A 115,343-nucleotide genomic window follows, 5' to 3' on the forward strand; every position below is an offset into this window, starting at 1 on the left:
AAGTAGACCGATTAACGCAGCACTGGATAATATCCATGAACGGAAACGATTTTTCCGGGAAGCGGTGAATGCATTTCAAGTGAAGCATTGTACGCGTTATAACAGGAGTCAATGGCAAGAACCAAATGAAGACACTATTGTTGTCATAGGCGCGAAGGCTAGTGCTAATGGCGATGAACACTATCAGCGAGAGGATGTGGATAAAGTGTGGCCAGTATATCCTGTTATGGTCTACAGACGTATATCTATGGCCGTATACAAACAGTTGGAAGCCAAAAATGCCCTGCCCGAACCAGACTATACCACTTGGGTTACCAGAGATGCACACGGCGTAAAGTATGGTAAACATGATCCAGCCAGGTATGGTAGTAAGAATGAATGCCCGCCAGGTGAGTATTATCTCAATCGTGGCACAGATGGACAGAAATACAGCATGTATATCTCTGATACGCCAGGACTAGGCAGCGCTGCCATTAGTGGTCCAGATGGCCCAAGATCAGGTATCGCCATACATGGAGGATGGCCCATAGGTAGCATTGGCTGTCTGACTACACATTCTAGCGGCTATCCTACCGGGAAAAACATCCTGGTGCGGCAACTACTGGGGAATTTGCCGGAACTGGACAAGGCTGTGCAAAAAGCTGGGGAAAGACAAGTACGTATCATAATTCAACCCAGAGAAGTAGCAGTGGCATTGTGGAAGAACCCTGCTGTCGGTACCAGCAAATGGACAGGTATTATCAAATCACCTCAATAATAACCATAATCATTTCATTATGAGTTTACATTTTCTCATTTACATCTTTTCTTTAATCGCTATTTGGATGCAACCACAAGAAGACAATGATAAGAACCGCTACATACGGGAATCGGAAGTTAGAAAAATGATGCAGGGTATGCGGCAACGAGGATATCAGTTTCCAGATAAAGCTACCTTCCGAAATAAGGTACTAGCCATAACAGGCATAGACCTGGATACCTCCGCTTATAATGATGTTAAACTACAAGTAACAGCAGATGATGGTCCTACTTTATGGGCTATACGACATGTGGGGTTGCTATTACCAGAAGAAGCACTGGATTATATTTCTCCGAATGAAGAAGGACAGTTAATAAGTAAGCCCCTGGAGAAATGGAATACAGTTATATTCAGGGATTTGATTGCATTGAATCGCTTGTTAATTTATGATGATGCCACACAGCTCATGTCCGTGATGGATCGTTTCCCCGAGCTTGGAGAAGAGGTGGTTTTTTATGATGGTTATACCGGTAATAAAGCGCTTACTCGAAAAATGATCGATGAAATATCGGATGATCGGGATGGAGAGGGATATTTCTCGAAAGCGGTTTATGGATGGGTGCCGGCAAGCCGTAAGAAAGGTATCCGTACGGGAATGTTGGAAACCATTATGGAAGTAAACCCGGAACTATTTGTCAACATTGGGGAAGTATGCCGGGATTTACGAGATGAAAAAGTTGCGGTAGTGCATATTGCGCAACTATTAGAAGCCTCCTTGAAAGCGGGAATCACAGGGTTCGTGGATGAACTATGTATAACAGATCGCCCACTTATTGATGACTTGCGAAAACATGATTACTATGGATTGCCACTGCTGAAAACGCGGGTTAAAACGCATTGCCAGTAGTGATGGAAAATAAGGATGTATAGGTTGGATGGTGATTCCGCCTGGAGCTGCATGTGCTGGTATCATGTGTTAAATCAGTGTGCCTGAATGTGGGGGCTGAACAGAATGTTTGAAGTTAATATAATTGGTTATGAGTAGCATATCAGTGGGTAGACCTGTTAGGTACTGTGTGTAATACGTGTATGCCTTAAAACACAATCCCAGCACTGATAAGGTTCGCAGTAGTTTTGTCGTCTGGAAAGCTAACGACTTGGTTATTTGCCGTAAAGGAAGCGAATTGATAGGTGTAAGGTCGGAAGGTATAAGAGGCGAATACACCCACCTTTCCGAACAGGTAAGAAATACCAGCGCCTACACCGTAAAAGACCCGTCCTGTTTTTTGATAATTGGTAAAGGTAGGGTTGCCATTAACGTCTGTGTAGTGATATTGATAAGTAACCCGATAATTATTGTAGCCAAACTGACCAACGATATACGGTTCTAGCTTCCCAAACGGATATCGAACCTTCACATCTACGAAAGTGGGAATCATCAGGTTATCTTCGAATGAAGTTAATTCTACCCCTAATCCAGCTGCCAGATAGGGATTAAACCCGTAGTCATAGGTAATGCCACCACCAAATTTTGCCTGGTGCAGCATTACATAGGCGTACCCTCTACTTAGGTTCTTCCATTGCGCAGATGACATTAATGGAAAGAAGAGTAATATGATGATAAGCTTTTTCATGCGGAATGGCCCCGTTTTGCGAGGACTATCCTTAGTAAACAAATTGTATTGGAAAGAGTTGCATTGAGCGGAATTTATTCGGATACCTAATTGTTTACTGGGTGGCGTGATTTGGTTCCTGTTGTTGTATGTGAGAGCGATTGGATGATAGCATGTAGTAGTCCATCCAGGTCGTTGAAATAGGCTTTGTCGGCGCGGGTATTGCAAAGGATTACAGCGTTAAATCCGCTAGGAGTATGCAGGATCAGTGCAGCAGTGCCTGGAAGAGAACCAGCATGCCACCAGTTATGGAAGGAATCCACTACCCAGCCACAGGCATAAGCAGGATTGGGAGCTGAGCCGCTTGTCATTTCTCGGATAGCACCAGCAGAAAGCAAATCCGGGAGGGTAGTATCTCCATCAATGGCGTCAAGGAATTTTAATAGGTCGGTGGCAGAACCAATCCAGCCTGCATAGGCATCCATTTTTTGAATCGGAAAACTATAGGGATCCTGGCCATTCTGGCCGTAATATCTAACTATTGATCGATCAGAAGGTGGTGTGATACATAGTTGCTGTATGCCTGCTGGTTTTAATACCTGCTGACAAACATACGCTTCATAGGACAGACCGGTTATCTTTTCAATGATTCGCCCTAGTAAATTGTATCCAAAATTGGAATACATATACATTTCCCCAGGAGGATAGCGCAGCGGTACTTCATCCAGGGTTTTGCTGATAAGGGAATCCTGAGAAAGCGCAGGGTAAAGGAATCCGGGGTCTTGGTCGTTGTTGGGCCATCCACCGGAGGTATGCTGCAATAGTTGTTTGACCGTGATTTGCTGTAAGTTAGCACTGTATGGAAGTGCGCCGTAGTGGGTGCCAAGAATACCTGCTGCGCCGAATACCTTTTCATCCATCCGGAGCCTACCTTGTTCAACGAGTTTTAGTATAGCCGTAGCAGTGATCGTTTTGGACACGCTGCCTATCCTAAAAAGACTATTAACAGTGACGGGCATACGTTGTGCCGTGTCCGCCCAGCCGTATCCCTTGGCGAATACGGGCTTGTCGTGGTAAGAGACAGCTACCGCCAGTCCTGGTACCTGATATTGCTGCATGAAAATATGCACCTGACTATCTATTGAAGGAACCGGCGATAATAGTTGGCAGATATACAATAGCAGACTTTTCACGATACGAAGTTACATCAATGAAAGCATCTGATTATATGCAATAGTAGACTTTTCACGAAGCTAGGTTACTTCATTGATATCATCTGTTTAATAATCTGTTGGGCTGTTTTATTTTCTACAGGCACCTGGATGTCTGGTATGAGCACATTAATGGAAGTGTCTCCGGAGGGTCTTATCCACTCTTTTACACTGAAAATAAAGCTCAAATTTGTGTGGGGAGTCCTAAACCCAATGAGCTCCCCAAAACCGTTGGGATGGCCTTTGATGGGTGTTTCACCGATAAGCGTCGCGAGCTTGTTGTCTTTCGAAATAACAGCAAACATCATAGCGCTGGAAAAGGTATTCTTTCCAATCACCACATATGTTTTACCTGTAAACCTATTTGTTCTGGATACAGGCTGTATGATGGTGGATGGAATGGCCATAATCTCTCCTTCTTGGAGCTTTTCATAGGCAGGATCCTCTATGTGGAGTTGCTTCATCACACGAAGGTATTCCTGGCTTTTTTTCCATTTGCCGCTATAATCGGAATAAGGTTTGTCGTTGAAGTAACTGATGATCATGTCTCCGAGCTCAGAATTGCCACCTCTATTGTCACTAACATCTACAAACAGCGTTTTACATTGCTTACGTTGGATGAGGGTGAATATGGAGTCTATAGACCTACTCCAGTCATTACGTGACAATGTTCCCTGATCGTTGAAATTATTAACGGTGAGGTAAGCAACATCGCCGTAAGTATTAAAGACAATGGCCGCTGGATCTTTTTTGGGTGCTTTATAATTTTGGGCAAATTCAGGTTTGTATTGTCCAGCAACGGTAACGCTATTTCCTGAACGGAAAGTCAGTTGATAAGCGTCCATGAAGAAGTAACAGTACCGTGGAAGATATACCCACATTAGATCCACGAAAGTGGCCTTCCTGCTTTCTTTTAAGCCAGGGATAATATTTTCGCAGCTATCTAGCATGTCGTCAATTTTGACGCCATTAATAGAAAGCAGTTCATCGCCGAGTTTAATGCGGGCGTGGCTGTAGTTCTCTGTTAGGATGACTTTATTATCCCTGAGTTTGAATCGAAGCGGGAATATCTTGAAATTCTCACTCAAACTATCTGTGATACAGTAGTCGCCCAAATCGCTGTGTTCATCATTCAGCGCGTTGAGAATGGGAATTACTTTGAAGTAAAACTCATGTTGCATCATACTATCAGGCAATGAGGCCTTGATTAGGCGGAATTTTTCTTCAAATTGTACTGGGGTAATTTCTGTGAAGGGATTGATATGCGCATGTAGAATCTTGTCATGAACAAAATCAAGGTCTTGTAAGAGTGCTTCGCGGGGAAATTTTTTGTAGTAGAAGTTATTGCAAATATCCTGTCCAAAGCTGGAGATACCGCAGCATAACAAAACTAGTAACAGTGCATTGCGCATGAAAATAGGTTAAATGGCTTGTGATTAGAAAGTTGCTTTCTTTTCCAGTTCTGGAATAGCGTTGTCGATACGCTTGGCCAGTTCGGGCAATTTTATAGTGGGTATGGCTGGAAACAGGTGATGTTCCAGGTGATAAAACATACTGAAGGTGATTTTATTTTTCCAGGAAGCCCGTTGCGTTCTCGCAAAATCAGGATGGTCGTGGGTATCGTGGTGTACCGTCCATACAGCAAAGAAGGCCATCAGGAATTCACCTACCAACATAACGATCATATGATAGATGAGGAAGGGTATTTTCAGCCAGAGAATAATCGCTGCCATCGCAATAATGGAGCCTACTTCCAACAATACATTCCTGACATAATTTTTATTCCCATGTTGCAATGTAACCTTATGAATCAGGAACATATGAACAGGGCCATAAAGAATAGCGCCATACCAGGTCATGGAGGCGGCTTTGCCTTCGTAGTCCTTTTCCGTCAGGCAGTATTTATGATGGCGGAGGTGATTGAATTTTACGGCATGTATAGACGTCATCATGGAGAGGCTGTTGAGATACAACGAAAGCCAAGTAAGAGATCTATTGGTCCCCAGGGAATTATGAAACCCGTTGTGTACTTGTCGGAGGGCCGTTAGAAAATAAAAAGCAGAGAAGGGTAAAGCAGCAATATAGTATTCTTTCCAGGCCAGGAACAGAGAGAGTATCAGCCAGGGTAAGGAAATATTATTCTCAATGAGCATTTCGCGGCTAGATAGCTTCCGCAGATCTTTCCATGCTACTTTTTGGAGAATTTCCTGGTGTGTCATAGGACGGCTTTTTGATCTATAACAAACGTACAGTGTAAATGCAATGGAAACAAGCGTCTCCTGCTGCTCCAGACGTAAATCCCTGGCTGCTGCGCATTCTTATTTATAAGGCGCCTGGATCAAACTTATCAACTGATGCTTGCTGACCTTGCAATTGGTCATACTTGGCCCTTGCCCTAGTTGATAATCTGAAAAATTGAATACTAGGGAATCCTTTAGAATGCCAAAGTTGCTGTCATTTAATCCATAAAATTCCCATGAATTATTGGGTTTTAGTTCTTTGCGCAGACCACCAAATGCCTCATCCAGTGCAAGTAGGATCAAAACGGAGTCCGTTGTTGTTTTGATCCGGAAGTAATCATTGAAAGTGATTACTTTTTGTGATCTTTTATCGAAATTGATACTATGAACGCCATTGAAACCATGTACTGCGCCTGCGTGACTGATGCCAATTGAAAAGCTGGTACTGATGATATTATCGTCGCTGTAACAGGTGGCAGGCGCCGCATCAAACATATTATGCGAGAGCCCATCGAAGTTCGATTTATCCTCGTCTTCCCCTTCCTCCTTCCAAATTTTTCTGATTTCATTTTTGAAATCTGCTAATGCGGAGTCGATGGTACTAGTAACCAGTGATTTGTATACACCCGACGCATCATCTTTGGGATAAGCATAGGCGATATCAACCGCAAGATGATAGGCCGTATCCTGATAGGAAATTGTGTCTATTTTAAAATTGGCTGAAATGTCATTGACAGCAATAGTCGAATCTACAACAGTTGATGAATCACCAGACTGCTTTGGATGACAACAAATCAGCAGCAGACAGCATGCAGAGAACAGAAAAGTTTTCATGTATTGGATAAATAGATGGAGTAAATCTACCAATTCTTCACATCAAACCAAGTGGAAACCTGTAGGCCCGTGCAGATGCTGTCTCCCGTAAAAATAAATTCATTAGACAGCTTATCATGATAGTAATCTTTCTCCCAGGAGCTTACATTCGCGATCGTGATTTCAATCGCATCTAGGATAAAATTAATTTCCGCATCTGTCATCGTAGGATGTATGGAAAATCGCACCCATCCTGGTTTTGCCGACATATCCCCGGCCTGTATCGCATGACGAATTACATAAGACTGCATTTCCTCCACCTGCAATAGCCGATGTCCGTAAGTGCCAGCACAGGAGCAGCCTCCACGCATTTGAATACCAAATCTATCATTCAATAACCTGACAAACAGATTGTAATGCACATCATTGACTGTAAACGAAATCACTCCCAGCCGCTCGGTACTATTGGCTTGTAATACCCTGATCGATTTCATACGCGTCAACCGTTTGAAGATAACAGTCAGCATTTCTTTTTCGCGTTCTAAGATGTTTCCTACGCCCATTTCCTCTTTTAACCGGATGCACATAGCGGCCTTGATCCCTTGTAAAAACGGCGGGGTGCCACTATCTTCGCGGGTTTCAATATCAGTAATATAATCTCGTACGCCCCAAGGATTGGTATACTGCAAGACGCCTCCTCCCGGTTGATCTGGAATCTTATTTTTATAAATATATTTGTTGAAAATCAATACCCCAGGGGTTCCTGGCCCGCCGAGAAACTTATGGGACGAAAAATAAATGGCATCTAGATGTGCATCGTTTTCATCTGGATGCATATTGATCTCACAATAAGGCGCAGCGCAGGCAAAATCCACAAAGCACCATCCGCCATAGCGGTGGATTAGTTGGGCTATTTCATGATAAGGAGTATGGGTCCCCGTCACATTTGAACAGGCAGTAACAGCGGCTATTTTACAGGGATGATCTTTATATTGTTCGAGTAAATAATGGAAATGGGAGATATCCACATTCCCGATTGCGTTCATCCCTATTATTTCCACATGGGCAATGGTTTCCAGCCAACTGATATGGTTACTGTGATGTTCCATATGTGTCACAAAAACGATGGGTCTTAAGGTTTTATCAGCGGGTTGCCAATTAGTAGCTGTATGCTTCAGTCCTAGTAAGCGTTGTAGCTTATTAATGGCCGCCGTCATACCACTGCCACAAAAGAGCAAAACATCATCGGCATGGGCGTTTACATGCTTTTTAATCATCTCTTTAGCCATTGCATAAGCCTCAGACATGGTGCTGCCGGTAACAGTAGTGCCAGTATGCGTATTGCCGATAAAAGGCAATACCGACTGCTGTAGGTAATTTTCAATCGGTCTGTATCCCCTGCCGGTGGCAGTCCAATCTGCATAAACGATTCGTTGCAGGCCAGTAGGAGATACAAAATGCTGTTGATTACCAATGATATGCTGACGGAAAACGGAGAAATAGTTTTCCAATTGCAAGGTAGCCATCATCATTTTGATTTTTCAGGTGATAAAGACTTGAAAAACGCGTGTGGACGCTTGCTATACGTCTCTTTTAATGTCATCGACGCTATTATAACAAGCCCGATAAACAATATCAATACCATCCATTGCGTCCTGGATACTTTTTGAATAGGCTGCCTGTCCTTAATATCACATACTTCTCCGGGGCAATGCTGTACCTTTTTTCGGAAAAATAGTGGGTAAAACAGGCATCCGAGGCATATACCGAATGCGGCTTCAAAAAATAAGAACAACAAGCAAATCAGGCAGATAATTCCTGTAATCGGGCTATAGGCATTGACAACAATGAGGAAATAGAACATGATAGCGGATAAGGCAATGCCGATGATCCAGGCGAATTGCTTTTGCGGGGCACCCACATACTCCGGCACTTGCTTCCGAACCATCCATCGACCTACGATTAAAGCAGGCGAATACCTTGGATTGATGAGCACTCTAATCAATAAATCAAGGAGGAAGAATGTAATCGTAAATTTCACAGGTATAAAATTGCCATCGAAAAGGATAAACAACAACGAGGTATAAGTGGCTAAAAATAGGATACCTGCTGCGGCCCTGATTTCTCTTTCGTTGAGTACCGGAAGATCATAGCCATTAACAGTTTCGCCGAATTGAAATACTTTGTTCATAGTGGGGAGATTTTTGTTGACGATACAAGAATACAGTATCCACCAGGTTGAAATATTGCTTGGTCAACAAACAGCAGGTTAACGTCAATGAAATGCAGGGCTACGTCAATTAGTGTTTTAGCGTATAAAAATGAATTTTTTTTCTCGACATTTACCTTACCAAACAGCAATATGAAAAAACTATCCCAAATAAAAAGATATGAGCTGTATGTATGGCTGGTGCCCGCTTTTTGGCTGGTAAACCTCCTAATGGATGTTGTGAAAGATAGTAGCCATTTCCCCGCCAGAGCAGTCAATGAAATCTGGTTAGTGGCGTATCTGTCGGTGGTCAACTACTGGCTATTGGAATATAATCTGCCTAGGATGAGCTGGAAGCGCTTTTTTGAATCTGCGCTGCTGATCCTTTTGCAGGTATTTCTGTATACGATTGGCTTCTTTATATGGCGACTCCTAGGCGTTACATTGCATATATTCACGCCGTTGAGTAATCCAATTCCTATCGAAGAAAGAATTGGATCATTGACTGGTTATAGCTTTGAATCGATTGTGGTTTTTGGTGTAGCTCGACATATTTATAATTACATAAAGCTAAAACAACATTCCCAACAGTTGTTGATAGCACAACAACAAGCGGAGTTGAATTACCTGAAATCCCAAACCAATCCCCATTTTTTATTTAACACCCTCAATAATATTTATTCGCTGGCCAGAGATAAGTCGGATCTAGCACCGGAGTCTATCCTGCGATTGTCTAAAATTCTACGGTACATGTTATATGAAACGAGTGCGCCATTTACTGCTATCGGACAGGAACTGAAGATCATGGAGGATTATATTGCCTTGGAGAAATTGCGGTATGATGATTCGTTATATGTGAATTTTAGTCATGATTTGGAAGACAGCCAACAGGGCGTACCTCCGTTGTTACTCATTCCATTGGTGGAGAATGCCTTCAAGCATGGTCTCGCTGAAACCCGCGATCATCCCAGATTGAATATATTTCTGTCTGTCAAAAATAAAAGCCTACTTTTTACGGTGGATAACTCAACAGGTGAGCGAGCAGCGGATCATACGTTGAAGGAGAATATTGGCTTATCTAATTTACGCAGACAGCTAACGTTGTTATATACTGATTACAGTCTGGAGATACAGCCCAAAGATTACCTATTTACGGCTACTTTGAAAATAAACCTCAGCAGTCATGTCTAAGATAAAGTGTATCATCATAGAGGATGAACCGCTTGCCGCGAAAGTCTTGAAGGATTATGTATCAGAGGTACATTTTCTGCAATTGCAAGGGGTATTTAAGGATGCGATTTTAGCCTCAGAGTTTCTGATGAAGAACGAAACAGATCTCATCTTCCTGGATATCCATCTTCCCAAATTGAAAGGAATGGCTTTCCTCCGAACGTTGGCAAATCCGCCAGCAGTCATTGTTACCACGGCTTATCACCAGTATGCGGTGGAAGGATTTAGTTTGAATGTTACTGATTATCTGTTAAAGCCATTTGAATTTGAGCGCTTCTTTACGGCTGTGAATAAAGTCAATGCAGATTATAATCGGAAGTTGGCGGAGCCTAGGGATTTTATCTTCGTAAATGTGCAAAAGCGCAAAGTGAAGATTCCCTTTGCGGAGATATTATACATTGAAAGTCAGAAGGAGTACATCAAAATTGTGACTACTAAGGCGGAGTACCTCTCCAAGATGAGCACAACAGAAATGGAAGATTTACTACCTGCTCATATCTTCAAGCGTATCCATCGATCGTTCATCGTATCTGTTAACCATATTGATGCCTATACTGCTGAAATGGTGGAGATAAAGGGAATCGCCATTCCAGTGGGAAGAGGGTATAAAGATGTTATAGAAAAATTATGATTTCGGGAGATGAAAGTCGCTCTGGACGGAAAGCCACATCCATGGTAGGATTGGCGGCTGTATCTATTGTTAGCTACAGCCTGTTATTTTAAAGTTGAGTATTTCTTGTCCGCTGATTCGAGGCTGTTGCTGCTTTCTGCAGTTTAATATTTTGAAAGAAGGAGATGGGAAGTCCTGTCAACTGTATTAATTCCTCCGACATCATCTCCATCGAAGTGTACCCTAGCTTACAGGCAATTTCATTCAAAGATAAATCAGTATACACGAGTAGTTCCTTCACTTTATTCACGCGTACTTCCATTGCATACTGCTGGATGGTTTTTTCATATCGGTCTACAAACCAAGGTGCTACTTCCTCTGGAGAAACCGACAACCGGGATTGTATATAGTCACCCAGGTTGAAACCATCCTTAATTTGACAATTATCGTTATAAATTTCTTCTATTAATGCTACTATGTGATCGAGGATATTTTCGGTTTGAGTATGCTGGTTCATGTATATATTATTGATGATAATTAAGATGCGGGAATGCTATTACACACCCACCAAATCTAGTGGTCTCCGTTCTTTTACTGCTGACTGTTTGTATTGCGTAGGGGTAATGCCTGTAAGTTTTTTAAACTGGGTAGACAAGTGGTGTCCACTACTAAAGCCAACTTCAAAGGCAATATCGCTCAGTGATAATTGGTCATAATCCAGTAGTTCTTTTACTTTTTCAAGTCGTTGTAGCATGAAATAGCGTTCAACCGTGATGCCCTCCATTTTAGAGAATACTTCACTTAAGTATCCAAAATCATAACCTAATTTGCTGGATACATAGCTAGAAAGCTTGTATTGTTGATCTTCCGGACTTATTACCAAGTATGCTCTTACACAATTTTTTATTGCTTCTACTTGCTGATGCACACGACCTTCAATAATTTCCAGCCCGATGCAATGAAGACTGTCGGCCAGTTGTTTTTGGAGGTGGATGTCTAATTCCTGTTGAAAGGTAATTCTGCCAAGAACCACGTCTGATGCGGAAATGTCTAGTGTGTTTAATATGTTTCTGACAATAAGGATGCACCTTTGGCAAACCATATTCTTAACGTGAAGCGTATAAACGAATTCCATAACTAGTGTTGGTTAATAATTAAGATGATACTAACAACTAATCGTAGCACCATTACCAGGAGGAGGCTGTACAGTAATTTCCATTCAGTGGGTATCGCCCGGAGAGATTTGATCGCCATTGGGGTTTTTAGGAAACCCAAGCGGGATGCGGAGTGCTTTACTTTAGAATATAGGCGTTGTTCCATCATATTTGAAATTTAGAGGAACAAAATTACACACGTGAAACCTGACAGACTTGAAAAAAGGAGCTGTCAATTTGAATAAATTGGCTATTTTTTGTGGTGGGAAGATTTAAATATTATGGAAGAATCCAAAATGGTAAAGGGGTTTAAGTGCCGCATAGGCGGAGGGTTGCGCACCGAACATCAAGGAGAAGTTGCGGGAAAAATGCGCCTGATCGGAAAAACCTCCTTCATAAGCGGCGACTTTGATAGATTGACCTTCCATTAATGCTTGGGTAGCTACGGCTACTCGTTGCCAGATGACATACTGCCGTAAGGGGGCGCCTACTTGTTCCCGGAAGAGATGCAAAAATCTATCTTCAGATAAATATATCAGTGAAGCCAGTTCTGACGCAACAATTTTATTATGTATATGCTGACGTATATAATTAATAACGCGTTTGATGCGGTCATCAAGCGGCGGTGTGAAAGGCTTTTCCTGGAGTAGGTGGTGAAAAACAGTATCCGTAAGGGAATTAAATATGTTACTATCAGAGAGCAACTGCTTGCGTGTTATTTGCAAGGCGTCTATGACAGGAAGAATATCTTTTTCGAGGTAATATTTTATCGTTTTACCCGCCAACACTTTATCCTGCACGAGGCGTCCTGTTTGTACATCTGGCATAATACAAGTAGTAACCTGCCAACCGTCAAATTCTTTCAAACTATGTGGAACACTTGACCCAATGAGCACCGCTTCTGCATGCTGCCAGCCATCACTTTCCGTCCAAACACGGAAGGGTTTCCCATCCAGCGAGCAAGTAAACTGGATAACCGCGTGTTGATGAACATCCGTCACCAGGTGTGGGGAAATCAGCATGCTGCGGGTGGAACCTAGGTACATAGCGGCTTTGGGATGTTGCATACAATTCGAATTGATATTGCGAAAGTATCACATTTGTACTTCAGGACCAAGCTATTATCCTATTAATTGAAGTAGAAGCACCTGTAATAAGTCCCTTTTTTGAAAACCTGGAATTATGTACATCTACCACTTCAGGATGTAACAATGGGCCCTTCCCCTCACAGTAATTTTGTGTTATCAAATCATTCAATAATCACAAAAAACAAAAACATGGAAACGAAAAATTGCGGTTGCGCTACCACTACTACTATGAACAATAATATCTGTACTTGCGGCGATAACTGCCCTGGCAGTACTTGCACTTGTGGCTGCGGTTGCGGAGCTTAATGGTATGCAGGAAGAGCGGGGATTTCCGCTCTTCCGCTTTAAAAGATAATAATGGTTGCTTGCCATTCTGAAGCCAGACTTATCTATCTCATAAAATAATTCCCCTAATCAATAAACTATTTAAACGAGGCATAAGCGTCGTGTAGGCTTCTTTTTGCCTTAAAACATTGACAAATAATAAAGATGAAAAAGTATTTACTCCTTCTTCCGATATTTTCTCTTCTCACATATACACTACAAGCACAAAGCATTATTGGAAAGGTAAGCGATGACAAGGGCGCTCCCCTCACAGGCGCCACAGTATCGCTTCTCAAAGCAAAGGATAGTTCCCTTGTAAAGCTGGGTCTCACGAAAGAGGGTAACTATGTTTTTCAGGATGTGCCACATGATACATTGCTGGTAACAGTCAGCCATGTGGGATTTGAGATGCTGTATTCCTTGCCTTTTTATTTCTCAGAAAAAGCAGTGAATCTACAAACCATGCAGTTGCACACTGTAAGCAGTAATCTCAAAGGGATCGGCGTTTCTGCACGCAAACCTGTGGTGGAGGTGAGGCCCGATAAAATCGTGTTGAACGTAGAAAATACTATTAATGCAACGGGGTCGGATGCCCTGGAGCTGTTGCGAAAATCACCGGGAGTAGTGGTAGATAAAGACGATCACTTGTCGCTTAATGGCAAAAATGGCGTGCTAGTATACATTGATGGCCGACCATCACCATTGAATGCACAAGATCTCAGTAATTATCTGAAATCACTTTCTTCTGCTCAAATAGAGGCTATTGAAATCATTAGCAACCCCTCTGTGCAATATGAGGCTGCCGGAACTGCGGGGATCATTAATATCAAGCTTAAAAAGAATAAATCCATCGGTCTAAATGGGAGTATCACTGCAGGTGTTAGTATCAGTCGCCATACCAGAACGGATGATGGTTTTTCACTTAACTATCGCAACGAAAAACTCAATGCATTCGGTTCATATACAGGTTCGTTCGGTAGTACTGGTATGGATTTTAACCTTTATCGTATAGTGCAGGACACTGCGTTTGATCAAAAAAGTGACATCCGCTTTAATAACCGAAGTCATAATTTCAAGACAGGAATTGATTATACGCTTGATGCCAAAAATTCCATTGGAGTATTGCTAAATGGAAGCTTTGCCAGCCCCTCTCTGGAAAATCATAACTACACGCCTATTATGCATGCCCCATCTGGCAATGTGGCCCGCATACTAGATGCAAGTAACAATGATAATATGAAGAATAATAACGTCAATGTAAACCTGAACTATGCCTATAAAGATAGCATTGGTCGACTCCTTACGGTAAACGGAGATTATGGTTATTATTCGCTAAGTTCAACCCAATGGCAACCGAACACCTATCTCCAATCCGATGGTAAAACAATAATAGGTACAAAAAACTACCTGATCGAAAGTCCTACCCACATTGACATCTATTCAGTGAAGGTAGATTATGAGCAAGGTCTCGGTAAAGGACGTTTAGGTGTTGGAGGCAAGTTTGGGTATGTAAAAACCGACAATACTTTCAATCAATATAATGACCTAGGTGGTAAAGTAACAATAGACAATACTGCAAGCAATTTTTTCAAGTATGCTGAAAATGTAAATGCATTATACGCAAGGTATTCCCGTGATTTCAAAGGCTTTTCCTTACAGGGAGGCTTAAGGGCTGAGAACTCAGCAGTGAAAGGGGATTTAATCGGACTTAAAAAAGTGGGCAATGAGGAAATCGCGGCTAACCAATCATTTCATAAAAGCTATCTCGACTTTTTCCCCAATATCTCTTTGACATTAGCACCTAAAACGAACAACCAGTTTGTATTGGCATACAGTCGCCGAATTGATCGTCCGGTATACAAAGACCTGAATCCATTTGAATATCGTATCAATGAATATACATTTCACAAAGGGAGTACGGATATCCGGCCACAATACAGTAACACTATCAGCCTGACACATACCTATAAATTTCAATTGAATACAACCCTTAGCTATAGCCATGTACAGGATGTATTCGGACAAGTAGTGGATACAGCAGATGGCGTAAAAGGCTATCTTTCTAATCGAAATCTGGCATCACAGGATATCACTAACATTTCCATAAGTTGTCCTTTCCAATATAAAAGTTATAGTCTGTTCGCCAATGTGAATAGTTATTATTCAAAGTACAAAGCGTCCTACGGTGCTGGTAGAGATTTGAACCTGGAAGTATATGGCGCAAATGTATTCTTACAGAATAGTATACGTTTTGGAAAGGGTTGGAACGGAGAAGTAAGTATTTTCTACACAACACCTTCCATCTGGCAAGGCAGTATGAAAGCAGCTTCCATCTGGAGTGCGGATGCAGGCTTACAAAAACAATTGTTACAGGGCAAAGCCACCGTGAAGGTATCTGTGAACGATTTATTTAACACGATGAAATGGAGTGCCCATTCTGATTTTGCAGGACAAAGAATCTGGGCATCCGGTAAACAGGAAACCAGGCAGTTTAAAGTCTCCTTTACCTATCGCTTTGGTAATAGTCAGGTGAAGGCCTCTAAACAAGTACAAAGTGGTACTGAAGAAGAAAGCAAACGCGTACAGAGTAATGGTTTAGGACATTAAGATTTTTTTCGGAAGACATCATTCGCTCTAACTAAAAATCCCCCGGATAGTATGATCCGGGGGATTTTCATTAAAGATTATCTATTTATTTAACAGTGATTTTTGCTACAGCAATTTTCGATTTACCCATCATTCTGTCTGATTTACCCACCATGTACATATCATTTCCGATCACAGCGCCTAATCGCGGCATGGCAGTTGGAATTTCTTTATTAGAGAAGAACAAGGAGCGTGTGAATTTACCGGAAGTGCCATCCAGGTTTAACACATAGCAATCCGCTTTTGAATAGCGGTTAATGGCTTTTGCTTTTTGCCCTGCTTGTACAACACCTGCATTTTTAGTGTGGTCATTGAAGATGATTTGGATGGTATTACCAGCTTGAACAGCGCCGAAGCCTGAATAGAAAGGTCTGTTGCCGTCCATGAAGTAAGTGAAGCTAAAGCCAATGCCTACCGTTGGTGAAGAACCTCCATAGTATTGAATCACCTCACGTTGATTCTTAGGGAGTACCTGTAACCATCCAATATTACCGGAAGCATCAATTTTACACATCATCAGATCGCCGGAAATATAGGTGGAATAATAAGTGGTAGAGGATCTTCCAACGGAGAAACCGGCGGTGGGAGAAGAGGTGGTGGTGCTGGAAGTTACATAATGGTGGAAGTATTCTGCAAGAATTACCAGGCCGTTGTCGGCAGTATAGAAGATATTTCTGAACCGCATGCGCTTGGAGAAACCTTCTCCTTCATCTTTCATTTTAGCAAGACTCTCCCGCATTTTTCTTTCTTCTTTGGATTCGTCTTTGTCTTCAGTATCGTCATCGCCGTTATCCAGGTCGGTAGACAGTAAAGAGTTGTTGATTATTTTATCACTGGTAGACAGTACTTTACCATCATTTACGTTGATGCGCTGAACGAGTAATCCATCAATTGTTTTACCTTTCTTCGCATTGCTGTAGAAGGCTGCCAGTACGAGATCTTTATTTCTCTCTTGTACCAGTTTGGAGCTTACGAGCCATTTCCCGTTGATAGTGGTATTGATTTCAGATTGCTGTTTACCTTTTTCGTTATAGATACGAATGTTGTAGTTAGTGAAATCGAGGAATTTTGCCTTTTTCCTTTTGCCTTCCTCGTATTCGTATTGGCGTCCCACGAGTACTACTTTACGATCGCTTGTGTAGAGCAGATCTTCCAGTTCGTACTTGTTAGGTTCAAATTCATTGGTAATGATTACAGGTTTGGCAGCAGGTTTCAGGTTTTTGCCGAGTTCATGAATGATGTATTCATTTTTCTCTTTCCCCTCCACGCTGCTTACGATAATAATTTTGGAACTATCCGTGCTGTAGGTAATCTTAAAGTTGATATCATCACTTTTTGAGTCTTGTTGATAAACAGCTACTTCTCTGAATTCACCGGTTAATTCGCCTGTTTTTTTATCTATCGCAGACGCATATACGGAAAGCGCTCTATCTCGTTTGCTATAGTCGGATGCAAACATGTATAATTTATCTTCAAAAGGAAGGAACTGTACAAATTCTTTGCCTCTTAACTCTTTATTAAAATCATTGCGATAAATTTCTTTTAAATCCTTATCCACTTTAACCAATGTGGCAGATTCTCTTGTGGACATGCCCACAACAAAGTAAGATTTTAGGGCTTGGTGACTTTCTTCCAGGTAGGCACCATCTTTATCAACAGCTACTACGCTCAGGTCTGAAGTCCCTTTCTTTAATTTAAATTCGTCGCCCCAGGTGATGGCTGCTTTTTGGGCATAGGTAGCTAGGCTCAGTAGTGCCAGGCTTAGGGACAGGAAAACACATTTCATTGGGAATGCTTTTAGGTATTAGGTATTTGACAGTATTTAGGTATTATGATATTGGGAATGCAATAGTAGAATAATTTTCGACTGATTACTGAAAAATTAATGTAGTGTGAAGCGGTAAGGATTTATTAAAGAGACAAGCGCTCATTGGTTTTGTGAGTAAACCGCCTTGAAAATGTACATGAATGTGGTTATTTATATCTTTTTTTAAGAAATTTGTGGAGGCATAAAAGTAGTCGAGCTACTGTTTTAAACGCGTCTATAATCTTGTCCAGTACAAGGAGTCTAAACAGAAATTCCAGACTTGAGAACTTAGCAAGCATAAGTAGCGCTTATTCGGAAAGCATAGACCTTTTGATGGGGGGCACGATTGGTATACAGATGGTCTTAATCAAGTTGGTCAGTTCCGTTAGTCCTTTGTCCAGTTGTTCTTGATAGATATTCGCACCAACTGTAAACCCTGGTGTAGCATCTTTCAATTCCATGGCTAATATCTGGTAAGAAGTATGATTACTTGTATCATTCACGTATTTGCTATTTATGCGATCCAGTATGTCGAAATAATTCCTATACGACTGTCGTTCAATAGAAGAAAATTTACTGTAAAATTCTTTCAAGCCGGCATCCTGTAAGAGATAGGTGATGGCGCGGTCTGTTAGTATTGGTTGTGGAGATTGCCGGGCATTCAGGAATTCCTGGCTGTTTTTAAATCTGTAAACGATAGGGCCAATACTTGGGATTACCTCCACCTTACAAGTAGGAGAATTGATTTCCTGATTATCTTTCATCAATTTTCCTGTTGCATCAATCGTAAACATTCTGGTAATCGCCCTACCATTGAATAAGGAGGTTCTTGTAAAGGAGATCATTCCTGATATTAATGAATCGCTACCCATATTGATCATTTGGTCATCAATTCCCCCATTGATGGAAACATTACGCGTTTCGATTTTGGTTAACTGAATACCTGATATGACTGCAATGCTATCCTGCACCAGTTCCGCTATAATATTGGCAGTAGCGCCATCGAAATTTAGTGTATCGCTGATCTCTACCATTTTAGCATATCTTAATCTTTCATGAAGACTTGCAGGCACTTGAATTTCTTTTTCAAGTATTAGTACTTCTTTGGGTTTAGAACGGCATCCATATGCAAGGAATACAAGACATCCCAGATAAATGAATAGGTGCCTACTACAGATATTGCTTTTCATGATGGGGGGTATTTATGATCTGTTCCTAAATATAATGTATTTATTCAGTTGCTAGAGTAGGTACGCAGCGAATATAGTGTGGATAAAGTGTGTAACGTACCTAAAAGAGAAAGCCCCCAGATCTTGCGACCTGAGGGCTTAAAGCTTGCGGAAGAGAAGGGATTCGAACCCTTGATAGGCTTTCACCTATACACACTTTCCAGGCGTGCCAGTTCAACCACTCCTGCACTCTTCCGAGACTATCTTTAAAACTGATACGGATGTTGGTTGAAATTTCCGTTTCAGGGTTGCAAAGATAGCCTTTTATTCAATAATTCCAAGATTTTTTTATTTATTGTCATAAAGTTTCCAAATCACTCCGCCGATAAGCCCGCCAATAATGGGTCCTACGATAAATACCCAGAGGTTGGCAAGCGCTGCACCACCTACAAAAATAGCTGGTCCGATACTACGAGCAGGGTTTACAGATACCCCGGTAACTGGTATACCCACTATGTGAATCATGGTGAGAGCAAGACCTATGGCCACTCCTGCAAAAGCGCCATTACCCGTATTTTTACTGGTGCTGCCATGCACTACGATGAGGAATATGGCAGTGAGTACAATTTCTGCAATCAGACCACTCATGAGCGAGTATTTGTCTGGAGACCCATCTCCTACACCGTTTTGGCCCAATCCGTTGGCAGCAATAGAATAATCAGCCTTACCGGAAGCAATGAGATAAAGAACACCTGAGGCTACAATCGCCCCAAGAATCTGGGCAATGATGTACCCTACTGCATCTTTACTTGAAATTTTCCCAAAGGCCAACATAGAAATAGTAATAGCCGGGTTAATATGACATCCGGAGATATATCCGATGGCATATACCATGGCCAATACACTGATACCAAATGCAAACGCGATCCCTAGAAAGCCAACATGAGAGCCGGCTAAGACCGCACTTCCTGTACCAATAAATACCAGTACAAAAGTGCCAAAGAATTCGGCGATACATTTTTGTGAAAGAGAAACATTCATAACAACAATCATTTAGAGGTTAGTAAAAAGTTTGGGGGTATAGGGTTAGATTAACTGCTATAAATATATTGTAAATTAATGAACATAAAAAACGGGAAGCATCTTTCGAATGCTTCCCGCAATAGTTTTATGATTGGTTGGTCTTAATAAATCTCAGATAATGTCAGCTCTCCGCGCAATGGAGTCTCCATCATTTTCTTGCTTTCTTCGAGTGTCAATCCTTGGCCTAATACAAACATCAGTTTTGTAACAGCGGCTTCAAATGTAAGGTCATGGCCACTTACAACGCCCATGTCCAACAGATGTTGACTGGTTTCATATTTCCCTAATTCCACACTACCACCATCACATTGCGTAATATCCAATACTAATGCACCGGAATCAGATACCCTCTTGATACAATCTGTAAACCAGGATTGCGTAGTGGTGTTACCACTTCCGAAAGTCTCGAGGATCACGCCTTTCAGTCCAGGAATATTCAACGTCGCTTCTACTGCTCTTCGTGTAATACCTGGGAACAGTTTAAGTACGGTGATGTTAGTTTCCAATTCCTTATGAACTTTCAGATGTTTTGACGGCGTTGGAAGAATGGATTGAGGTTTATATTTTATGTCGATGCCAGCTTCTGCAAGCGGCGGATAATTCATCGTATAAAAGGCTTCGAACTTCTCTGCGTTATACTTCTTCGAACGATTCCCTCTGAAGAGAGAGAAGTCGAAGTATATGCAAACTTCCGGTACCATGGCTATTTTACTGCCATTATGTTTGGCGCAGGCAATTTCCATGGCGGTAATAATATTCTCCTTTGCGTCTGTACGGATCTTGCCGATAGGCAACTGAGAGCCGGTAAGGATCACGGGTTTGGAGAGATTCTCTAACATGAAGCTCAATGCGGATGCAGTAAAGGCCATTGTATCAGATCCATGAAGAATCACAAATCCATCGTATCGATCATAGCGATCTTCGATAATACTGGCCAATTCTACCCATATCTCAGGCTGCATGTCTGAAGAGTCAATGGGAGGATTAAAAGCATAAACGTAAAAGTCTATCCCCATCCTGTAGAGCTCAGGCAAGTTGTTTCTGATCTCATTGAATCCAATCGGGCGAAGGGCTTTGGTCTTATCATCATAGATCATACCTACTGTTCCACCCGTGTAAATAATCAATATCTTACTCATTGTTCGTAGTCTGCCAGTTGCATGCAAAGTTATCTTTTAAAAGGTTAGAGCATTTTGAATAATTTCAGCGCATTACTGCTTGTAATGGCAGCTACTTCTTCTATTTTTAGATTTTTTACATCCGCGACCTTTTCCCCTATCAGCGGGATATAACTGCTTTCATTCCGTTTGCCTCTATAAGGTACAGGGGCAAGGTAAGGTGCATCTGTTTCCAGTACGATATATTGCAGGTCTATGGCTTCCACAAGCTTGTCCAGCCCGGATTTCTTAAAGGTGACCACGCCGCCTATTCCCAGGTAAAACCCTAAGTCTATGATCTCTTTGGCTTCTTCCAAAGTGCCGCTGAAGCAATGAAATACACCGCTCAAATTCCCATTCTGCAAGGCTTTTACTTCATCTATGCATTCCCTAGTGGATTCCCGACTATGAATGGCTACAGGCAACTGGTGCTCTCTGGCCAATATTAACTGCTCTTGGAATACTTGATATTGCTGGGTTAGATAGGTCTTATCCCAGTAAAAATCCAGCCCTATTTCCCCAATAGCTTTAAAGGAATGCTGCTGCAACCAAGCTTTTACAAGCTCCAGTTGGGTACTCACATCCTCCTTTACATAACAGGGATGTATCCCTATCATTGGAAAGCAATTGCCCGGATATTGCTTTTCTAGCTCCAGCATGCCTTCGATGGAGTCTTCGTCAATATTGGGCAAAAACAGCTTCTCAACGCCATGGGCCAGCGCACGGCCTATCATCTCCTGCCTGTCGGCAGCAAATTCTTCTGAATACAGGTGCGCATGGGTATCTATCCAAAACATAATATTATTTTTAATATAAAATCCTATCTTTATGGAATACAAAGGTACAGCCTGAAAAACCTAATTGCTAAAAATCTATAACTATGAAAAGCTATTTCTGCACTAACCGTGTGCTGGCGTGGACATTCAGCAGTATTGCTGTTACAGCGCTCTTTTTCGCATGTAAAAAAGATGCCGCCACCAAAAGTACAGACCCGGTTACTTCCAATCAAAATGATAATAAAGTTATGCTAGCTGCCACTCACGAGGGGCAAGTAGATGTTTATTATGCAGATGTGTTTTCAGAAGTCTCCGAAGCTGCCAAACAGCAAGGGATACAATCCGCTGCTCGCCAATCCAATGGCGATGCTGCCCTGCAGGCTACAACCTCCTGCCCTTCCTGGAGTATAGACAATGTAGGTCCAGGATGGCCTAAAACGGTTTCTATCAATTTTGGTACCTCTTGTGCCAGCGCCCTCACCGGTCGCGTACGTGCAGGTGTCATTAATGCGGTATTTAGCGGTCCGCTGTTGCTAGCCGGTTCTACTGTTACTGTAACTTTCGATAACTATAAAGTGAATGGCCTCCCTGTTACCGGTAAAATCATCTATACGATGCTGGGTTATAATATGGTGGCTAACGGCGGTGTTAAATACACCCAACAAATCATCGATGGCAATATCAAACTGAATGATACGGTAAATATTGTGTATAACCATACTAAAACGGTTACACAAACTGCGGGTGGAAATACCCCGGCCAATCCAGGTGATGATGAATTTGATACCGATGGCACTGGCACCATGGCCTACAAAGATGCTACTGGTAATACTACTGCCACTGTAGCACTTTCCACACCTATACCGCTGCACACTGCTTGGAGCTGCCAGTACATTACTAAAGGCCAACTGAAAGCAGTACTGAACAACCTGACTGCTGTTATCGACTATGGCAATGGTACTTGCGATAACCTGGCAACTATCACCGTAGGAGATAAAACCAAGCAAATCACTTTGTAATTTAGCATACCATATAACGGATAGAACAATAACGGCAGCCCAATGAGTGGCTGCCGCTTATTTTTACAAGGCTCTTAATTCGAAATGTTGCTTTTTACAGAATTCCAATACCCTTGGTAGTGCGTAAGATAGCCGCTCCCAGGCTTTTGTACTGTCGTGAAATACAACAATAGCTCCAGGCTTTAATTTGAAAACCACGTTCTGTACACATGCTTCCCCGTTAATATCGGTATCAAAATCACCGCTGAGCAAATCCCACATAATTATTTTAGCTCCAGGAATCTGCCTTTTCAACATACGTATCTGAAAAGGTGTTATCCTTCCGTAAGGAGGACGAAATAATGGAGAGTTAATATATTCTCTCGCTTGCATCACATTCTCCATATATTTTTCAGTACTGGTTTTCCAGCCGTTCAGATGATTGTGGGTGTGATTGCCAATACTGTGGCCTTCTTCGAGTATACGTTGATAAATTTCAGGATAAGCGATAACATTCTTACCAATACAGAAAAATGTACCCTTGGCGCCATATTTCTTTAACTGGTCTAAAACAAAGGGAGTCGCTTCTGGGTGTGGTCCATCATCAAAAGTGAGATAAACGGCATTTGTGCTGGCTGGCATATCCCAGATACAACTGCTATATATTGCCTTGATTATTCCAGGTGTTTTGGTAAGATAGAACATGTGTCAGGCAGCGTTTGAGGCTCTGCTCCTGCAAGATAAGCAATGATCTTTTTGGGATGACAGAATTAAAAAATTTTAATCCAGATCACTATAATGCTGGTAGCCAAATGGTAAAACCTTAACTTTGTCGTCTATGAATAACAGGAAAGTAAGAGTGCGTTTTGCGCCCAGTCCTACTGGTGGCTTACATCTCGGAGGTGTGCGCACCGTTTTGTTCAATTACTTGTTTGCTAAGCATCACAAAGGAGAATTTGTGCTGCGTATTGAAGATACTGACCAGACCCGCTATGTAGCGGGAGCGGAGGAATATATCAATGAATGCCTTCGCTGGTGCGGTTTGGAACCGGATGAAAGTCCTTCCAAAGGTGGTCCTTATGCCCCTTACCGCCAGAGTGAACGCAAAGCTTTATACCGCCAATACGCGGAACAGTTGGTAGCTTCCGGTCATGCCTACTACGCATTTGATACCCCAGAAGAACTGGAAGATATGCGCGTAAGGCTGAAAACAACCGAAAATCCAGCCCCTCAGTACAATCATATTGTACGTGAGCAAATGAAAAACTCACTCACCCTGCAGGATAGCGAAGTACAAGCCCTGCTGGCAAAGAATACACCTCACGTCATCCGCATCAAAATGCCGGAAAACGATACCCTCACCTTCACTGATATGATCAGAGGCGAAGTATCTTTCAACACTGGCATGGTAGACGATAAGGTGCTGCTCAAAGCAGATGGTATGCCTACCTATCACCTCGCAGTGGTAGTGGACGACTATCTCATGAAAATCTCCCACGCTTTCCGCGGTGAAGAATGGCTGCCTTCCGCTCCCGTTCATATTCTCCTGTGGAAACACCTGGGCTGGGAGTCCGAAATGCCTGAATGGGCGCATCTCCCACTGATCCTTAAACCAGATGGCAACGGTAAACTGAGCAAACGCGATGGCGACAGACTCGGGTTCCCTGTATACGCCATGAACTGGACAGATCCTCGCTCCAACGAATTCACAAAAGGCTTCCGCGAACTGGGATTCCTGCCAGAAGCTTTCGTCAACATGCTAGTAATGCTGGGATGGAATGATGGTACTGAACAGGAAATCTTCTCCATTGAAGAACTTATCGCTAAGTTCTCTATGGACCGCGTTCACAAAGCCGGCGCTAAATTCGATTTCGAAAAAGCAAAATGGTTCAACCACCAATATATCCATCACAAGGATAATGAAAGCCTGGCAGCCCTCCTCCAGCCTATGCTGGCAGAAAAGGATGTTCACGCCGGATTGGAATTTGTAGCACAAGTAGCAGGCCTTGTAAAAGAACGCCTCTACGTACTCTCCGAATTCTGGGAACACAGCTTCTTCTTCTTCGAACGCCCTAAAACATATGATACCGGCGCTGTTGTACCTAAATGGAATGAAGCAAAAGAGAAATTCTTCACTACCTGGCTGCCTAAACTGGACAAATTGCCTAAACAACCAGGCGCTGCTGAACTGGAAGCCAGCTTTAAAGAACTGGCCGCTGAAATGCAGATAAAAGTAGGAGAACTGCAACTGCCATTCCGTATCATGCTGACCGGCGGTAAATTCGGCCCTCCTGTATTTGATATCGCATCTACCCTGGGCGTAACAGAAACACAAAAACGTATAGCCATCGGCGTAGATACCTATCGCAAAGCTGCCGATACGACAAATGCATAATTGATTAAAACGCTCCTGCCTGTCGGGGTTGCCCAGCGGGCAGGGACGACGAAAAAGACATAAAAAAAGGAATTGACTCGACGTCAATTCCTTTTTTTATGTCTTATCCAGCGAATACCGGATATTAATCTGATTATTTGCCTTTGGCAGTTTCCTTAGCCCAAGCGTCTTTCAGGGTAACAGTCCTGTTAAAGACCATCTTTTCAGGGGTAGTGTCCGGATCTACACTGAAATAACCCTTACGCATAAACTGGAATCTGTCTCCAGGTTTTGCCTGCAACAGTCCTGGTTCTACATAAGCTGTAGATATTACTTGTAGGGATTCCTTGTTGATAAAGGATTTGAAGTCTCCTTCTTCCATACCAGGATTCTCTACGGTAAACAGACGGTCGTACATCCTAACTTCTGCAGTGGCAGCATGTGCTGCGCTCACCCAGTGAATAGTACCTTTTACCGTCAAACCGCTGTGATCTCCGCCGCTTTTGCTTTCTGGCAGATAGGTGGCATAAATGGTGGTGATATTACCATCTGCATCTTTATCCACACTTTCTCCTTTGATGATGTAAGCATTTTTCAGACGTACCATCATACCTGGGCCCAGACGGAAGTATTTCTTAGGAGGATTCTCCATGAAGTCTTCCCGCTCAATGTACAAGGTATTGCTGAAAGGCAGCTTACGGGAACCGGAATTCGGATCTTCTGGGTTGTTTTCCGCTTCCAGTTCTTCCACCTGTCCTTCAGGATAGTTGGTAATCACCAGTTTCACCGGATCCAGAACAGCCATCGCACGGTTAGCAGTTCTATTCAGCTCCTCGCGGATGCAGAATTCGAGCAGACTATATTCAATAACGTTATCACGTTTCTGTACACCTACGCGCTCACAGAGGTTACGGATGCTGGCTGCAGTATAACCACGGCGGCGTAAACCACTGATCGTTGGCATACGTGGATCATCCCAACCGTTTACAAAACCTTCTTCTACCAGTTGTTTCAGCTTACGCTTACTCATCACGGTGTAATTCAGGTTCAGACGGGCAAATTCATATTGCTGACTTGGGAAGATGGCCAGTTCTTGAATAAACCAGTTGTACAGTGGGCGGTGAGGAATGAATTCCAGCGTACAGATGGAATGAGTAATATTTTCAATGCTATCACTCTGACCATGAGCGAAATCGTACATCGGATAGATGCACCATTTGTCGCCAGTGCGGTGGTGATGCGCATGTTTAATACGATACATCAGCGGGTCGCGCATGTGCATGTTCGGAGCGGCCATATCAATTTTGGCTCTCAGGGTTTTTTCCCCGTCTTTGAATTCTCCTTTACGCATACGCTCGAACAGGTCCAGGTTTTCGGCTACAGAACGGCTTCTGCAAGGGCTGTTGGTACCTGGAGTGGTAGGTGTGCCTTTCATTGCTGCAATTTCCTCTGCGGTGGCATCTTCCACATACGCCAGTCCTTTTTTGATCAACTCCACGGCATATTGGTACAGTTGCTCAAAATAATCGGAGGCATACAGTTCTTTTTCCCATTCAAATCCTAGCCAGCGTATATCTTCTTTGATAGACTCCACGTACTCAGTATCTTCTGTTACTGGATTGGTATCATCGAAACGAAGGTTGGTTTTGCCATTGTATTGCTGGGCCAGACCAAAGTTCAAAACGATTGACTTGGCATGACCTATATGCAGGTAGCCATTAGGTTCCGGAGGGAAACGCGTCAGCACGCGACCCCCTGTCTTACCACTGGCAAGATCTTCTTCTACTATCTGTTCTAAAAAATTGAGTGACCTTTCTTCGCTCATATGAATATAAATGTATCTGCAAATGTAAGGAATAGTGGTTAGGTTTAGCGATTCCTTACCTTTAGGACCTTAATTGAAATTAGGTATGGTCAACCCTCTCAATCGTCCCGTTCGTGTTCTGGTAGCTAAAGTCGGCCTGGATGGCCATGACAGAGGCGCTAAGGTGATTGCAGCCGCACTGCGGGATGCCGGTATGGAAGTTATTTACACGGGTCTCCGTCAAACGCCTGAAATGGTGGTAAATGCCGCCCTCCAGGAAGATGTGGACGCCATCGGGGTAAGTATCCTTTCCGGTGCACATATGACAGTATTTCCACGTTTAATCGCCCTGATGAAAGAAAATAAAATGAACGACGTACTCCTCACCGGCGGTGGCATCATCCCCGAAGAGGATAGTAAAGCACTGCAGGAAATGGGCGTAGGACAACTGTTCCCTCCAGGTACCAATACCCAAGATATCGCTGCCTATATCACCAATTGGGTGGCCTCTCACAGAAATTTCTAGAAATTTATCTTGTAGCCGTAACATTTTGATTGTCGGGTCGTCTTCTGTTAAATTCCATCAGTTACCTAAATAGAACCGCCATTTTATGACAATCAAATCATTATCTGTACTGCTGCTGCTCATGATCGCAGCCACTACAAGTACCTTTGCCCAGGAAAAAGATTCTGTGGAAACAGGAAGCCATGCCCAAGACAGTACTTACAGAGGTGTCAAAGGTCCATTGTTGACCATCGCCTTCGGTAAGTATCCAAAATATCGTAAAGGCGTATATCGCACAAACGGCGGTGATTTGGGCCTGTTATCATTCGCACAGGTAACCAACAACGGAGAACATGTTAGAAACATTCCACGCTTTACCTACTTCTTTAACTTCGGGACCAATTTCAATAAGGATTTCGGCCGAAACTTCGGGATCTTCACAGGAATTAATATCAAAAATATTGGTCTGATTACCAAGCCTACTGATTCGCTGAAACTGAAACAGCGTGTATACACCATCGGTGTACCCCTTGGTTTCAAATTCGGAGACCTGCACAGAGGAACCTTCTTTTTCTTTGCTGGCGCGGAATGCGACCTGGCCTTTCACTACAAAGAAAAAGTATTTATCGATGGCAAAAAGGAATCTAAATTCAGCGAATGGTTTAGCGATCGTACGCCGCTGCTAATGCCTTCTGTATTCGCCGGGATGAGGTTTTCCCCTTCATTCGGCCTGAAAGTACAGTACTACCCACAAAATTTCTTTAACCAGGATTTCAAAACGAAAGATAAATCCGGAAATGCGGTTTATCCTCAGCAAAACCTGGATGCAAAACTGGTGTTCGCAACCCTCAGTTATAACTTCAACAGCCATGTGTACAAGGCGGCACACAAGAAATCCAATTATGTGCGCTTTAAAAACGGCAACGCGAAAGTGGAAATCGAATACTAATCGTTATTGCACTTCGCAAGGGACTCAAAAATTAAATGAAAGCGGAAAACTACTGTCTGCTGTCCCTGTCCAGTGGGCAATCAATGAAGGCAAAACTTAGCTGTCTGTTGTCCCTGCCCGCAGGGCAGGGACAACAAAAAAAACAAAAAAAATGACTGGACGTCGCAGACGTCCAGTCATTTTTTTTGATACCCCCTCAATAAAGAGAGCGAATACACATAGCCCCGACGCGAAAATTGCTTAATATTGGATACACTAAAACTACGGTTCATGTATCAGACATTAACGACACAACTGGAAAATAATACGCTCATTATTACCATCAACAGGCCGGATAAGATGAATGCCCTCAATCAAACGGTGATGGCAGAACTGGCACTGGCCATTGATGAAGTGTACAGCAATAAAGAAATTAAAAGCGCCGTCATCACCGGCTCCGGTGAAAAAGCCTTTGTGGCAGGCGCCGATATCTCAGAATTCCTGAAATTATCAACGAAAGAAGGAGAAGAATTGGCAAAAAAAGGCCATGTCATCTTTCATCGTATAGAAAAATGTCCTAAACCAATCATTGCGGCTGTCAACGGATTTGCCCTCGGCGGTGGATGCGAACTGGCTATGGCCTGCCATTTCAGAATCGCCAGCGAAAACGCCAAATTCGGACAACCAGAAGTAAACTTGGGTCTCATCCCAGGATATGGCGGTACCCAACGCCTTACCCAATTGGTAGGTAGAGGTAAAGCTATAGAATTGATGATGACAGGGGATATGATTGCTGCCGCAGACGCGCAGGCCTGGGGCCTCGTTAACCATGTGGTGCCACTGGCGGAACTCCTCCCTAAAGCGAAAGCCCTCTTACAGAAAATCCATACTAAAGCCCCATTGGCCATTGCCGGGGTGATAAAATGCGTAAACGCTGCCTTAGATAAGGATCAGGACGGTTTTGAAGTGGAAATTAAAGAATTCGCTGCCAGCTTCGCTACAAAAGACCTCCACGAAGGTGCTTCCGCATTTTTGGAGAAAAGACAAGCGAATTTCAAAGGTGAATAAACCGTAATTAGCTACTTTTGTAGCCTTAAAAGTTTACGCTATGGAATTCAGAATAGAGAAAGACACAATGGGCGAGGTGAAAGTGCCTGCAACCGCTTACTATGGCGCTCAGACTCAGCGCTCCATTGAAAATTTCAAGATTGCTCAGGACATCAACAAGATGCCTAAAGAAATCATCAAGGCTTTTGCATACCTGAAAAAAGCTGCCGCCCTGACCAACTTCCAGGCTGGCGTGCTCCCGCAGGAAAAAAGCGACATGATTGGCCGTGTTTGTGACGAAATCCTCGAAGGTAAACTGGATAACGAATTCCCACTGGTAGTTTGGCAAACAGGCTCCGGTACCCAGTCCAACATGAACGTGAACGAGGTGGTGGCTTATCGTGGTCACGTATTACACGGTGGTCAACTGACTGATAAAGAGAAATTCCTCCATCCAAACGATGATGTGAATAAATCCCAGTCTTCCAACGATACCTTCCCTACCGCTATGCACATCGCTGCATATAAAATCCTGGTAGAAACCACCATCCCTGGTATCAAAAAACTGCGCGATACCCTCGCTCAGAAAGCAGAAGCTTTCAAACATATCGTGAAAATCGGCCGTACGCACTTCATGGACGCTACTCCGCTCACCCTGGGTCAGGAAATCAGCGGCTATGTTTCCCAACTGGATCACGGTCTGAAAGCGATCAACCACACCCTGGAACACCTCAGCGAACTCGCACTGGGTGGTACTGCGGTAGGTACTGGTATCAATACTCCTAAAGGATACGCTGAAAATGTAGCGAAAAACATCGCCCAACTCACTGGCTTGCCTTTCGTTACTGCTGAAAATAAATTCGAAGCCCTGGCTGCACACGATGCCATCGTTGAAACACACGGTGCTCTGAAAACCGTTGCGGTTAGCCTGATGAAAATCGCTAACGATATCCGTATGCTCAGCTCCGGCCCACGCGCAGGTATCGGCGAAATCCACATCCCAGACAACGAACCAGGTTCTTCTATTATGCCAGGTAAAGTGAACCCTACCCAGTGCGAAGCCCTGACAATGATCGCTGCACAAGTACTCGGTAATGATGTTACTATCAACATCGGCGGCGCTACCGGTCACTTCGAACTGAACGTGTTCAAACCTGTAATGATTTACAACTTCCTCCACTCTGCACGCCTCATCGGGGATGGCTGCGTAAGCTTCAACGACAAATGTGCGGAAGGTATTGAGCCTATCGAAGCCAATATCAAAAAACATGTGGAAAACTCCCTCATGCTGGTTACTGCGCTGAACACCAAAATCGGCTACTACAAAGCGGCTGAAATCGCGCAGAAAGCCCACAAAGAAGGAACTACCTTGAAAGAAATGGCAGTGAAACTGGGTTATGTAACCCCTGCTGAATTCGATGAGTGGGTAGTACCTGGTCACATGGTGGGTGATATCAAATAAGGATTAAAATTATCTGCATACGGAAGGATAATTTGCCCAAAGAAATGACGGTAAATCTCTCTTGCCTGTCGTTCCTGCCCAGCAAGCAGGAACGACGAAAAAAAAAGAAAAGGATCGACGTCGCAGACGTCGATCCTTTTCTTTTTTGTAACTTAGTATATATCAATACCTAACGGATATGAATATACTTTTTTTCAGCGCCCAACCCTACGATAAGACCTATTTTACCAAGGCCAACGTGTCTCACCAATACAACCTCCGCTTCTTGGATTATCCCCTCAATGCCGATAATACCGCGCTTGTAAAACCAGGAGAAACCGTTGTCTGCGCCTTTGTAAACGATAAACTGGACGCTACCGTTTTAACCCAACTGAAAGAACGTGGAGTGGAACTAATCGCCCTGCGCGCTGCTGGATTCAATAACGTAGACCTGAAAACCGCAGCAGCACTGAATATCCCGGTAGTGCGTGTGCCTGCCTATTCGCCACATGCAGTAGCAGAACATGCGGTAGCATTGCTGATGGCGGTTAACCGTAAAATCTGTAAAGCGTATAACCGTGTACGGGAGAGCAACTTTACACTCAATGGCCTGGAAGGCTTTGATATCTTTGGAAAAACAGTGGGTGTAATCGGTACGGGAAATATCGGGTCAGTATTTTGTAAAATCATGCTGGGCTTCGGTTGCCGCGTGCTAGCAAACGACCTCTATCCCAACGAATCACTCCAACAAGCAGGTGTACAATACGTGGATGTGGATACTATCCTCCAAGAATCGGATATCATCTCCCTCCATTGCCCACTCACACCGGAAACAAAGCATCTCATCAATGAAAAAACAATCGCCTCCTCCAAAAAAGGAGTGGTGATTATCAATACGAGTCGCGGTGGCCTGATCGATACCAAAGCAGTAGTGGAAGCGCTGAAAAACGGACATATAGGCGCATTGGGAATAGACGTCTATGAACAGGAAGAACATCTTTTCTTCCAAGATTTATCCGGGGTAATCATCCAGGATGATGTGTGGGCGCGACTCACCACTTTCCCTAATGTGCTCATCACTTCTCACCAAGGCTTCTTCACGCACGAAGCGCTGACGCAGATTGCAGAAACCACTTTGAATAATATCGCGAAATTCGCCAATAAAGAACCACTCACCAATCAAGTTATTTAAAGCATCAGGCCGGACGAATTACTTGCCCGGCCTGATCTTTATAAACAACTATTGGCAAAATGATTACGACTTCTTCTTAAACACATCGTCGAAAGTAATACTGAAATAGTACAATCCACGGATGGTAGGACCTCCCACATACTGGAAATAACTGGAGTTAAATATGTTGGAAGCTCCCAGCTTAAAGGCTGTTTTAATTTTAGGCACCCGATAAGTTACCTGTGCATCTACGGTGCTGTAAGCAGGAACATCGCCGTTTCCAAAGAGATTCTGCCAGTAGAAATTATCCTGCCAATGCCATACCACATTGAATCCCAAGTTTGGCAAAACATTCCGATTACCGAAACTGATATTGGTAAACCATTCCGGCGTATTGAAACCCGGTATCAACGCATCATCTTTGGTTTTATCCTGCGCCAGTTTGTTATAGTTGGCATTCGCTGAAACTGTGAAAGATTTATAAATGTCATAAGTGACAGCTACGGCAAAACCATAGTTATTCACAGTGGATTTACTGTTCGTCCATACACGGTAACGGTTTTGCAAACTCTTATCCAGCATCTGATTCAAGACCGACTGATCCGGGTTATGCACATTGCCGCTGCTAGGCACCACTGCTTCAATTTGCCCAATGAAATGTTTGTAGGAAGAGTAATACCCGTCTACATCCACAAATAATTTATTGTCGAGCAACACGGCCTTGTAACCACCTTCAAAAGAATGAATTTCTTCTGGTACAATCGGATCGAGGTTCGCTATTTTGAGTATGCCTGCATTCTTTGCAGCCGCTACATCTTTAGTCACATGTTCTGCGTTGATGGTTTTATTCACAGCTATCCCGAACGCATCTACGCTGCTAGTCAGGAAGGAATTTTCGAAATAGCCGAGACCTTGCTCAATGAAGGGCAATCCGCCTACACGCCTTACCTGGCCGTTATTTACGAAAGAATAGGCTTCGAACAGGGAAGGAAATCTAAAGCCATTCTGCCAGCTCAGTCGGAAGTTATGTTTGTCTTTAATACTGTAGACGGCCGCTACACGGGGATTCACTTTGCCTTCGAATTGTTCGTTCTTATCATAACGCAGGGAAGCGGTCAGCTTCAATGCATCATGGAAGAAGGTTTTGGCGCCTTGCACAAATCCGCCTGCCTTACCATACCAGATATGTTTGCCGCCAGGTTGATTACGTTTATCAGCAGGCAAGGAGAAATCCACAAAGTTATTACCATCCGGAATGATCTCATAAGTTCTATAATCCGCGCCCACCAACAGATCCATGAAATGCACGTATTTACGCAGATTCCAAGTGCCTTCCGTATGGTAGAACCGACTCATTTGCAATAATGCTGCGCCACCAGTAGTATTATTCGGATTTTTGGAAGTAGGGTAAATATCCCAATCGTTTACACTCTTGATTTTCGCTACTTGTGCATCAAATGCTGCCGTACCTGGCGTAAACCGACCTGCGTCTGCGGCCGCTCTGGCAGCTTGATGCGCTGCTACGAGGTCGGAATTGTTGGTCAAGGCCTGATTCAAAGCTTTAGTATAATCTGCCAACCATACTTTATCCGATTTGAAGGATTTCTCCAAGTTATCCGCCAACGGGTTCATATTGTAAGAATCCCCTGTATTTTCAATAGATACATAAGAACGAACCGTAAAGTCAGGATGAATCAACTCAATTTTATGGTTCTGGACTTCTACCCCTTTCAAGCCAATACGGTTACCACGTTGGAAGAAACCATCCATATTGCCATAACGATAAGCATAGGACAATTCCAGTTTATGCGGTAAGCGGAAATTAAAACTAACATCCGCTTTGGTGTTCCTTACCTTGTAATCTCCGGCTAAGTCTTTTTCCCAATATCCAGTCCTGTGCACATTATAAGCACGGCCATCTTTGTCGATCACCTGCAAATTGGCATTATCCCCATATTTATTCCAGGCGTCGTTCGCGATATTGTTGACGCCACTCAACTGTGGAAAATCAGGATTGGCTTTGGTTTGTGGGTTAAAGTCGGTTTTGTTGTCGGCATACCAGTCGGTGCCTTCCATGTAGCTGAAATTAATTTTCCAGGCAAACCATTTCGCATAAGATTGTGCATAACGTATAGCCGTTTCCGTGATCGGCTTCGGGCTGCTGCCATTACCGTCGAAGTGATTGAATGCAATTTTCTGGTATACGCTCACCCCCTGGTAGGTGAATGGATTTTTTGTAGTGAGATTCGACATACCATTGATGGCATTCATTCCATAGAGCGCCGAAGAGGCGCCAGGCGTCACTTCCACACTGCTGATATCCAACTCCGTTGGGCCAATGGCATTTCCCAGTGGCACACCTAAGGTGGCGGCCTGGTTATCCACACCATCTACCAACTGCATGAATCTAAAGTTATTCGGTACGTTGAAACCTCTCGTATTGAAGACTTTAAACGTCAATCCAGCAGTGGTCATCTGTACGCCTTTGAGGTTGCCCAATGCATCGTAAAAAGAGGAAGAAGGCGTTTCTTTCAAAGCTCGGATATCCAGTTTTTCAATGGCTACCGGTGAGCGTAATAACTTTTCTTGTTGGCGGGAGGCGGATACCACTACTTCATTGACAAGCAGGGATTGCGTATACAACTGGATGGCCAGCTTACTGTTGCTGTTCTTCACTTCAAATTCCTGCGGCTGATAGCCAATCAGTCGGATCACCAGCTTAAATGGGAATTTGGTATTGGTCGTCAACGAGAAATGTCCAGTGGTATCAGTAGCAGCACCAAAGGAAGTGCCCTGAATTTGTACAGATGCGCCAGGGAGACCCGTGCCATGGTCGTCCACAATTTTTCCCTCGATTATATAAGACCCGTTCAATTGGGCCTGCACCAGGGAAGGGCTCAATACCAGCGCTATCAGCAGGTATTTAACCAATATTGGTAAAAACTTTTGCATAGTTGTTTGCGAATTAGATTGTTGAATAGGGGAATTACCAGAAAGCCGTTGCTGAGAATCAACATCGTGCTGCTGCCAGAATAATGCTATGATCGATTTTTAAAACCATATAGTCTATAGAATTGGTAGACAAATGTAGATCAGGAAATTTTCATTTCAAAACGAAATAGCATATAAATTTTTAATACATTGACTGTCAATGTATTAAAAATAGAAATCTGGGCCGACTAAAAAATCTTTTCAGTACGATCGCTATACCTGCGGTAGCAACCGGGCGAAGCCCGGAACTCCGCAAGTTGACATCGAAGATGTCAACTTCATTGCCCAATAATGGTAATGATTGTTGTCTGCGATATTTGGGAATAGCTGACTTTCAGCAGTGAGGAATTAGATTTGATCCAGGATGCGAAGGAGTTCTGATTCTGTATTTACATCATTATTGTAGATAATCTTGCCTTTAGGATCGATGAGAAACAGCGTAGGAATATAGCTGATACCATAGGCAGATGGGATATTCTGGCGGTCATAGATATGTATCCAATTCATGCCTTTACTATGAACAGTTCGCTGGCATTGCGCTTTGGTATGATCCAGGCTAACGGAAATAATTTCCAGTTTATCAACAGGGTATTTCTTGCGGATATCTTTGAGGAAAGGAATTTTGGCCATGCAAGGCGGGCACCAAGTAGCCCAGAAGTCGAGCAGTACATACTTTCCTTTGAATGCATTCAGTTCTACCTTTTGGCCGTTGAGGTCTGTTGCAGAGAAATTCGGCGCTTGTTGCGCAAATACATGCAGGGTGAGCAAGCAGGTACTAATAAAGATGACGGCCAATTTTTTCATTGTATGCTAATTAGATCCCGAAAATAAAAAACCCGGGGGAATTTCAGTTCCACCGGGTTCTTCTTTTTATAGAAATAATATTATGCGAGATGATCGTTGGTAATCGCGTTATTCGCAGGCGTCTTTGGCTGCATATGTCTACCGAAGAAGCGTTTCTGGAATAATAATATAGTGACAACGCCAACAGAAATAGCTGCATCTGCCACATTAAACACCGGTCTGAAGAACACGAAATAATCGCCGCCTTTGAATGGTATCCACTTCGGCAGATAACCTTCATAAATAGGGAAATACAGCATATCCACTACACGGCCGTGTAGGAAACTACCATATCCGCCCCCTGGAGGCATGAATTGAGCGATTTCATAACCCATGCTGTCATTGAATATCATACCATAGAACATACTGTCTATCAGGTTGCCGGCAGCACCCGCAAGGATCAGGGAACCGCAGATCAACAGCCCTCTGCTGTATTTTTCCTTAACCAGTTTGTTCATATAGAAGAAGCCAAAGCCTACTGCTATCAGTCGGAATAAGGTCAGGAAAATTTTCCCGAAGTCGCCACCAAATTTGAGCCCATATGCCATTCCCTCATTTTCAATGAAATGAATGCGGAACCAGTTGGGGAAAATGACGTATTCCTGCTGCATGAACATGTGTGTCTTAATCCAGAACTTCAAAGACTGGTCAACAACCAGGATGAGTAAGACAATAATGATGACGTGACGATACTTCAAGTGACATTAAAATTTTATCAAAAATAATGGTTTATTTCAAAGAAGGAAACCCAACCATGGATAAACCTATCGCAAGATCCCTATTCCTGGAAATATACCCTTTTTACTCGCTGTGAAATTCCTGTTAATATTTCATAGGGAATGGTGTCTGCCCATTCTGCTAACTGCTGTACTGGCAGATCCTGGCCAAAAACGATTACTTCATCCCCTTCAGCGGCCTCCGGAATATGCGTTACATCGAGCATGCACATATCCATGGCTACTACGCCTATAACAGGCGCAAGCTTGCCCCGGATAAGCATTTTCCCTTTGCTGTGACCGAATCTCCTAACATATCCATCCGCATAACCAATGCGAACAGTGGCCGTTACTGACGGACTTTTAGCCTCCCAACGACGGCCATAGCCCACTGTTTCCCCATCTTCCAGCTCTTTCAACTGAGATATAGTGGTTTTCAAGGTGCTAACATTCCGCAGTTGTGCTTGAATATCCTTCGCACTGTCGATACCATACATACCAATCCCTAATCTTACCATGTCGAATTGTAAATCAGGATGACGGGTAATGGCTGCACTATTAGACAAATGACGAATAACGGTATAACCCAGTGATTTCTGCAGTTCATGGCTCATTTCATAGAACAGGCGCCCCTGTTGCTGTGTAAACTCATCTTCTGCCGGATCTTCACTGGCGGCGAGGTGACTGAAAACGGACTGTACTTTCAGCAATGAGCCGGAAGTCAGTACTTTTATCAGTTCAGGAATATCTTTTTTCACAAATCCCAGTCGGTGCATACCGGTATCCAGCTTGATATGTACAGGGAAATTGGATTTGCCCGCTAAGTTCACTTCTTCCATGAACTGCATAAGAATGCCCATGGAATAGATTTCAGGCTCCAAATTCCAGTGCAAAATAGCATCAAAGCTGGCTGGCTCAGGGTTCATCACCATAATAGGCATGGTAATCCCCGAACGACGCAGTTCCACCCCTTCATCGGCATATGCTACCGCCAAGTAATCCACTCCATGGAATTGAAGCAGGTTGGCGATTTCAAAACTACCGCTGCCATAGGAAAATGCTTTCACCATGGCCATCAGTTTAGTATGTGGCTTTAAGAGCGACTGGTAATATTTTACGTTTTGGGAAATCGCAGTGAGATTGATTTCCAGTATTGTCTGATGGGCTTTCTGCTCCAGGAGTTTACCAATACGCTCGAATTGAAACACCCTGGAACCTTTTACCAGTATTGTTTCGAATTGGAAGTCGTCTCCATTAAACTGCTGTATATACTCATCTGTAGTGTTAAAGAAATGAGACTTTAACCCTTCTATCTGCTGGAAGCTTTTCTTCTCCCTGCTGATATTCTTACCAATAGCGATCAGTTTATTGATTCCATTCTGGCGCAGCAGGTCAGCCACTTCCTCATATAGGGTAGCATCGCTTTTCCCACTTTGCAGGATATCACTTAGAATAACGGTGCGTACCTGGTGTTGCTGTTGTTGCTGCAAGAAATCCAGTGCAATGGTAAGTGACCCCAGGTCTAAGTTATAGCTGTCGTTGATAACGGAACAGTTGTTAATACCTTGTTTCAATTCCAGGCGCATAGCAATATTGCTCAACAGGTCCATGCGCTGTTGAATCACTTCCTGTTCCTTGCCCAGATAGATCATGAGTGCCCAGCAGTGAATGGCATTCTCCACAGATCCTTCATCTGTAAAAGGAATACGGATATGCAGGGTTTCACCTTTGTAGGTGGCCTCAATATTGGTATGATGATCTTGTTTTTCTGTGTTGATAATGCGGAGGTCTGCATCCGTTTTCCTAGACCAGGAAAAGAGTTCAGGGCCTTCTTGCATTTGATTATGGAAAGACAACACACACTCGTTCAGCACCAGGTAATCTTTGCAGTAAATGAGAATATCACTCTTCATGAAGAGAATCAACTTCTCATTAATTTTCTGCCGAATATTAAGGAATCCTTCGCTGTGTGCCTCTCCTATATTGGTAAAGATGCCGATGGTAGGGCGTATGATTTTCTCTAGGTTCACCATTTCTCCCGGCTGGGAAATACCGGCTTCAAAGATGGCTAGTTGGTTTTCGGGTTGTATCTGCCATACAGACAATGGCACTCCGATCTGAGAATTGTAGCTTTTGGGACTACGTACAATGTTGTAATCTTTTTCCAGTAATTGAAATAACCACTCTTTTACAATAGTCTTTCCGTTACTTCCTGTAATCCCTATAACAGGGATGTTAAACTGGTGCCGGTGCCATGCTACCAGCATATGTAGTGCATGCAGGGTATCTTTAACCAGTATAAAGTTGGCTTTGGGATATTTCTCCAGTGGCACGTTTTCACTGATGATAAAATTGCTGACACCTTTTCGGTATAGCTCATCAATGTACTGATGAGCATTGCGTCTGGCACTCACCAATGGGATGAATATGGAAGTTTCGGGAAAGATCAGCTTACGGCTGTCCAGTAAGATATGATCAATTTCTGAAAATCCTGTTTCCTGCAACAACTCTCCTTTCAGAACTTTGTTGATACTCGCTGCGTTATACACGTTTTTATCAGTTTGAATAATCACTTGGCGGCTACAAAAACGTTTTTTCGCAGCAGCCTTTTACTTCACTTGTCCTTTCGGTAATTCTTTCTTTTCGTGGTATAGGGAATAAAGAATAGAACCCCCAAGGCATACTACAATCACAATCAGTGACACGTATACGGGTATATGTATAAAATACTCGGCGAGCATTTTAATGCCTATGAAAACCAGCACAATCGCAATTCCTTTGGGCAGATAATCAAATTTATCCACTGCTCCGCGAAGCAGGAAAAATAAAGATCTCAAGCCCAGTACTGCGAATATGTTGGAGGTAAACACTACCATTGGGTCCTGCGAAATGGCGAATACCGCAGGTATAGAATCCAATGCAAATACAATATCGGTGAATGCCAGCATCACCACTACTACGGATAAGGTGGTCAAATAACTCTTTCCACCACGCTTAATAATGAACTTGCCTTGCGGATCATCGGTCGTCCAACGCATGTATTTGCTGATGAACCTCATGGCGCCACTCTCCTGTGGGTTAAACTGATCGTCCTCCTTGGCGGTGAACATCTTAAACCCGGTATACACCAGGAATACCCCGAAGATATATAGAATCCACTCAAATCTATGTATCAAAACTACTCCGAGGCTAATAAATATTGCCCGGAAAACGATGGCCATCAATATCCCTATCAATAAAACCCTCGCGTAACTCGTTTCTTTTACCTTAAAATATCCGAAGATGAGTATAAAGACGAATATATTATCGATAGACAACGACCACTCCATCAAATACGCGCTCAGATAGCTGATAGCGGCATTATGACCGTCTTCGTACCAAATGAACCCGAAAAACAAAACTGACAAACTCACCCAAAAACTAGTCTGAATCAGGGCTTTTTTGATGGTCATCTGTTCATTCTTCTTGCTAAGCAGACCCAGATCAAAGATCAAGGCAACTAATACTACGATTCCAAATATTAGGTACGTCCACTGCGTGGGTGTCATCTGACGAAATTAAAGTTGAGCAGCAAATATAATTAAGTATAATTAAGTTAAACGGTTCTATTCGGCGAACTTACGCTGCCGGATGAACAAAAATACCATCGCAAAAAGCAGTATAAGTCCTACTGGAACGATAAAGCAGATGGCCTGCCACTTTGTTTTTTCCTTTTTAACTTTTTCGGCATCGAGGAGTCGTAAAGTGATTTCTTTATTACGACTTTCCATAATACCTCGTTTTCCGGTCAAGTATTCCATACAGTTGAGCATAAACTCTTTGTTGGCAAATGCATAGCCGGGATTAAATTCATTGATACCCATCTGTAACGGCCCTTCCTTGCGGGATACGGCATTGGCGATCAGATCTCCGTCGCTCACAATAATCATTGCATTAGAAGAATCAGCTTCGGCTTTGAAAGGCGTTCTGCTCGCTTGCTCTAAAGCGCTGGCTGCAGAGGGTTCCAGACGATTACGGAACAAAGAAGTAAACTTCCCTTCCAGCAACACTGCCGTAGCCAAATGCTGCTGACGAAAATCCCTCGGATTAGGCTGTACTTTCAGCATTTCCCAACTAATTTCAGCCGGTACGCGCATCGTGCGGGTGGTACGGGAACTCGTTAGGAGTATGGTTTTGCGGATACCCTCCGTTCTTACGGTGTCCATGGAACTCACAAAATGACTGAGCACCAAGTCCAGGTTTTTTACAATGGGATGCGCGCCAGTAGGCGTCAACAGCGGGAATAAAGGGAACGGCAACTGTATAATCTGCGGACGTTTGCCCACATTGCCCACTACCATTGGTACGGCGTCAGATTGCAGATCCTGGATCAGATCCTGGTTGATACGCACACCATAGCGGAATAACAGGTCCTCCAGGTTTAACCCGCGATCAAAAGCTAAGAACGACTGCTTCTGTTGCAAACTGTCAAATCCGGCATTGGTCTCATCTATAAACCATAATACTTTACCGCCATTCATGACATACTGGTCAATCTTCAGCTTATCAGCATCGCTAAATGCCTCCGCAGGCTTGGCAAATAATACTACATTAAAATCTTTTGGTATATATGGAGTGCCTTGTAGCGTCAGGGTATCCAGGTTGTAATTGCTCTGGAGAGTGGTGAGGGCGTCATAGACTTCTGCACCGAGGGATTCTCCATGACCGAGCATATACCCAATCAGAGGTTTATGTTCTTCTTGCAATTTGCTGATAGCACTGGCAAACTGGTATTCCAAGAGCGACTCGGAGTTGTTCATGGTTTGCATGGGATCCGTTCCACCTTGGTTTTTCAGCAGGTTTACACCGATTTTTTTCCCTTTATAATGCACCATGGCGCCTGGGAAAATCAGTTTTTCCTGGTAGCTGTCATTGGCTTCCCCCTGTACTTTCATGTTGAAAGGCATGATGCCCTGTGCAGTCAGCTCGCCGAGGAATTTCATGCGGGCGGAATCGCTTAGTCCTTCCACAGGATTCACGAAGGTATAGCGGATGTTCTGTTTGCCGTACTCCCGGAATTCTTCCAATAGTTCTTGTGTGGCCTGGGCCAATTGCTTAAAAGAAGCGGGATAATCTCCCTTCAGGTATACTTCAATCTCCACCTGACCATCCAGTTTTTTTAACATATTAATGGTACTGGAGGAAAGGGTATATCTTTTTTCAGCCGTTAAATCCCAACGTCCGTGCAGATAAGCCGCCGCAATATTGACGCCTATCAGTAACAGAACCACGCCGATCGCCCGTTGAATATATTTTTTTCGTGTAGTCGTTGCCATGAGTCCTTAACCGTTTTGCCAGAGTTTGCGTTGGAGAGATAATTTGGTGAGATAGAGCATCAGCCCGGATATACTGAGGAAGTAAACAACATCCCGACTGTCAATCACGCCCCTGCTCACAGAGAGATAGTGAAATTTAATACCAGCCATCTGCAGGTAATAATCTGCTCCGCCACTGAAAGCAGGTATTTTACTCAGGGCATCAAATCCGTTATAGAAGATAAAGCAGGTAAAAATGGCGATGAGAAACGCCACCATGGCGTTTGCCGTGAGACTGGAAGACCAGATCCCAATGGCCGTGAACGTGGCCCCCAATAATATCAATCCCACATAAGACCCAATGATACCGCCATTATCCAACAACTGTGGGTTTACGCTCAATTGGCGAATCGCAAAGTAATAGATAACCGTTGGCAGCAGAGAAATGGCTACCACCAGCAGGGAGCTGAAAAATTTTCCCATGACCACATCCCATCCGCCCAGTGGTTTGGTACTGAGCAATTCCATGGTGCCGGTTTTGAATTCATCGGCAAAACTGCGCATCGTAATGGCAGGGATCAATAACAGGTATAACAGTGGTGCGAGGTCGAAGAGCGGGTCCAGGTTGGCATAACCGGTATCCAGCAGGCTGGTATCCGGAAATACAAACAGGAAAAGCCCGTTTGCCAGCAGAAATAGTATAATGGCCACATAGCCCGTAATACTGCTGAAAAACTGGTTTATCTCTTTCTTAAAGATGGCTAGCATGAATAGTAATTAGTGTAGATGCAAATATATATTTATTAGATAATGCTTATCAGGGATTTATTATTGTGTGCCCCCTGATTTATATGCCTCCCATTGGGGACTTATTTTTCGCATTTCCGTCACGGCATTTGTAATAGTGGTAATGGCGAAGTCGATTTCTTCCTCGGTAGTAAACCTGCCTACGCCCATTCGGAGGGCATTCCGGCCGAGAGTGTCATCCAGGCCCATGGCCTTTAATACATAGCTTGGTTCCATAGAAGCAGAAGTACAGGCCGATCCAGAGCTGAGGGCAATTTGTTTGGCAAATTGCATGATCAGGGTTTGGCCTTCGAGATAATTTAGAGAGATGTTGGTAGTATGTGGGAGACGGTGAGACACGGAGCCATTGAGTTTACTGGCCTCCAACTGTAGTAGGGCATGTTCCAGTTTATCCCGGAGCTTCCGCAACCGGGGCGCTTCTTCCGGCATTTCCTGGGCACATAATTCACAGGCTTTTCCCAATCCGGCTATGGCAGGCACATTCAAGGTGCCGGAGCGCATGCCCCTTTCATGACCACCACCGTCTATCTGAGCTGCCAGTCGTACCCTCGGGTCCCGACGCCTTACATAAAGAGCGCCCACTCCTTTAGGTCCGTATATTTTATGCGCACTGAGTGTCAACAAGTCGATGTTGTCTCCCAAAACATTCACCGGTATTTTCCCTACTGCCTGTGTGGCATCACATAAGAAAATTACATTATGTTTTTTGGCTATGCTTCCAATTTCCTTTACCGGCTGAATAACGCCGGTTTCGTTATTGGCATACATAATAGCGATGAGAATAGTTTGTGGGGTGATGGCCGCTTCCAATTGTGCGGTGGATACAAGACCATCGGCATCTACTGGTAGCCAGGTTACTTGTGCTCCTTTTTTCTCCAGGTGTTTGCAAGTATCTATGACTGCTTTATGTTCCGTAACACAGGTAATAATATGATTACCGGTAGCGGCATAAGTTTCATATACGCCTTTAATAGCCAGGTTAACGGCTTCCGTAGCGCCGGAGGTAAAAACAATTTCCTGTTTCACGGCTCCGATCAAACTAGCTACTTGTTCTCTTGCATAATCAACGGCCTCTTCTGCTACCCATCCAAAGGAATGGCTTCTGCTGGCGGCATTGCCATACTGTGTTGTAAAATATGGCAGCATCACTTCCAGCACCCGCGGATCGACGGCGGTAGTAGCGTTATTGTCCAGGTAAACAGGTAGTTGCAGCATCAAACAAAAATACGACATTAGATGCTGTAAAAACAATATACATGCTCAAGTTTGAACATATCGGAATCGCTGTTAAATCACTGGATGTAAGCATCCCACTGTTTGAGAAACTATTGAATACACCTTGTTACAAACAAGAAGAAGTCACCAGCGAAAATGTAATGACGGCCTTCTTTCAACAAGGAGAAAGTAAAATAGAACTACTAGAAGCTACTGCGCCTGAGAGCGCCATCGCAAAATACCTGGATAAAAAAGGAGAAGGAATGCACCATATCGCATTTGAGGTGGCAGATATCTACGCGGAAATGGAAAGACTGCAATCCGAAGGTTTCATTTTACTCTCAGAAACACCAAAAAAAGGGGCTGATAATAAGCTGATATGCTTTGTACATCCTAAAAACACCAATGGTGTATTGATTGAAATTTGCCAGGAAATTCGCTAAACTTCCTATCTTGATTTAATTAAATATTTTAAAATTAAATAATAAGATTTTTTTTTATTTTTTTTCCATTTTAGCAATCCAAAAGAATTAAGTATCCGTAAGTAATTATGTAGCACGCTTAAAAAAGCTATGATGTTAAAACCAAAAAAAAATAATTATAAAAAATTGAACAAAACCTTTTTCAACCACGTTAATAATATAACAACACAAAAAAGACAATCATAACTAAAAATATTGGGGCTTAAGCGGCTCTGCTGCAACGCTCTTAACGATTACTCTAAAGTTGGCATAGGTTATGAACACCTGCGGGTTTTTTAGCTTGCAGGTCTTTTTTTTTTATATATGCCTGATGTCTGGTAAAAGGGAAAGACAGGAGAATAATTTAAATTATAGCTATGCTATATAAAACGGCCGTCGTTTCCTGCAAATTGTACAAGCACTCATATAATTTTTACTGCCATTTATTACTTACTATAAACGAAAAAGCCGGTTCATTACGAACCGGCTTTTTCGTTTATAGCTAACCGTTATTAGTTGAAAATATATCGGATACCAATCTGGCCTTGCCAACGACTGATAGTTCCTGTATTGTCTCTCCAGGAATTAGTCAATGGAATTTCATTCTTCGCATCTAAGTACGGGAAGGAGAACGCAGGTGTTGCAGTTGCCTGACCACTTGTTGGATCACGGAACTGACCTTCGTACTTCAGGAAGGATGGCTGATTAGCCAGTTTGTAAGTACCCCATCTTTTGTTCAACAAGTTGCCCAAGTTGATGATATCAAATGTAACACGAATAGTATGTTTAACATTATTCTTACCAGTAAACATAAAGATATCTTGGGTAATATTCAGGTCTGCACGTTTGAACCATGGCAGTACCACACCATTACGCTCTGCGTACTGTCCACGGTGACTGCTCAGATAATTATCCTGCTTGATGAAATTATCCAACTGATTCCAAATAACTGTTTCCGTACGTTTATCAGCATTGGTAGAAGGATTATAAGTTTTGTCTCCATAACCTACTTGTACCAATTTGATATCGCTGGCTTTATTTGGAATATAGATCAGGTCGTTGTTACCGCCAGATCCGTCGTTGTTGAGGTCGCCGCTATAAGTATAGGAAGTGGTTCCATTAGGCGCTGCTTCGAATATCAAACCAAAGGAGGTGGCAAAATGCTTCGCCCAAGTAAAACGATAAGTAGCAGTAGCAATTACACGATGAGGCAGATAGAAGTTGGAATATCCCAGATCATTCGCGTTCGGATCTCCACTCACTGGACGATCGCGCCAGTTACTCTGCGCAATAGTTCCCCCATCATTCACACTGCGTGATTTGCTATAAGTATAAGCTGCACTCACGGTGAAATCCTTGATGTTTTTCTGCAACTGTAATGTTGCAAAGTAGCTGTAACCTTTGTTGGTATTACGCATCAGGATAGCGTCGCTGATGTTAGGATTGCTGAGTGAATTTTTACCAGGACCGTAAATCTGTGAAGTGGTATAACGGGTTCTATTATCAGGACCATCCAGTGTCATACCAGTTGCAGGCAGATTCACGTTTTGGAAATATACGGCGTTGATATCTTTGGAGTAGTTGAATTCCAATGTTCCATCAATTCCGCCTGGCAACCTTCTATCTACTGCCAGCGTGGCTTTCATTACTTGTGGGTATTTGAAATTCCTATCTATCGCTGCAATGTTATAAGCAGTAGATAACTGTCCAGGTCCTGGACGGTATGCATTTGGATCAGGATTGAATGCATAAGGAATGGTAGTTGTATTGGTAGCGGTAGCTACGAAAGAACCAAACTGTACACCGTTGTTACCTGCTTGGTTACTTAACCATACTGCTGGTGGAGGACCTGCAAATAAACCAATACCACCGCGGATTTGCGTCTGGTTATCATGGGTAACATCCCAGTTAAATCCAACACGTGGAGAAAGCAGTGGCGTTGTTTTTGGCCGCTGGCCTACATCCAGTTTTACACCATCACGGAAGGTTAACGCGGTCAGGGAATCGTTTCTGGTGAAGGTGTTGCCAATAATTGGAACGTCTACACGCAGACCATAAGTTAATGTGAAGTATTTGCTCACACTCCATTTATCTTGAACAAACACGCCCAATTCCAAAGAATTAATTTTTGCAAATGGGAAAGAACCATCTGGCGTACTGGCGTAAGACAGTGCATAACGGGCAGTGGTTAATGCGCCGGTGTTCGCGCTGGCGTAGAAGTCTGTCAGGGTGTTGAAACGATAGTTACCTACAAAGTTAGGCGCGAAACCATTCACAAATGTTTTGTAATAGTTCTGTGTACCAAAGGTAATTTCGTGCGCACCTTTATACAGATTGAAGATATCAGAGAGTTGATATACATCTGTACTCAACTTGTTATTATAAGTAAACGGTTCATAACCGAAAGCGGTATAACTCGCACCTTGGCCATTCAAGATATCCACCAGTGGGAAGTTGCCACCAGATAAGGAGGATCTGAAATCGCGCATAGCAGAATATCCTACTTGCAATTTGTTGGACATGTTATTGCTAATGCGGGTATTCAACTCTGCAATGAAGATGTTGAAGTTATTATTAATCGTATAGCCGCTACCGCTGAAAGGTAAGCCTGTATTGCTTGGCTGACGGTTACCGTTAGGGGCACCACTATTACTTGCAGGAATATCTCTGAAAGATTTCAGATAATTGTACTTGAAAGTAAGGGTGTTCTTGTCATTGATGTTCCAGTCAATCTTAGCGGTAATCTTATCGCTTTGTGTACGATAGGGATAGTTCTGGTAATTTCCTGGATCGTAGTGATATTTGTCTATCAGGAATTTCTTCAAAGCATCCAAAGTATCTGCTACCGCTTGTGATACGTTACCACCTGCTACCTGGTTAGGTTTGTTAGCTACCAATGGGGAGGCTGGGGCGCTGATGCGTTCCTGTTCCGCGCTCACGAAGAAGAATACTTTATTTTTTACGATCGCGCCGCCGAAGTTGAATCCACGCAGGTTATAGTTGAAGTCTGGCTTAGGAACCGTGGCTGTTCCTACTTTCAGCCCTTGTAATCCTGGTGTCTGAATAAAAGTATATACCGTTCCTTTGAAGGTATTGGTACCACTTTTTGTAATACTATTGATCCCAGCGCCGGAAAATCCTCCCTGACGTACGTCGTAAGGGGAAACATTGACCTGGATCTGTTCCAACGCTTCCAGACTGATAGGTTGAGAAGCTGTCTGGGAGCCAAGTGTAGGCTGCAAACCAAAGGCGTTGTTGAAGTTGGCGCCATCTACAGTCATGTTGTTCATTTGGTTGCTTCTTCCTCCAATGTTCAGACCATTCGCAGATGGCGTGAGGCGGGTAAAGTCCTGCATAGAACGGCTGATAGTAGGCAGGCGGTCCATTTGCGCACGGGTAATCACTTCCTGGCTACCGGTGCGACTCTTGTTAAACACTTTATTCTGAGCCCCTGTCGACTTCACTACCACTTCGTTTAAGGAACTGGTGCTGGCCTTGAGTGTCAGATCAAGTTTGTAATCTTGTCCCAATGAAAGAAAAATGTTCTCTTTCTTTTCTTCTTTAAATCCTACATACGTTACAGTAACTACATAAGGGCCGCCTACACGAAGGTTAGGCAGGTTAAAACGGCCATCTTTACGGGAAACAGTAACATACCTGGAGCCAGTGGGTTGATGTATTGCGATAATACTGGCGCCAGGAACTGGGTCATTACCACTATTGATGATACCGGAGATATCAGCAGTGGTTTCCTGGGCATAAATAAACGTTGGGATTAGGAGCATGCAACACAGCAGCCCCCAAATTAATCGGGTGATTTTGGGACTCATTAAGTTCAGATTTTGGTAAAGGTCGAAACCGTATGTTAAGGATTAAATATAAATAAATTATGAAATCATTAACATTTCCTATATGAAACAGTTTACCAAAATCTGAGCATAATTAGATAACTCGTTCCATACCAGTGCTTCTGGAGCCTTTAATTAAGATATAAGTATTTGTAAATTGCTGAGATGCCAGCCATTTTTTTGCTTCCAGGGCATCTGGAAGGAAGATATAAGGGTGGTCAATTTTTGCAAAATCTCCTCCCACCAGTACCACTGCATCCCAATGATGCTTGAGTAGGTTATCGGCCAAGATCTGGTGTTCTTTAACACTATCCTCGCCCAATTCCATCATAGCGCCCAGCAGTAGTACCTTCTTAGGTGCTTGCAATCCGGCGAAGTTATCCAAAGCCGCTTTCATGCTGGAAGGGTTGGCATTATATGCATCCATGATAATGGTATTGCTACCCTGTTCTATAACCTGAGAGCGGTTATTGGAAGGTACATATGCAGCGATGGCAGGCGCAATCTTTTCGGATGGCACTTTAAAATGACTGGCAACCGTAACAGCGGCCATTACATTCGGGAAGTTGTAAGCGCCTACCAGGTTAGTCTGAATATTACCTACATGGCTGTCACCGGTGATGGCTACTTCCAGGAAAGCTTTGTCTGCCACCGGATGACCGGTATAATCTGCTTCTTTTTGGCCATAGGTAACGATATGTGGGATGCCTTTACTCATTTCTACCAGGTAATCATAATCGTTACAAACGAATACGGTGCCGTTGTGAGCGCGCAGGTAGTCGTACAGTTCGCCCTTGGCTTTTTTGACACCTTCTTCTCCGCCAAAGCCTTCCAGATGCGCTTTACCGATATTGGTAATAATGCCATGGGTAGGTAAGGCTATCGTGCAATAGCTGGCTATTTCGTGCTGATGGTTAGCGCCCATTTCAATCACCGCGATTTCCACATCTTCTTTTATGCTAAGAATGGTAAGTGGTACACCGATATGATTATTGAGATTACCTACCGTTGCGTAGGTTTTATAGTTGGAAGAAAGTGCAGCATTGACCAATTCTTTCGTAGTGGTTTTACCGTTAGTACCGGTAATGGCAATAAACGGAATGCCTAATTGCTTACGATGATGCAGCGCCAGTTGCTGTAATACTACCAGGGCATCGCCTACCAGCATCATTTTTTCTGGTTGAGTATAATACTTTTCCTCATCTACTACCGCGAAGGCAGCGCCTTGTTCCAGGGCCTTTTCAGCGAATTCGTTGCCATTGAAGTTGGCGCCTTTCAGGGCAATGAAAAGATCTCCTTGTTTTAGTTTACGGGTATCTGTCTGAATGGATGGATACTGCTTGTATATTTGGTAGAGTTGTTCGATATTCACAGTCAATGGTATTTCCTACAAAAATAAGCGGTAAAAGATATGCGCTGAATTTTTTTTAGGGTTGATAAATTGTAGACGTTTATCAGTGGAAACGCCTATACCTTTGTGTATAGGGTGGATTTGGGTGTAGGGAGACACGATTACCTCCGTATCGCAGTCCGCCCTTTGTTTCGGGAATGAACATCGAACCCGACCTGCTGAAGGGTCTGGAAAATTAAAATATCGGTTGTTATGAAATACGTTTTCCTGCTGGCCCTGGGCCTGTTATTGAGAATGCAAGGATTTGCTCAGGATGTTGTTACCGCCAAGAGAGCAACGATCTCATTTTTCTCATCGGCCCCGCTGGAAGATATTTCGGCCCGTACTGATAAAGCCGTGTCTGCCATAAATACTAAAACCAGGGCTATCTACTTCAAAGTACCAATCAATACCTTTGAGTTTGAGCAAGATTTGATGCAACAGCATTTTAATTCCTCCTACATGGAAAGCAACAAATATCCCAATGCTGAATTCAAAGGAAATATCGTCGATAATGTAGACCTCACAAAAGATGGTACCTATCAAGTAACTGTAGCGGGTACACTAAATATCCATGGTGTGGATAAAACCTATCAGGAAAAAGGGACCATTACCGTGCAGGGAGGTACGTTAAAAGCGCACGCCAAATTTCTCGTCAAACTGGTAGACCATAAAATTAAAGTTCCCACCATCGTGATGAAGCATATTGCCGAACAGGTGGAGGTTACCGTAGATGGTAACTACACCGGACAGGGGAAATAGCCCAAAATCCTGCGTTTTTTGTTAAAAATACTAATTCTGCTCCTGCTTTCATCATCGGTTAGGATGCAATATTTCGTGTAGATTTACGTCAGGAAGAAAGCAAACGTGGAAAAAATTAGATGTAGAATCAAAGAGAGGTCGTGGTTGGCAAAAATTGCCGCCAGACGTATGAAATCGCCAGCGCTGGCCATGGTGATAGGCAGTACCATTCACTTACACGGCGCCTCGCGGGGGCAATTCCTTTCAGATATAGAATGGGTCCGTCATGAGGCCTGTCACGTCTTGCAATACAGGGAATATGGAATTTTCCGATTCCTGTATCTCTATATACGTGAATACTTACGGAACGGTTATGTGGATAACTCTTTCGAAGTGGCCGCCAGGGCGGCAGAGATAGATCAACACCTGCTCGATAACTTCGAAATTCACTAAAAAATCGTTAAAGCAAGGAATCGGCGCGTATTTTTCCTTATTTTTACGTTAAAGGTTGTTATTATGGTAAAGAAGGTAACAGAGGGCATCACCATCAGCGTGGAAACATTTTACCAGCCGGATTACTCCAATCCGATTGGCAGCGAATTTATGTTTGCCTACCGCATTACTATCGAAAACAACAATACTTTCCCTATAAAGCTGCTCCGTCGTCATTGGTACATTATTGATTCCAACGGCAACCACCGCGAAGTGGAAGGCGAAGGTGTAGTAGGTGTGCAGCCATTACTGGCTCCGGGTGAAACTTATCAGTATGTCTCGGGATCGAATCTCCGTACTGAAATAGGAAAGATGTATGGTACTTACCAGATGGAAAATCAACTGGATAAGAAGCTTTTCGAAGTGAAAATACCGGAGTTTCAAATGATTGTGCCTTTTAAACTGAACTAACTCAATCAGTATATCAAAAGGCTTTCAGCCGCTTCTCGCGGTTGAAAGCCTTTTGTTTGAAGACATAAAAAAGCCTCCGGCCTAGTTATCTGCCGAAGGCTAAAAAATTATTTCCGCCGCTGGTGGTATGATTATTTCGGTCTGTACTTCGAATCTTTAAATATCTCCATTACATCCTTCTTCTCCATCAATTGCTGCAATGTCAGCTCCGGATGCTTATCCATATATTTCTTTACAATCTGCCAGCCCACAAAATTTCCGATCTTACCAGGTGATCCTTCCGGCATCCCTTGTGTAGCAGGGCCGTCGCCCATGAAATGGCTAGCCTCTTGCCAGTCGGTATTATACAACAGGTTGTTTTGAATGAAAAACTGCCAGATCATCTGCTCATTATCATAGCACCAGCGCAGTTGATCTCCGGTATATCCCAGTTTGATGCTATCCGCAGTTAGCGGCAGCACCTTATCCAGGAAATACTGTTGGCGGCCGGCATCCACCATCTGACTGATCAAATTGCCGCCATCACGAGGAGTAGGATACATTTGGTTATGTATCACCTGCATAGCATTGGTGGTGATATATTCCGGGGTAAAGCGGCGAATCATGTAATTGGGAATGTCCTCGATCATGTGGTAAGGAGGGAAATCCTCGCCCATGTACATGTCCAGCCCAATACCCAGCAGGGAATCCACCGTCACGGCGCCATAGTTGGCAACGCCACTGATGAAAGTAACCACCTTGGGGGCTCGGAAATACGGGATGTAGTACTTGGTATATTTAAAGGCTTGCTCCAGGTCTTTTTTCACGGTGGATAAGTCGCCAAACTTCTGTTGGACGGCACTTTCCAGTTGACGGAAGTCCTTCGTGGTCAGAAACAGGTGCAATTGTTGCTGAATAGCAGCACTGCTATCGGAATAGGCACCAAGGTTCATAATATCGGTCATGTACACGGGCAGAAACATCGGATAGGCCGCGTGCAGCCGTGTCAGCCCTGGCTGGATATTATTGGTGTCTATCGTAAATAGCGCAGAGTCGAACCGCTCCGCACTAACGTGAACGGATATATTACTTACATCCGGCGGCTTCGGCGCGGATTTACAGGCGGCAAGAGCTAAAAATGCCAACAATAGCCAACTGTACCGGGAATTATTATTAGTGTAACTTTGCATCGTTCTTAAAAACTGAATAAAGGGTAAATTTATTATATACCTTGTATTTAAAAAAAGACAATATCCTTAATATGAAGCGGATTTTTATTTTAATGCTGGCGTTAGGTGGAATGAAAGGCGCAATGGCACAAAGCAACTATGGAACCTTTAACAAGAAAGTACGATTGGGTTTTAACCTGGACCCAATGATTTCAACCATGAACCCACAACAATCAGGCGTAAACCGGACCAGTTCAAAAATGGGCCTGGGATTCGGTCTGATGGCGGATTTTAAACTGGGACAATCCAATAACTACTCCCTCGCATCGGGATTCAATGTAGTATTGGGCGGTAGCAAACTGAAATATGATGCCGGTTATGGACTGAGCGATTATAAACAAATCCCAACGGAATATAATTTCAAACTGACTCATATCCAGGTGCCAATTGCCCTGAAACTGAAAACTAACGAAATTGATAATGGAATGGCCTTCTGGGGACAGTTTGGTACTTATGTAGCCTTCCCTGTTAGCGCGAAGGCGAGTGCCACTAACATGACGCAGACCGTTGACAAGATCAATATTTTATCAGATGTAAACCGAATTAACATCGGTATGTTAATAGGTGCCGGGGTAGATTATAACCTGGGCGAGTCGCTCACCGGTACCGTTGGTCTTTTGTACCAAAATGGCTTTATCGATGTTACTCGTAATGCGAAATGGAATGATGGCAGAGTGAATATCAATAGCTTTGCACTCCGACTCGGAGTTTATTTCTAAGCACAATAACTTTGAAATTATGAAGATTATACTGGCACAGCAGAATTATCATATAGGCAATTTCGAACAGAATACCGCCAAAATTATAGCAGGTATCCAGGCTGCAAAAGCCCAGGGAGCTGATCTGGTGGTATTTTCAGAACTCTGCGTGTGCGGATATCCTCCAAGGGATTTCCTGGAGTTTGAAGATTTTATTGCCAAATGCTATGCTGCCATTGATGAAATAAAGCAGCATGCTACTGATATCGCTGTGCTGGTAGGTGGTCCGGCTAGAAACCCGCAGCCTGAAGGGAAAGACCTTTTCAACGCTGCCTGGTTCCTGTATGAAGGAGAAGTGAAGCACATGGTGCATAAAACCCTGCTCCCTACCTACGACGTATTTGATGAATATCGCTACTTTGAACCCGCTTTCGGATGGAATGTCATTCCTTTCAAAGGGCGCAAACTGGCCGTGACCATCTGTGAAGATATTTGGAACCTCGGAGAGAACCTGCTCTATCGAATTTGTCCGATGGACAAACTCATGGAACAGCAGCCAGACGTGATGATCAACCTGTCTGCCTCCCCATTTGATTACGACCACGATCAAGATCGTAAAGAAGTGATTCGTGCCAACGTACTCAAATACCGCCTGCCTATGTACTATTGCAATACGGTAGGTTCCCAGACGGAAATCGTTTTTGATGGCGGATCTTTGATCTTCGATGCACAAGGAAATATCGTAAAAGAGCTTCCTTACTTTGAAGAAGCCATGGACGGTATGGAGCTGGAACCGCTGCTGAACAACACAAGTACAGTAGCTGAAAAGCCCATATTTACGCCGCTTACATCCCTAGTATTCGATCATAACATTGACCGTATATACGATGCATTGGTATTGGGTATCCGTGATTATTTTGGGAAGATGGGCTTTAAAAAGGCCATCCTGGGCTCCTCTGGAGGGATAGACAGCGCTGTAACCCTGGCTATCGCTTGCGATGCCCTGGGTGCAGAAAATGTGAGGGCAGTATTGATGCCATCCCCTTATTCTACAGATCACTCCGTGGATGATGCCATACAACTTTCCAAAAATCTGGATAATCCGTACGATATCATTCGTATCAATGATATATATGAAACCTTCCTGAAAACCCTGGAGCCTTATTTCCAGGGGCTGCCCTTCAGTGTAGCAGAGGAAAATACACAATCCCGCATCAGGGGGAACCTTTTGATGGGATTGTCCAACAAGTTTGGATATATCTTGTTGAATACCTCCAATAAAAGTGAGTTATCCACAGGCTATGGCACCCTTTACGGAGATATGGCCGGAGGACTGTCTGTCTTGGGAGATGTGTATAAAATGCAAGTATATGCGTTAGCGAGATACATTAACCGCGACAAGGAGATTATCCCTCAGAACATCATAGACAAGGCCCCATCCGCAGAATTGCGTCCTGGACAAAAGGATAGCGATAGTTTGCCGGATTATGCCGTCCTCGACAAATTACTGTACCAGTATATTGAACGGAGGCAAGGCCCCCGTGAGATTGTTGCACAGGGCTTCGACTCGGCTTTAGTTTCGCGGACCTTAAAGATGGTCAACGCCAATGAATACAAACGAAATCAGTTTTGTCCTATCATTCGCGTATCTTCCAAGGCCTTTGGCGTGGGCCGCAGGGTACCAATCGTAGGAAAATATCTCATATAGCCTTTATCTTTGCTCAAATTTTTAAATTGTAAGAATGTTACAAGTACCATATATACGTCAGAATAAAGAGCTGGTTTTGGAAAAACTGGCTGTCAAACACTTTAAAGAAACTCACCTGGTGGATGAAATCCTTGCGCTGGACGACAAGCGTAAGAAACTCACACTGGAATATGATGATACGCAAGCCCAGGTAAACAGTTTATCCAAAGAAATCGGTAAACTGATGGCCCAGGGTAAAAAAGAAGACGGAGAAGCCATGCGCGCCAAAGTGAACGAGCTGAAAGAGCACCTGGCCCCCGTTAACGAAGCGCTGAACGCTACCGAAAAAGAATTACTGGATACCCTGGTTAAATTACCAAACCTGCCTTCTCCATTGGTTCCTCCTGGCAAAACGCCGGAAGAAAACGTGGAAGTAAAACAGCACGGAGATATTCCTGCGCTTTATGAAGGGGCAGTACCACACTGGGATCTGGCGAAAAAATACGATCTGATCGACTTTGAACTAGGAAATAAAATCACTGGTAGTGGTTTCCCAGTATATAAAAACAAAGGCGCTCGTCTGCAACGCGCTATGATCCAGTATTTCCTGGATTATAACATCAATGCGGGTTATATGGAGTACGCGCCTCCTTACCTGGTAAACGAAACTTCTGCTTTTGGTACCGGTCAGTTGCCAGATAAAGAAGGCCAGATGTATCATGCTACAGAAGATAATTTCTACCTGATACCTACCGCCGAAGTACCAGTGACCAACATCTACCGCGATGAAATCCTGAAAGATACCGAATTGCCTATCCGCATGACCGCCTATACGCCTTGTTTCCGCAGGGAAGCCGGTTCTTACGGTAAAGATGTACGCGGTCTGAATCGTGTACACCAGTTCGATAAGGTAGAGCTGGTGCAACTGGCTCATCCGGAGAAGTCTTATGAAGCGCTGGATGAAATGGTAGCACACGTAGAAAGCCTGCTCCAGTCTTTACAGTTGCCATACCGTATTCTGCGTTTATGCGGTGGCGATATGAGCTTCACTTCTGCACTGACATATGATTTCGAAGTGTATAGCGCTGCTCAGCAGAAATGGTTGGAAGTAAGCTCCGTAAGTAATTTCGAAAGCTACCAGAGCAACCGTATGAAAATTCGTTTCAAAGAAGCCAATGGTAAGCCACAACTGGTGCATACCCTGAACGGTAGCTCTTTGGCGCTCCCTCGTATTATGGCCTGCATCCTGGAGAATAACCAGACTGCAGAAGGGATACATATCCCTGCCGTATTACAGGCATATTTTGGTGCAGGAAAAATTCAGTAGTCATTTTCCATTTCATAAAAAATAGTTACCTTGAGTGAGGTCAATCAATCTGATGTACTCAAACTAATTTTATGAAAACACTACTCCAGTTAGCTGTTATAGCTGTCTTACTATGGGGGTGCAGTAAAGGCACCGTTCCTACTGAGTCAGCGGCTGCAACGGAAGCGGCTTTCGCAAGATATCCGGACTCGCCTGGTAAAGCGATTTACCGGCAGAATTGCAACAGATGTCACGCTTACAAATGGCCTGAATCCCGCACCGTGGAAAAATGGCCTGGTATCATAGACAAGATGGCCAGAAAAGCCAAACTGTCAGATGATCAAAAAGCCGCAGTACTGGACTTTGTGAGAACAAACGCAAAAGCATCATAACAAAATTTTTAGTAAGGTTTAAAACAATCAGCGACCGGAAACGGTCGCTTTTTTTATTTTCGTATCATGCGACATTTTCTACCCAATGGCGAAGAACTAATCATCCGGGAGGCACGATTGAGAGATGCCGCCGGCATGTTGGCCAATTATCAACGCATGACCGCCGAAACTGATTTCCTACTCCTCAACCATGCGGAAGCCATGGACCTGGATGCAGAGTCAGAAGAGGCATTTATTAAATCTCACCTGGAGAAAAACCGCCAGTTGCTACTTGTAGCGGAAGTAAATGGGCGTATTATAGGTGCGGTGAATGTGGATAACACGGGTCATGACAAACGTACCCACGTATGTGAAATGGGCATAGGTGTGGCAAAGGAATATCATCGGATGGGTATTGGTCGCCGACTAATGACCGCCATGCTCCGTTGGGTGGATGAACACGACGACCTCTGGTTGATTTATCTACAAGTGGCCGCCGCCAATGAAAAAGCCATACAACTCTATCGCAACTTCGGTTTCCAAGAATGTGGCCGCTTGCCAGATGGCATCGAACTGAGACCCGGACTTTTCTCCGATATCGTTACCATGTATAAAAAAGTATAACGTTTTACTACCTTTATCCTTTACCAGGATACCATTTCTTCATCAGATAAGATTGATACCATGCGATACGACAGGCAGACCAGATTGGAAGGTTTTGGACCAGAGAAACAACAACTGCTGCAACAAGCAGCCGTACTGGTAATAGGCGCCGGCGGACTGGGAGTGCCGGTATTGCAATACCTCACCGCCATGGGCGTTGGGCGTATAGGCATCGTGGAAAATGATACAGTGTCCATCACCAACCTACAAAGACAGGTACTGTATACCACCGCAGATCAAGGAAAGCCCAAAGGGCCACTGGCAGCGCAACGCCTGCATCAGTTGAATCCGGAAATAACAATAGATCTTCATGAAACTTGGCTGACTACAGATAATGCTATCGCTATTATCGCTGGCTATGATGTAGTGGTAGATTGCACCGATAATTTCGGCACCCGCTACCTCATCAACGACGCCTGTGTCATTGCCGGAAAACCACTGGTATATGGCGCTATTTACAAGTATGAAGGACAGGTGAGCGTTTTTAATTATCAACAGGGAGCCACCTACCGTTGCATTTTCCCGGAAGCGCCCGCTGCTGGCGAGATGCTGAACTGTAGTGAAATTGGCGTACTAGGCGTACTGCCAGGCATCATTGGTTCCTACCAGGCGAATGAAGTGGTAAAAATCATCACGGGTATTGGTACGCCATTGAGCAATCAGTTAATGACCATAGATATCCTGCAAAATATGCATCATATATTCCATATCCCTCCCGTAGCGGCGAACCGACAGATTACCACATTACAAGCTGATTATGCCCAAGATGTATGTGATCTGACTGGCGTACAGTCGTTAGAGGTACAGGAGCTGGAAAACTGGCTGAATAACGGTAAAAAGGTATTGGTATTGGATTTACGTGAAGATGATGAGTGGGAAATATGCCATTTGCCACAGTCATTGCACATGCCGATGGGTAGGGTGCTACAAGAATTTCCAAAAATGACGATTTCAGGGCCAATAGCGGTACTTTGTCACCACGGCATGCGTAGTCGCGCTGTTGCGCAGAAATTGTCTGAAATGGGCTATAAAAACCTTTATAACGTAGAAGGCGGTATACATGCCTGGGCATGTATGATCGATGATACGATGGCAACTTATTAATTCTCCGTTTTGTGACGATTACACTCTGTTTCTTGTTTTTCCTGGTAGCCTTATTGTATTCTGCTGCCGGATTTGGTGGCGGTTCCAGTTATCTGGCTATTCTGGCCTTATGGGGAGTGAATTTCCAGTTGATGAAATCTACTGCCTTGTTATGCAACATTGCGGTGGTGATTGGCGGCGTGTACCATTTTTGGAAATCAGGACACCTACCTATAAAAAAGGCCCTATGGCTATCCTTGGTGAGTGTGCCGATGGCCTTTATTGGTAGTTATCTCCCGATGAAACAAGAAACATTTTTTCTCTTATTAGGCATCGCTTTAACATTGGCTGCTATTTTCATGTGCTACCGCATGTTTTTTGAGAAGACGAGTGGTGAGGAAACGGTGAAGCAAAGCGGGGGAACGGTGTATGGCATCATTGGTGGGGCTATCGGACTACTTTCGGGTATGACAGGCATTGGTGGTGGTATCTATTTAGCTCCTGTGTTGAAATTGGGGAAATGGGACACATCAAAGAATATTGCAGGATTGAGTAGTTTCTTCATATTGGTGAATTCTGTTGCTGGGATTCTGGGGCAGGTAGCCAAGCATGAAATTGTGTTTAATAAGGATTTCGTACTGCCGTTATTGTTAGCTGTAATTATAGGCGGCCAAATAGGTGCGCGATTGAGTGCGAAGGTGCTAAAACCCAGATGGGTGGCCGGTGCTACGGCGGTGTTGATTCTTTATGCTGGTGTAAGGATGTTGATCCGATAACTGCCTATCCCCCTATAATCGACATACTTTCTTTCTCATCTTCCAGGAAGTTTTTTTCTGCTTCAAACCCATCTCGGAACCGCTCTGCGATAGCTGCTTGTATGCCGCTGCGGATATGCATATCGCGGAATAATGGTTGCCGCATCAGGTCGCGCACATTTAGCATGTTATTGCCATATAGGCATGTTTTTATACTACCGGTAGCGGATATACGAAGCCGATTACAAGTGCCGCAGAAAGTACGACTGTAAGCAGGGATAACGCCTACGGTACCACTGAAACCCGGTATCTGGTAATTGAGAGCAGTAGCATGCGGAGCATCTGGAATCTTCACCAGTTCATACTTTTCGCGAATGGTATCCAGTATACGTTGATAATGCCAGTTGATACCTGAAAAGTCTTTCTGCTGGCCGTTAAAAGGCATTTCTTCAATGAAGCGTACAGCTACTTTCTCTGACTTTGTGAGTGCCGCAAAATCAATGATTTCATCTGTATTCACTTGATCCATCACCACCGTGTTTACTTTTACTTGCATGCCATAAGCCAGCATGGTGTGAAAACAGTCCATCACTGCAGCAAATTTGTTACGGCGAGTGATTTGCTCAAAACGGCCTGCCTGCAAGGTATCCAGGCTCAGGTTGATCTGCTGAATGCCCAGATCGCAAAGCGCTGGGATAAAAGGTTTGGTAAGCACACCGTTGGTGGTAATGGTAATGTCGGTAATGCCTTCAATATTTTTTATTTTTTCCAAGAGAGACAACAAGTCCGGCCGCATGAATGGTTCCCCGCCAGTAATGCGGATTTTGGAAATACCATCATACGCGAGCATCTTCACCAGGCGAATGATTTCATCGTCTGTCAGTAGGCTGGATTTTTGTTCAAACTTCATCTGCTCCGGCATGCAATAGGTGCAACGGAGGTTACAGCGGTCTGTAACAGACAGCCTTACATAATTGATAATACGGCCATGCGGGTCTTGTAACATCCCTATCTAGCAGTTTTTACTAGCCATTGGGTTATCGAAAGATTGACTATCGTCTTCATCGCGGTCGGTAAGGCATTTGAAATCCTTTTCCACCAATACCTGGAGGGTGGAGCCATCTTCGTTAGGAATAGAAAGACTGAACCCTGTTTCCCCGGAACTTATCCACAATTCCAGTTGCGGAATAGGCACCAGCACATGCACCCCATCATGCTCTAGTTTGGCCAGTGGAGCAGGAATGTCTTTTCCACGAATCACAAAGTGCAGGGTATCCGCGCCGATATGTGTGATGGATTCTACCTTAGCCACTGTTTCCAGTAGTTCCATATCAAGTTTATCTAAGCGAAATCGGATACTATTTCCTCTGAGCCTTACTTTCATAAAAAATGATTTTACCTCGAACTAAAATTACTACTTTATCGCTGCTATATTGTAGTTTTAGCCAACAAATTTAACTTATGGGTTTATTGCTGTTTGGCGTGGCGAAAGATATTGCAGGACAATCAATACTAACATTGCCGGAAGGCATTACTACCGTTGGCGAATTAAAAAGCTGGTTACTGGCCACTTATCCCGGCCTCCAACAGTTAAATTCCCTGATGATTGCCGTGAATAGAGAATATGCAGTTGATAACCAACCCATTGCCACTAGCGATGAAATTGCGGTGATCCCGCCGGTAAGTGGTGGCTGAAACAAGAAAACATGGACGTATTACTCAAAATAGAACCTGAAATCACTATTCAGGAAGCACTAGATTTTATTCATTCTCCTGCCTGTGGAGGAGAAGTAGTATTCACCGGTAAAGTACGCAACGATACCAAAGGTAGGGCGGTTACGAAACTCTTTTATGAAAGCTACCGCGAAATGGCCATATCTGAAATGCAGAAAATTGCAGACGATGTAGCCATGCAATGGGATATCAAGAAAATTGCCATGCTACATGCGATAGGCGATAAGTATCCAGGAGATATTGCAGTAGTGGTAGCAGTATCTTCTATTCATCGTGGTATTGCCTTTGATGCCTGTGAATACGCGATTGATACCCTCAAAGCAAGGGTCCCTATCTGGAAAAAAGAATTCTTCGCAGACGGTACGATTATTTAGGCTGACTCATTGCCTCGGCTTTTTCTGCTTGGGTATTGGCATTGAATTGCTCTGCTGACCACGGGTTTTCCACAATTTTTATTTCACTGGATAGCAATGTTTTCCGTGGACATTGTTGTGCCTTTTCCTGTACATTTTGCTGTAATGTAGCAAGTCCTGTTGGTTCCCAAATCGCCACCAGCGGCTCCGGCAGATGATTAACAGGACTGTTAAAGCTAGTAGCAGCTTTGCTATCGTCGCGGGAGGAGATCAGCAACTGCAAACTTTTAGCGCTAAATAAAGGCAGATCACAGGCTACTACCAGCCAGGCTGTGGTTGGTTGCAATGCATGCGCGCTGAGCATACCAGCAGAAGGCCCACCCATGCCTACATTATCAGGTATCACATGTGGATAACTACTGAATCCGGCCAGTTGATCAGGCCGGCAGGAAATATATACTTCCTCCAACTGTGTGGATAACAACTCTACCATGTATTGCCATTGCGGCATGCCATGGTATGCAATACTGCATTTGTCTTCCTGCATGCGGGTACTGTAACCACCGCATAGTATAAGCCCTTTCAGTGGCGCTTTAGCGGCTATAGTCATGTTTGCCTCCTGATTTGCTGATCAATTTTGTTTCCCGGATCACCATTTCCTGCGAGAATGCTTTGCACATATCGTAAATGGTGAGTGCCGCTACAGATGCACCGGTGAGGGCTTCCATCTCTACGCCTGTCTTTCCGGTCGTTTTCACGGTACAACGAATCACCGCTTCTTCTTCCTCCATGACAATAGCTACATCACATCCATCCAACAACAAAGTATGACATAGGGGAATGAGATCCGGTGTTTTCTTCGCCGCCATAATTCCTGCTATGATAGCTGTCTGGAATACGCCACCCTTCCGGGTTTGAATGTCATTGCCCTGAAATTGCTGACGAATGATTTCCGGGAGATAGATGCGACTCTCGGCAACGGCTATACGAAAAGTATTGTCTTTACCACTAACATCTACCATGGCCGGTTGACCGGCAGTATTCAGGTGTGTAAAATCGGTACTTGATTGATTGGCCATAAAAGCATAAATTTAGTGGACTGCTCCATACAAAAATAATATAAATGATGCTGACTGTTGCAGATGCATATGCGTTGGTACTCGGAACCGTACGAGATACCGGTACAGAAATCATTCCGTTTGAAAAGGCTACAGGCCGTATTCTCCGGGAACCTGTGCTGGCGGATAGGCCATTTCCGCCATTTGATAGGGTGATGATGGATGGTATTGCTATCCGGTACGACAGCTTTGCACGTGGTCAGCGGGTTTTTGTAGTGGAAGATATGCAGGCTGCAGGTGCGCCGCAGTTACAGCTTTCCAATACTGCTAATTGTATAGAAGTGATGACAGGCGCGGTTTTACCGGAACTGACTGATACTATTATTCAGTACGAACATCTCCAAGCGGCAGAGCATGAAGGCTTCAAACGCTTTACGGTGAAGCACCCGGAAAAAAAAGGACAACACATCCATCGGATGGGAAGTGATGTAAAACAGGACGCCGTACTGCTCAATAGTGGCGTACTACTAGGTCCCGCAGAAGCAGGCGTTCTCGCTACGGTAGGTAAAACCTCCGTGCTGGTCAGTAAGAAACCAAAGGTAGTGGTGATTGCCACCGGAAATGAACTGGTGCCTGTTACAGCGCAGCCGGAGCCGCATCAACTCCGCATGTCCAACGTGTATAGCTTAAGTGCGTCCTTGGAACAAATGGGGATTGAAGCCACCGTACTGCATTTAGAAGATCATGCTGAAAGTATGTTGCATCAATTGAAACCGCTGATAGCAGATACGGATGTGTGGATCAGCTCTGGCGCTGTATCCGCAGGGAAATTTGATTACCTGCCGGAAGTGCTGCGCCAACTGGGAATGGAGCAACTTTTCCACAAAGTGCAGCAACGCCCTGGAAAACCTTTTCTATTCGGTGCTTTCACGGATGGGCCAGTCGTATTTGCTTTGCCTGGAAATCCTGTTTCCGGCTTCATGTGTTTTTACCGTTATGTACGGCCTTGGTTGCAAGAAGCCATGCATTTAAATCCAGTGCCTCCTCTCTATGCCGTGTTATCCGAAAAGGTGCATTTCGACCCCAACCTAGAATATTATATTCCTGTTAAAATAGAGTCGCAGCCACATGGAAAGTTGGTAGCTATTCCACAACCCTATCAAGGCTCCGGAGACCTTGCCAGCTTGATTTTAGCGGATGCATTTATGGAATTGCCAGCAGATCAAACAGACTTTAAAAAGGGAGATTCTTTCCCTATCTGGAAATTCCGTTAAACCCGGATCTTTATTTGCGGTCATATTGAAAATCGTATCAATATGCCCGTTATTTCCCCACAACAACAAATGTTGCATCTGGCCTGGAGAGCAGGTTTCGGGGCCACCTTGCCTGAAATAAACGAATGGTCCGACAAGCGTCGGAAGGTGATTGTAAACCACATACTTATAGGGAAAGGGAATTATAAGGCACCTGAAGTAAATGTGGTGAGTGAGGCCGACCTGCCTGACTTTCAGAAGATGAAAGGTATGACGCCGGATGAAAAGAAAGCAGTACAACAGATGAATACCCAGGGAATAAAAGACCTGAACGTATCATGGATGAAAGCGATGATCAGTAGTGAGCATCCATTGCGGGAGAAAATGAGTCTCTTCTGGCATGGACATTTTGCTTGTCGTACCCAGGATGTATTGTATAACCAGCAATTGCTGGGCGTAATCCGTGATAATGCCTTAGGGAACTTTGGCGATCTCCTGAGCGGTGTCTCTAAAAGTCCTGCTATGCTGCAATTCCTCAATAACCAGCAGAACAGAAAACAACATCCCAACGAAAACTTCGCCCGCGAAGTAATGGAACTCTTTACACTCGGCAGAGGTAATTACACAGAAAGAGATGTGAAAGAAGCTGCGAGAGCCTTTACCGGCTGGCAATTCGACGAAACAGGCACTTTCCAATTCCGCGATAAACAACATGATGATGATTATAAAACCGTGTTGGGGAAAACAGGGAAATTTGATGGAGATGATGTCTTAAAAATATTACTAGAACAACGCCAGTGTGCGAAATTCATTACCACCAAGATATACCGCTTCTTTGTAGAAGATACGCCCAATGAGGAAAAAGTAGATTACCTAGCAGACAAATTCTATCATTCAGGATATGATATCAAAGCCCTCATGCAGGAAATCTTTATGGCCGATTGGTTCTATGATCCGCAGATCATCGGCAATAAGATTAAATCGCCGGTGGAGCTGCTGGTGGGCATTCGCAGGGCTGTACCCATGACCTTCGACGAAGAAGGCACTATGCTGGTATTTCAACGTATCCTTGGACAAACATTGTTTTACCCGCCAAATGTAGCCGGATGGCCTGGAGGCCGCAACTGGATAGATAGTTCTAGTCTCATGTTCCGACTACGTGTGCCAGAGGTAATCTTCTATTCTCAGGCAATGAATGTGCAACCCAAAGAACTGACTCCTGAAATGGGAGATGGTGGCAACTACAAAATGACGATGCAAATCAATGATTTTTTGAAGCGCCAATATGCTAAAAAGATCAATGCTCATATCGACTGGACGCCTTACCTGAAAGGGTTTGAAGGGGTTACCAGAGACACGCTTGCAGATACCATCGCTAGTACGCATTTGCTGCAACCGGGTGGTGCAAGTCGGCAGTTGCTGGACAAATACGCTGACGCATCTAACCGTGAGGCCTATATTAAAACAGTCACTATAGACGTAATGAGTATGCCGGAATACCAGCTTTGTTAATCATTCATCTCCCTAAAAAACGCATTTATGGATATTATCAATCGCAGACGTTTTATACAAGTTGGATCGCTGGCTTCCGCCGCGATGCTGATGCCTAAATTTCTCAAAGCGCTCGAACGCGGTGAGCTGGTGCCCCCAGGAAATAAAGTGCTGGTTATTGTGCAGCTTTCAGGCGGTAATGACGGCCTCAATACGATTATTCCTTATCGCAACGATATATATTATCGGTCAAGGCCGGCGCTGGGCATTAAACGCACAGATGCCCTCAGCCTCAACGATGATTTAGGTATACATCCTGCCTTGAAAGGATTTAAAGCTTTATATGATGATGGTTCTCTGGGCATCCTGAATAACGTAGGTTATCCAAATCCAGACCGTTCTCATTTCCGTTCAATGGATATCTGGCATAGTGGAAGCCAGGCTAATGAATTGTGGTCTGATGGCTGGATTGGACGTTATTTGGATGCGCAGTGCAAAGGATGTGATAAGCCTACGCAGGCATTGGAAATTGATGATACGCTCAGTCTTGCTTTAAAAGGAGAATATTCGAAAGGACTGGCACTGACAGATCCTAACCGCTTATTGGGTACTAGTAATAACCCTTTCTTCAAGGATTTGCTGAAACAGCGTCCGCAGGAAATGGATGACCATCATAATGTGGATTACCTGTATAAAACCATGGGAGAAACGATTTCCTCGGCGGCATATATTTCCCAACAGTTTAAGGTGTATCAGTCAAAAGAGGCTTATCCCAATACTGATCTGGGTAAGAATATGCGTACCATCGCGAACCTGATCATGTCTGATATCAATACCAAAGTGTACTATGTTTCTCATGGTAGCTTTGATACGCATGTGAACCAACAAGCGCAACAGGAACGTTTATTCCAACAGTTGAGCGATGCGATGACGGTGTTCACACAGGATTTGAAAAAGAATAATCGTTTCCAGGATGTGGTAGTGATGACCTTCTCTGAATTTGGCCGTAGAGTGAGTCAGAATGCCAGCGGTGGTACAGACCATGGTACAGCAAATAATATGTTCCTTATTGGCGGCGGATTACAGCGTAAAGGAGTGTTGAACGATGGCCCAGACCTGATGAATCTGCAAGATGGGGATCTGAAATATAAAATTGACTTCAAAAGCGTATATGCGACCCTGTTAAATAAATGGCTAGGTGCGGATGATGCAGGTATTTTGAAGGCAAAATATAGTCATTTAGATTTTGTATAGGGAGACACGGATCAAAAAGAAAACCCCGGACCACCAAGGCCCGGGGTTTTCTTTTTTTATGGCAATTGTACTATCTGCTAGTGTATTTCAACACAGCACGGAAGGTACCGTCTTGAATATTGGTAGAACCGCCGCTGCTGGAGCTTGAGAGTGTACCGCTGAAAGTACCCTCTACAAACTGGCTGTTGATCTGGGTGATATTGATAGTAAACCCGGCGGCAGTAGGATCCGTTTTTAACGTTTCACCAGTGGTGCTGGCGAGATAAATGGTCATGCTGTTGCCGGTGTTTGTAACAGGGTATGCGCCTGGTGCAAATGGCAATGTTGGTACTGCCAGCGTAAAGGTCACATAATCGCCTGCGTAGGTGGTACCTGTAATTTGCATGCTAGGATACTGGTCGTCCGGATTTGTAGACGTTGGATCAGCCAAGTAAACTACCGCTTTGGGATTTTCTGATAACTGGATACGGGTGCCCATAACCATAGAGATAAATTTTCTATCGGTGGCGTCTCCGTTGCCAGTAGTAGTTTTTTCACAGGATATGCCCAGCATCATTATAGCGCCAAGCAATGCAGTTACAATTATACGCATAGGTAATTCGTGATATATCTGATAAAATTAAGATATTATTTTTAGTAATCTGTTATTTTCTTGCGATACGGTATAGGTACCAACCCATAAACGCAAAAAATGCGGTTCCCAGTATATAATATCCGCCTTCTCCCAGTGCCGACTGAATACCTTCTCCGAAATTCAGCTTAGCGAGAAACTCCGAAGATTTATCGAAACCAGCCAGGATAGCGATAATCACACCTGATACTGCTCCTCCGGCTACCAGACCTGTAGCGAAAAGATTTCCTTTGCCCAGTTCATCTTCCTCCGGGGAAGTTTGTACTTGTTCTTTTTTCTTTTTGTAGTCTACCAGTCCGCGGATAGCGCCACCTACGAAAATAGGCATGGTGGTAGACAATGGCAGGTAAGCTCCTACCGCGAAAGAGAGAGAGTTGATCCCACAGAGCTCCATGGTAATAGCGATCAATACCCCAACTAATACAAACTGCCAATCGAGGTTAAAAGAGAGTATCCCCTTAATCAGTGTAGCCATGAGGGTACCTTGTGGCGCTGGAAAGAAGATACTACCAATTGCGTGGTCTTTTACACCACGGGCAATCATTTCATGTGTAGGGTGATCCAAGAATTTTACGGTCAGGCCGATTACCAAGGAAGACACGATTACACCGATAAATAGGGCCAATTGTTGGTACATAGGCGTAGCACCTACGATGTATCCGGATTTCAGGTCCTGAGAGGTGCCGCCGGCATTGGCTGCAGCAATACAAATCATACCGCCTACCACCAGTGCCATTGGTTCATAAACTTTTCCAGTCCAGCCCACCGCAATGAAAACAAGGCAGGTGCCCATCAATGTGGCGATGGTCATACCGGAGATCGGGTTGTTGGAAGATCCGATCAAACCTACAATCCTACTGGATACCGTCACGAAGAAAGCACCGAAGATCACCACGAGTATACCTACCAGGAATTTTTTTCCGATAGAATCGCCTGGAAGTTGCGGTAGTAAAGCCATCAGGAGTACGAGTACTACACTCCCAATGAGTACCACTTTCAAGCTAAGATCTTTTTCTGTTCTAGGAACTGCTTCTTGAGCACCTTCGCCATTACCTCCTTTCACCGCACCAAGACTCCCTTTGAACGTCGATATGATAGTGGGGATGGTTTTAAGGAGCGTAATGAAACCGCCAGCGGCTACTGCACCGGCGCCTATCTGTCTCACATAAGCAAAATATACAGCAGCAGAGAAATCAGCGAAGGTATGGGTAACCGGATTCCACTCTCCTTGTCCGCCTGCAGTAGTGACGCTAGCCAGTTGCCCGATTTTCACCAGTTGAGCTGCTACGACATCCTGTGGGATAACAGAGGCCAGAAGAGGAATCAATGCTAGCCAGGAAAGCACACCACCAGCCACCAGTACGCCCGCAATGCGAGGCCCGATGATATAACCTACTCCCATATATTCTGGCGTGATATCCGCACTGATATTGGCAGAAGGGAAAAATTTATTGGCGGCTTTTGTGAGGTAGCCAGGAGTGCCGGCAATCACATGAAATACCTTTTGCATTATGGCATACAAGGATGCAAACCCAAGGCCCCAGAAGGCAGTTTTAGCGAAGTCGCCCCCTTTTTCACCTGCAATCAAAACATCCGCACAGGCAGTACCTTCCGGATAAGGGAGCGTACCATGTTCCTTTACAATGAGCGAACGACGGAGTGGAATCATCATCAACGTACCAAGGATACCGCCAATGATAGCCAATGTGAGAATAGTAAAGTAGTTAAAGAATTGGGTGCCGGCGCCATCGCTAAGGAAGAGAAAGCCTGGAAGAGTAAATACGATACCGCCCGCAATGGATTCGCCAGCGGAGCCGGTAGTCTGGATAATATTGTTTTCTAGAATGGTGGTTTTGAACAGCTTTCTACCTAAAGTGATAGCAATAACGGCAATCGGGATGGAGGCGGAAACAGTCAGACCTGCTTTCAGCGCGAGATAAACGGTGGCAGCGCCAAAGATGATTCCAAAGATACAGCCCAGTAGGATGGATTTGAGCGTGAATTCCTTCATCCGGGCATTAGACGGGACAAATGGTTTGAAGTTGTTGTCAGACATATTAGTTGTATCAGTATGTAAACAAATATAACGTACAAAATGAAAAGCCCCGCTGCAGCGAGGCTTTTCATTTTGTACGTTATATCCAAAGGGGAATAATTATTTAACGCCGTGCATCCATTTTTTCAGGAATGGAGACAGGAAGAACAGCAATACAGCCGCTGCACCTGGCAGGATCACGAACACCATGAAGAATTCGAACAGGTTATGAATAGTGAAACCTGCGAAAGTTGGGTAGTGAGCAGCCAGTTTCAGTTCATGCAGTTTGCTGAGTTGTTCTGCAGAAGGAGTGATCACGCCATTCAGGATACCTTTCAGATCAATGCCTGCTTTTGCAGCATCAGCATAGTTATCTGGGTTTGGAGGCAGCAGGGCGCCCAGGGTACCAGCCAGTGCATAACCAGCGGCATTGGCCAGGAACCATACACCCATCAGCAAAGATGAGAAACGATGTGGAGCCAGTTTCGCCACGAGAGACAGACCTATTGGAGACAGGCACAATTCACCGAGCGTATGGAACAGGTACATCACGATCAGCCACATAACGCCAAGTTTCTCGTTTTCGCCCAGACTTTTTACCTGGAATGCAATGATCAGGAAGCCGGCAGACAGCAGGGCAAGACCCAATGCTTGTTTCACTGGAGAAATAGGTTCCAGGTTACGTTTCTGGAGCTTTATCCACAACCAGCTAAATGGCAGTGCAAATATGATAATGAAGATAGAGTTAGCGTTCTGAATGAAGCTAGGAGGCATATCCCAACCAAACAGTCGACGGTCAGTTTGTTTGTCCGCGATGAAGGTGAGGGAAGAACCAGCCTGCTCAAAACAAGCCCAGAAGAAGATTACGAAGAATGCCACTGCATAGAGCACGAGGATTCTTTGTCTTTCGATGGAAGTGATAGATTTATCCGTGAGGATCAGCACCGCCAGGGAGATACCAGTAGCGTAGATGAAAGGATAGATCCAAGATTTGATCGGGTTAGGATCGCTTGCAATGAAGTGGAAAGCCACGAATAATACTGCCAGCAGGGCTGCGCAGCCGAGGATAGCGCTGGAAGTAAATTTAGCTTTGTCCGCTTCGCCGGTAGGAGAAGCAGTTGGATGGAAAGTTGGTTTCGCGCCGATAGGTTTGCCATCAGGCGTTACTACGTATTTGTCTTTCAGGAAGTAAAACAGCACGGTACCCAGGAACATCGCGATACCAGCAGCGAGGAAGCCCCATTTGAAGGCAGCCACTACTCTGACACCACTTTCCAGTTTTACGTCTCCGAGGATTGGGCAAATGAGCATACCGAGGAAGGCGCCCATATTGATACCCATGTAGAAGATAGTGAATGCAGCATCCAGGCGGCCATCATTTTTTGGATAGAGGCTACCTACCATGGAAGAGATATTGGGTTTGAAGAACCCGTTTCCGAAGATGATCACGAACAAAGCCAACCACATTATCAGGCGGGCAGTATCTACGTTACCTGCGTAGAGGGTAGCGCTCAACACCATAAGGAGCTGACCAATACCCATAACAAAACCTCCTAATAAGATACAGTTCCTGTTTCCCAAGTAGCGGTCAGAGATATAACCGCCGAGCATAGGTGTAAGGTAGCAGAGACCGAGGAATCCACCATAGGCATAAGATGATTCAGCTTCTGAAAATTGCAGTGCATTTACCAGGAAGAGGGTCAAAAGAGCCCTCATGCCATAAAAGTTAAACCGTTCCCACATTTCCGTGGCAAATAATACCGAAAGGCCTTTGGGGTGTCCCTTCTGAGAGGCAGTTTCCGGCCCTTGTGCAACAGCAGTTTGCATCATAAATGGTTAGTTTTAAACAAGATTGTTTTAAGGTTCAGTTAAGCTATAAGGAGGCAATTTAAAGAAAATCGGGAATCCGGGTAAAAAAATGGTATAAATAGACAATTTTTGCGCTTTTTTGAACTTTCTTTGCATTTTCTTTCTCATCTGTATTAATTCATTATGAACATACTTTTATTAGGAAGTGGTGGTCGGGAACATGCACTGGCCTTGAAAATGTCGCAAAGTCCGCTATGCGGAAAACTGTTTATCGCGCCTGGGAATGCAGGTACTGCCCAATGTGGTACCAATGTGAATATGGGCGTGAGCGAATTTGACAAGATAAGATCATTCTGTTTGGAGCAGGGAATCACGATGGTGGTACCTGGGTCAGAAGAAGCGCTGGTAAATGGTATTTTCGATTATTTTGCACAGGATGAGGCGTTGAAGCATATTCCAGTAATGGGTCCTTCCAAACTGGGGGCACAACTGGAGGGCAGTAAGGCGTTTGCCAAACTGTTTATGGAGCGTCAAGGTATTCCTACCGCTGCTTATAGAGAGTTCAGTGAAGAGAATTATGAGGAAGGAATTGCTTATATTAAGCAGCATTCCTTACCAATCGTACTGAAGGCCGATGGTTTGGCAGCAGGTAAAGGAGTGGTGATCACCTCTAGCCATGACGAGGCACTTGATGAGTTTAGCCAGATGATCAAAGCGGCAAAATTCGGTGATGCTAGTCGCAAAGTAGTGATAGAGCAATTTTTGACGGGTATTGAGCTGTCTGTTTTTGTATTGACTGATGGCCACACGTATAAGATATTACCAGAGGCGAAAGATTATAAGAGAATTGGAGAAGGAGATAAAGGGCTGAACACAGGTGGAATGGGGGCTGTATCGCCTGTTCCTTTTGCAGATGCAGCGTTTATGAAGCTGGTGGAAGACAAAGTGATTCGTCCTACGGTGGATGGTTTATCAAAAGAAGGAATAATTTATCCAGGTTTTATATTTTTTGGCCTGATTAATGTAGCAGGAGAGCCTTTCGTGATTGAGTATAACTGTCGCATGGGGGATCCTGAAACCGAGGTAGTAATGCCTCGTCTGCAGAACGACCTGCTGGAATTATTTACTGCTGTAAGCGCGGGAAATCTTTCAGCGCAGACGATTTACACCGATCAACGTGCAGCCGCTACTGTTATGCTGGTGTCCAAGGGGTATCCTGAGGCTTATGAGAAAAATAAGGTGATTACTAGCATTCCACAGCCTACACATGATCAAATCGTGTTTCATGCAGGCACCCGCCAGGATGGCGCTTCAGTACTGACTAACGGCGGTCGTGTATTGGCGGTTACTTCCCTGGCAACCACCTTGTCCTTGGCATTGGCACATTCCGTCCAAACAGCCAACCAGATTGAGTTTGAAGGTAAAAACTTCCGCCGGGACATTGGATATGAGTTTATCTAACTAAAATAAATAATCGGCAGCCCCAGCGAGGGGTTGCCGTATCTGCAACATGTTAACTGAAGATAGCAGGGGGAGGGCTGTCTAATTATCACGGAAAAGCGGAGATGTAAGGCGTTATTTTTTAGAAACGGAATTATTAAAACGGGGTTAAAATCCGTTGGATTGATCGGTACTTCAAGAGAGCAGTTACTATGCCGTTTATACTACAAATAAGATTTTTTAATATTTAGCCGTATTATTGCAGGAATATCCACTTTTTGCATCGTATATTCGTTGGAATTATTCATTTTTGCATTCTAATTTTTGACCGTATCAACAATGGGATTTTTTAATTTTTTAACGCAGGAAATCGCGATTGATTTAGGTACAGCTAACACGCTGATAATACATAATGACCAAGTGGTTGTGGACGAGCCTTCCATTGTAGCGATAGAACGGGCTAGCGGCAAAATTGTGGCGGTTGGTAAGAAAGCCATGATGATGCACGAAAAAACTCACGAATATCTTCGTACTATACGTCCCCTGAAAGATGGCGTAATCGCAGACTTTAACGCTGCGGAAGGCATGATCAGGGAACTGATAAAAATGATTTACCCTAAGAAACCTTTGTTTGCTCCCAGCTGGCGTATGGTTATCTGCATCCCTTCCAGTATTACTGAAGTGGAAAAAAGAGCCGTTCGCGACTCTGCCGAACAGGCCGGAGCGAAAGAAGTTTACCTCATTCATGAACCAATGGCGGCCGCACTGGGTATTGGCATTGACGTAGAAGAGCCTGTGGGTAACATGATTATCGACATCGGAGGTGGTACTACCGGTATTTCCGTTATAGCACTGGCCGGTATTGTTTGTGACCAGAGTATTCGTATCGCCGGTGATGAATTCACCGCAGATATCATGGAAGCACTCCGTCGTTATCACTCCCTGCTCATCGGTGAAAGAACCGCTGAACAGATCAAAATTCATATCGGTTCCGCACTGAAGGAACTGGATAATCCACCAGATGATATCCCTGTAAACGGTAGAGACCTTGTTACAGGTATTCCTAAGCAAATCATGGTTTCCTACCAGGAAATTGCTGAAGCACTGGACAAATCCATCTTTAAAATTGAGGAAGCCATCCTGAAAGCGCTGGAAACTACGCCTCCAGAATTGGCATCAGATATTTATCGCAGAGGACTTTACCTGACCGGCGGTGGTGCACTGCTCCGTGGTCTGGACAAACGCCTTGCCCAGAAAATCAAACTGCCTGTGCATGTAGCAGACGATCCGCTGCGCGCAGTAGTGAGAGGTACCGGCATCGCCCTGAAGCATGTTGGTAAATATCCGTTCCTGATGCAATAAAACCTATTTTGAGATTTAGGGCGGCAGATTCACTGCCTCCCTAAATCAACAAATCTCAAAATTCTTGCGCGCTTGTGCGAAATCTAATCATTTTCTTAAGGCGATATTTCAACTTCTTCTTATTTCTGCTGCTGGAAGTGATTTGTATTGTATTGGTGTTTCAAAACAATAGCTTTCAGCATGCTGCATATGTTAACTCCGCCAACAACGTCAGTGGAAAGCTTTACGATAAATACAACAACGTACAATACTATTTTCATCTAAAAGCCACCAACGACAGCCTGGTAGCAGAAAATACCCGCCTGCATAATGCCATCCGCTCTAGCTACGATAGCATGGTTACCACCAACGGTACCAGAGTGGACACCATCCGCAGATACAGTGACGATACTACCCATAAAATCATCAGCACGGAAATCCGTCGCTTCCAATACTTCGAAGCTAAGGTGATCAACAACTCCCTCAATAAACCCATGAACTATATTACCATCCACCGCGGAAGTAAACAAGGCATCAAACCCAATATGGGCGTGATCAGTCCGAGTGGTGTGGTAGGGGTTGTTAGAAGTGTGAGTGATAACTATGCCGTAGTGCTCTCCCTGCTCTCTAAATCCAATTCCGTATCCATCAGCGCCCGATTGGCACAAGGTAAGGAAATGGGCTCCGTACACTGGGATGGCGATGATCCAGCTTATGCCACACTGCGCGATATCCCTAAAAGTGCCCAACTGCACAAAGGCGATACCGTTGTGACCAGCGGATTCTCCGCCCTCTTCCCGGAAAATATCCCCATCGGATACGTGGAAGGATTCTCACAAGGCGACAAAGCAAGTACTTCTCTCACGGTTAAACTACGTCTGGCTACAAACTTCTATAATCTCCAGTACGTCTACGTGATTGAGAACCTCCTGAAAGATGAACAACAAAGTTTGGAAGACTCGACTTACAAGCTGATTAAATGAGTATACTGTTAAGAAATATTATCCGATTCGTGCTCCTGCTGCTGATCCAGGTATTCGTTCTCAACGAAATCCTGATACACCAGTTGGTGAGCCCCTACATATACATGCTCTTCATATTGGTGCTTCCATTTAACCTGCCTCGCCCAGCACTTATGCTGCTGGGGCTGTTAATGGGATTGTCATTGGATATGTTTATGAATACCATGGGTATGCACGCCGCTGCCTGTGTATTCATCGCCTACCTGCGTCCGTTCATTATCAACATCCTGTCCCCGCAGGGAGGATTCGAAACAACTCAGAAAACGCCGTCCATGACAAGTATGGGCGTGTCGCAGTTTTTAATCTATGCAGCTATCCTGGTATTTCTGCATCACACTGTCTACTTCACCCTCGAAGTATTCGGATTTGCCAACCCGTTATACCTGTTGCTGAAGATTATTTTATCCTCCGCAGCCAGCCTTTTCCTCATTATTCTGTACGAAATGTTATTCTTTTCCAGAAAATAACGAAAAGCGACAGTTGCTGCTCGTGGGATCAATTGAAGGTTTAAATTTGCAAAAGCTACAACAATTGCATGTCTGTATTTAATCAGCCCAGGAGAAGAGTAATTCAATTGATCATTCTTGGCATGGTGTCCATCATCGTCGTCAGATTGTTTTTCCTGCAGGTCGTAGAAAAGAAATATGCCAAGCTCGCGGATGCCAACGCGGTGCTAAGGAAAGTCGTATACCCTAGTCGCGGTATCATTTATGACCGCAAAGGACGCGCGATTCTTAGTAACGACGTGCTGTACGATCTCGTGGTGACTCCCAGAAGCGTGAAGAATATAGACACCGCTTACCTCTGCACTATTCTGAAAATAGATAAAGAAGAGTTTAGAAAGAAAATCGCCGACTGTATCAAAAAGAATGGTCCCGTAAGGCAATCTGTCTTCTCATCTCTCCTACAGGCGGACATTTATGGCCAACTGCAGGAAAGTATGTACCTCTTCCAACCAGGATTTGAACTGGTACCAAGGCAAATCCGCTCCTATCCTTACTCTGCCGCCGCTAATATCCTAGGATACATTGCGGAGATTTCACCTACCATGCTGAAAGACTCCAACTACGCTTCCTATAACTCCGGCGATTATCTCGGTATGACAGGTTTGGAAAAAACCTATGAAAGTGTCCTCATGGGCCAACGTGGTATCCAATACCTGGTAAAGGATAACCTCAACAGGCCACAAGGTCCTTATGAAAATGGGGAATTCGATAGTGCGGCCGTAGCAGGTAAAAACCTCCGCCTTAGCCTGGATATTGAATTGCAGGCATTCGGGGAACAAATGATGCACGGAAAAATTGGTAGCATCGTTGCCATCGATCCGCAAGATGGTGGTATCCTGGCCATGGTCAGTGGTCCGAGCTTTGACCCGAACCTCCTGACCGGCTCCTTCCGAAGCGCTAACTTTAATAAACTTTATCTTGATACAACCCTGCCCCTCTTTAACCGTGCCATTCAGGCACAATACCCGCCAGGATCTACATTTAAGCCAATGATCGGCTTGGTAGGATTGGATGAAGGGGTCATCACAGCAAACACGGGATATCCTTGTTATGGCGCTTATATGGGCTGTAGCAGACCTATCAAGTGCGAACACCACGACCCAGGACACGCGGCCAACTTCCGTTTGGCGCTCGCTCACTCCTGTAACTCCTATTTCTCCAACACGTATCGCCTTTGTGTGGATGCGCCTAAATGGGGAGGAATACGAGTCGGCGGTATGCAGAAATGGGCGGAATACATGAATAGCTTCGGCTTTGGACACAAGATAGGTGTGGATATTCCAAGTGAAAGGCCTGGACGTATCCCTGATAAAAAATACTACGACGCTAAATATAAAGGCAGTTGGAACTCCTGTACTTCCGTATTCCTCGGTATCGGTCAGGGTGAGGTGGAAACCACTCCGCTGCAAATGGCCAACGCCATGTGTATTCTTGCTAATAGAGGATCGTTCTTTGTGCCGCACTTTGTGAAAAGTATTGATAACGACGACACGCATCTGTTGGACAAATACAAACAACGTCACATAGTGGCGCATATCTCCGATGAAGCATACGACGCGGTAATCAAGGGTATGACGGATGTGGTGGAAAGCGGTACTGGTCGTGTGGCCCAAATTGAAGGTATTACCATCGGCGGTAAAACAGGTACGGCAGAAAACTACGCCATTGTGAACGGTGTACGTACAAAAATGCCTAACCACGCACAGTTTGTGGCCTTTGCACCGGCAGAAAATCCAAGAATCGCCGTTTGCGTTATCGTGGAACGTTCCGGGTTTGGTGCGAAATATGCTGCACCTATCGCCAGCTTGATGATTGAGAAATACCTGAAGGATTCTATTTCCTCCAAACGTGCAGGGATGTTGAAAACCGTAATGGAAACGGTGACTATTCCGGATGCGATGAGATCAAGGTCCAAACTGGATTCCCTGAATGCTACGGTTATCAAAAAGAGATAATAAAAAAATTAACCATAAACGCCCAAACTGATTAGTATATAATGAACCGCTCGCAAACCAAATTGACGCAAGGTATTGACTGGCCAATTGTTGGCTTGTACCTGGCATTGGTGACCATCGGTCTGATGTCCATTTTTGCTGCGGAATACCGAGGAGATGATAACGTCTGGCAGAATATCATTCATTTGAATAAGAACTACGCTAGGCAGCTCCTGTGGTTTGGCGTATCAATTATATTGGCATCCATCATCTGGCTGACGGATAGTAAGTTCTTTACTGCCACGGCCAATCTGTTGTATGCTGGTGGGATATTATTATTGCTATTGGTATTGGGGATAGGTAAAGATGTAAAAGGATCACATTCCTGGCTGGTATTGGGAGGATTCCAGTTTCAGCCGGCGGAATTGACGAAACTATGTACCAACCTGGCTTTGGCGAAATACTTAAGCTCGCAGGAGACGGATTTTAGTAAGCTACGATCGCGATTAATTGCAGCGGCTATCGCGTTAGTACCGGCTGGTATCATCATCCTTCAATCAGAAACAGGACTGGCCCTGGTGTACTTCTCCTTCTTCCTGGTGATGTACCGCGAAGGCTTGCCAGGCGTTTTGCTGGTGATTGCATTTTCGGCGATTGTGCTAGTACTCTCTGCCCTCCTGGTAGATAATAAGATACTGTTTATCATATTCTCGGTCATAACGGCATTGGTCATCTACTTTAGCCGGCGAGAGATAAAGCGGAACAGAGCCAGGTTATTCTGGATAATAGCTATTTACGGCTTCTGTTCTCTGTTCGTGATGTTTGTGGTGCCTTTCACCTTCACCAAAGTGTTGAAAGATTACCAAGTGCGCCGTATCGAGGTAATGCTCGGTAAAGAAAACGATCCGAAAGCGACTTATAACACCCGTCAGAGTATGATTGCCATCGGTTCTGGTGGTTTCTGGGGAAAAGGTTATCTGAAAGGAACACAAACCCGCTATGATTTCGTACCAGAGCAAAGTACAGACTTCATCTTCTGTACCGTTGGGGAAGATTTTGGTTTCTTTGGCAGCGTGATTTTTATTGGCATTTATGTGGCCTTACTCTTCCGGATTATATACGTCGCGGAGCGACAGCGATCGACATTCACGCGAGTCTATGCTTATGGGGTGGCAAGTATCATATTCTTTCACTTGGCCATCAACGTATCGATGACGATTGGTTTGGCGCCGGTAATCGGTATCCCGCTACCATGGGTGAGTTATGGAGGTAGCTCGTTGTTCTCCTTCACCATGTTGCTGTTTATATTACTCCGACTGGATGCCGACAGGCAGATGGTTTTAAGATAATACCCACAGAACGCCCGGTTTACAGCCGGGCGTTCTTCTTTTCTGAATTAACTATCTTTGTGCCATGGCACGTATTATACCATTATCCGAAGGGTCATTTACCGTAGACGGGACCAAACAATTCACTCCTTTTGATTTAGGAAAAGATCGCATGCAGGATCGTCCACATGGGTCTTTGCTGGTGGAGATCCAGCCTTTCCTCGTGATCACCGATAGGGATTACATCCTTTTTGATGCAGGACTTGGTTTCCGCAATAGCAATGGTGTCATGCAGATTCACCAGAACCTGATTGACAATGGTATCAACCCGATGGAAATTACAAAGGTGATGATGAGTCATCTGCATAAAGATCACTCTGGTGGTATATCTGCTGTAGATCCTGTTAGTGGCGAGCGTAGCATGACTTTCCCCAATGCCACTTACTATGTGAATAACGAGGAAATGCTGTATGCATTGGAGCATGCAGGAAAATCCTATCATTCTGAAGATATTGTACTGTTGCAGCAACGGGATAATGTTGTTTTCACCACCGGTAATGGCACCATAGATGGCTATATCCATTATGAAATGACGGGCGGCCATTGTCCTTATCACCAGGTATTCCTGGTAGATGATGGAGAAGATAAAGTGTTTTTTGGTGGAGATGTGGCGCCTCAGTTATCCCAGATGAAGAACAGGTTTGTAGCCAAATACGACTATGATGGCAAGCGCAGTATGGAACTTCGCCAGGAGTTCATGGAGCGTGGCCGTCAGGAAGGATGGGATTTCCTTTTCTATCATGATGTAAAGACACCGACCACTCGGTTCGAATAAAACGCTTATATGTACAGCCGCTATGAAAATTTCCGTTTAAGTGGCCAGTCGTTTATTAGTACTGCCTGTCACCAGGGACACGACTGGGCGGCTATTTCTGTTTATTCGGGGGCGGCTGTGCATGAATTATACATCCGGCATACCATTATCAATTTCGTGCTGGATGGGGAAAAACGGATGTATAATGGCAACCGTGTGTTGCATGTGAAAAAGGGGGATGTCCTACTGATCCCGCCTGGAACCCTTGTCAGCTCTGAGATTTTACACACTAGTCGGCCTTTCAAAAGTATCAATCTGGTGATCCCGGATCAGGTAATAGCGCGTAAGCAGGTGATATCGGGAGACACGGAGCCCAAGTCGATGGCCATTCTACCACGAGGTAGCGACTGGGCGGGGTTATTGAATTGGCTAGAACCTGTACTCATTGAAAATGGCGATGTAGTCGCAGAAGAGGTACAGGAGCGGGTTTGGCACAATTTGATGGAATGTAGGCCCTTGGCGGGCATGCTCCGGAAAGCCGTAGATTGCCCGATGGATGATATGATGGATCTATTGCGTACCCGGATGGAAGATATCCGGGATGTAGGAGATCTGGCAGAAGCGGGACATATGAGTCCGGCTACCTTAAAACGCCGATTCCGGTATTTGTTTGACTGTAGCCCGATGCAGTGGATTTGGACCATGCGGCTACAAAGAGCTGCCTTGTTATTGCGCTCTGGGCAACGTCCTGTGAATGAGATCGCTTATGCGACTGGATTCTCCGATATTTCTCATTTTTACCGACTATTTCGAAAGAATTACGGCTGCACACCGATACAGTGGCGCAGGTCGTAATAAAAATTGAGCTTTTCAGCCAATAGGACTCGTGTCTCCCGAACTATCTTACATGCAAAAAAAAAATGGTATCAAAAACAACCTTTGCGGCCGAATGGGTAGCAGCGTGGAATGCGCACAATATTGACGAAGTGATGTCTCATTATGATGAGCAGATTGAGTTTTATTCTCCTGTGATACAGCGTATCAACAATGATCCTGAGGGCAAAATAGTGGGGAAAGCTGCGCTGGAAGCTTATTTCAGGAAAGCATTAATAGCTTATCCTGATTTACATTTTGAGCTGTATCATGTATTAGAAGGGATTAATTCCGTGGTCTTGTATTATAAAAGTGTGAATAACAGTTTAAGTGCAGAGATGATGGTATTGAATGAGAAAGGGTTAGTAAAAGAAGTACGGGCGCATTACAAACAGCAGTCCTAAAAAAGAAAGGAGGTGATTGATCACCTCCTTTTTTTATGGTTTAATGTCTTGGTCTCAATTGTTGATTATTCAGTCGATTGATTTGTTGCGAGTTTTGCAGGTGCTTAATCATGATTCTTCGGAATTCCTTTTCGCTGTTAAATACTGCGCTGGCTTTGCTGGCGGGTAGTACGCGTTGGAATTCCGCGGTATATTTTGTTTTGATATCTAGGAATCTTTTATCGTAGCTGAGATCTTTATCCATATTGCTTCTGGCGATGGCGTCTGCATCGGCGGAACGGGTGCTTTTGGTATCTATGGCTTTGTTACGTTCTTTATCAGCAATGAGTTGGTCCATTTCCGTTCGATAATTATTGTAAACGGGCCAGAATTTTTCAGCTTCTTCGGGAGTTAAGTTCAGATTTTTGGCAATGTAGGCTACCTGTATTGATTTGAGCTTTTTGCCAGCATCTTCGTCTTGCGCAAAGGCATGTGGTATGCTGGTTAGCATAACAATGGCCAGAATCAATATGTTAGAAAACTGTTTCATTTATCACTAATTAGATAATTCGTCTAATGACTCTTCCTGCTGGATTTTCTGCAACTGGTCACCGGATCCTTCCCCATTGATCTGTTTTTCCAGTTGTTGCATATTCCCTACCTGGGCGGCTTGGGAAAAGATGGCTTCATTATCGAAGGCATCAGCATGGTTTTGCAGAAAGGCAGCTATATCATCATCGTTGATATTATTCAGTTGATATTCAATATCATCGTTCGCATGATGTTCTCTTCTGATAAAGAAGAGGGCACTTGAGGCCATTATGCCTATGACACATGCCGCTGCGGCCCATTGCCTCCAGGGGCTGCGAGATTGGTGACGTATGGGAATAACCGGGGTTGGTTTGGGTATTTCCGCGGAAATTCTGTCAAAATAATTTTCAGGCAGGGAGAAAGGTGTATTTCTGGGAATACTTGCCAGTAAAGGTGACAATTCTTCCAATTCTTCCTGTACTGATAATCCAGCATTTTTAATGTTGGATAGTATGGTTGTAGGTAATTGATCGAAATAGTTTTCCGGAACGGAATAATGGGGAAACCCTGGCAACATATCTGCACCGATGGCATCAGACAGCAGGATTTTATCTGCTATCAGTTCCGGCAGCCCGTTAAAATAGCCTGCTGGCACCGAGAATGGAATCTCTACGGGCCATTGAGCCATGGGGGCTATTTGGAGCAATTCGTTTGATATGTCTTTACCTTGTTTCATGTACTGATTAGACGGTTGCCATTGACAATGGTTTAATGAGATTTTAATCTAGTAGGAAAAAAGTTTAAAAGTGAATTAAAAAAAGCGGTTGTGGGTTCAGTTTCAACCATTTTTTATAAATTCCTCTATTTTTTTTACCGCATGGTGGTAAGAAGCTTTCAGGGCGCCTTCTGATGTATCCAGAATTTTGCTCATCTGTTCATACGGCATTTCCTCATAATATCTCAGGTTAAACACAATTCTCTGTTTTTCAGGAAGTTGTAATATAGCTTTTTGCAGTTTCCATTCCAACTTATTGGGATCGAACTGGGTATCTGCTTTTAATTTATTGCTAAGCCCTGTTTCCACATCGGTGAGGGAAACAGCATGTTTTTTCTTTTGCTGTTCGAGGAAGGTAAGGCACTCATTGGTGGCGATTTTATAGAGCCAGGTGTAAAGCTGGGCATCTTCGCGGAATCCTTCCAAGTTTTTCCACACTTTTATGAAAACATTCTGCAGTACGTCATTGGCATCTTCATGGTCAATAACGAGTCTGCGAACGTGCCAGTAGAGCCGTTCTTGGTATTTTCTGATGATGAGCGTAAAGCCTTGTTCTCTGGTTTCCGTCTTACGGTAAATAGCCAGAAGTTCTTTATCGTCCTGTGTAACGGCCATAGGTTAAATGGTTCAAGACAGGTTAAGTCATAAATATAGATAAAAAATTATACTGATAGTTTAATAGCTGGTATAGGTTTTTTAAAAAAAGAACAGCGTCGCGGGAGGGCGACGCTGTTCTTTTCAGGCTATGCCGAGCGGCAAGGCTGTTTATTTCTTTTTACGTGCGATTGCTTTTTCAGCAGCAGCAACGATATGATCGGAAGTCAGGCCGTATTTGGCGAGGAGTTCCATTGGTTTACCGCTTTCTCCGAAGGTATCATTCGTACCTACGTATTCGATAGGTACTGGCAGATGACGGGAAGCTACCTGTGCGATACTATCGCCCAGGCCACCGAGGATATTATGTTCTTCAGCAGTAACAGCGCAACCGGTTTTACGGAGGGAGTTGAGTACTGCAGCTTCATCCAGTGGTTTGATGGTGTGGATATTGATGATTTCCACGCTGTATCCTTTTTCTTCCAGTACTTTACCAGCTTCAACAGCGAGCCATACGAGGTGGCCGCAAGCGAAGAGAGTGATATCGGTACCTTCATGGAGGATCTGGGCTTTACCGATCTCGAAGTTTTGATTTTCCGGCGTGAAATTAGGCCATTTTGGACGGCCAAAACGCAGGTAAACTGGACCTTCGTGATCAGCGATAGCGATAGTGGCCGCTTTGGTCTGATTGAAATCGCAAGGAACGATCACTGTCATGCCAGGCAGCATTTTCATCATACCGATATCTTCCAGGATCTGGTGGGTAGCGCCATCTTCACCGAGGGTCAGACCTGCGTGGGAAGCGCAGATTTTCACGTTTTTACCAGAGTAAGCAATAGACTGACGAATCTGGTCATAAACTCTTCCGGTGGAGAAGTTAGCGAAAGTGGTAGTATATGGAATTTTACCGCCAATGGTCATACCGGCTGCGATACCCATCATATTGGCTTCCGCGATACCTACTTGAACAAAGCGATTTGGAAATTCTTTAATAAAAGCGTTGAGTTTCATAGAGCCGAGCAGATCGGCGGTCAGTGCCACTACATTTGGGTTTTTACGACCCACTTCAAGAATCCCTTCACCGAATCCGGCGCGGGTTTCTTTTTCATTCATCGGTTGAATATCTTTTACCATAACGGATATTTTAAAATGATCGCGTAAAAGTAAGCGATTAGAATGATGAATTCTAATTACTTAAAACTTTATCCCGGAGGCTTACTTCCCACTGCCAAGCGGTGCGCATAGAATCCTCGATGCTGATCTGTGGGATCCATCCGAGTTTTTCTTTAGCACGACTGTTATTGGCATAGATAGAGATCACATCTCCTGGGCGACGTGGGCCCATGGCATAATTCAGCTTTACGCCGGAGATTTTCTCAAAAGCTTTGATGGCCTCCAGTACGGTTACACCATTACCGGTACCCAGGTTAAAGATTTCGCAGTTGGTAGCGTTTTTATGACCGATCAGGTATTGTAATGCTCTCGTGTGTGCATTGGCGATATCCATCACGTGGATGTAATCGCGTACGCAAGAACCATCGCGGGTATCATAATCAGAACCGAAGACAGTCATTTTCGGAATTTTTCCGATGGCTGTTTGGGTGATTACTGGTACCAGGTTATCTGGTTTGCCCAGTGGCAGTTCGCCGATTAAGCCGGAAGAATGTGCACCTACTGGGTTGAAATAGCGCAAAATGATGGACTGGGTATTATTTACCCGACTGTAATCTTCAATTATCTGTTCGCCCATTTGTTTCGTACGTGCGTAAGGGGACTGTGCTTCGCCGATAGGGGTTTCTTCCACTACAGGGAGGGCAGTAGTATTGCCATACACAGAGCAGGAGGAAGAGAATACGAGGTTAGGCACATTGAATTCCTTCACGCATTTGAGTACGTTGATAAGGGAAGTCAGGTTATTGTGGAAGTACAGTAAGGGATCAGCTACTGATTCCGGAACGGTTTTCAGGGCTGCGAAGTGTATAACACCTACGATATCTCTGTTTTCGTGGAAAACAGCGTGTGTATCTTCCAGATTGCAGAGGTCTACCTTATAATTACGGACTTTCTTTCCGGTAATTTTTTCGATGCCATCTAACAATTGCGTGGTACTTCTGATATTGCTGTCTACAGAAACCACATCAAAGCCATTATTAATCAGATCAACAATAGTATGGGCGCCGATATAGCCACAACCACCGGTAACAAGAACCTTCATGATAATTTGAGATTTACAATTTTATGTGTTATCAGATTACTTTCTGTTGGAGTACGGTTTCCAGGTATTGACCGTACCCGCTTTTCAGCAAAGGTTTGGACAATTTCTGCAACTGTTCAGCATTGATAAATCCTTTACGATAGGCGATTTCTTCGATACAAGCGATTTTAATGCCTTGTCTTTGTTCAATCACCTGTACAAACTGCGATGCCTGCATCAGTGAATCAAAAGTTCCGGTATCCAGCCATGCTGTTCCGCGAGGTAAGATAGAAACTTTTAATTTGCCGCGCTTCAGATATTCCTTGTTAACATCTGTAATTTCATATTCTCCTCTAGGGCTTGGCTGGAGGTTTTTTGCGATTTCCACTACTTCATTATCGTAAAAATAGAGTCCTGGAACTGCAAAATTGGATTTAGGTTGCAGTGGTTTTTCTTCAATAGACAGTACCTGCATATCTTCAGAGAATTCCACTACGCCATACCTTTCCGGATCGGATACCTGGTAGGCATATACGATTCCTCCGTCAGGGTTGGCGTTATTGGCCAGTTGTGTGCCGAGACCAGCGCCATAGAAGATATTATCACCCAATACGAGGGCCACATTATCATCTCCAATAAATTCCTCTCCAATGACAAAGGCCTGTGCCAGTCCATTAGGCTGCGGTTGTTCAGCATAGTGGAGGTTCAGTCCGAGCTGGCTACCATCGCCGAAAAGACGTTGAAAAGCTGGCAAATCATGAGGTGTGGAAATAATAAGAATATCTTTTATACCAGCCAGCATCAGTGTTGACAGCGGGTAATAGATCATTGGCTTATCATAGACTGGCATTATCTGCTTGCTAATGGCATATGTGATGGGGTGCAGTCGGGTGCCGGAACCGCCGGCCAGGATAATTCCTTTCATTGGTTTTGCAAAATGGTTTAGTAATCGTACAAAAATAGTGGTTTATGGGTATAATTTCAGAGCACACGTTTGCGTGAAATTAAATTGTAACAGGAATGGCCCTGAGGGCTGGCTGTCTCCCATAAAAAAAACCTGCGCTCAGCGCAGGTTTTACACAATATAGTTCAAATGATATTATTAAATAAAAATGCTGGAGATAGCATACACCATTGCTGCCAGCAAGCCACTGATAGGAATGGTAAGCACCCATGCCCAGAGCAGACTCACGGTAACGCCCCATCGTACTGCGGAGAGACGTTTGGTAGCGCCTACCCCCATGATAGCACCGGTGATAACGTGTGTGGTACTGGCCGGGATACCCAGGTGTTCGGTGAGGAACAGGGTAACGGCACCTGCACTTTCCGCAGCCACCCCTTCGAGCGGGGTTACTTTGGTGATACGGGTACCCATGGTTTTAACGATTTTCCAACCACCGCTCATAGTACCCAATGCGATAGCGGTAAAGCAAGCAATTGGAATCCAGTCCGGCATTGCTTTGATATTAGGGATATGTCCGGCGGCCACCATGGCTGCGGCAATGATACCCATTACTTTCTGGGCATCGTTACTACCGTGACCAAGACTCAGTGCAGCACTGGAAAGCAACTGTAGGCGCTTAAACCAGTTTTCTGCATGGAATGGATTGGCTCTACGGCAGACATTCACAATAATCAGCGTGATGATAAAGGATACGATCATACCGATCAATGGCGCTAATACGATAAAGTACACGATAGGCAAAACTTTATGGTAATTGATAACGTCCAGGGTACGGGCGCTGGTAACAGCGGCTCCGATGAAGCCCCCGATCAGGGTATGGGAAGAACTGGAAGGAATTCCCAGCCACCAAGTGAAAAGGTTCCAGGTAATGGCCGCAACCAATCCGCAGAAGATCACTTTTAAGGTAATAAATTGTTCAAATACAGAACTGGCTACGGAGTTGGCTACTTTAAATTCTCCAATGATATATTTGGCAATAAAGAAAGCGGCGAAGTTGAATACTGCGGCCCAGAGTACTGCTTGAAAAGGGGTCAGTACTTTGGTGGAAACTATCGTTGCTATGGAGTTGGCGGCATCATGAAAACCATTGATATAGTCAAAAATGAAGGCCAAAATGATAATAATAACTAGTAAGGTCATGTTGCTACCGGAATTATACGGTCAATACAAGCAGTTCCTGATTAGGAATACTTGATGATAATGGTTTCGATCACGTTTGCACAGTCTTCGCATTTGTCTGTAGCGATTTCCAGCGCTTGGTAGATCTCACGCATTTTGATCAGTTCTGCTGCATTTTGTTCTGTATCGAACAATTCAGCGATAGCCATATCATAGATATCGTCGGCATGGTTTTCCAGGCTGTTGATTTTTACGCATGCATCGGTGATTACACGCATGTTCTGCATGTTACGCAGTTCGTGAATAGCCTTGTGGAGTTCCAATACACCCAGGTGAATCAGTTCAGTGAGTTTACGGATGCTATCGTTGATGTTGTGGACTTTGTAGATGTCCATTCTTTTGGCAGAACCGTGGATGTAGTCAGCTACATCGTCCAGGGTAGCGGCCAGGTAGTGGATATCTTCACGGTCAAAAGGGGTGATAAAGTTCTGACCTAGTTCAACAAATATACGGTGGGTGTAATCGTCGTTTTTGTGCTCCAGTCGTTCGATCAGGTGTACTTTGTCTTTTCTTACAGATAGGTCGGATGTTGCTACCAGCTCATTGAGTACCTGGGCCATTTCTACCAGGTTGGAAGCTACATCTTCGAAGAGTGAATAAAATACCCGGTCTTTCGGCATGAATAATTTAACAAAAGAATTGAAGCCTCCCATACATTTGAGTTTAAAAATTTGCCGCAAAAATAGCTTGCACAACCGATAGCTTCCAACTAAAAGCAGGAATTAATAATTCCTTAACATTGGATTAATATAAAAGTAATATAGCGATTTTTCCTTTGTATTGAAAATAACGCTCATAAAACAAGGGGCAAAACCACTTGTACATACCTACAATTGAATGTCAGACAAGCGCCGATTAGATATAGCTGTAATCTCAGATGTACACCTGGGAATATACGGCTGTCACGCCAAAGAGCTTATACAGTATCTGGACAGTATCGAACCTCGTATACTGGTGCTGAATGGAGATATCATCGATATCTGGCAGTTCAGCAAGCGGTACTTCCCTAAAGCACATACCAAGGTAATCAGACGTATTCTCAAGATGATAGGGAAAGGTACCCAAGTGGTGTACCTGACCGGCAACCATGATGAGGCGATGCGTAAATATTCCGGTTTTGAGCTCAGTAATTTCAAAATTGATGATAAACTCCTCCTTGAGGTAGACGGCAAAAAACATTGGTTTTTCCATGGCGACGTATATGATATCACCATGAAAAACTCCAAATGGCTGGCAAAACTCGGCGGAAAGGGCTATGATCTGCTGATTATATTGAACCGACTGGTCAATAATACCTTGGAACGTTTTGGAAAAGAGAAAATGTCTTTCTCCAAAAAAGTGAAGCAAGGGGTGAAACAGGCGGTTAAATTTATATCCGACTTCGAACAAACAGTGGCAGAAATTGCGGTGGATAAGGGAATTGATGTAGTGTGCTGTGGACATATTCACCAGCCGCTGATTAAAGAAATGCATGTAGGAGACAAAACTGTACTATACCTAAACTCCGGCGACTGGGTAGAAAGCCTTACCTCCCTGGAGTATGCTAATCAACAGTGGACCTTATATCACCATCCCATCACCAGTTCCAAACAGGCGCTTCCAGAAGATGAAGACGACCTGCCCTTAGTATTTCCATCAAATGCATTCTAATTATTTACATATTTTTTAAAAATATATAAGTTTCACATAAACATAACAGGTACTTAATATTAAATTAAAGGTAGGCTGGTAATTTTGCCACATAATAAATTAAGTATCCGTATTGGACCATCTGGAATTGAAAGATCACAATTAAACAATGAAAGTACTCAAGTTACATCCGCTCATGACCATTTCCCTCCTGCAAATGCAGATACAACGTCTGCTGAGCTGCAATGTAGCGGTATATATGCGCCATTCTCTTGCAAATGCGTTCGATACCTTACAGGAAGCAGGATTTGATGAGGAATCCCTGGTGGAATTTCCTATCGATGAAACCATGAGCCTGCGGGAATTTGAGGAAGAAGTAGAAGAAAAATTCAATTTCACACTGGAATTGTGCAATAAGGATAATAAGCCATTTACGAATAAAAGTCAGCATCTGTTCCAGATTTCCTCCACTCAACCTAAGAAAGAGGAACGGAATTATCAGTTGGATATTTCCCTGGATATGCTCACCAATAATAGTCGCCCCCAGCAAAATATTTCGTTCTAAGTTGAGTTAAGTCTTGATTGTTAAAGAAAAGTCCGGTTGCTTCTGCATCTGGACTTTTTGTATTTTAACGCTATGAAACATCCTATCCCTTTCCAATGTATTGATTGGAATACTATTGCTCCTACTGAACATCCGGGAATTACGGGTACTGCCTGGTGGCAGACATTACAACATCCTGGATTGCGTATTCGTATTGTTACTTATTCTCCTGGTTACTTGGCGGATCATTGGTGTAAGAAAGGGCATATTGTACATTGCTTAGAGGGGAGTTTTACCAGTGAAATGGAGAGTGGAGAGGAATATGTATTGCAGCAGGGAATGACTTATGTTGTTTCCGATGATCTGAGTACGCATCGTTCTCGTACCGAGGAGGGTGTGAAGTTATTAATAATAGACGGAGATTTTTTGCAGCCCAAATAAGTAGTTTTTCGTTTGTTCGACCCTGTTCTTCCGCTTTAATGTCGAAATAATGCTCCCTTAATATTGGGGTAACAGGTTGATGGTACTTTTGTGCCGTAGATCGCGGAGCGGTCTGCGAGTGAACCTATTACCTGCGCGGATTTCAGTAACCTATCGGCAGCAATACTGGCTGTCTCCCTAAAATATTGGATTTACAGTATATATGCTCGTGTGAAAATTTACAATTCGCAGGGGTATGATATCGGGAGACACGGGTCCGGTGGCTGAAAGCCTTTGTGGGTAAGCAATTGATAATGGGCCTTAACGTTGATTTATAAGCTGTATTTATTAGTAATCCCCGTCCCGGGTTTCCGGGACGGGTTTATTATATACTAATTATTTACCCAGTTTCGCCATGAATTTTGCAGGATTCTTTTCGAAAACCCCTTTGCAAGTGGTAGAGCAGAAATGGATGGTATCAGTTTTATAGACAGTAAACTCGTGGTAGCTGGTATCATAAGGCATTTCACAAACGGGATCAGGCAGTTTGCCGGAAGCCATTTGTTCAGTTGCCGGAGTAGCTGCTGGAGCTGCAGTAGCTGCTGTTTCAGTTGGTTTGGATTGCTGACCACATGACATAATGAATAAAGCCGCGGCTACGAGTACATATTTCATTTTCTATGATATTTGAACGATCAATAAATAAAGAAAGAGGCAAAGTTATTTAAAATAACCTTGCCTCTTTGCGAATGATTTATGAAGGGTGATTACCAGATCACGACGCGTTTGTCGGCAGGTAAAACCATTTTACTAGCATCGGTGCAACCCCATGCCTGTTGGAATTCCACCAGGTGAGGCAGCGGGCCGTTGATACGCCATCTTGCAGGAGAGTGAGGATCTGTCTGTACTTGTTGACGCAGTGCGGCATCTGTGATATTAGCATGCCATACTTGTGCCCAACCCAAGAAGAAACGTTGCTGCCAGGTGAATCCGTCGATTGGTTTAGGTTGTTCTTTACCTTCGAAAGATTTTTCCAGTGCGTGGTAAGCGAGGGTCAGACCGCCCAGGTCAGCGATATTTTCACCGATAGTGAGGGCGCCATTGATTTTAAAGCCAGGCTGTACTTCGATGCTGCTGAAGTATTCGATATAGCGTTTAGCCAGTTTATCGAAGTTTTCGCGATCGGATTTGGTCCACCAGTTTTTCAGGTTACCATCTGCATCGAATTGAGAACCTTGGTCGTCGAAACCGTGGGTGAATTCGTGACCGATTACCGCAATGATACCACCATAGTTGATTGCATCATCAGCGTTAGCGTTATAGAAAGGAGGTTGGAGGATACCTGCAGGGAATACAACTTCGTTGTTCAGTGGGTTGTAGTATGCGTTTACAGTTTGAGGAGTCATACCCCATTCTGATTTATCCACTGGTTTACCGATTTTGTCAACGTTTTCTTTATGTTGATAAAGCGCAGCGTTGATGGTGTTTTCCACCAGTTTATCCTTTTCGATTACGATAGAGGAATAATCTTTCCATTTATCAGGATAACCGATTTTGTAAGTGAAGGAAGCCAGTTTTTTGTGTGCCATTGCTTTGGTAGAATCGCTCATCCAGGTGAGTTTATCGATTCTTTCACCGTACACTTTACGCACGTTTTCGATCATTTCTGACACTTTCTTCTTAGAGCTTTCTGGGAAATATTTCTTAGCGAAGAGTTTACCCAGCGGCATACCCATTACAGCGTCTGTAGAGCGGATAGCGCGTTCAGGACGGGTTTTCTGTGCTTTTGTACCAGCCATTACCGTTCTGAAGAAGTGGAAGTTTGCTTCATCAAATTTTTTAGGCAGCAGGCCTGCGAAGTGGGACAGTACTTGCCATTTGGTGTAAGTTTTCAGCACTTCCAGTGGCGTAGCTTTCAGCAGGGTGTTAGCACTTGACAGATAAGGTTTATTCTGGATGATCAAGGTATCAGCTTTGATATCCTGGCTTTTGCTGAAAGCATCCCAATCGAAATCTGGCGCCAGTTTTTTCAGCTCAGCGTAGGCAGCGCGGTTGTAGGTAGCCTGCGGATCGCGGAGTTGCACGTTGGTAAGCTGGATTTTAGCCAGATTAGTTTCGAAATCGAGGATGGTTTTACCTGGGGTAGTTTCTTTGAGAAAAGCCAGGGCAAACATGTTATCGACATGTTTAACGAATTCGTCGCGTACATTTTTAGTAGCGGAATCCTGTCTTTCATAATAGCTTTTTTCACCGAGAGACAGACCATCCTGGCTTTGGTACAGCACGTTCATTTTGCTGTCCTTCGCATCAGCTTCTGCATAGAAGCCAGTAAAGGAGGACACACCAATTTTCTGGAGTTCACCAGTCACCTTTGCCCAGTCGGCGAGGGTTTTAATTTCGTCAATCTTAGCCAGGAAAGGTATTATTGGGGTAATACCGCGTTTTTCGATGGTAGTTGTGTCGAGGTAAGAGGTGTAGAAATCAGCGATTTGTTGTTCTTCAGTACCTTTTTTGAGGTCAGTTTTTGCCGTGATATCGGCGATGATGCCTTTCAGACGAACTTCTTTGTTTTGTTTATCCAGTACGTTGAAGGCGCCCCAGCGGCTTTCTGTTGAGGGAACAGGGTTATTTTTCTTCCAGGTGCCGTTTGCGTAGTTATCGAAATCATCGCAGGATTTGTAGGCACTGTCGATATCCGCTAGGTTGAAGGCGGGAACTTTGGTTGTGTCCGCAGTGGTTTGTTGCGAGGGACTGCCGGAGTTACAAGCTGCAAAAGTAACCATCGCAGCCAGTAACGGTAGCTTTACCGCATTGGTTTTACTCATATTAAAATCAGGTTTTACTTAAAGTTATTGAAAACACAGCACGTAACATAATTACTATTACATGAATGGCAAACTTCGCCAAAAGTCTCATATCTACCTAAAAACCGGAAATTTCTGAATATTTAGGTAGGTTTGTAGCTTGTAAAAAGATATTTTAATGACTTTTAGGTTAAGATTATACAGGATTTTAACAGGAATAGGGCTGCTAATGGGCAGTTTTCTGACTATCAGGTCTTTTCTGTTGGTATTGATGACCGGATTTTCCCTGGCATCCTTATCCTCCCTGGTACTGATGAGCATATTTTTTGTGCATAGTTTGTTATCGCTTTATCTGCAAAGGAGTTTGTTGCTGCCTCAGGTACCCTTGAAAGAAAATACGCCGGGAGGTATCCGCATTTTAGGCGGTATAATTCTAGTGATTTCCGGATTATGGTTGTTGGGCGGTATCATGATGGTAAGTGTTAACCAGCAAATGGTGGACATGGTTAGAGATACGATTCGTTCTTCTCAACCAGATATGGTACAATACCTTACTGCCAATGTATTTCGGGCTGCCGGTGTGATGTTATTGCTCGTAGGCGGTGTCTATTTTACCAATGTGCTCCTCTCCTTCAGTTACCTTCGTAAATGGAAGGAACAGCAGCAAGAAAGGGAAAATCAACATCCTGATGATGATAACCTGATGTTATAATACCGATGAGTTATGGAGAGACGTGAAATAAAAATGAGGGAAGATATTGAGCTGTTGGTCAATTCATTTTACGACAAAGTCCAGAAAGATGAGGTTATCGGCTTCATTTTCAATGATATTGCCAAGGTAAAATGGTCTGTACATCTCCCTAAAATGTATAATTTCTGGGAAAGTCTGCTACTAAATGGCAGTTACAGTGGTAATGCCATGGAACCACATTTCAGGATTAACAAATTGATACCGCTGGAACCCGCACATTTTCAACGTTGGTTGCAGTTGTTTGAAGCCACTGTACATGAATTGTTTACAGGAGAGGTGTCCGATCTGGCTATTACCCGTGCCAAGTCTATCGCTGAGATACTGAAATTCAAAATGAACAGCATCAATCATCCTGATCAGAACAATAAAAATATTCCGCTCGTTAACCCGGGCAATCAAAAAGGATAGTGTATGCAACCACTTGCAGAACGCCTAAGACCGGCCACCCTGGATGATCTGGTAGGTCAGGAACATCTTACAGGTCCAGATAGTATTCTCCGAAAGGCCATTGAGCAAGGAAGAATTCCTTCCATGATTTTATGGGGTCCGCCAGGAGTTGGTAAAACCACCATTGCCAATATTATAGCGCATACCTTGAATGTACCGTTTTATACGCTCAGTGCTATTTCTGCTGGCGTAAAAGAGGTGCGTGAAGTGATCGAAATGGCGAGAAGGCAACAACATGCGGTGTTGTTTATCGATGAAATTCACCGATTTAATAAATCCCAACAAGATGCATTGTTGGGCGCTGTGGAGAAAGGTATCATCACCTTGATCGGCGCCACTACTGAGAATCCGTCTTTTGAAGTGAATGCTGCGGTACTTTCCCGTAGCCAAGTATATGTGTTGAAACCGCTTGGTCCTGACCAATTGATGCAGTTGTTGAAACAGGCTATGGAAAAGGATAAGTGGTTGCAGGCAAAAAATATTGAGCTGAAAGAAACCACTGCATTATTCAATATTTCCGGCGGTGATGCCCGTAAGCTTTTAAACTTGTTTGAACTGGTGGTAGGTACCATCCAGGAAAGTCCGGTGGTGATCACGGATAAAGCGGTAATGGAAATTGCGCAACAACGGGTAGCCATATACGATAAATCCGGGGAGCAACACTATGATATCATTTCCGCCTTTATCAAATCTATTCGTGGTAGTGATCCTAATGCCGCTGTTTACTGGCTGGCACGTATGATTGATGGTGGAGAAGATGTGAAATTTATAGCAAGACGACTGGTTATCTTGGCTTCTGAAGATATTGGGAATGCCAACCCTAATGCCTTATTGTTGGCCACCAACTGTTTTCAGGCAGTCAATTTGATTGGTTATCCTGAGTCCAGGATAATTTTGTCGCAATGCGTAACTTATCTAGCTTCTTCACCGAAAAGTAATGCGGCCTATATGGCCATCAATACAGCCCAGCAGATTGTAGCCAAAACTGGAGATCTGCCGGTGCCGATGCATATCAGGAACGCCCCTACGAAAATGATGAAAGAGATGGGATATAGCCAGGGATATGCCTATGCACATGATTATGAGAATAACTTTGTGTTGCAGGAATTTTTACCGGATGCTATTAAAGGGATGAAAATTTATGATCCTGGGAAGAATGCTAGGGAGGATGAATTGAGAAGGTATCTCAAGCAGTTGTGGAAGGATAAGTATAATTATTAATAGTTTTTGTTTCAAAAAACCGTGAATTGACGTCGCAGACGTCAATTCACGGTTTTTTATTTTTTTGTCGGCCCTGCCCGTGCGGGCAGGGCCGACAGGCAGGAGCATTTCGGCTTCAGCCTCTTTGAGTTCGGTGCTCCCGCACGGGGGGCTAGCGCCGGCGCCGGTTTAATGTTCTCTCTCTTTATCGATGATGGTAAAATCACAGGAGATACGTTCGCCGTTTTCATCTACCAATGTGATCGTATGTTTCCCAGCATTAGGGCGTAACGCCATTTGATGAAATTCTGTTGTAGTGCCGATGAAATTATTATCCAGATGCCAGAATATTTTGGCGGCTGTATTTCGGTGCGTAGCGGTGAAGACAGCCTGTCCTGGGCTACCATCAATTTCTACGGGAACGAATATACGTGCATTGGCGCGTGGATATATCAATTCCATTGGCGCTTTATCCAAGCCAAGAGAAGCCAGGCATTCCGGCTTATAAGGCGGTAATGGTTCGTAATAATTTTTACTACGATAATAATATTCTTGTGAAGGGGGCAGAATGAACCACGCTTTATGCTGCATGTATTGCGGCGATTCGCAGGCTTCTGTTACCCTGAATTTGCCGGTTCTATCTAGGTGTACCAACTGATGATATGGGCAGATGCCAGACCGTATGCCCGCAGCAGGTACCCAAATAGAGTCTTTATCATCACATAATTCATTAGCTCTGTAGCCGCTTTTTTTACATACCTCCACTTTTTTCATCTCATCGTAGGGTGCTGTAAACCAGCCACTGGTATGCAGTTGGCGGAATACTTCGAAGAGTATGGGAGCAGCGGTTTGTACCCCGATGAGTCCGGGTCTTCCTTCACCATCTGTATTTCCTACCCATATACCCACCACATATTGCGGTGTCACGCCTATAGCCCATCCATCTCTGAAACCAAAGCTGGTACCAGTTTTCCAGGCAATGCGTTGGGTAGAAGAGAACTGTTGCCAGAGTAATTCTTCACCTGGGCGCATTACTTCCGTCATGGCTTCGAAGGTCCACCAGATAGCAGCAGCGTCCAGCACGCCATTGCGACTAAGACCGTGATTGGAGGGTTGTTCCGCATTGAGTACATAATTTGGCGGGTGGATATCATCCAGGTCATATTTCCCTTTATATTGATCTGTGTGTAGGAGGATACGGGCCATGCTGGCATACATCCCACACATTTCCCAGAGGGTTGTTTCACCTCCTCCTAGAATCATAGATAAGCCGTAGTGATCTGCAGGTTTGTTGAGCGTGGTGATACCCATTTGTTTCAGCAGGGTATGGAAACGTTCATAACGATATATCTGCAACATACGTACTGCCGGGATGTTCAGAGATCTGGCCAAAGCTCTAGAGGCAGGTACGGCACCGTCATAACCCAGGTCGAAGTTTTGAGGGGAATAGCCGGCAATTTGTGTGGGAATATCAGGGATCAGTGTATGTGGCAGCATGAGTCCATCGTGAAGCATGGCGGCGTACAGGATGGGCTTCAGCGTACTGCCGGGACTGCGTCTCGCCTGTACCACATCTACATGGCTTTCTAATTCCGGATCTCCGGGATTGTAAATATTGCCTACATAAGCGAGGGTATTTCCTGTTTCCACATCCAGTACTAATGCAGCAGCATTGTTGACACCATTGGCTTTGTAAATTTGATGATAGCGTGTAACGATAGCCGTTACATTCTTTTGTAAAGCTGCATCCAATGTGGTTTTGATGCGGGTGTCTTCGGAGATGTGTTGTTGTTTGAAGTCCGAACGAAATTTATCTAGTAAGTGTGGTGCATCTTGCGGCAGCGGGAGCGGCTGATTGGGTAAGGGTTCCAGTTGAGCCAACTCGTAACTACTTTTATCAATGGTTTTATTCAGATAGAGTTTATGCAGGAGTTGGTTGCGTTTGTTGAGTAGTATTTGTCTGTTACGTCCTGGGTGAACGAGCGCGGGACTATTCGGCAACACTGCGAGAGCGGCCATTTCTCCCCAGGAAAGCTGATCTGCTTTTCGTCCGTAATAGCGCCAGGAAGCGGCTTCCAGTCCTACTACGTTTCCTCCGAAGGGCGCATTGGCAGCATATAACGCGACAATTTTATGTTTAGATGCCGCGAATTCCAATCGGGTAGCCAACACTGCTTCGATGCATTTTTGCCAGAGGGTTCGGGGTTTATTACGGGCGATACGAATCACTTGCATGGTGAGGGTACTGCCGCCGCTTACTACTTTATGTCCGCCGATATTTTGTTTGATGGCGCGAGCCATTGCGAGGGGATCTACACCCCAGTGGTAATTGAAGCGTTTATCTTCATATGCGATGATGCACTGTTTGAATTTCTCTGGTACATGATCATTATAAGGAAAACGCCATTGCCCGTCTGGAGCGATGCTAGCGTTGAGGAGATCACCGTTGTTGTCTTCCAGAACGTAGGAAGTTGGGTCATTGAACAGGTGTCTTGGCAAACAAAAATAATAGGCAATGAGTACTACTGCGAGGGCAGAGAGCCACCATTTTTTTCGTTTACACCATTGTTTGAATTGCTGTAGGGTCATCAGTTTGCAATGATAATATAAAAGTTTGATCTGTTCATTATCCTTATCCAAGGATAACGCAAGTGAGAATGAACAAAATGGATAAGCTTATTTGAATGGATGTTGTTAGCTTACAGAAATTGTTTTTTAACCCATTATATAAACAAAGTTTAACCCATTATTTTATGACCGAAGCGCAATTTGGTGAAATTGTGAAGCATATCAAGCTTTCACACAACGCTGCTATCAGAAGCGTAAATGTACAATTGATTAATCTTTATTGGCAAGTAGGTGAATATATTCACCGGAAAATTAAGGAGGCGCAATGGGGCGAGAAAACCCTAAGGGAGTTATCTAATTATATTACAGCAACTCATCCTGAGCTGAAAGGGTTTAATCATCGTAACCTTTATCGGATGAAACAATTTTACGATGCCTATCGACATGATTTAGCTATTTATACATTAAGTAAAAATGAAATAAAAGCTGAAAATCAAACTGATATAATTGTGTCAACGCCGTTGACACAATTTACGGATATTCGTAATACGATGTTGCCGCAAGTATCTTGGTCTCATCATTTATTACTAGCAGGATTAAAGACTCCGGATGAGCGGAAGTTTTATTTGCAACTGACTATCAACGAAAATTACACTTTAAAAGAACTGGAACGTCAAGTGAGAAGTGGTGTGTATGAAAGAGTAAAAATCGGTGAGCTTACTATGCCAGAATATCTTAAACAGCATCTTCCTCAAGCTACTGCTGCTTTTAAAGACAGTTATGTTTTTGAGTTTTTGAATCTTCCTAAGGAGCATAAGGAATTGGATTTACAGCGGGCATTGAATCTGAGAATTAAAGCGTTTGTACTGGAATTGGGTAGAGATTTTATTTTTATTGAGGAGCAATTTCGCGTACAAGTGGGGAATGTGGATTTCTTTATTGACTTACTTTTCTATCATCGCAAATTACGTTGTTTGGTGGCTTTTGAATTAAAGGTAGGCGAGTTCAAACCGGAGTATTTGAAGAAACTTAGCTTTTACCTGGAAGCATTGGATAGGGATGTAAAGAATGAAGACGAAAACCCTTCTGTAGGTATTTTGCTTTGCCAGAAAAAAAATGAGCAGATTGTGGAATATTCCATTAACAGGGAATTATCGCCCATTCTTATAGCGGAGTATTCTACTATACTTCCAAATAAGGAGATGCTCAAACGGAAATTTGCGGAGCTTTTTCAAAATGAAATTTAGTCTGATATTTTAAACTGAAATAATGAATAGTTATATGTGTTATAAATGTATAATATAAATTTATTTTCAACTAGTTATAATTGTGTCATCGCCGTTGACACAATTTAATTATATTGTTAATGCGTATCGATTGTCTTAATGAAAAAAGGGAGTGTTTCTACTGAAACACTCCCTTTTTTATGATCTATTACTTTTGATTTATTTCTTCACTTCTACCCATTTACCTGGTGCAAAAGCATGTATAGTATTATCATACATCGCTTCAACGGAGGTAGCTGGCAGATAGTATTTACCGAGATACGCCGCATTCAGTAACACATTGTATGTACGGGATTTATTCTCTTCGATATTGAAGTAAGTATAAACCCGATCATCACGTATATCCATGTACGTAGCTGGTGAAGAGCGATTAGCACTGTCATTTCCCATTAAGCGGGTGTTCAGGATTTCCCATCCTGATGGGAATATCTGAGAGAGTGCCATTTGCTCGTAGTAACCACGTTTGCCTGGATTGGTAATAGTAACGGATGCTACAAAGTCGGAACCTTGCGTCAGCGTAGTTGGATCTATCGGATGCCCATCGCGAGACAGGTATCTCACCTGCATATTCAATATCTCCGGACTATTCGTTGCTATAGGCTCTTTGCCGGATTCTGGCTGTCCGCGGAGGATAACGCGCACGTACAGTAAATTATTTCCATTGTTATTGATGGTAATATTTCCTGCATTGTTTGCTGCCAAAGGAATTTGGGACACAAATGAATTACTGTTAACCGTACCTTTTGTACCATTGATGGTGTAAGTGAAATTCATTTTGTTGGAACCCTTGTTGGTACCGCAGTACTTAGCAATCGCAATGAGGGCATATGCAGTAGTTTGAGTACTGTACCACATGTTGTCTTGCGCCAAGCTGGAAGCGATTTCTCTTGTCAGCGAAGTAGCCCGACTGTTCTGACCTAGCACCGCTTCTGTTTCCAGGATCATGGCTTTATCACGCAGATCGGAGCCGAAGGTGCCACCTAATTGATTATAGGCTTTCACATCTGTACCCAGACCGGTTACTAAGCTATTAGCCACTTCCGGTTGCCCCGCTAGTTTGTAGGCCGCTGCCAGTCTCCATTTGGCAGGTGCGGAAATATATTTGAATTCCTTCAACCTGTTCATCGCACCGAGTTCAGGTACTTTGGCCAGTGCCAGGAGATAGAGACGATATGCCTGTGTTAGATCGCCACCATAGAAGTTGGTAGTATTTGGCGCCCAGGTATTTGCTTTATTGCGCTGGTATTTCTTCCAGCCTTCCAATAAGCCTGCTGGAAGTGCATAACCTTTGGATTGTGCTTCCACGAGGAAATGACCGCCGTAGTTGGTGCCCCATTCGTCCGCAGTGGTTCCTCCAGGCCAGTAGGCGAATCCGCCATCAGAGGTCTGGAAGCCGCGTAATCTGTTGATACCAGCTTTTACATTTCTATCGATTTCTGCTACCTGGCTTTCTTTCAGATCCATCAACTGGTTGAGTACCAATTGAGGGAATACGCCAGAAGTAGTTTGTTCTATACAGCCATGTGGATAACCAATTAGGAACTGTAGGCGCTTGCCCAAGTTGAGCGATGGAATAGTGGATACTTCCAATACACCTGTGTTTGTACCTGTCATGCCTACTGGGCTATATGGTGCGCTCCATGATTTCACTGCTTCCAGCGTAGCTTCGCTGACGTTAGTGATGTATGGATTAGGATTCCTTACCTCTAATTCTACATTGTCTTCCGCAGATTCACGACCACTGCTAGCAGTTACTTTCAGCTTCGCTACGCCTACTTGTGGTTTCACGCGTACATCAAAGTATACCATTTGCTCGCCTGGCATTGGGAAGTTGACCGTTTTAGAGTGCTCTCCTACTACTTCTAGTAAACCATTTGTAGACAGCGTAACCGTAGCACTTTTTACCGTAGGTTCCAGACCAAAGACAGTTACTGGTAATTGCATGGTTTCGGTTGGGCCAAGTACTCTCGGAGCAGAGGTCAATACCATCAGTGGCTTTTTCACTGATACGGCTTTTTCTGCCTGACCGTAAGCACCATCCTGACCCGCTACTACCATGGCTTTCACAGAGCCAATATAAGGAGGCAGTTTGAAGTTATGGGTCTGTTTTTGACCAGATTTCAGATAGAATGGTCCCATGAATTTAACCACTGGTTTGAAACGATTGGCTTTTGCAGCACCAGCGTTTCTATTCAGGCCTTCATCACCACCTATACTGAGAATACGGTCCATATCAACACCCCATGCGCCAATCACATAATCGAAGAGATCCCATGTTCTTACGCCAAGTGCTTCCCTTGCATAGAAGGAACTGTGTGGATCGGGGGTTTTGAATCTCGTCAGATCCAACAAGCCTTCGTCTACGATGGCGATGGTATATGTCATTGCTTTTCCGCTGGCCTCACTTACAGTGATGCTGGCATCGGACTCAGGTTTCAGCTTGTCAGGCATGCTGATAACCGGTTTCAGGATGGTTTCCGGATCTTCTACGAGAATCGGAATAGTACCATACATACGGATTGGCAAATCGTTTTTCGTTTGTGCATGCGGTTGCAGCATACTAACGTTGACGTATATATTAGGCGCCATGTTTTTAGTCGCCTTGAACTTGTAGACAGTTTGTCCTTTTTTGGTATCAATCCAGGTGGTTTGTAGCACCTTGCTACCGCTTTCAATGCTCACGAGTCCGCGGCCACCTTCACTACTTGGAATAGTGAGGGTGATTTCCTCTCCGGTTTTGTAAGTGGTTTTGTCGGAGGTGAATACCAGCATAGCGGCTTCCGCAGGGTTTTCTTTCTGCACGCGTTCTGCCCATCCTGGATAATCGATATAAACTGATTTACCAGCAGTATGTCCGCTTTCCAGGTCTTTTACGCGTATGAGGAAACGACCCCATTCAGGAGAGTTGATACGGAGCGGCCATTTACCTTTACCATTGGTGAGGGTAATGGTTTCTTTTTGCAGCAGTTGGTTATAGCTGTCTTGCGTGAAGTTGGAGTAATCTTCATTATCTCCTCCATCCCACCACCATCTCCAGCGGATTTTATAAAGTTCTACTAGTACTTGTCTGCTACCGGAAGTTAGTCGGCCTTGATCATCTACATCCACGATATCCACCATATGCGCTTGATCGGTAAGCAACATACCAGTAGTACGATCACCGGCAGGGAGGCGTATGCCTGCATAGGTGGCATATGGATTATAAGGCAGGGAGAAATTATCGATACTGAAATCGCCGCCTGGTTCGAATACTTTTACTTCGAAATTAGCTTTCAGTTGTCCTGGAGCAGGTTTTCCCAGTTGGATATTTGCATTTACTGGTGCTGTACCATTATCACTGAGGCTACCTTCGAAGATGGTTTTATTTTCTGTTTCGAAGCGGGTTACCGGATCATCGAAACTATAGTCATTAAAGCCTTTAAAGCTTGTTTTTTGTTGGGTCAGTGCCACATCTACCTTGGCCTTCAAATGCTGAGCGGTAGCGCCAAACAGCCACATTGCAGACAGTTCTCCTGTGCTGGAGGCTTTTGTCAGCATATTGTTTTTGAAGTCCATTTTTATTTTCAGGCGGTTAGGCTTCACTGTTTCTACGCGTACGTTTTTGGTGAAGGTGGCGCCCCCTACTTTCACTTTCGCCAGCCAGCTACCAGTGATATCTTCCGGTTGAGTGGCCGTAGCGAAAGAGTAGAACCCATTCAGGCTAGTGTTGGAATTAATGCGTTTATAGAGCTGGCCTTTTGGATTATACAGCTCCATCGTTACCGGCATATCGGCAGGGAGTTTCTTGTCTTTATCTTCCAGGATGAACGTCAGGTAGATGCTATCTCCTGGGCGCCATACACCGCGCTCGCCATAGAGGAAGCCTTTAATGCCCTGCTGTACTTGCTCGCCCTGTACATCAAATCTGCTAAGAGGGAGTGAAGAACCATCGTCTAGTTTGAGGTAGCCGCGTTCGGTACCTTTTTTCGCTACGAGCAGGTATGGTTTGCGTTTCAGGTCAAATTTAGCAAGACCATCTCCGTCACTCTTCGTTTTGAAGATAACCTGGTTCTGATAGTCTAACAGCTCCAGTTCTACTGCCATCAATGGTTTGGTATCGCGTATATCCGTTACCGCTACCAACATACTGTTATCGTTGCCGCGTTTGGCGGTCAAACCGATATTGGAGGAGATCACGTTGCGGGATACCCATCTGTCTCTGTTATAATAGGACTGCGTACAAGGATCTTCACGTTCATCCCATTTGTAGCCCATTGGATAGTAGGAATCGTATCTCTGCCAGAATTCATCATCCTCATCAATCTTTTCTCCGTAATACTCTCCTTCTTCTTCGGAGTAGTCGGCACTACTGCCGCTGCTATTATCATCGTCCTTATTGGCTTTGGCAGCACAGGACGCGAGGGCATAAGACCGGCGGAAACCGATGGTGATACGATAGATAGCGCCTGGTTCGGAACGGATCAGTTGATCCAGATCCAGGAAGAAACGGTTTTTCTTATGCAGGTTTACTGATTTGTCGTTATCCAGTCGGATGGTTTTCTCTACTACGGGACGGCCTACACGACGCAGTTCTTCTGAACCGTTCAGGTCGTTGCGCTGTAGATATTGCGGGATATTATTCTCGAATATTTTGACGATGGTGACATCTACTGCTTTCAGGTTTACGGCTTCAAACGGCATCACCATTTTGTTACTTTCCGGCAGAATCACGCCTTTTCCAGGGATTTCCACGGATGGCATGGTGTTCTCGAAGTTAACATTGGAGGTATATGATTTACCCAGTTTTTTATCGGTGATGTTGAGGATACCTTCGTTGATGACAACAGCGTAATTTCCTTCCAGGCGGTTAGGTGCATATACGCGCACTTCGCTACCATCGATGCTGTAGCGCAGATCGCTCTGTCCGCTGATGCTGATAAGCCCTTCCAGTGACTGGGCCATGCTGATTGGATCAGAGAATTGAATCAGCAGGTGTTGCTCCGGATCGGCCATGGCTTTTACATCCAATACTTTGAAATCGCCGATGGCAGGAACATCTATGGTTTGTTTGCCTTCCGTGCTGATTTTCAGCGGAGCGCCTGACCAGGTGATGTCCATGGTGCTGGCATTCTGCTGTTGTACGATACCGCTGATGGTAAATTTAGAAGTGTGTTCTGCTGCATTATGTTCCCATTTAATTGGTAGTGATTTACCGAGATAGTTAGCAGTCAGAATTTTCTCAATGGATTGTGGTTGTTCTGCATCGGCGGTATTGATGGTGCCGGAGAACGTCATACGGTCCATAGAGGTGTTGTTTTCGGATTTTAAGCCTCCCAAATCCACGCTGAAAGAAGGTTCCATTACCTTGAAATCAAAATCGAAGGATTTGAGTTCGGAAGGAACGTTCATCACCTTACCCAGACTGAATTTCGCGCTGTACTTTTTGCCAGGCTGCAAATTTTCATCGGGTCTGAATTCGATGGTGGTGGCATCGATCCAGTAGGTTTTTCCTTTGATGGAAGGAGAAAAATCGAATACCTGTTTGTCTACAGGTTCATTTTCTGTATGTGTAACATTGGCCTGTCCGGCAAGGTGTACACGGATGGCGCTTTGTTTGGAAATAATACCGGCAGTATATGCTTCGATATACTTAGCATATGCCGTATTGGGTTCCTTCTTGGTTGTTGAACAACTATTGAACAAACAAACAATTGCTACACAAAATAAGGATGCCAGAATAGCAAAACGTAGTTTTGGGAACATCACGAATTTATTATGGTGATTAACTAAATAGTTGGTGCGAATATACATATTATATCATGTGTCCCCTTTCCAGTCGGAGGAATTTGTTCACGCAGGCGGGTAGCTCCTCTTCATAATGGGTCACGTAGATCAGGGTTACTGCCATATGTTCACAGAGTTGTTCGATCACCTGCTTGAAATGTTGCTTTTGTTGCTGGTCCAGTCCCTGACAGGGCTCATCGAAGATAAGCAGGGGCGGGTTTTTTACCAGTGCTCTTGCTAGTAGAACCAAGCGCTGCGTGCTTTCTGGCAGTTGCTTGAAGGGCGTTGTTGCAGCATGGTCGATCTCCAGTACCTCCATCCATCCGGCAGCTATTCTTTGCTGTTCTTCGGTGGCGGGCTTTGTGCTACCGATGATATCCGAAAAGCCGGAGCAAATGACCTGCATACAGTTATCCCTGGCGGTAAAGTATTGGTGTAATTCTGGGGAAATGAAGCCTATTCTTTTCTTGATGTCCCATATGCTTTCTCCGGAGCCGCGTCTGCGGTCAAAAAGCCAGAGTTTATTGGCATATGCTTGTGGGTTATCGCCATTGACAAGACTCAGTAAAGTGGATTTTCCTGCCCCGTTATGCCCCAGCAATGCCCATTTTTCATGCTGCCGAACCGACCAGTTGATGTCTTCCAAAATGATATTTTCGCCATATTTCACGCGGATATTTTCCATGCGAATGATATGCTCAAAGGAGTCCTGGTGACTATTTTGAACTAGCTGCGCGATTTTATCCGCTTCCAAAGCCGGGAGTTGCACGGTGTGTTGTGGAGAGACACGTGTCTCCCTAAATTCCTCACGTGTATACTTGCCCGTTATATTACCATTTTCCAGCGTAAGGACATGGGTGATATGATCCGGAATTTCTTGTGGTGAGGTAGACAGCAATACAGTTGTGCCGCCAGCGATAATCGCATTTACCATCTCGCTGAAATCCTTGCGGGTCTGGACATCCAGACCGATATAAGGATTGTCGAGCATTAGCAACTGCGGTTTTTTCAGAAGGGCGTGCGCAATCATTACCCGGCGGGTTTCCCCGTTGGAAAGCTTAATCAATCGCTTATCCAGTAAGGTTTGAATCTTCAGCGGAGCCAGTAATGCCGGTACTTCCGTGATATCCAGGTGTTCACTTACCGTAGCGGAGTTTTCGGAATCCATACTGTTGAACCGTTGTTGGTAGTAGAAATCCGTGGTGGTATTGGAATTATTCTTAAACGTATGATGATGACCGACATATGCGATCAGGTTGCGATAGTTGAAATAAGGATCGGTAACGGTATGGATTTGTTTCCAATCGTCATAAAAGTGGTAATGAATACTACCATTGATAATATTAAACTTACCAAGAATGGTATTCAGTAAGGCGGTTTTGCCTGACCCTCCAGGGCCTGTAATAGCCCATTGTTCATTGGGTTGGATTTCCCAGGTAAGGTTGGAAAAGAGGGTTTTATCGAGGTATCTTACCGTGATATGTTCCAGTGAAAGGAACGGGTTAATGTTGGTTCCCATATTGCGCTTTGATTTTAAAAGTTCATCTGGGGGATAAAAATAGCAGGATTATTCAAAGCTTCCTGTATTTTTATGTGAATAGGATAAATGGTTTTAAATTATACATTATGCGTTGGGATTTAAAAAAGTTTAGTGAGTTGACAACCACAGAACTCTATGCCCTGCTGCATTTGCGCAGTGAGGTATTTGTAGTGGAGCAAAAATGTCCGTACCTGGATATGGATTTTTCTGATCAGAAGGCCCTGCATCTCATGGGATATGATACCCGTAACCGACTGGCGGCATATACGCGGCTTTTTGATAAAGGAATTAAGTTTGCAGAAGCTAGTATTGGAAGAGTGGTAACGGCGCCTTTTGCCCGTGGTAAAGGAGCTGGCAGGGAATTAATGGAAGAGTCGCTGCGCCAGTTATATCAGCAGTATGGCGAACAGCCTGTGCGTATTGGAGCGCAGCAGTACTTGGAGAAATTTTATGGTTCTTTGGGGTTCAAGACGGTTAGTGATACTTATCTGGAAGATGGTATTCCACATGTGGAAATGCTGAAATAATATCATTGATTAAGGAAATCGATGCCGAAGGCATCGATTTTTAGTTCCGCGCTTCGCGCGGTGAGCTGGCGCCAGATAGCCTTTTGCTTTAGGAATGAAATAGCCCTCGCCTTAGGCGAGGGCTGTAGAATGCTTTTATTTTTTAGGTTGCTTTTTCGGTGCTGGCGGGTGATAATGTTCTCTGATTTTGTAGAAAGGTATCACGTAGGAAATCGTGTACTGCATATCAAAAACAGCCCGTTTGCTACCACTCCCGAAGCCGGGAATAGTTAATGGTGTGAATCCATCATTTGTTTTTACTGTATTTAACAGGATTCTTTCTCTTACGTTCCAACCCAGGAACAGATTTTTCAAGACTTCCGTTTTAAGACCCAATACGAGTTCTATCCAATGTGCATTGGCGTTGGTTTTAGGATAGCTTCCCGCCACTTGTCCACCCCAATAAGATGAATGCTGTGTATAAGAAGGCACCTCGAAATTAAAGTGAGAAAATCCATAACGGAGGCCGCCGAAGAACATATTCCTTTCACTAGGATATTGTCTTTTCAGGAAATTGTAGTCTATGCCCAATGTGGCAAACATCCCATTCCCTTTATAGGTGTAGTTGGAATCTGAGTGTGGTGTATTCGTATAACCCAGTTCAACAGCAGCGAACAAACTGGGAGTGATTCTAGCATCTGCTACTACCGTATATTCCTGACGGTAAGGATAGTACGCATTATTGATGAAACGGCTTAAGTCCACACCTACCCGTAACCCGCCAGGGATCAGCCATGAGCTATCTTTCGGCTCAGGAGTGATTTTCCCTTTGGTGATGACATGCGTGGTATCTGCTGGTTTGGCAACAGGCGTTGCTGGCTTGTTTTGAGCCAACGCAGCAAAGCTGAGCAAGCAGCTACTCGTTAAAATAGAAAATATATAGGTGCGTGTCATTGCTATTGGTTACGGACTTATTGATAAACTTGACAGAATCGATCAGGTGAGTAGTGAATAACACTGTATCTATTGTGTAGGTAGTGCCGAAGCCACATCCTGCGGAGATGAACACCGGAGTACGTTTATACCTGAACGTGAGCGTATCTCCTTGAAGGAGAGAATCTATTTTCAGCATAAACTGGCTACTGTCGGCCACTGGCGACAGTGGAAAATAGATATTGTTGGTGCTGTTGTTTTTAAGCAGGGTATCGCGGTTCAGTGCCAGTGTGGTAACGGCTCTGAAGATAGTATCCCTGACAATTCCGGCGCTGTCGTGGCGAAAACCTATGTGTAGGTCCGCACGAAGCGTCTGGTCGCAAACTTTCGTTTCATTTTCGCAGGCGGCCATTCCCAGAAGGAATGCGCCTGCGATCAATAGTTTATAAATATTCTTCATGCTGAAATTTCCGTTGGCAATATATTAAATTCCCAGCTCCTTTTTCAGAAAACGCGCCGTATGGCTGTCTTTACAGGTGACAACCTGCTCAGGCGTTCCTGTGCAGAGGATAGTACCGCCACCGGCACCGCCTTCAGGGCCGAGGTCTATAATATAATCCGCCATCTTGATAACATCCAGGTTGTGTTCAATGACCAAAACGGTATTGCCACGGTCTACCAGTTTGTTCAAAACCTGCAACAGTAGCTGGATATCCTGGAAGTGCAGACCCGTAGTAGGTTCGTCCAGGATATAGATGGTTTTCCCGGTATCTTTTTTAGATAACTCAGTAGCCAGTTTTACACGTTGTGCCTCGCCTCCGGAGAGGGTTACGGCAGATTGTCCCAGTGTAATGTAGCCCAGGCCTACATCTTGTAAGGTTTTAATCTTACGATAGATCCATGGAACTGCTTGGAAGAATTCCACTGCTTCGTCCACAGTCATATCCAGTACATCAGAGATAGATTTGCCTTTGTAGCGGATTTCTAATGTTTCCCTGTTATAACGGCGACCATTACACTTTTCGCAGTGTACATATACATCCGGGAGGAAGTTCATTTCGATGACACGCATGCCACCGCCTTCACAAACATCACAGCGACCGGTTTTCACGTTGAAGGAGAAGCGCCCCGCATTATATCCTCGGATTTTGGCTTCCGGCACCTGTGCAAAGAGCGTACGAATATCCGTAAAGAACCCGCAATAAGTAGCCGGGTTACTCCGTGGCGTACGTCCGATGGGCGATTGGTCAATTTCAATCACCTTATCGATATTTTCCAGCCCTTTGATGCTCTTATATGGCATGGGTACGAGTTTGGAATCGTACGCATGTTTGGAGAGAATAGGGTATAATGTTTCGTTGATCAGGGTAGATTTACCACTGCCGGAAACGCCTGTTACACAGAGGAAAGTGCCCAGTGGGAATTTCACGCTAACGTTTTTCAGGTTGTTGCCGGTAACACCTTTGAGCTCCAGGCTATTGCCATTGCCTTTGCGTCTTTCAGGGATCGGTGAAGAAGTAGAGCCGTTCAGATAGCCAGCAGTAGGCGTTTTCAGGCGAAGGATTTCTTTAGGAGTGCCCGCAGCGACTATTTGTCCGCCGTGTACGCCTGCTCCTGGGCCTATATCTACAAGGTGATCTGCATGCAGCATAATATCCTTATCGTGTTCTACAACGATCACGGTATTGCCCATATCTTTCAGGTTGCGGAGGGCATCGATCAGTTGCATGTTATCGCGTTGGTGTAGGCCGATGCTAGGCTCATCGAGGATATAGGTGATACCCATCAATTGAGAACCTATCTGCGTAGCTAGGCGAATACGTTGAGATTCGCCTCCACTGAGGGTGCGGGTAGCGCGGTTGAGGGTCAGGTAGCTCAGACCTACGTTCAGCAGGAAGCCTAATCTTTCCCTGATTTCCTTCAGGATATCTTTGGCAATAACATTCTGTTTGTTTTCCAGTCTGTCTTCGATTTTGGTGAACCACAGTTGGAGTTTATCCAGGTCCATATTTCCCAGTTCGGAAATATTTTTTTCATCCACTTTGAAGAACAGGCTTTCCTTTTTCAGGCGGGTGCCGTTACATTCCGGGCAGGTGCTTAACTGCATGAATCCTTCGGCCCAGTTGCGTACGTGATCGGAGGCCGTGTCTGCGAAGAATCGGCGTACCGTATTGATCACCCCTTCGAATTCCGTTGCGTACTTGCTAGTATCGATATTTGCTTCCAGGTCTACTTCCTGGTCCAGTGCACCGTTTTCGTCGCCGAAGAGCAACACATTGAGGGCTTTCTTCGGTATGTCAGCAATAGGTGCCGTCAGGGAGAATTTATATTTTTTCGCGAGTTGCTGTACCTGTTTAAAGGTAAAGGTATCACGGGCTTCTCCCAATGGTTTTAGGCCGCCATCATTGAGGGATACGTTGTAGTCGGGAATGACTTCGTTCATATCTATCTGGTAGATGCTACCAAGACCTTTACAGCGTGGGCATGCGCCATAGGGAGAATTAAAAGAGAAAGTGTTGGGAGACGGTTCCTCGTAAGAGAGACCCGTGTCTTCACACATCAACTGTTTACTGAACTGGCTAACCTTTCCGCTATCGTGATCTTGGATAAAGAGGAGGCCTTTACCCATGTTCAGGGCTTTTTGCACGCTCTGACTGATGCGAGTACGGGCATCTTCCTGCACTTGGATGCGATCGATCACCAGTTCGATATCATGTATTTTGTATCGGTCTACCTGCATACGTTCCTTCAGATCGAGGATTTCCCCGTCCACACGTACTTTGAGGTAGCCTTGTTTGCGTACCTGTTCAAAGAGTTCGCGGTAGTGACCTTTACGGCCGCGTACGAGGGGTGCGAGTATGACCAGTTTTTTCTTGTTAAAATTTTTGAAGAGATGCGCGATGATTTCCTCTTCCGAGAAGCGGGTCATCCGTTTGTTGGTATTGTAAGAATAGGCAACACCGATACGGGCGAACAGCAGTCGGAGGAAGTCATATATCTCCGTGATGGTACCTACGGTAGAACGTGGGTTTTTGTTAGTAGTTTTTTGTTCTATGGAGATCACTGGTGACAGGCCGGTGATTTTATCCACATTGGGTCTTTCCATGTCGCCGATGAACTGGCGTGCATATGCGGAGAAGCTCTCCATATAGCGGCGTTGACCTTCCGCGTAGATGGTATCGAAGGCTAGTGAAGATTTTCCACTGCCGCTGATACCGGTGATTACTACCAGTTTGTTTTTGGGCAACTGCAGGTCCAGATTTTTCAGATTATGTTCCCTTGCACCGAAAACGGCGATATGGTCATCTGAAAGTATCTGTGGAGCCGGCGTGGCGGATACATTCTCTTTTTTCTTTGCCATAGTATATTGGGTGTTCACACGGTGCATTCTCCGCTTAGGATTATAGTTTCCAGGTTAGCAGCATCTTAAAAGAAGCGGTGGAATGGTGAACGGAAATTAAGGTATAAAGTTACCTGATTTTTTCTATTCTTTTGATTATATACTAGTGTTTGGTACAGTGATGTTTTATCCCGTGCCGCAGGCGCGGGATAAAACCGTTTCGCGATCAAACCAGCGCCGTTGGCGCTGGTTTGATCGCAAGCGGGAATAAAAAAGGCGGGACCATTGGTCCCGCCCATGCCTTCAGGCAATATATTAAAGCGTTATTTTGTTACGCTTTGTATTTTTTGAATACGCAGATTGCGTTGTGGCCACCGAAGCCGAAGGTGTTACTCATCGCAACATTCACTGTACGATGTTGGGCTTTCCCCAGGGTCAAGTTCAGGTTAGTTGGAATATTTTCACCGAGGGTGGTGGTATTGATGGTAGGAGGAACGATGTCTTCCTGAGTAGCTTTGATACAAGCGATTGCTTCGATAGCACCTGCAGCACCGAGCAGGTGACCTGTCATGGATTTGGTGGCGCTAACGTTCACTTTTTCCGCATGGTCGCCGAAGGCAGCCACGATTGCTTTCAGTTCGCTCACGTCTCCAACAGGGGTAGAAGTGGTGTGGGAGTTGATATAATCAACATCTGCAGTGGTGATTTCAGCATCTTCCAGGGCCTGTTCCATACCGAGTCTGGCGCCGAGTCCTTCAGGATGGGTAGCGGTCAGGTGGTAGGCATCGCAGGTCATAGCGCCGCCGATCATTTCGCCGTAGATAGTAGCACCTCTGGCGATAGCGTGTTCATATTCTTCGAGGATGATAGCACCAGCACCTTCGCCCATTACGAAACCATCGCGATCAGCGTCGAAAGGACGAGAAGCGGTAGTAGGATCGTCGTTGCGGGTAGACAATGCTTTCAGTGCGTTAAAGCCGGCAATACCAGCGCGAGTTACAGGCGCTTCAGAGCCACCAGCAACGATTACGTTAGCTTTACCAAGGCGGATATAATTGAATGCATCCACCAGCGCACTGCTGGAAGAAGCACAAGCAGAAACTGTACAGAAGTTAATACCCATGAAACCGTATTTCATGGCGATCTGGCCGGCAGCGATGTCGGAAATCAGTTTCGGAATAAAGAATGGATTGAATTTAGGAACGAAGTTGGCCTGCGCAAATTCCACGATTTGCTCCTCGAACGTCAGCATACCACCGTTACCGGAAGCCCAGATAACACCAACTTTGGTTTTATCAACACCTTCTTTATCGAGGCCTGCATCCACAACAGCTTCATGAGCAGCCGCCATAGCGTACTGTGTGAAGTTGTCCATTTTGCGGGCTTCTTTTTTATCCATATATTTTTCCACATCGAAATTTTTCACTTCACAGGCAAATTTTGTTTTGAACTCTGTGGTGTCAAATTTAGTGATGGGACCAGCGCCACTAACGCCAGCTTTCAAGTTGCTCCAAAAAGTATTTACATCATTCCCGATAGGTGTTAATGCTCCCAAACCAGTGATCACAACCCTTTTCAGTGTAACAGTACGCATATTGTTTACTTTATATAAAAAAAGTTAGAGCGCAAATTTAGTACTTATTGTTATGAATAATCATAATCATTAAGATATTCTGTTATAATATCTGTTAAAATCCTCTAAAAGCAGCAGGGACAGAGGTTTTTTAAACCTCTGTCCCTGGCCAATAAGTTGATATTTCTATAATATGACAAATAGACACTATTAGGCAGCCGCCAATGCAGGTTCCGCTACCACATTGATTTTGCGGGTGCGTCCCTTCAGGAAAGCGATGATTTCTTCATCAGATTTGTATTTCCCGTTGATATTCACAAAATGCTTTGCTAGGAGATCGTAACGTTTGAACATGAGCCATAACCACACATGCAGGAAGTGGATACCATCGAATACAATCGCGTCATTATTGGTGTATTCCTCGAGGGTTTTGCGGAAATATACGGGATGATCTGTCCAGTGCATGTTAGGTTTCACGTGATGGCTGATATGATAACCATCATTCCAACATTTATGATTGTATTTAGTATTTATACAGGTAATACTGTTTTTGTAGGCATTGTTTGGATCTGCTGCGCAGACAAAGGCATGTTGCGCCCAGTTGCCCACCATCATAATGATCCTGGAAATAATAAACGGCAATATAAATACTACGAAAGTTGCAGGAAAATTGATGAAAGATAGACCTACACAGCCAAGAATAAACAATAATTCGCCTCGCACAGAGCGTATCAGCAATTGTTTACGCTTTTTTCTTACAAAATACATGGCCAGATGGTAAATACCAGCAAAGAAGAAACTGCCCAGGTAATGAAGAAAGCCCCGGAAAGAATCTCGCTGGTAGGACATGGTAGAACTTTCATCCTCCGGCATATTGTTTTCCGGATGGTGCATTCCGATATGGTGACTATAATAAGTTTCTGGCGTTTGTCCGAAGAGGGGACCTAGTACCCAAGGGAGATAGTGGTTGAGAATTTGGTATTTCCGCTCGAAGAAAGCGCGGTGACTAGTACAATGCAACATCAAGCCAAAAGGACCTTTAAACACGACATTGTTCAGGATCTGATATACGATGGCGGCTGTCCACCAGAGCCAGGAAACGGTTCCAGGTATATACAGCAGGATAGCCAGTGGCCACAACGTAAAGGTGATTTTCAACGTAAGATATACAAAGGGAAGATCACGTTCATCTTTGATCATACGTTTGAAAAGCCTGTCGAACACTGATTCGCTGGTAGGCTTGATAAATACTGGATCCGTTATGTTAGTGAGTTGCTTCATGTAATTCCGTGTATAGTTGGCTACAGCCTTAACTGCTCCTGGATGGAAAAAAACGAGGGATTTTTACTGCTAAACGCAGAAATCCATCGTATATTATTCAGATTGCAAATTCTCATGGGTAAGTTAAGCATTTTAAAATGGTCTGCGACTATTTTTGTAATTTCCGCCCCCGGAAATCCAAGGATGGGTGGAATCATGCTGAACTGAGCCTGAACACCTGTTCTTTAACTATCCAAAATATTCCCGAAATGAAGAGATTGACGCTCAAAGATGTAGCCAGAATGGCTGGTGTAGCACCGAGTACGGTATCATTTGTTTTAAATGGTAAGGCCAAACAAATGCGTATCCGCGATGAGGTGGCTCAAAAAATCATGGGTGTTGTTAATCAATCCGGCTACGAACCCCATCGTGTAGCGGTTAACTTGCGTACTGGTCAGTCCAAAACTCTGGGCCTCATTGTGGAAAGCATCTCTGGTAGCTTCTTTGCCAGCCTGGCCCGCACTATTGAGATTGAAGCGGAACGCCTAGGGTACAATGTAGTTTACTGTAGTACGGAAAATAATGCGGAAAAAGGTGGCGAACTCATCCGTATGTTGGGCCGCCAGATGGTGGATGGCTACCTAATAACTCCTGCACCAGGTATGGAGAACGATATCCGCCGCCTCGTACAGATGCATAAGCCTGTAGTGCTGATGGATAGCTATTTCCCAGGTATCAAAGCGCCCTATGTACTGATCGATAACTTTCATGGTGTACAACTGGGCATGGATCACCTCTTCGAAAAAGGATACCGAAAAATTGGGTATGTCAGTGTGGATATCTCCCTTATCCAATTGAGCGAACGTCAACGCAGCTACGTACAAGCGCTGCGGAAAATGGAAATCCCCTTCCGTAAAAAAAGGATGGTGGAGCTCAATTATCACGACAGTAGAGAGCAAAACCTCGCTCACCTGGAAGCCTTTATCCGGGAAAACCGCGATCTGGACGCTATCTTCTTTGCTACTAACTACCTAGGTATCCTTGGTTTGGAAGCGCTGGGTCGCCTCAAACTCAGTATGCCTAAGCATATGGCGGTGATCTGCTTCGATGATCACGATATCTTCCGATTATACCCTCCCGGCATTACCTGCATCGAACAGCCGATAGAAGGCATCGCCAGCAAGGCTATCACCCTGCTGATGAAGCAATTAGACAAACAACAGGGCCCGCTGAAAGAGTCGCAGGTAACCCTCCCTGGAAAACTGATTGTTCGCAGTTCCACCTAACCCATTGCTGTTAAAAAAATAAATAGATATTTGTCTTAGGATCTGAAAAAATTTAATACTTTTAGTACACAACTTATGAGCGATAGTGAAGATTCAACCAGCGAATCTTTTTTTATAGGCCTGTGCTAAATCGATTTTGTAAAGATTTTCCATTTATATAGACAAGTATGAAAAAAGTTGGATTGCTAACAGCAGCTTTATTTTTAATGTATGGCGGCGCCAAGAGCCAGACTGTGGATAAAGTCACTGAACCGGTAGAATGGGTAAATACGTTGATGGGAACAGACTCCAAGGTAAGTCTCTCTAACGGTAACACCTACCCTGCTATTGCGCTTCCCTGGGGGATGAACTTCTGGATGCCACAAACAGGCACCATGGGCAATGGCTGGGCATACCAATACACCGCCGATAAGATGAGAGGCTTCAAACAAACGCATCAACCATCACCGTGGATCAACGACTATGGCCAGTTTGCGATAATGCCTGTCAACAGTACGCTGAAATTTGATCAGAACAAAAGAGCTAGCTGGTTTTCCCATAAATCTGAAATCGCTAAACCTTACTACTACAGCGTTTACTTGGCAGATGCAGATGTGACCACAGAAATCACACCTACCGAAAGAGCCGCCCAGCTTAGGTTTACCTATCCTGCTACAGATAGCGCTTTCCTCGTAGTAGATGCTTTTGATAAAGGTTCCTATATCAAAATTATTCCTGAAGAGAAGAAAATTATTGGTTATACCACTAAGAATAGCGGTGGTGTGCCTGCTAATTTCAAAAATTATTTCGTCATCACTTTCGATAAACCATTTACGGTTACGAATACCTGGCACGATAGCGTACTGGTAGCGGGCAAACTGGAAATGCAGGCGGATCATAG

At 44.2% G+C, this 115,343-nt stretch carries 100 protein-coding genes and 1 tRNA gene (2 of these 101 only partly in view); 47 read left to right on the top strand and 54 right to left on the bottom strand.

The annotated features are described in order from the left end of the window. Positions 1-757 carry the 3' end of a PAAR-like protein gene (locus JO154_RS21190; RefSeq protein ID WP_291949244.1) on the top strand. Its footprint begins 1,874 nt before the window's first position, so the window shows 757 of its 2,631 coding nt (coding positions 1,875-2,631); the start codon falls outside the window, past its left edge; its stop codon occupies positions 755-757. Positions 758-776: 19 nt separating this feature from the next. Beyond that, positions 777-1,646, top strand: a complete 870-nt coding sequence (locus tag JO154_RS21195) for a hypothetical protein (protein WP_291949246.1) — start codon at positions 777-779, stop codon at positions 1,644-1,646. Positions 1,647-1,833: 187 nt separating this feature from the next. On the opposite strand, the gene JO154_RS21200 is transcribed toward JO154_RS21195, so the two are convergent. The 7 genes from JO154_RS21200 to JO154_RS21230 form a co-directional block, all read right to left on the bottom strand. Next, positions 1,834-2,373, bottom strand: a complete 540-nt coding sequence (locus JO154_RS21200; protein ID WP_291949248.1) for a hypothetical protein — start codon at positions 2,371-2,373, stop codon at positions 1,834-1,836. Positions 2,374-2,459: 86 nt separating this feature from the next. After that, entirely contained in the window at positions 2,460-3,545 is a 1,086-nt protein-coding gene (locus JO154_RS21205) for a serine hydrolase (protein WP_291949250.1), read from the bottom strand. Positions 3,546-3,610: 65 nt separating this feature from the next. Continuing rightward, positions 3,611-4,975, bottom strand: coding sequence for a S41 family peptidase (locus tag JO154_RS21210; RefSeq protein WP_291949252.1), 1,365 nt, complete (start codon positions 4,973-4,975; stop codon positions 3,611-3,613). Positions 4,976-4,999: 24 nt separating this feature from the next. Beyond that, the gene (locus JO154_RS21215; protein WP_291949254.1) at positions 5,000-5,782 is read right to left on the bottom strand and encodes a fatty acid desaturase; all 783 of its coding nucleotides are present in this window, start codon (positions 5,780-5,782) and stop codon (positions 5,000-5,002) included. A gap of 99 nt (positions 5,783-5,881) precedes the next feature. Continuing rightward, a complete protein-coding gene (locus JO154_RS21220) occupies positions 5,882-6,637 on the bottom strand; it encodes a hypothetical protein (protein ID WP_291949256.1) in 756 nt (251 codons plus the stop codon). Positions 6,638-6,663: 26 nt separating this feature from the next. Continuing rightward, entirely contained in the window at positions 6,664-8,142 is a 1,479-nt protein-coding gene (locus tag JO154_RS21225) for an aminotransferase class V-fold PLP-dependent enzyme (RefSeq protein ID WP_291949259.1), read from the bottom strand. 2 nt (positions 8,143-8,144) lie between these two features. Then, the gene (locus JO154_RS21230; protein ID WP_291949261.1) at positions 8,145-8,807 is read right to left on the bottom strand and encodes a DUF4395 domain-containing protein; all 663 of its coding nucleotides are present in this window, start codon (positions 8,805-8,807) and stop codon (positions 8,145-8,147) included. 171 nt (positions 8,808-8,978) lie between these two features. Between JO154_RS21230 and JO154_RS21235 the strand changes: the two genes are divergently transcribed. Both JO154_RS21235 and JO154_RS21240 read left to right on the top strand, forming a co-directional pair. Beyond that, positions 8,979-10,016, top strand: coding sequence for a histidine kinase (locus JO154_RS21235; RefSeq protein ID WP_291949263.1), 1,038 nt, complete (start codon positions 8,979-8,981; stop codon positions 10,014-10,016). After that, on the top strand, positions 10,009-10,686 hold the full coding sequence (locus tag JO154_RS21240) for a LytTR family DNA-binding domain-containing protein (RefSeq protein ID WP_291949265.1): 678 nt from the start codon (positions 10,009-10,011) through the stop codon (positions 10,684-10,686). The genes JO154_RS21235 and JO154_RS21240 overlap by 8 nt, the downstream gene beginning before the upstream one ends. Positions 10,687-10,774: 88 nt before the next feature. Here the strand turns inward: JO154_RS21240 and JO154_RS21245 are convergent, their stop codons facing one another. From JO154_RS21245 to JO154_RS21255, 3 genes are all read right to left on the bottom strand, one after another. Further along, positions 10,775-11,182 (bottom strand): AraC family transcriptional regulator, encoded by a 408-nt coding sequence (locus JO154_RS21245; protein ID WP_291949267.1) that lies wholly within the window; start codon positions 11,180-11,182, stop codon positions 10,775-10,777. A gap of 39 nt (positions 11,183-11,221) precedes the next feature. Next, complete coding sequence (locus JO154_RS21250) at positions 11,222-11,698, bottom strand: AraC family transcriptional regulator (protein WP_291949269.1); 477 nt, start codon at positions 11,696-11,698, stop codon at positions 11,222-11,224. A gap of 393 nt (positions 11,699-12,091) precedes the next feature. Next, on the bottom strand, positions 12,092-12,886 hold the full coding sequence (locus JO154_RS21255; protein WP_291949271.1) for an AraC family transcriptional regulator: 795 nt from the start codon (positions 12,884-12,886) through the stop codon (positions 12,092-12,094). A 510-nt stretch (positions 12,887-13,396) separates the two neighbouring features. Here JO154_RS21255 and JO154_RS21260 point away from each other — a divergent pair. After that, complete coding sequence (locus tag JO154_RS21260; protein ID WP_291949273.1) at positions 13,397-15,838, top strand: TonB-dependent receptor; 2,442 nt, start codon at positions 13,397-13,399, stop codon at positions 15,836-15,838. Positions 15,839-15,923: 85 nt separating this feature from the next. On the opposite strand, the gene JO154_RS21265 is transcribed toward JO154_RS21260, so the two are convergent. From JO154_RS21265 to JO154_RS21290, 6 genes are all read right to left on the bottom strand, one after another. Next, positions 15,924-17,663, bottom strand: a complete 1,740-nt coding sequence (locus JO154_RS21265) for a hypothetical protein (protein WP_291949275.1) — start codon at positions 17,661-17,663, stop codon at positions 15,924-15,926. Between the two features lie 329 nt (positions 17,664-17,992). Beyond that, positions 17,993-18,874 carry a hypothetical protein gene (locus JO154_RS21270; RefSeq protein ID WP_291949277.1) on the bottom strand — a complete coding sequence of 294 codons (882 nt, stop codon included), beginning with the start codon at positions 18,872-18,874 and terminating at the stop codon, positions 17,993-17,995. A gap of 148 nt (positions 18,875-19,022) precedes the next feature. After that, positions 19,023-19,109 (bottom strand) — tRNA-Ser (locus JO154_RS21275). A 92-nt stretch (positions 19,110-19,201) separates the two neighbouring features. Then, positions 19,202-19,894 carry an aquaporin Z gene (aqpZ, locus tag JO154_RS21280; protein WP_291949279.1) on the bottom strand — a complete coding sequence of 231 codons (693 nt, stop codon included), beginning with the start codon at positions 19,892-19,894 and terminating at the stop codon, positions 19,202-19,204. 143 nt (positions 19,895-20,037) lie between these two features. Beyond that, positions 20,038-21,075, bottom strand: a complete 1,038-nt coding sequence (locus tag JO154_RS21285) for an asparaginase (RefSeq protein WP_291949280.1) — start codon at positions 21,073-21,075, stop codon at positions 20,038-20,040. Positions 21,076-21,119: 44 nt separating this feature from the next. Then, positions 21,120-21,890 (bottom strand): TatD family hydrolase, encoded by a 771-nt coding sequence (locus JO154_RS21290; RefSeq protein ID WP_291949282.1) that lies wholly within the window; start codon positions 21,888-21,890, stop codon positions 21,120-21,122. An 83-nt stretch (positions 21,891-21,973) separates the two neighbouring features. Between JO154_RS21290 and JO154_RS21295 the strand changes: the two genes are divergently transcribed. Then, positions 21,974-22,888: a hypothetical protein gene (locus JO154_RS21295; protein WP_291949285.1), complete on the top strand. Its 915-nt coding sequence runs from the start codon at positions 21,974-21,976 to the stop codon at positions 22,886-22,888. Between the two features lie 63 nt (positions 22,889-22,951). Here JO154_RS21295 and JO154_RS21300 read toward each other — a convergent pair whose 3' ends face one another. Continuing rightward, positions 22,952-23,572 carry a polysaccharide deacetylase family protein gene (locus JO154_RS21300; RefSeq protein ID WP_291949287.1) on the bottom strand — a complete coding sequence of 207 codons (621 nt, stop codon included), beginning with the start codon at positions 23,570-23,572 and terminating at the stop codon, positions 22,952-22,954. Between the two features lie 133 nt (positions 23,573-23,705). Here JO154_RS21300 and gltX point away from each other — a divergent pair, with 133 nt between their 5' ends. Next, positions 23,706-25,262, top strand: coding sequence for a glutamate--tRNA ligase (gltX, locus tag JO154_RS21305; protein ID WP_291949289.1), 1,557 nt, complete (start codon positions 23,706-23,708; stop codon positions 25,260-25,262). Positions 25,263-25,395: 133 nt separating this feature from the next. On the opposite strand, the gene JO154_RS21310 is transcribed toward gltX, so the two are convergent. After that, a complete protein-coding gene (locus JO154_RS21310) occupies positions 25,396-27,066 on the bottom strand; it encodes a glutamine--tRNA ligase/YqeY domain fusion protein (protein WP_291949292.1) in 1,671 nt (556 codons plus the stop codon). A gap of 85 nt (positions 27,067-27,151) precedes the next feature. Here JO154_RS21310 and JO154_RS21315 point away from each other — a divergent pair, with 85 nt between their 5' ends. The 5 genes from JO154_RS21315 to JO154_RS21335 all read left to right on the top strand — a co-directional run bounded on the left by JO154_RS21315 (position 27,152) and on the right by JO154_RS21335 (position 32,158). Next, entirely contained in the window at positions 27,152-27,571 is a 420-nt protein-coding gene (locus tag JO154_RS21315; RefSeq protein ID WP_291949294.1) for a cobalamin B12-binding domain-containing protein, read from the top strand. Positions 27,572-27,656: 85 nt separating this feature from the next. Then, on the top strand, positions 27,657-28,499 hold the full coding sequence (locus tag JO154_RS21320) for a hypothetical protein (protein ID WP_291949296.1): 843 nt from the start codon (positions 27,657-27,659) through the stop codon (positions 28,497-28,499). Between the two features lie 270 nt (positions 28,500-28,769). Then, positions 28,770-29,546, top strand: a complete 777-nt coding sequence (locus JO154_RS21325) for an enoyl-CoA hydratase-related protein (RefSeq protein WP_291949298.1) — start codon at positions 28,770-28,772, stop codon at positions 29,544-29,546. A gap of 40 nt (positions 29,547-29,586) precedes the next feature. After that, positions 29,587-30,987, top strand: a complete 1,401-nt coding sequence (gene fumC / locus JO154_RS21330) for a class II fumarate hydratase (RefSeq protein WP_291949300.1) — start codon at positions 29,587-29,589, stop codon at positions 30,985-30,987. Positions 30,988-31,165: 178 nt separating this feature from the next. Continuing rightward, positions 31,166-32,158, top strand: a complete 993-nt coding sequence (locus tag JO154_RS21335) for a 2-hydroxyacid dehydrogenase (protein ID WP_291949302.1) — start codon at positions 31,166-31,168, stop codon at positions 32,156-32,158. A 63-nt stretch (positions 32,159-32,221) separates the two neighbouring features. Here JO154_RS21335 and JO154_RS21340 read toward each other — a convergent pair whose 3' ends face one another. From JO154_RS21340 to JO154_RS21375, 8 genes are all read right to left on the bottom strand, one after another. After that, positions 32,222-35,089: a TonB-dependent receptor gene (locus tag JO154_RS21340; protein WP_291949303.1), complete on the bottom strand. Its 2,868-nt coding sequence runs from the start codon at positions 35,087-35,089 to the stop codon at positions 32,222-32,224. Between the two features lie 387 nt (positions 35,090-35,476). Further along, positions 35,477-35,932, bottom strand: coding sequence for a TlpA disulfide reductase family protein (locus tag JO154_RS21345; RefSeq protein ID WP_291949304.1), 456 nt, complete (start codon positions 35,930-35,932; stop codon positions 35,477-35,479). An 80-nt stretch (positions 35,933-36,012) separates the two neighbouring features. Next, on the bottom strand, positions 36,013-36,669 hold the full coding sequence (locus tag JO154_RS21350) for a lipoprotein signal peptidase (protein ID WP_291949305.1): 657 nt from the start codon (positions 36,667-36,669) through the stop codon (positions 36,013-36,015). Positions 36,670-36,749: 80 nt separating this feature from the next. After that, on the bottom strand, positions 36,750-39,236 hold the full coding sequence (locus tag JO154_RS21355; protein WP_291949307.1) for a bifunctional UDP-N-acetylmuramoyl-tripeptide:D-alanyl-D-alanine ligase/alanine racemase: 2,487 nt from the start codon (positions 39,234-39,236) through the stop codon (positions 36,750-36,752). 60 nt (positions 39,237-39,296) lie between these two features. Continuing rightward, positions 39,297-40,235, bottom strand: a complete 939-nt coding sequence (locus JO154_RS21360; RefSeq protein ID WP_291949309.1) for a TerC/Alx family metal homeostasis membrane protein — start codon at positions 40,233-40,235, stop codon at positions 39,297-39,299. Between the two features lie 57 nt (positions 40,236-40,292). Further along, positions 40,293-42,002, bottom strand: a complete 1,710-nt coding sequence (gene gldG / locus JO154_RS21365; protein WP_291949311.1) for a gliding motility-associated ABC transporter substrate-binding protein GldG — start codon at positions 42,000-42,002, stop codon at positions 40,293-40,295. Positions 42,003-42,008: 6 nt separating this feature from the next. Then, a complete protein-coding gene (gene gldF / locus JO154_RS21370) occupies positions 42,009-42,749 on the bottom strand; it encodes a gliding motility-associated ABC transporter permease subunit GldF (RefSeq protein WP_291949313.1) in 741 nt (246 codons plus the stop codon). Between the two features lie 60 nt (positions 42,750-42,809). Beyond that, positions 42,810-44,000: an IscS subfamily cysteine desulfurase gene (locus JO154_RS21375; RefSeq protein ID WP_366935598.1), complete on the bottom strand. Its 1,191-nt coding sequence runs from the start codon at positions 43,998-44,000 to the stop codon at positions 42,810-42,812. A gap of 44 nt (positions 44,001-44,044) precedes the next feature. Here JO154_RS21375 and mce point away from each other — a divergent pair, with 44 nt between their 5' ends. Next, positions 44,045-44,446: a methylmalonyl-CoA epimerase gene (gene mce, locus JO154_RS21380; RefSeq protein ID WP_291949317.1), complete on the top strand. Its 402-nt coding sequence runs from the start codon at positions 44,045-44,047 to the stop codon at positions 44,444-44,446. A 530-nt stretch (positions 44,447-44,976) separates the two neighbouring features. Here the strand turns inward: mce and JO154_RS21385 are convergent. Both JO154_RS21385 and murF read right to left on the bottom strand, forming a co-directional pair. Then, the gene (locus JO154_RS21385) at positions 44,977-48,294 is read right to left on the bottom strand and encodes a carboxypeptidase regulatory-like domain-containing protein (RefSeq protein ID WP_291949318.1); all 3,318 of its coding nucleotides are present in this window, start codon (positions 48,292-48,294) and stop codon (positions 44,977-44,979) included. 112 nt (positions 48,295-48,406) lie between these two features. Continuing rightward, the gene (gene murF, locus JO154_RS21390) at positions 48,407-49,684 is read right to left on the bottom strand and encodes a UDP-N-acetylmuramoyl-tripeptide--D-alanyl-D-alanine ligase (RefSeq protein ID WP_291949319.1); all 1,278 of its coding nucleotides are present in this window, start codon (positions 49,682-49,684) and stop codon (positions 48,407-48,409) included. A 231-nt stretch (positions 49,685-49,915) separates the two neighbouring features. Here murF and JO154_RS21395 point away from each other — a divergent pair, with 231 nt between their 5' ends. The 3 genes from JO154_RS21395 to apaG all read left to right on the top strand — a co-directional run bounded on the left by JO154_RS21395 (position 49,916) and on the right by apaG (position 51,346). Continuing rightward, on the top strand, positions 49,916-50,464 hold the full coding sequence (locus JO154_RS21395; RefSeq protein WP_291949320.1) for a YceI family protein: 549 nt from the start codon (positions 49,916-49,918) through the stop codon (positions 50,462-50,464). A gap of 168 nt (positions 50,465-50,632) precedes the next feature. Beyond that, complete coding sequence (locus JO154_RS21400) at positions 50,633-50,896, top strand: DUF4157 domain-containing protein (RefSeq protein WP_291949322.1); 264 nt, start codon at positions 50,633-50,635, stop codon at positions 50,894-50,896. Positions 50,897-50,959: 63 nt separating this feature from the next. Beyond that, on the top strand, positions 50,960-51,346 hold the full coding sequence (gene apaG / locus JO154_RS21405) for a Co2+/Mg2+ efflux protein ApaG (protein ID WP_073078323.1): 387 nt from the start codon (positions 50,960-50,962) through the stop codon (positions 51,344-51,346). 131 nt (positions 51,347-51,477) lie between these two features. On the opposite strand, the gene JO154_RS21410 is transcribed toward apaG, so the two are convergent. Then, positions 51,478-52,515 (bottom strand): hypothetical protein, encoded by a 1,038-nt coding sequence (locus JO154_RS21410; RefSeq protein WP_291949324.1) that lies wholly within the window; start codon positions 52,513-52,515, stop codon positions 51,478-51,480. Positions 52,516-52,586: 71 nt separating this feature from the next. On the opposite strand from JO154_RS21410, the gene JO154_RS21415 reads away from it, so the two are divergent. The 7 genes from JO154_RS21415 (at position 52,587) to JO154_RS21445 (ending at position 59,138) form a co-directional block, all read left to right on the top strand. Then, on the top strand, positions 52,587-53,273 hold the full coding sequence (locus JO154_RS21415; protein WP_291949325.1) for a porin family protein: 687 nt from the start codon (positions 52,587-52,589) through the stop codon (positions 53,271-53,273). A 19-nt stretch (positions 53,274-53,292) separates the two neighbouring features. After that, entirely contained in the window at positions 53,293-54,960 is a 1,668-nt protein-coding gene (locus tag JO154_RS21420; protein WP_291949327.1) for an NAD+ synthase, read from the top strand. Between the two features lie 34 nt (positions 54,961-54,994). Then, positions 54,995-56,266, top strand: a complete 1,272-nt coding sequence (gene serS, locus JO154_RS21425; protein WP_291949329.1) for a serine--tRNA ligase — start codon at positions 54,995-54,997, stop codon at positions 56,264-56,266. A gap of 71 nt (positions 56,267-56,337) precedes the next feature. After that, positions 56,338-56,637 (top strand): cytochrome c, encoded by a 300-nt coding sequence (locus JO154_RS21430; RefSeq protein WP_291949331.1) that lies wholly within the window; start codon positions 56,338-56,340, stop codon positions 56,635-56,637. Between the two features lie 66 nt (positions 56,638-56,703). After that, positions 56,704-57,240, top strand: coding sequence for a GNAT family N-acetyltransferase (locus tag JO154_RS21435; protein ID WP_291949333.1), 537 nt, complete (start codon positions 56,704-56,706; stop codon positions 57,238-57,240). A gap of 60 nt (positions 57,241-57,300) precedes the next feature. Then, positions 57,301-58,383 carry a HesA/MoeB/ThiF family protein gene (locus JO154_RS21440; RefSeq protein WP_291949335.1) on the top strand — a complete coding sequence of 361 codons (1,083 nt, stop codon included), beginning with the start codon at positions 57,301-57,303 and terminating at the stop codon, positions 58,381-58,383. An 11-nt stretch (positions 58,384-58,394) separates the two neighbouring features. Then, on the top strand, positions 58,395-59,138 hold the full coding sequence (locus JO154_RS21445; protein ID WP_291949336.1) for a sulfite exporter TauE/SafE family protein: 744 nt from the start codon (positions 58,395-58,397) through the stop codon (positions 59,136-59,138). Between the two features lie 4 nt (positions 59,139-59,142). Here JO154_RS21445 and moaA read toward each other — a convergent pair whose 3' ends face one another. Then, positions 59,143-60,123: a GTP 3',8-cyclase MoaA gene (moaA, locus tag JO154_RS21450; RefSeq protein ID WP_291949338.1), complete on the bottom strand. Its 981-nt coding sequence runs from the start codon at positions 60,121-60,123 to the stop codon at positions 59,143-59,145. Positions 60,124-60,129: 6 nt separating this feature from the next. Continuing rightward, positions 60,130-60,501 (bottom strand): hypothetical protein, encoded by a 372-nt coding sequence (locus JO154_RS21455; protein ID WP_291949340.1) that lies wholly within the window; start codon positions 60,499-60,501, stop codon positions 60,130-60,132. Between the two features lie 77 nt (positions 60,502-60,578). Here JO154_RS21455 and moaD point away from each other — a divergent pair, with 77 nt between their 5' ends. Both moaD and JO154_RS21465 read left to right on the top strand, forming a co-directional pair. Then, positions 60,579-60,812, top strand: coding sequence for a molybdopterin converting factor subunit 1 (gene moaD, locus JO154_RS21460; RefSeq protein WP_291949342.1), 234 nt, complete (start codon positions 60,579-60,581; stop codon positions 60,810-60,812). Positions 60,813-60,823: 11 nt separating this feature from the next. Further along, positions 60,824-61,225, top strand: coding sequence for a molybdenum cofactor biosynthesis protein MoaE (locus JO154_RS21465; protein ID WP_291949343.1), 402 nt, complete (start codon positions 60,824-60,826; stop codon positions 61,223-61,225). Here JO154_RS21465 and JO154_RS21470 read toward each other — a convergent pair. Both JO154_RS21470 and moaC read right to left on the bottom strand, forming a co-directional pair. After that, a complete protein-coding gene (locus JO154_RS21470) occupies positions 61,218-61,814 on the bottom strand; it encodes an NTP transferase domain-containing protein (protein ID WP_291949345.1) in 597 nt (198 codons plus the stop codon). The genes JO154_RS21465 and JO154_RS21470 overlap by 8 nt on opposite strands. Continuing rightward, positions 61,798-62,283 carry a cyclic pyranopterin monophosphate synthase MoaC gene (gene moaC / locus JO154_RS21475; RefSeq protein ID WP_291949347.1) on the bottom strand — a complete coding sequence of 162 codons (486 nt, stop codon included), beginning with the start codon at positions 62,281-62,283 and terminating at the stop codon, positions 61,798-61,800. Before moaC ends, JO154_RS21470 begins: the two co-directional genes overlap by 17 nt. Positions 62,284-62,327: 44 nt before the next feature. On the opposite strand from moaC, the gene JO154_RS21480 reads away from it, so the two are divergent. The 3 genes from JO154_RS21480 to JO154_RS21490 are packed head-to-tail and all read left to right on the top strand — an operon-like array spanning position 62,328 to position 66,260. Then, positions 62,328-63,536 (top strand): molybdopterin molybdotransferase MoeA, encoded by a 1,209-nt coding sequence (locus tag JO154_RS21480; protein WP_291949349.1) that lies wholly within the window; start codon positions 62,328-62,330, stop codon positions 63,534-63,536. Between the two features lie 42 nt (positions 63,537-63,578). After that, the gene (locus JO154_RS21485) at positions 63,579-65,027 is read left to right on the top strand and encodes a DUF1800 domain-containing protein (protein WP_291949351.1); all 1,449 of its coding nucleotides are present in this window, start codon (positions 63,579-63,581) and stop codon (positions 65,025-65,027) included. A gap of 27 nt (positions 65,028-65,054) precedes the next feature. Then, the gene (locus tag JO154_RS21490; protein WP_291949353.1) at positions 65,055-66,260 is read left to right on the top strand and encodes a DUF1501 domain-containing protein; all 1,206 of its coding nucleotides are present in this window, start codon (positions 65,055-65,057) and stop codon (positions 66,258-66,260) included. 70 nt (positions 66,261-66,330) lie between these two features. Here JO154_RS21490 and JO154_RS21495 read toward each other — a convergent pair whose 3' ends face one another. The 3 genes from JO154_RS21495 to JO154_RS21505 form a co-directional block, all read right to left on the bottom strand. Then, positions 66,331-66,852: a DUF6252 family protein gene (locus tag JO154_RS21495; RefSeq protein WP_291949355.1), complete on the bottom strand. Its 522-nt coding sequence runs from the start codon at positions 66,850-66,852 to the stop codon at positions 66,331-66,333. Between the two features lie 52 nt (positions 66,853-66,904). Then, a complete protein-coding gene (locus JO154_RS21500; protein ID WP_291949356.1) occupies positions 66,905-68,947 on the bottom strand; it encodes an OPT/YSL family transporter in 2,043 nt (680 codons plus the stop codon). A 99-nt stretch (positions 68,948-69,046) separates the two neighbouring features. Then, positions 69,047-70,756, bottom strand: a complete 1,710-nt coding sequence (locus JO154_RS21505) for a peptide MFS transporter (protein ID WP_291949359.1) — start codon at positions 70,754-70,756, stop codon at positions 69,047-69,049. A gap of 162 nt (positions 70,757-70,918) precedes the next feature. Between JO154_RS21505 and purD the strand changes: the two genes are divergently transcribed. The 9 genes from purD to JO154_RS21550 all read left to right on the top strand — a co-directional run bounded on the left by purD (position 70,919) and on the right by JO154_RS21550 (position 80,397). Beyond that, entirely contained in the window at positions 70,919-72,196 is a 1,278-nt protein-coding gene (purD, locus tag JO154_RS21510) for a phosphoribosylamine--glycine ligase (protein ID WP_291949361.1), read from the top strand. 318 nt (positions 72,197-72,514) lie between these two features. Continuing rightward, positions 72,515-73,537, top strand: a complete 1,023-nt coding sequence (locus JO154_RS21515) for a rod shape-determining protein (protein ID WP_073078293.1) — start codon at positions 72,515-72,517, stop codon at positions 73,535-73,537. Between the two features lie 74 nt (positions 73,538-73,611). Then, entirely contained in the window at positions 73,612-74,499 is an 888-nt protein-coding gene (gene mreC, locus JO154_RS21520; RefSeq protein WP_291949364.1) for a rod shape-determining protein MreC, read from the top strand. Continuing rightward, positions 74,496-75,005, top strand: coding sequence for a rod shape-determining protein MreD (gene mreD / locus JO154_RS21525; RefSeq protein ID WP_111595074.1), 510 nt, complete (start codon positions 74,496-74,498; stop codon positions 75,003-75,005). The genes mreC and mreD overlap by 4 nt, the downstream gene beginning before the upstream one ends. A 68-nt stretch (positions 75,006-75,073) precedes the next feature. After that, complete coding sequence (mrdA, locus tag JO154_RS21530) at positions 75,074-76,999, top strand: penicillin-binding protein 2 (RefSeq protein ID WP_291949369.1); 1,926 nt, start codon at positions 75,074-75,076, stop codon at positions 76,997-76,999. A 41-nt stretch (positions 77,000-77,040) separates the two neighbouring features. Then, a complete protein-coding gene (gene rodA, locus JO154_RS21535; protein WP_291949371.1) occupies positions 77,041-78,327 on the top strand; it encodes a rod shape-determining protein RodA in 1,287 nt (428 codons plus the stop codon). Positions 78,328-78,391: 64 nt separating this feature from the next. Next, entirely contained in the window at positions 78,392-79,141 is a 750-nt protein-coding gene (locus JO154_RS21540; protein WP_291949373.1) for an MBL fold metallo-hydrolase, read from the top strand. 9 nt (positions 79,142-79,150) lie between these two features. Next, on the top strand, positions 79,151-79,975 hold the full coding sequence (locus tag JO154_RS21545) for an AraC family transcriptional regulator (protein WP_291949375.1): 825 nt from the start codon (positions 79,151-79,153) through the stop codon (positions 79,973-79,975). 65 nt (positions 79,976-80,040) lie between these two features. Then, positions 80,041-80,397: a nuclear transport factor 2 family protein gene (locus tag JO154_RS21550; protein ID WP_291949378.1), complete on the top strand. Its 357-nt coding sequence runs from the start codon at positions 80,041-80,043 to the stop codon at positions 80,395-80,397. A gap of 40 nt (positions 80,398-80,437) precedes the next feature. On the opposite strand, the gene JO154_RS21555 is transcribed toward JO154_RS21550, so the two are convergent. The 8 genes from JO154_RS21555 to JO154_RS21590 form a co-directional block, all read right to left on the bottom strand. After that, positions 80,438-80,926: a hypothetical protein gene (locus tag JO154_RS21555; protein WP_291949381.1), complete on the bottom strand. Its 489-nt coding sequence runs from the start codon at positions 80,924-80,926 to the stop codon at positions 80,438-80,440. A gap of 6 nt (positions 80,927-80,932) precedes the next feature. Continuing rightward, positions 80,933-81,595 (bottom strand): hypothetical protein, encoded by a 663-nt coding sequence (locus JO154_RS21560; RefSeq protein ID WP_291949384.1) that lies wholly within the window; start codon positions 81,593-81,595, stop codon positions 80,933-80,935. Positions 81,596-81,745: 150 nt separating this feature from the next. After that, positions 81,746-82,297: a sigma-70 family RNA polymerase sigma factor gene (locus tag JO154_RS21565; RefSeq protein ID WP_291949387.1), complete on the bottom strand. Its 552-nt coding sequence runs from the start codon at positions 82,295-82,297 to the stop codon at positions 81,746-81,748. A 150-nt stretch (positions 82,298-82,447) separates the two neighbouring features. Further along, positions 82,448-83,410 carry a transketolase family protein gene (locus JO154_RS21570; protein WP_291949390.1) on the bottom strand — a complete coding sequence of 321 codons (963 nt, stop codon included), beginning with the start codon at positions 83,408-83,410 and terminating at the stop codon, positions 82,448-82,450. Positions 83,411-83,462: 52 nt separating this feature from the next. Continuing rightward, positions 83,463-84,491 carry a UDP-glucose 4-epimerase GalE gene (gene galE, locus JO154_RS21575; protein ID WP_291949393.1) on the bottom strand — a complete coding sequence of 343 codons (1,029 nt, stop codon included), beginning with the start codon at positions 84,489-84,491 and terminating at the stop codon, positions 83,463-83,465. Positions 84,492-84,522: 31 nt separating this feature from the next. Continuing rightward, a complete protein-coding gene (gene rfbA / locus JO154_RS21580) occupies positions 84,523-85,395 on the bottom strand; it encodes a glucose-1-phosphate thymidylyltransferase RfbA (RefSeq protein WP_291949397.1) in 873 nt (290 codons plus the stop codon). Between the two features lie 177 nt (positions 85,396-85,572). Then, positions 85,573-86,574, bottom strand: coding sequence for an inorganic phosphate transporter (locus JO154_RS21585; protein ID WP_291949400.1), 1,002 nt, complete (start codon positions 86,572-86,574; stop codon positions 85,573-85,575). 41 nt (positions 86,575-86,615) lie between these two features. Then, positions 86,616-87,266: a DUF47 family protein gene (locus JO154_RS21590; RefSeq protein ID WP_291949403.1), complete on the bottom strand. Its 651-nt coding sequence runs from the start codon at positions 87,264-87,266 to the stop codon at positions 86,616-86,618. Positions 87,267-87,450: 184 nt separating this feature from the next. Between JO154_RS21590 and JO154_RS21595 the strand changes: the two genes are divergently transcribed. The 3 genes from JO154_RS21595 (at position 87,451) to JO154_RS21605 (ending at position 89,227) form a co-directional block, all read left to right on the top strand. Further along, positions 87,451-88,263, top strand: a complete 813-nt coding sequence (locus JO154_RS21595) for a UDP-2,3-diacylglucosamine diphosphatase (protein WP_291949406.1) — start codon at positions 87,451-87,453, stop codon at positions 88,261-88,263. A gap of 148 nt (positions 88,264-88,411) precedes the next feature. Next, positions 88,412-88,807: a hypothetical protein gene (locus JO154_RS21600; RefSeq protein WP_291949409.1), complete on the top strand. Its 396-nt coding sequence runs from the start codon at positions 88,412-88,414 to the stop codon at positions 88,805-88,807. Between the two features lie 72 nt (positions 88,808-88,879). Beyond that, complete coding sequence (locus JO154_RS21605; RefSeq protein WP_291949412.1) at positions 88,880-89,227, top strand: DHCW motif cupin fold protein; 348 nt, start codon at positions 88,880-88,882, stop codon at positions 89,225-89,227. Between the two features lie 375 nt (positions 89,228-89,602). Here JO154_RS21605 and JO154_RS21610 read toward each other — a convergent pair whose 3' ends face one another. Both JO154_RS21610 and JO154_RS21615 read right to left on the bottom strand, forming a co-directional pair. Beyond that, entirely contained in the window at positions 89,603-89,881 is a 279-nt protein-coding gene (locus JO154_RS21610; protein ID WP_291949415.1) for a YHS domain-containing protein, read from the bottom strand. A 92-nt stretch (positions 89,882-89,973) separates the two neighbouring features. Further along, complete coding sequence (locus JO154_RS21615) at positions 89,974-92,031, bottom strand: M13 family metallopeptidase (RefSeq protein ID WP_291949418.1); 2,058 nt, start codon at positions 92,029-92,031, stop codon at positions 89,974-89,976. Positions 92,032-92,188: 157 nt separating this feature from the next. On the opposite strand from JO154_RS21615, the gene JO154_RS21620 reads away from it, so the two are divergent. From JO154_RS21620 to JO154_RS21630, 3 genes are read left to right on the top strand one after another with little or no spacing between them, the layout of a single operon-like run. After that, entirely contained in the window at positions 92,189-92,722 is a 534-nt protein-coding gene (locus JO154_RS21620; protein ID WP_291949421.1) for a hypothetical protein, read from the top strand. A gap of 12 nt (positions 92,723-92,734) precedes the next feature. Beyond that, positions 92,735-93,169: a group III truncated hemoglobin gene (locus JO154_RS21625; RefSeq protein WP_291949424.1), complete on the top strand. Its 435-nt coding sequence runs from the start codon at positions 92,735-92,737 to the stop codon at positions 93,167-93,169. Positions 93,170-93,172: 3 nt separating this feature from the next. Next, positions 93,173-94,429, top strand: a complete 1,257-nt coding sequence (locus JO154_RS21630) for a replication-associated recombination protein A (protein WP_291949427.1) — start codon at positions 93,173-93,175, stop codon at positions 94,427-94,429. Positions 94,430-94,597: 168 nt separating this feature from the next. Here JO154_RS21630 and pbpC read toward each other — a convergent pair whose 3' ends face one another. Then, positions 94,598-96,997 carry a penicillin-binding protein 1C gene (pbpC, locus tag JO154_RS21635; RefSeq protein ID WP_291949428.1) on the bottom strand — a complete coding sequence of 800 codons (2,400 nt, stop codon included), beginning with the start codon at positions 96,995-96,997 and terminating at the stop codon, positions 94,598-94,600. A 164-nt stretch (positions 96,998-97,161) separates the two neighbouring features. Between pbpC and JO154_RS21640 the strand changes: the two genes are divergently transcribed. After that, complete coding sequence (locus JO154_RS21640; RefSeq protein WP_291949432.1) at positions 97,162-98,223, top strand: PDDEXK nuclease domain-containing protein; 1,062 nt, start codon at positions 97,162-97,164, stop codon at positions 98,221-98,223. A gap of 198 nt (positions 98,224-98,421) precedes the next feature. Here the strand turns inward: JO154_RS21640 and JO154_RS21645 are convergent, their stop codons facing one another. After that, positions 98,422-104,004, bottom strand: a complete 5,583-nt coding sequence (locus JO154_RS21645; protein ID WP_291949435.1) for an MG2 domain-containing protein — start codon at positions 104,002-104,004, stop codon at positions 98,422-98,424. A gap of 49 nt (positions 104,005-104,053) precedes the next feature. Then, positions 104,054-105,544, bottom strand: a complete 1,491-nt coding sequence (locus JO154_RS21650; RefSeq protein ID WP_291949438.1) for an ATP-binding cassette domain-containing protein — start codon at positions 105,542-105,544, stop codon at positions 104,054-104,056. Positions 105,545-105,651: 107 nt separating this feature from the next. Between JO154_RS21650 and JO154_RS21655 the strand changes: the two genes are divergently transcribed. Beyond that, the gene (locus tag JO154_RS21655; protein WP_291949441.1) at positions 105,652-106,092 is read left to right on the top strand and encodes a GNAT family N-acetyltransferase; all 441 of its coding nucleotides are present in this window, start codon (positions 105,652-105,654) and stop codon (positions 106,090-106,092) included. A 135-nt stretch (positions 106,093-106,227) separates the two neighbouring features. Here the strand turns inward: JO154_RS21655 and JO154_RS21660 are convergent, their stop codons facing one another. The 5 genes from JO154_RS21660 to JO154_RS21680 all read right to left on the bottom strand — a co-directional run bounded on the left by JO154_RS21660 (position 106,228) and on the right by JO154_RS21680 (position 113,198). Next, the gene (locus JO154_RS21660) at positions 106,228-107,025 is read right to left on the bottom strand and encodes a DUF6048 family protein (RefSeq protein ID WP_291949444.1); all 798 of its coding nucleotides are present in this window, start codon (positions 107,023-107,025) and stop codon (positions 106,228-106,230) included. Further along, the gene (locus JO154_RS21665) at positions 106,988-107,464 is read right to left on the bottom strand and encodes a DUF6452 family protein (RefSeq protein ID WP_291949447.1); all 477 of its coding nucleotides are present in this window, start codon (positions 107,462-107,464) and stop codon (positions 106,988-106,990) included. Before JO154_RS21665 ends, JO154_RS21660 begins: the two co-directional genes overlap by 38 nt. Positions 107,465-107,488: 24 nt before the next feature. Further along, a complete protein-coding gene (gene uvrA / locus JO154_RS21670) occupies positions 107,489-110,365 on the bottom strand; it encodes an excinuclease ABC subunit UvrA (protein ID WP_291949450.1) in 2,877 nt (958 codons plus the stop codon). A gap of 310 nt (positions 110,366-110,675) precedes the next feature. Beyond that, entirely contained in the window at positions 110,676-111,938 is a 1,263-nt protein-coding gene (gene fabF / locus JO154_RS21675) for a beta-ketoacyl-ACP synthase II (protein WP_291949453.1), read from the bottom strand. Positions 111,939-112,127: 189 nt separating this feature from the next. Continuing rightward, positions 112,128-113,198, bottom strand: a complete 1,071-nt coding sequence (locus JO154_RS21680) for a fatty acid desaturase (RefSeq protein WP_291949455.1) — start codon at positions 113,196-113,198, stop codon at positions 112,128-112,130. 248 nt (positions 113,199-113,446) lie between these two features. Here JO154_RS21680 and JO154_RS21685 point away from each other — a divergent pair, with 248 nt between their 5' ends. Together JO154_RS21685 and JO154_RS21690 are read left to right on the top strand one after the other, a co-directional pair. Further along, complete coding sequence (locus JO154_RS21685) at positions 113,447-114,463, top strand: substrate-binding domain-containing protein (protein ID WP_291949457.1); 1,017 nt, start codon at positions 113,447-113,449, stop codon at positions 114,461-114,463. A gap of 167 nt (positions 114,464-114,630) precedes the next feature. Further along, positions 114,631-115,343, top strand: the beginning of a protein-coding gene (locus tag JO154_RS21690) for a GH92 family glycosyl hydrolase (protein ID WP_291949460.1). It continues 1,579 nt past the right edge of the window; only the first 713 of its 2,292 coding nucleotides appear in the window; the start codon lies at positions 114,631-114,633; its stop codon lies off the right edge, out of view.

The organism is Chitinophaga sp. (assembly GCF_019236475.1).
In the GTDB taxonomy this organism is placed as follows: domain Bacteria; phylum Bacteroidota; class Bacteroidia; order Chitinophagales; family Chitinophagaceae; genus Chitinophaga.

What these genes read in the sequence shown, in the direction of transcription:
- JO154_RS21195 (WP_291949246.1), top strand. Translation starts at nt 777, where the DNA reads ATGAGTTTACATTTTCTCATTTACATCTTTTCTTTAATCGCTATTTGG.
- JO154_RS21200 (WP_291949248.1), bottom strand. Translation starts at nt 2,373, where the DNA reads ATGAAAAAGCTTATCATCATATTACTCTTCTTTCCATTAATGTCATCT.
- JO154_RS21210 (WP_291949252.1), bottom strand. Translation starts at nt 4,975, where the DNA reads ATGCGCAATGCACTGTTACTAGTTTTGTTATGCTGCGGTATCTCCAGC.
- JO154_RS21215 (WP_291949254.1), bottom strand. Translation starts at nt 5,782, where the DNA reads ATGACACACCAGGAAATTCTCCAAAAAGTAGCATGGAAAGATCTGCGG.
- JO154_RS21220 (WP_291949256.1), bottom strand. Translation starts at nt 6,637, where the DNA reads ATGAAAACTTTTCTGTTCTCTGCATGCTGTCTGCTGCTGATTTGTTGT.
- JO154_RS21225 (WP_291949259.1), bottom strand. Translation starts at nt 8,142, where the DNA reads ATGGCTACCTTGCAATTGGAAAACTATTTCTCCGTTTTCCGTCAGCAT.
- JO154_RS21230 (WP_291949261.1), bottom strand. Translation starts at nt 8,807, where the DNA reads ATGAACAAAGTATTTCAATTCGGCGAAACTGTTAATGGCTATGATCTT.
- JO154_RS21235 (WP_291949263.1), top strand. Translation starts at nt 8,979, where the DNA reads ATGAAAAAACTATCCCAAATAAAAAGATATGAGCTGTATGTATGGCTG.
- JO154_RS21240 (WP_291949265.1), top strand. Translation starts at nt 10,009, where the DNA reads ATGTCTAAGATAAAGTGTATCATCATAGAGGATGAACCGCTTGCCGCG.
- JO154_RS21245 (WP_291949267.1), bottom strand. Translation starts at nt 11,182, where the DNA reads ATGAACCAGCATACTCAAACCGAAAATATCCTCGATCACATAGTAGCA.
- JO154_RS21255 (WP_291949271.1), bottom strand. Translation starts at nt 12,886, where the DNA reads ATGCAACATCCCAAAGCCGCTATGTACCTAGGTTCCACCCGCAGCATG.
- JO154_RS21260 (WP_291949273.1), top strand. Translation starts at nt 13,397, where the DNA reads ATGAAAAAGTATTTACTCCTTCTTCCGATATTTTCTCTTCTCACATAT.
- JO154_RS21265 (WP_291949275.1), bottom strand. Translation starts at nt 17,663, where the DNA reads ATGAAATGTGTTTTCCTGTCCCTAAGCCTGGCACTACTGAGCCTAGCT.
- JO154_RS21270 (WP_291949277.1), bottom strand. Translation starts at nt 18,874, where the DNA reads ATGAAAAGCAATATCTGTAGTAGGCACCTATTCATTTATCTGGGATGT.
- aqpZ (WP_291949279.1), bottom strand. Translation starts at nt 19,894, where the DNA reads ATGAATGTTTCTCTTTCACAAAAATGTATCGCCGAATTCTTTGGCACT.
- JO154_RS21285 (WP_291949280.1), bottom strand. Translation starts at nt 21,075, where the DNA reads ATGAGTAAGATATTGATTATTTACACGGGTGGAACAGTAGGTATGATC.
- JO154_RS21290 (WP_291949282.1), bottom strand. Translation starts at nt 21,890, where the DNA reads ATGTTTTGGATAGATACCCATGCGCACCTGTATTCAGAAGAATTTGCT.
- JO154_RS21295 (WP_291949285.1), top strand. Translation starts at nt 21,974, where the DNA reads ATGAAAAGCTATTTCTGCACTAACCGTGTGCTGGCGTGGACATTCAGC.
- JO154_RS21300 (WP_291949287.1), bottom strand. Translation starts at nt 23,572, where the DNA reads ATGTTCTATCTTACCAAAACACCTGGAATAATCAAGGCAATATATAGC.
- gltX (WP_291949289.1), top strand. Translation starts at nt 23,706, where the DNA reads ATGAATAACAGGAAAGTAAGAGTGCGTTTTGCGCCCAGTCCTACTGGT.
- JO154_RS21310 (WP_291949292.1), bottom strand. Translation starts at nt 27,066, where the DNA reads ATGAGCGAAGAAAGGTCACTCAATTTTTTAGAACAGATAGTAGAAGAA.
- JO154_RS21315 (WP_291949294.1), top strand. Translation starts at nt 27,152, where the DNA reads ATGGTCAACCCTCTCAATCGTCCCGTTCGTGTTCTGGTAGCTAAAGTC.
- JO154_RS21320 (WP_291949296.1), top strand. Translation starts at nt 27,657, where the DNA reads ATGACAATCAAATCATTATCTGTACTGCTGCTGCTCATGATCGCAGCC.
- JO154_RS21325 (WP_291949298.1), top strand. Translation starts at nt 28,770, where the DNA reads ATGTATCAGACATTAACGACACAACTGGAAAATAATACGCTCATTATT.
- fumC (WP_291949300.1), top strand. Translation starts at nt 29,587, where the DNA reads ATGGAATTCAGAATAGAGAAAGACACAATGGGCGAGGTGAAAGTGCCT.
- JO154_RS21335 (WP_291949302.1), top strand. Translation starts at nt 31,166, where the DNA reads ATGAATATACTTTTTTTCAGCGCCCAACCCTACGATAAGACCTATTTT.
- JO154_RS21340 (WP_291949303.1), bottom strand. Translation starts at nt 35,089, where the DNA reads ATGCAAAAGTTTTTACCAATATTGGTTAAATACCTGCTGATAGCGCTG.
- JO154_RS21345 (WP_291949304.1), bottom strand. Translation starts at nt 35,932, where the DNA reads ATGAAAAAATTGGCCGTCATCTTTATTAGTACCTGCTTGCTCACCCTG.
- JO154_RS21360 (WP_291949309.1), bottom strand. Translation starts at nt 40,235, where the DNA reads ATGACACCCACGCAGTGGACGTACCTAATATTTGGAATCGTAGTATTA.
- gldG (WP_291949311.1), bottom strand. Translation starts at nt 42,002, where the DNA reads ATGGCAACGACTACACGAAAAAAATATATTCAACGGGCGATCGGCGTG.
- gldF (WP_291949313.1), bottom strand. Translation starts at nt 42,749, where the DNA reads ATGCTAGCCATCTTTAAGAAAGAGATAAACCAGTTTTTCAGCAGTATT.
- mce (WP_291949317.1), top strand. Translation starts at nt 44,045, where the DNA reads ATGCTCAAGTTTGAACATATCGGAATCGCTGTTAAATCACTGGATGTA.
- JO154_RS21385 (WP_291949318.1), bottom strand. Translation starts at nt 48,294, where the DNA reads ATGAGTCCCAAAATCACCCGATTAATTTGGGGGCTGCTGTGTTGCATG.
- JO154_RS21395 (WP_291949320.1), top strand. Translation starts at nt 49,916, where the DNA reads ATGAAATACGTTTTCCTGCTGGCCCTGGGCCTGTTATTGAGAATGCAA.
- JO154_RS21400 (WP_291949322.1), top strand. Translation starts at nt 50,633, where the DNA reads ATGAAATCGCCAGCGCTGGCCATGGTGATAGGCAGTACCATTCACTTA.
- apaG (WP_073078323.1), top strand. Translation starts at nt 50,960, where the DNA reads ATGGTAAAGAAGGTAACAGAGGGCATCACCATCAGCGTGGAAACATTT.
- JO154_RS21410 (WP_291949324.1), bottom strand. Translation starts at nt 52,515, where the DNA reads ATGCAAAGTTACACTAATAATAATTCCCGGTACAGTTGGCTATTGTTG.
- JO154_RS21415 (WP_291949325.1), top strand. Translation starts at nt 52,587, where the DNA reads ATGAAGCGGATTTTTATTTTAATGCTGGCGTTAGGTGGAATGAAAGGC.
- JO154_RS21420 (WP_291949327.1), top strand. Translation starts at nt 53,293, where the DNA reads ATGAAGATTATACTGGCACAGCAGAATTATCATATAGGCAATTTCGAA.
- serS (WP_291949329.1), top strand. Translation starts at nt 54,995, where the DNA reads ATGTTACAAGTACCATATATACGTCAGAATAAAGAGCTGGTTTTGGAA.
- JO154_RS21430 (WP_291949331.1), top strand. Translation starts at nt 56,338, where the DNA reads ATGAAAACACTACTCCAGTTAGCTGTTATAGCTGTCTTACTATGGGGG.
- JO154_RS21435 (WP_291949333.1), top strand. Translation starts at nt 56,704, where the DNA reads ATGCGACATTTTCTACCCAATGGCGAAGAACTAATCATCCGGGAGGCA.
- JO154_RS21440 (WP_291949335.1), top strand. Translation starts at nt 57,301, where the DNA reads ATGCGATACGACAGGCAGACCAGATTGGAAGGTTTTGGACCAGAGAAA.
- moaA (WP_291949338.1), bottom strand. Translation starts at nt 60,123, where the DNA reads ATGTTACAAGACCCGCATGGCCGTATTATCAATTATGTAAGGCTGTCT.
- JO154_RS21455 (WP_291949340.1), bottom strand. Translation starts at nt 60,501, where the DNA reads ATGAAAGTAAGGCTCAGAGGAAATAGTATCCGATTTCGCTTAGATAAA.
- moaD (WP_291949342.1), top strand. Translation starts at nt 60,579, where the DNA reads ATGGGTTTATTGCTGTTTGGCGTGGCGAAAGATATTGCAGGACAATCA.
- JO154_RS21465 (WP_291949343.1), top strand. Translation starts at nt 60,824, where the DNA reads ATGGACGTATTACTCAAAATAGAACCTGAAATCACTATTCAGGAAGCA.
- JO154_RS21470 (WP_291949345.1), bottom strand. Translation starts at nt 61,814, where the DNA reads ATGACTATAGCCGCTAAAGCGCCACTGAAAGGGCTTATACTATGCGGT.
- moaC (WP_291949347.1), bottom strand. Translation starts at nt 62,283, where the DNA reads ATGGCCAATCAATCAAGTACCGATTTTACACACCTGAATACTGCCGGT.
- JO154_RS21480 (WP_291949349.1), top strand. Translation starts at nt 62,328, where the DNA reads ATGATGCTGACTGTTGCAGATGCATATGCGTTGGTACTCGGAACCGTA.
- JO154_RS21485 (WP_291949351.1), top strand. Translation starts at nt 63,579, where the DNA reads ATGCCCGTTATTTCCCCACAACAACAAATGTTGCATCTGGCCTGGAGA.
- JO154_RS21490 (WP_291949353.1), top strand. Translation starts at nt 65,055, where the DNA reads ATGGATATTATCAATCGCAGACGTTTTATACAAGTTGGATCGCTGGCT.
- JO154_RS21495 (WP_291949355.1), bottom strand. Translation starts at nt 66,852, where the DNA reads ATGCGTATAATTGTAACTGCATTGCTTGGCGCTATAATGATGCTGGGC.
- JO154_RS21500 (WP_291949356.1), bottom strand. Translation starts at nt 68,947, where the DNA reads ATGTCTGACAACAACTTCAAACCATTTGTCCCGTCTAATGCCCGGATG.
- JO154_RS21505 (WP_291949359.1), bottom strand. Translation starts at nt 70,756, where the DNA reads ATGATGCAAACTGCTGTTGCACAAGGGCCGGAAACTGCCTCTCAGAAG.
- purD (WP_291949361.1), top strand. Translation starts at nt 70,919, where the DNA reads ATGAACATACTTTTATTAGGAAGTGGTGGTCGGGAACATGCACTGGCC.
- JO154_RS21515 (WP_073078293.1), top strand. Translation starts at nt 72,515, where the DNA reads ATGGGATTTTTTAATTTTTTAACGCAGGAAATCGCGATTGATTTAGGT.
- mreD (WP_111595074.1), top strand. Translation starts at nt 74,496, where the DNA reads ATGAGTATACTGTTAAGAAATATTATCCGATTCGTGCTCCTGCTGCTG.
- mrdA (WP_291949369.1), top strand. Translation starts at nt 75,074, where the DNA reads ATGTCTGTATTTAATCAGCCCAGGAGAAGAGTAATTCAATTGATCATT.
- rodA (WP_291949371.1), top strand. Translation starts at nt 77,041, where the DNA reads ATGAACCGCTCGCAAACCAAATTGACGCAAGGTATTGACTGGCCAATT.
- JO154_RS21540 (WP_291949373.1), top strand. Translation starts at nt 78,392, where the DNA reads ATGGCACGTATTATACCATTATCCGAAGGGTCATTTACCGTAGACGGG.
- JO154_RS21545 (WP_291949375.1), top strand. Translation starts at nt 79,151, where the DNA reads ATGTACAGCCGCTATGAAAATTTCCGTTTAAGTGGCCAGTCGTTTATT.
- JO154_RS21550 (WP_291949378.1), top strand. Translation starts at nt 80,041, where the DNA reads ATGGTATCAAAAACAACCTTTGCGGCCGAATGGGTAGCAGCGTGGAAT.
- JO154_RS21555 (WP_291949381.1), bottom strand. Translation starts at nt 80,926, where the DNA reads ATGAAACAGTTTTCTAACATATTGATTCTGGCCATTGTTATGCTAACC.
- JO154_RS21560 (WP_291949384.1), bottom strand. Translation starts at nt 81,595, where the DNA reads ATGGCTCAATGGCCCGTAGAGATTCCATTCTCGGTGCCAGCAGGCTAT.
- JO154_RS21565 (WP_291949387.1), bottom strand. Translation starts at nt 82,297, where the DNA reads ATGGCCGTTACACAGGACGATAAAGAACTTCTGGCTATTTACCGTAAG.
- JO154_RS21570 (WP_291949390.1), bottom strand. Translation starts at nt 83,410, where the DNA reads ATGGTAAAAGATATTCAACCGATGAATGAAAAAGAAACCCGCGCCGGA.
- galE (WP_291949393.1), bottom strand. Translation starts at nt 84,491, where the DNA reads ATGAAGGTTCTTGTTACCGGTGGTTGTGGCTATATCGGCGCCCATACT.
- rfbA (WP_291949397.1), bottom strand. Translation starts at nt 85,395, where the DNA reads ATGAAAGGAATTATCCTGGCCGGCGGTTCCGGCACCCGACTGCACCCC.
- JO154_RS21585 (WP_291949400.1), bottom strand. Translation starts at nt 86,574, where the DNA reads ATGACCTTACTAGTTATTATTATCATTTTGGCCTTCATTTTTGACTAT.
- JO154_RS21590 (WP_291949403.1), bottom strand. Translation starts at nt 87,266, where the DNA reads ATGGGAGGCTTCAATTCTTTTGTTAAATTATTCATGCCGAAAGACCGG.
- JO154_RS21595 (WP_291949406.1), top strand. Translation starts at nt 87,451, where the DNA reads ATGTCAGACAAGCGCCGATTAGATATAGCTGTAATCTCAGATGTACAC.
- JO154_RS21600 (WP_291949409.1), top strand. Translation starts at nt 88,412, where the DNA reads ATGAAAGTACTCAAGTTACATCCGCTCATGACCATTTCCCTCCTGCAA.
- JO154_RS21605 (WP_291949412.1), top strand. Translation starts at nt 88,880, where the DNA reads ATGAAACATCCTATCCCTTTCCAATGTATTGATTGGAATACTATTGCT.
- JO154_RS21610 (WP_291949415.1), bottom strand. Translation starts at nt 89,881, where the DNA reads ATGAAATATGTACTCGTAGCCGCGGCTTTATTCATTATGTCATGTGGT.
- JO154_RS21615 (WP_291949418.1), bottom strand. Translation starts at nt 92,031, where the DNA reads ATGAGTAAAACCAATGCGGTAAAGCTACCGTTACTGGCTGCGATGGTT.
- JO154_RS21620 (WP_291949421.1), top strand. Translation starts at nt 92,189, where the DNA reads ATGACTTTTAGGTTAAGATTATACAGGATTTTAACAGGAATAGGGCTG.
- JO154_RS21625 (WP_291949424.1), top strand. Translation starts at nt 92,735, where the DNA reads ATGGAGAGACGTGAAATAAAAATGAGGGAAGATATTGAGCTGTTGGTC.
- JO154_RS21630 (WP_291949427.1), top strand. Translation starts at nt 93,173, where the DNA reads ATGCAACCACTTGCAGAACGCCTAAGACCGGCCACCCTGGATGATCTG.
- pbpC (WP_291949428.1), bottom strand. Translation starts at nt 96,997, where the DNA reads ATGACCCTACAGCAATTCAAACAATGGTGTAAACGAAAAAAATGGTGG.
- JO154_RS21640 (WP_291949432.1), top strand. Translation starts at nt 97,162, where the DNA reads ATGACCGAAGCGCAATTTGGTGAAATTGTGAAGCATATCAAGCTTTCA.
- JO154_RS21645 (WP_291949435.1), bottom strand. Translation starts at nt 104,004, where the DNA reads ATGTTCCCAAAACTACGTTTTGCTATTCTGGCATCCTTATTTTGTGTA.
- JO154_RS21650 (WP_291949438.1), bottom strand. Translation starts at nt 105,544, where the DNA reads ATGGGAACCAACATTAACCCGTTCCTTTCACTGGAACATATCACGGTA.
- JO154_RS21655 (WP_291949441.1), top strand. Translation starts at nt 105,652, where the DNA reads ATGCGTTGGGATTTAAAAAAGTTTAGTGAGTTGACAACCACAGAACTC.
- JO154_RS21660 (WP_291949444.1), bottom strand. Translation starts at nt 107,025, where the DNA reads ATGACACGCACCTATATATTTTCTATTTTAACGAGTAGCTGCTTGCTC.
- JO154_RS21665 (WP_291949447.1), bottom strand. Translation starts at nt 107,464, where the DNA reads ATGAAGAATATTTATAAACTATTGATCGCAGGCGCATTCCTTCTGGGA.
- uvrA (WP_291949450.1), bottom strand. Translation starts at nt 110,365, where the DNA reads ATGGCAAAGAAAAAAGAGAATGTATCCGCCACGCCGGCTCCACAGATA.
- fabF (WP_291949453.1), bottom strand. Translation starts at nt 111,938, where the DNA reads ATGCGTACTGTTACACTGAAAAGGGTTGTGATCACTGGTTTGGGAGCA.
- JO154_RS21680 (WP_291949455.1), bottom strand. Translation starts at nt 113,198, where the DNA reads ATGAAGCAACTCACTAACATAACGGATCCAGTATTTATCAAGCCTACC.
- JO154_RS21685 (WP_291949457.1), top strand. Translation starts at nt 113,447, where the DNA reads ATGAAGAGATTGACGCTCAAAGATGTAGCCAGAATGGCTGGTGTAGCA.